The sequence below is a fragment of the Embleya sp. NPDC059237 genome (assembly GCF_042754105.1).
Lineage (GTDB): Bacteria > Actinomycetota > Actinomycetes > Streptomycetales > Streptomycetaceae > Embleya.
Map to the genome: position 1 here is coordinate 232400 of NZ_JBHZAE010000001.1, position 115343 is coordinate 347742.

Annotated in this window: 86 protein-coding genes, 1 pseudogene and 1 riboswitch (1 of these 88 cut by a window edge); of the genes and pseudogenes, 50 read left to right on the forward strand and 37 right to left on the reverse strand. The window is 70.8% G+C overall.

The genetic code is table 11. The features are described 5' to 3' along the window. Positions 1 to 135: 135 nt before the first annotated feature. From ACFXKZ_RS01050 to mce, 4 genes are all read right to left on the reverse strand, one after another. Entirely contained in the window at positions 136 to 1077 is a 942-nt protein-coding gene (locus ACFXKZ_RS01050) for a cellulose-binding protein (protein WP_020555437.1), read from the reverse strand. A 109-nt stretch (positions 1078 to 1186) separates the two neighbouring features. Next, complete coding sequence (locus ACFXKZ_RS01055) at positions 1187 to 5944, reverse strand: hypothetical protein (RefSeq protein ID WP_379995032.1); 4758 nt, start codon at positions 5942 to 5944, stop codon at positions 1187 to 1189. A 138-nt stretch (positions 5945 to 6082) separates the two neighbouring features. After that, on the reverse strand, positions 6083 to 7420 hold the full coding sequence (ccrA, locus tag ACFXKZ_RS01060; RefSeq protein WP_379995034.1) for a crotonyl-CoA carboxylase/reductase: 1338 nt from the start codon (positions 7418 to 7420) through the stop codon (positions 6083 to 6085). A gap of 337 nt (positions 7421 to 7757) precedes the next feature. After that, the gene (gene mce, locus ACFXKZ_RS01065) at positions 7758 to 8195 is read right to left on the reverse strand and encodes a methylmalonyl-CoA epimerase (protein ID WP_379997255.1); all 438 of its coding nucleotides are present in this window, start codon (positions 8193 to 8195) and stop codon (positions 7758 to 7760) included. Between the two features lie 259 nt (positions 8196 to 8454). On the opposite strand from mce, the gene ACFXKZ_RS01070 reads away from it, so the two are divergent. Both ACFXKZ_RS01070 and meaB read left to right on the forward strand, forming a co-directional pair. Beyond that, positions 8455 to 9642: an acetyl-CoA C-acetyltransferase gene (locus tag ACFXKZ_RS01070; protein WP_078979219.1), complete on the forward strand. Its 1188-nt coding sequence runs from the start codon at positions 8455 to 8457 to the stop codon at positions 9640 to 9642. 196 nt (positions 9643 to 9838) lie between these two features. After that, positions 9839 to 10789 (forward strand): methylmalonyl Co-A mutase-associated GTPase MeaB, encoded by a 951-nt coding sequence (meaB, locus tag ACFXKZ_RS01075; RefSeq protein WP_379995037.1) that lies wholly within the window; start codon positions 9839 to 9841, stop codon positions 10787 to 10789. Positions 10790 to 11306: 517 nt separating this feature from the next. On the opposite strand, the gene ACFXKZ_RS01080 is transcribed toward meaB, so the two are convergent. After that, positions 11307 to 11816 (reverse strand): MarR family winged helix-turn-helix transcriptional regulator, encoded by a 510-nt coding sequence (locus ACFXKZ_RS01080; RefSeq protein WP_379995039.1) that lies wholly within the window; start codon positions 11814 to 11816, stop codon positions 11307 to 11309. Between the two features lie 116 nt (positions 11817 to 11932). On the opposite strand from ACFXKZ_RS01080, the gene ACFXKZ_RS01085 reads away from it, so the two are divergent. The 4 genes from ACFXKZ_RS01085 (at position 11933) to ACFXKZ_RS01100 (ending at position 15140) form a co-directional block, all read left to right on the forward strand. Next, a complete protein-coding gene (locus ACFXKZ_RS01085) occupies positions 11933 to 12508 on the forward strand; it encodes a MarR family winged helix-turn-helix transcriptional regulator (RefSeq protein ID WP_379995041.1) in 576 nt (191 codons plus the stop codon). Positions 12509 to 12575: 67 nt separating this feature from the next. Further along, positions 12576 to 12902 carry a DUF3817 domain-containing protein gene (locus tag ACFXKZ_RS01090; protein ID WP_379995043.1) on the forward strand — a complete coding sequence of 109 codons (327 nt, stop codon included), beginning with the start codon at positions 12576 to 12578 and terminating at the stop codon, positions 12900 to 12902. Between the two features lie 48 nt (positions 12903 to 12950). After that, on the forward strand, positions 12951 to 13268 hold the full coding sequence (locus ACFXKZ_RS01095) for a DUF3817 domain-containing protein (protein WP_379995045.1): 318 nt from the start codon (positions 12951 to 12953) through the stop codon (positions 13266 to 13268). Between the two features lie 147 nt (positions 13269 to 13415). Further along, a complete protein-coding gene (locus tag ACFXKZ_RS01100) occupies positions 13416 to 15140 on the forward strand; it encodes a methylmalonyl-CoA mutase (RefSeq protein WP_379995047.1) in 1725 nt (574 codons plus the stop codon). Between the two features lie 294 nt (positions 15141 to 15434). Here ACFXKZ_RS01100 and ACFXKZ_RS01105 read toward each other — a convergent pair whose 3' ends face one another. Continuing rightward, positions 15435 to 16076 carry a TetR/AcrR family transcriptional regulator gene (locus tag ACFXKZ_RS01105; protein WP_379995049.1) on the reverse strand — a complete coding sequence of 214 codons (642 nt, stop codon included), beginning with the start codon at positions 16074 to 16076 and terminating at the stop codon, positions 15435 to 15437. 305 nt (positions 16077 to 16381) lie between these two features. Here ACFXKZ_RS01105 and ACFXKZ_RS01110 point away from each other — a divergent pair, with 305 nt between their 5' ends. From ACFXKZ_RS01110 to ACFXKZ_RS01120, 3 genes are all read left to right on the forward strand, one after another. After that, positions 16382 to 17341, forward strand: coding sequence for a tetratricopeptide repeat protein (locus ACFXKZ_RS01110; protein WP_126637273.1), 960 nt, complete (start codon positions 16382 to 16384; stop codon positions 17339 to 17341). Positions 17342 to 17889: 548 nt separating this feature from the next. Beyond that, positions 17890 to 18513: a DUF6230 family protein gene (locus tag ACFXKZ_RS01115; RefSeq protein ID WP_078975388.1), complete on the forward strand. Its 624-nt coding sequence runs from the start codon at positions 17890 to 17892 to the stop codon at positions 18511 to 18513. 76 nt (positions 18514 to 18589) lie between these two features. Continuing rightward, entirely contained in the window at positions 18590 to 20332 is a 1743-nt protein-coding gene (locus ACFXKZ_RS01120) for a DUF6114 domain-containing protein (RefSeq protein WP_379995053.1), read from the forward strand. A gap of 105 nt (positions 20333 to 20437) precedes the next feature. On the opposite strand, the gene ACFXKZ_RS01125 is transcribed toward ACFXKZ_RS01120, so the two are convergent. The 10 genes from ACFXKZ_RS01125 to ACFXKZ_RS01170 form a co-directional block, all read right to left on the reverse strand. Next, on the reverse strand, positions 20438 to 21181 hold the full coding sequence (locus ACFXKZ_RS01125; RefSeq protein WP_379995055.1) for an SUKH-3 domain-containing protein: 744 nt from the start codon (positions 21179 to 21181) through the stop codon (positions 20438 to 20440). Beyond that, positions 21178 to 21600: a YwqJ-related putative deaminase gene (locus ACFXKZ_RS01130; protein ID WP_379995057.1), complete on the reverse strand. Its 423-nt coding sequence runs from the start codon at positions 21598 to 21600 to the stop codon at positions 21178 to 21180. Before ACFXKZ_RS01130 ends, ACFXKZ_RS01125 begins: the two co-directional genes overlap by 4 nt. 31 nt (positions 21601 to 21631) lie before the next feature. After that, positions 21632 to 22642 carry an SMI1/KNR4 family protein gene (locus ACFXKZ_RS01135; RefSeq protein ID WP_379995059.1) on the reverse strand — a complete coding sequence of 337 codons (1011 nt, stop codon included), beginning with the start codon at positions 22640 to 22642 and terminating at the stop codon, positions 21632 to 21634. Beyond that, on the reverse strand, positions 22639 to 23145 hold the full coding sequence (locus ACFXKZ_RS01140; protein WP_160161398.1) for an SMI1/KNR4 family protein: 507 nt from the start codon (positions 23143 to 23145) through the stop codon (positions 22639 to 22641). The genes ACFXKZ_RS01135 and ACFXKZ_RS01140 overlap by 4 nt, the downstream gene beginning before the upstream one ends. Then, complete coding sequence (locus ACFXKZ_RS01145) at positions 23142 to 30170, reverse strand: toxin glutamine deamidase domain-containing protein (RefSeq protein ID WP_379995062.1); 7029 nt, start codon at positions 30168 to 30170, stop codon at positions 23142 to 23144. The genes ACFXKZ_RS01140 and ACFXKZ_RS01145 overlap by 4 nt, the downstream gene beginning before the upstream one ends. After that, complete coding sequence (locus tag ACFXKZ_RS01150; RefSeq protein WP_379995063.1) at positions 30170 to 30496, reverse strand: WXG100 family type VII secretion target; 327 nt, start codon at positions 30494 to 30496, stop codon at positions 30170 to 30172. The genes ACFXKZ_RS01145 and ACFXKZ_RS01150 overlap by 1 nt, the downstream gene beginning before the upstream one ends. Before the next feature lie 234 nt (positions 30497 to 30730). Then, positions 30731 to 33007: a 1,4-alpha-glucan branching protein GlgB gene (gene glgB, locus ACFXKZ_RS01155; protein ID WP_379995064.1), complete on the reverse strand. Its 2277-nt coding sequence runs from the start codon at positions 33005 to 33007 to the stop codon at positions 30731 to 30733. A 48-nt stretch (positions 33008 to 33055) separates the two neighbouring features. Continuing rightward, positions 33056 to 34507, reverse strand: coding sequence for a maltokinase (locus ACFXKZ_RS01160; RefSeq protein ID WP_379995066.1), 1452 nt, complete (start codon positions 34505 to 34507; stop codon positions 33056 to 33058). After that, entirely contained in the window at positions 34504 to 36198 is a 1695-nt protein-coding gene (gene treS / locus ACFXKZ_RS01165; protein ID WP_078975378.1) for a maltose alpha-D-glucosyltransferase, read from the reverse strand. The genes ACFXKZ_RS01160 and treS overlap by 4 nt, the downstream gene beginning before the upstream one ends. Next, on the reverse strand, positions 36195 to 38447 hold the full coding sequence (locus tag ACFXKZ_RS01170; protein WP_379995068.1) for an alpha-1,4-glucan--maltose-1-phosphate maltosyltransferase: 2253 nt from the start codon (positions 38445 to 38447) through the stop codon (positions 36195 to 36197). The genes treS and ACFXKZ_RS01170 overlap by 4 nt, the downstream gene beginning before the upstream one ends. Positions 38448 to 38866: 419 nt before the next feature. Here ACFXKZ_RS01170 and glgP point away from each other — a divergent pair, with 419 nt between their 5' ends. After that, the gene (glgP, locus tag ACFXKZ_RS01175) at positions 38867 to 41479 is read left to right on the forward strand and encodes an alpha-glucan family phosphorylase (RefSeq protein ID WP_379995070.1); all 2613 of its coding nucleotides are present in this window, start codon (positions 38867 to 38869) and stop codon (positions 41477 to 41479) included. A 188-nt stretch (positions 41480 to 41667) separates the two neighbouring features. After that, positions 41668 to 42966 carry an Ig-like domain-containing protein gene (locus ACFXKZ_RS01180; protein WP_379995072.1) on the forward strand — a complete coding sequence of 433 codons (1299 nt, stop codon included), beginning with the start codon at positions 41668 to 41670 and terminating at the stop codon, positions 42964 to 42966. A 112-nt stretch (positions 42967 to 43078) separates the two neighbouring features. On the opposite strand, the gene ACFXKZ_RS01185 is transcribed toward ACFXKZ_RS01180, so the two are convergent. Then, positions 43079 to 45370, reverse strand: a complete 2292-nt coding sequence (locus ACFXKZ_RS01185) for an MMPL family transporter (protein ID WP_379995074.1) — start codon at positions 45368 to 45370, stop codon at positions 43079 to 43081. Between the two features lie 349 nt (positions 45371 to 45719). Between ACFXKZ_RS01185 and ACFXKZ_RS01190 the strand changes: the two genes are divergently transcribed. The 8 genes from ACFXKZ_RS01190 (at position 45720) to ACFXKZ_RS01225 (ending at position 52390) form a co-directional block, all read left to right on the forward strand. Further along, the gene (locus ACFXKZ_RS01190) at positions 45720 to 47045 is read left to right on the forward strand and encodes a sensor histidine kinase (RefSeq protein ID WP_379995077.1); all 1326 of its coding nucleotides are present in this window, start codon (positions 45720 to 45722) and stop codon (positions 47043 to 47045) included. Next, positions 47042 to 47722 carry a response regulator transcription factor gene (locus tag ACFXKZ_RS01195; protein WP_078975373.1) on the forward strand — a complete coding sequence of 227 codons (681 nt, stop codon included), beginning with the start codon at positions 47042 to 47044 and terminating at the stop codon, positions 47720 to 47722. Before ACFXKZ_RS01190 ends, ACFXKZ_RS01195 begins: the two co-directional genes overlap by 4 nt. A 46-nt stretch (positions 47723 to 47768) precedes the next feature. Then, the gene (locus tag ACFXKZ_RS01200; RefSeq protein WP_379995079.1) at positions 47769 to 48905 is read left to right on the forward strand and encodes a Fic family protein; all 1137 of its coding nucleotides are present in this window, start codon (positions 47769 to 47771) and stop codon (positions 48903 to 48905) included. A gap of 127 nt (positions 48906 to 49032) precedes the next feature. Further along, on the forward strand, positions 49033 to 49434 hold the full coding sequence (locus ACFXKZ_RS01205; RefSeq protein ID WP_379995081.1) for a hypothetical protein: 402 nt from the start codon (positions 49033 to 49035) through the stop codon (positions 49432 to 49434). Between the two features lie 88 nt (positions 49435 to 49522). After that, complete coding sequence (locus ACFXKZ_RS01210) at positions 49523 to 50134, forward strand: hypothetical protein (RefSeq protein ID WP_379995083.1); 612 nt, start codon at positions 49523 to 49525, stop codon at positions 50132 to 50134. 80 nt (positions 50135 to 50214) lie between these two features. Continuing rightward, the gene (locus ACFXKZ_RS01215; RefSeq protein ID WP_379995084.1) at positions 50215 to 50613 is read left to right on the forward strand and encodes a Uma2 family endonuclease; all 399 of its coding nucleotides are present in this window, start codon (positions 50215 to 50217) and stop codon (positions 50611 to 50613) included. A gap of 341 nt (positions 50614 to 50954) precedes the next feature. Beyond that, entirely contained in the window at positions 50955 to 51356 is a 402-nt protein-coding gene (locus ACFXKZ_RS01220; RefSeq protein WP_379995086.1) for a type II toxin-antitoxin system death-on-curing family toxin, read from the forward strand. Between the two features lie 53 nt (positions 51357 to 51409). Further along, positions 51410 to 52390 carry a hypothetical protein gene (locus tag ACFXKZ_RS01225; protein ID WP_379995088.1) on the forward strand — a complete coding sequence of 327 codons (981 nt, stop codon included), beginning with the start codon at positions 51410 to 51412 and terminating at the stop codon, positions 52388 to 52390. Positions 52391 to 52405: 15 nt separating this feature from the next. Here ACFXKZ_RS01225 and ACFXKZ_RS01230 read toward each other — a convergent pair whose 3' ends face one another. The 3 genes from ACFXKZ_RS01230 to ACFXKZ_RS01240 form a co-directional block, all read right to left on the reverse strand. Further along, entirely contained in the window at positions 52406 to 53185 is a 780-nt protein-coding gene (locus tag ACFXKZ_RS01230; RefSeq protein ID WP_379995090.1) for a tyrosine-protein phosphatase, read from the reverse strand. 125 nt (positions 53186 to 53310) lie between these two features. Continuing rightward, positions 53311 to 55518 carry a glycogen debranching protein GlgX gene (glgX, locus tag ACFXKZ_RS01235; protein ID WP_379997257.1) on the reverse strand — a complete coding sequence of 736 codons (2208 nt, stop codon included), beginning with the start codon at positions 55516 to 55518 and terminating at the stop codon, positions 53311 to 53313. 210 nt (positions 55519 to 55728) lie between these two features. Beyond that, positions 55729 to 56058, reverse strand: a complete 330-nt coding sequence (locus tag ACFXKZ_RS01240) for a hypothetical protein (RefSeq protein WP_379995092.1) — start codon at positions 56056 to 56058, stop codon at positions 55729 to 55731. Positions 56059 to 56504: 446 nt separating this feature from the next. On the opposite strand from ACFXKZ_RS01240, the gene ACFXKZ_RS01245 reads away from it, so the two are divergent. The 3 genes from ACFXKZ_RS01245 (at position 56505) to ACFXKZ_RS01255 (ending at position 59321) form a co-directional block, all read left to right on the forward strand. After that, positions 56505 to 56957 (forward strand): NAD(P)H-binding protein, encoded by a 453-nt coding sequence (locus ACFXKZ_RS01245; protein ID WP_379995094.1) that lies wholly within the window; start codon positions 56505 to 56507, stop codon positions 56955 to 56957. Positions 56958 to 57164: 207 nt separating this feature from the next. Continuing rightward, positions 57165 to 58436: an Ig-like domain-containing protein gene (locus tag ACFXKZ_RS01250; RefSeq protein ID WP_379995097.1), complete on the forward strand. Its 1272-nt coding sequence runs from the start codon at positions 57165 to 57167 to the stop codon at positions 58434 to 58436. Between the two features lie 111 nt (positions 58437 to 58547). Then, positions 58548 to 59321 (forward strand): enoyl-CoA hydratase/isomerase family protein, encoded by a 774-nt coding sequence (locus ACFXKZ_RS01255; RefSeq protein ID WP_379995099.1) that lies wholly within the window; start codon positions 58548 to 58550, stop codon positions 59319 to 59321. A gap of 103 nt (positions 59322 to 59424) precedes the next feature. On the opposite strand, the gene glyA is transcribed toward ACFXKZ_RS01255, so the two are convergent. The 3 genes from glyA to gcvT all read right to left on the reverse strand — a co-directional run bounded on the left by glyA (position 59425) and on the right by gcvT (position 62285). Continuing rightward, the gene (gene glyA, locus ACFXKZ_RS01260; RefSeq protein WP_379995101.1) at positions 59425 to 60729 is read right to left on the reverse strand and encodes a serine hydroxymethyltransferase; all 1305 of its coding nucleotides are present in this window, start codon (positions 60727 to 60729) and stop codon (positions 59425 to 59427) included. Beyond that, entirely contained in the window at positions 60726 to 61100 is a 375-nt protein-coding gene (gene gcvH, locus ACFXKZ_RS01265) for a glycine cleavage system protein GcvH (protein ID WP_379995103.1), read from the reverse strand. Before gcvH ends, glyA begins: the two co-directional genes overlap by 4 nt. 84 nt (positions 61101 to 61184) lie before the next feature. Beyond that, on the reverse strand, positions 61185 to 62285 hold the full coding sequence (gene gcvT, locus ACFXKZ_RS01270) for a glycine cleavage system aminomethyltransferase GcvT (RefSeq protein WP_379995105.1): 1101 nt from the start codon (positions 62283 to 62285) through the stop codon (positions 61185 to 61187). 372 nt (positions 62286 to 62657) lie between these two features. Beyond that, positions 62658 to 62751, reverse strand: a riboswitch (glycine riboswitch). A gap of 142 nt (positions 62752 to 62893) precedes the next feature. Here gcvT and ACFXKZ_RS01275 point away from each other — a divergent pair. From ACFXKZ_RS01275 to ACFXKZ_RS01335, 13 genes are all read left to right on the forward strand, one after another. Continuing rightward, on the forward strand, positions 62894 to 63625 hold the full coding sequence (locus ACFXKZ_RS01275) for an AAA family ATPase (protein ID WP_379995107.1): 732 nt from the start codon (positions 62894 to 62896) through the stop codon (positions 63623 to 63625). A 30-nt stretch (positions 63626 to 63655) separates the two neighbouring features. Beyond that, entirely contained in the window at positions 63656 to 64372 is a 717-nt protein-coding gene (locus tag ACFXKZ_RS01280) for an enhanced serine sensitivity protein SseB (RefSeq protein WP_379995109.1), read from the forward strand. Positions 64373 to 64430: 58 nt separating this feature from the next. Then, positions 64431 to 65159 (forward strand): enhanced serine sensitivity protein SseB C-terminal domain-containing protein, encoded by a 729-nt coding sequence (locus ACFXKZ_RS01285; protein ID WP_379995111.1) that lies wholly within the window; start codon positions 64431 to 64433, stop codon positions 65157 to 65159. Positions 65160 to 65544: 385 nt separating this feature from the next. After that, positions 65545 to 66540, forward strand: a complete 996-nt coding sequence (locus tag ACFXKZ_RS01290; protein ID WP_379995113.1) for an ABC transporter permease — start codon at positions 65545 to 65547, stop codon at positions 66538 to 66540. Positions 66541 to 66577: 37 nt separating this feature from the next. Then, entirely contained in the window at positions 66578 to 68344 is a 1767-nt protein-coding gene (locus ACFXKZ_RS01295; RefSeq protein WP_379995115.1) for an ABC transporter substrate-binding protein, read from the forward strand. 102 nt (positions 68345 to 68446) lie between these two features. Continuing rightward, positions 68447 to 69454, forward strand: coding sequence for an ABC transporter permease (locus ACFXKZ_RS01300; protein WP_379995117.1), 1008 nt, complete (start codon positions 68447 to 68449; stop codon positions 69452 to 69454). Then, positions 69454 to 70554 (forward strand): ABC transporter ATP-binding protein, encoded by a 1101-nt coding sequence (locus tag ACFXKZ_RS01305; protein ID WP_379995119.1) that lies wholly within the window; start codon positions 69454 to 69456, stop codon positions 70552 to 70554. Before ACFXKZ_RS01300 ends, ACFXKZ_RS01305 begins: the two co-directional genes overlap by 1 nt. Positions 70555 to 70658: 104 nt before the next feature. Continuing rightward, a complete protein-coding gene (locus ACFXKZ_RS01310) occupies positions 70659 to 71972 on the forward strand; it encodes an ABC transporter ATP-binding protein (RefSeq protein WP_379995122.1) in 1314 nt (437 codons plus the stop codon). 36 nt (positions 71973 to 72008) lie between these two features. Further along, complete coding sequence (locus ACFXKZ_RS01315; RefSeq protein WP_379995124.1) at positions 72009 to 72683, forward strand: trimeric intracellular cation channel family protein; 675 nt, start codon at positions 72009 to 72011, stop codon at positions 72681 to 72683. 75 nt (positions 72684 to 72758) lie between these two features. Then, positions 72759 to 73001 carry a hypothetical protein gene (locus tag ACFXKZ_RS01320; RefSeq protein ID WP_379995126.1) on the forward strand — a complete coding sequence of 81 codons (243 nt, stop codon included), beginning with the start codon at positions 72759 to 72761 and terminating at the stop codon, positions 72999 to 73001. 13 nt (positions 73002 to 73014) lie between these two features. Then, positions 73015 to 74202 carry a cysteine desulfurase family protein gene (locus ACFXKZ_RS01325; RefSeq protein ID WP_379995128.1) on the forward strand — a complete coding sequence of 396 codons (1188 nt, stop codon included), beginning with the start codon at positions 73015 to 73017 and terminating at the stop codon, positions 74200 to 74202. Between the two features lie 65 nt (positions 74203 to 74267). Then, complete coding sequence (gene mnmA, locus ACFXKZ_RS01330; protein WP_379995130.1) at positions 74268 to 75380, forward strand: tRNA 2-thiouridine(34) synthase MnmA; 1113 nt, start codon at positions 74268 to 74270, stop codon at positions 75378 to 75380. Positions 75381 to 76075: 695 nt separating this feature from the next. Continuing rightward, positions 76076 to 76498, forward strand: a complete 423-nt coding sequence (locus ACFXKZ_RS01335; RefSeq protein WP_379995132.1) for a VOC family protein — start codon at positions 76076 to 76078, stop codon at positions 76496 to 76498. A gap of 13 nt (positions 76499 to 76511) precedes the next feature. On the opposite strand, the gene ACFXKZ_RS01340 is transcribed toward ACFXKZ_RS01335, so the two are convergent. The 5 genes from ACFXKZ_RS01340 to ACFXKZ_RS01360 form a co-directional block, all read right to left on the reverse strand. After that, complete coding sequence (locus ACFXKZ_RS01340) at positions 76512 to 78620, reverse strand: putative bifunctional diguanylate cyclase/phosphodiesterase (RefSeq protein WP_379995134.1); 2109 nt, start codon at positions 78618 to 78620, stop codon at positions 76512 to 76514. 133 nt (positions 78621 to 78753) lie between these two features. Then, the gene (gene ligA / locus ACFXKZ_RS01345) at positions 78754 to 80967 is read right to left on the reverse strand and encodes an NAD-dependent DNA ligase LigA (protein ID WP_379995136.1); all 2214 of its coding nucleotides are present in this window, start codon (positions 80965 to 80967) and stop codon (positions 78754 to 78756) included. A 54-nt stretch (positions 80968 to 81021) separates the two neighbouring features. Next, positions 81022 to 82032, reverse strand: a complete 1011-nt coding sequence (locus ACFXKZ_RS01350; RefSeq protein ID WP_379997259.1) for a methionine synthase — start codon at positions 82030 to 82032, stop codon at positions 81022 to 81024. 67 nt (positions 82033 to 82099) lie between these two features. Continuing rightward, positions 82100 to 83617 carry an MDR family MFS transporter gene (locus tag ACFXKZ_RS01355; protein WP_379995138.1) on the reverse strand — a complete coding sequence of 506 codons (1518 nt, stop codon included), beginning with the start codon at positions 83615 to 83617 and terminating at the stop codon, positions 82100 to 82102. Between the two features lie 57 nt (positions 83618 to 83674). Continuing rightward, positions 83675 to 84268 (reverse strand): NADPH-dependent FMN reductase, encoded by a 594-nt coding sequence (locus ACFXKZ_RS01360; protein ID WP_379995139.1) that lies wholly within the window; start codon positions 84266 to 84268, stop codon positions 83675 to 83677. Positions 84269 to 84438: 170 nt separating this feature from the next. On the opposite strand from ACFXKZ_RS01360, the gene ACFXKZ_RS01365 reads away from it, so the two are divergent. Genes ACFXKZ_RS01365 through ACFXKZ_RS01375 form a run of 3 tightly spaced genes read left to right on the forward strand, consistent with a single transcriptional unit; the run spans position 84439 to position 85830 of the window. Next, positions 84439 to 85218 (forward strand): TetR/AcrR family transcriptional regulator, encoded by a 780-nt coding sequence (locus ACFXKZ_RS01365; RefSeq protein WP_379995141.1) that lies wholly within the window; start codon positions 84439 to 84441, stop codon positions 85216 to 85218. 47 nt (positions 85219 to 85265) lie between these two features. After that, positions 85266 to 85547, forward strand: coding sequence for a type II toxin-antitoxin system Phd/YefM family antitoxin (locus ACFXKZ_RS01370; protein WP_379995143.1), 282 nt, complete (start codon positions 85266 to 85268; stop codon positions 85545 to 85547). Positions 85548 to 85551: 4 nt separating this feature from the next. Next, entirely contained in the window at positions 85552 to 85830 is a 279-nt protein-coding gene (locus ACFXKZ_RS01375) for a type II toxin-antitoxin system RelE/ParE family toxin (RefSeq protein WP_379995145.1), read from the forward strand. A gap of 54 nt (positions 85831 to 85884) precedes the next feature. On the opposite strand, the gene ACFXKZ_RS01380 is transcribed toward ACFXKZ_RS01375, so the two are convergent. The 4 genes from ACFXKZ_RS01380 to ACFXKZ_RS01395 all read right to left on the reverse strand — a co-directional run bounded on the left by ACFXKZ_RS01380 (position 85885) and on the right by ACFXKZ_RS01395 (position 89484). Continuing rightward, a complete protein-coding gene (locus ACFXKZ_RS01380; protein WP_379995147.1) occupies positions 85885 to 86274 on the reverse strand; it encodes a VOC family protein in 390 nt (129 codons plus the stop codon). A gap of 1933 nt (positions 86275 to 88207) precedes the next feature. After that, positions 88208 to 88396: a DUF397 domain-containing protein gene (locus tag ACFXKZ_RS01385; RefSeq protein WP_379995149.1), complete on the reverse strand. Its 189-nt coding sequence runs from the start codon at positions 88394 to 88396 to the stop codon at positions 88208 to 88210. 73 nt (positions 88397 to 88469) lie between these two features. Continuing rightward, positions 88470 to 88664, reverse strand: a complete 195-nt coding sequence (locus tag ACFXKZ_RS01390; protein WP_379995151.1) for a DUF397 domain-containing protein — start codon at positions 88662 to 88664, stop codon at positions 88470 to 88472. Between the two features lie 4 nt (positions 88665 to 88668). After that, entirely contained in the window at positions 88669 to 89484 is an 816-nt protein-coding gene (locus ACFXKZ_RS01395; RefSeq protein WP_379995153.1) for a Scr1 family TA system antitoxin-like transcriptional regulator, read from the reverse strand. Positions 89485 to 90109: 625 nt separating this feature from the next. Between ACFXKZ_RS01395 and ACFXKZ_RS01400 the strand changes: the two genes are divergently transcribed. Continuing rightward, positions 90110 to 90910 (forward strand): phosphotransferase family protein, encoded by an 801-nt coding sequence (locus tag ACFXKZ_RS01400; protein ID WP_379995155.1) that lies wholly within the window; start codon positions 90110 to 90112, stop codon positions 90908 to 90910. A gap of 49 nt (positions 90911 to 90959) precedes the next feature. Here the strand turns inward: ACFXKZ_RS01400 and ACFXKZ_RS01405 are convergent, their stop codons facing one another. Both ACFXKZ_RS01405 and ACFXKZ_RS01410 read right to left on the reverse strand, forming a co-directional pair. Beyond that, positions 90960 to 91835 carry a serine hydrolase gene (locus ACFXKZ_RS01405; RefSeq protein ID WP_379997261.1) on the reverse strand — a complete coding sequence of 292 codons (876 nt, stop codon included), beginning with the start codon at positions 91833 to 91835 and terminating at the stop codon, positions 90960 to 90962. Between the two features lie 74 nt (positions 91836 to 91909). Then, the gene (locus tag ACFXKZ_RS01410; RefSeq protein ID WP_379995157.1) at positions 91910 to 92857 is read right to left on the reverse strand and encodes a LysR family transcriptional regulator; all 948 of its coding nucleotides are present in this window, start codon (positions 92855 to 92857) and stop codon (positions 91910 to 91912) included. A gap of 112 nt (positions 92858 to 92969) precedes the next feature. Here ACFXKZ_RS01410 and ACFXKZ_RS01415 point away from each other — a divergent pair, with 112 nt between their 5' ends. After that, positions 92970 to 94652, forward strand: coding sequence for a penicillin-binding transpeptidase domain-containing protein (locus ACFXKZ_RS01415; RefSeq protein WP_379995159.1), 1683 nt, complete (start codon positions 92970 to 92972; stop codon positions 94650 to 94652). Between the two features lie 276 nt (positions 94653 to 94928). Here the strand turns inward: ACFXKZ_RS01415 and ACFXKZ_RS01420 are convergent, their stop codons facing one another. Beyond that, positions 94929 to 95849, reverse strand: a complete 921-nt coding sequence (locus ACFXKZ_RS01420; protein ID WP_379995161.1) for an alpha/beta fold hydrolase — start codon at positions 95847 to 95849, stop codon at positions 94929 to 94931. 482 nt (positions 95850 to 96331) lie between these two features. Here ACFXKZ_RS01420 and gatC point away from each other — a divergent pair, with 482 nt between their 5' ends. From gatC to ACFXKZ_RS01450, 6 genes are all read left to right on the forward strand, one after another. Beyond that, positions 96332 to 96628, forward strand: a complete 297-nt coding sequence (gene gatC / locus ACFXKZ_RS01425) for an Asp-tRNA(Asn)/Glu-tRNA(Gln) amidotransferase subunit GatC (RefSeq protein ID WP_078975313.1) — start codon at positions 96332 to 96334, stop codon at positions 96626 to 96628. Positions 96629 to 96633: 5 nt separating this feature from the next. Beyond that, complete coding sequence (gene gatA, locus ACFXKZ_RS01430; protein WP_379995164.1) at positions 96634 to 98127, forward strand: Asp-tRNA(Asn)/Glu-tRNA(Gln) amidotransferase subunit GatA; 1494 nt, start codon at positions 96634 to 96636, stop codon at positions 98125 to 98127. 39 nt (positions 98128 to 98166) lie between these two features. After that, positions 98167 to 98403, forward strand: coding sequence for a hypothetical protein (locus ACFXKZ_RS01435; protein WP_078975311.1), 237 nt, complete (start codon positions 98167 to 98169; stop codon positions 98401 to 98403). Positions 98404 to 98417: 14 nt separating this feature from the next. Further along, the gene (gene gatB, locus ACFXKZ_RS01440) at positions 98418 to 99902 is read left to right on the forward strand and encodes an Asp-tRNA(Asn)/Glu-tRNA(Gln) amidotransferase subunit GatB (protein ID WP_174861556.1); all 1485 of its coding nucleotides are present in this window, start codon (positions 98418 to 98420) and stop codon (positions 99900 to 99902) included. A gap of 354 nt (positions 99903 to 100256) precedes the next feature. Further along, positions 100257 to 100481, forward strand: a complete 225-nt coding sequence (locus ACFXKZ_RS01445; RefSeq protein ID WP_379995166.1) for a hypothetical protein — start codon at positions 100257 to 100259, stop codon at positions 100479 to 100481. Positions 100482 to 100640: 159 nt separating this feature from the next. Further along, positions 100641 to 103547: a helix-turn-helix transcriptional regulator gene (locus tag ACFXKZ_RS01450; protein ID WP_379995168.1), complete on the forward strand. Its 2907-nt coding sequence runs from the start codon at positions 100641 to 100643 to the stop codon at positions 103545 to 103547. Between the two features lie 1917 nt (positions 103548 to 105464). On the opposite strand, the gene ACFXKZ_RS01455 is transcribed toward ACFXKZ_RS01450, so the two are convergent. Further along, positions 105465 to 107318: a hypothetical protein gene (locus ACFXKZ_RS01455; protein ID WP_379995170.1), complete on the reverse strand. Its 1854-nt coding sequence runs from the start codon at positions 107316 to 107318 to the stop codon at positions 105465 to 105467. Between the two features lie 73 nt (positions 107319 to 107391). Beyond that, positions 107392 to 108546, reverse strand: a complete 1155-nt coding sequence (locus ACFXKZ_RS01460; RefSeq protein ID WP_379995172.1) for a PQQ-dependent sugar dehydrogenase — start codon at positions 108544 to 108546, stop codon at positions 107392 to 107394. A gap of 95 nt (positions 108547 to 108641) precedes the next feature. On the opposite strand from ACFXKZ_RS01460, the gene ACFXKZ_RS01465 reads away from it, so the two are divergent. From ACFXKZ_RS01465 to ACFXKZ_RS01480, 4 genes and pseudogenes are all read left to right on the forward strand, one after another. Further along, a complete protein-coding gene (locus ACFXKZ_RS01465; RefSeq protein ID WP_379995174.1) occupies positions 108642 to 109619 on the forward strand; it encodes a 2-hydroxyacid dehydrogenase in 978 nt (325 codons plus the stop codon). Between the two features lie 89 nt (positions 109620 to 109708). Beyond that, entirely contained in the window at positions 109709 to 111277 is a 1569-nt protein-coding gene (locus ACFXKZ_RS01470) for a DUF2079 domain-containing protein (protein ID WP_379995176.1), read from the forward strand. 568 nt (positions 111278 to 111845) lie between these two features. Next, positions 111846 to 114599, forward strand: a complete 2754-nt coding sequence (locus ACFXKZ_RS01475; protein WP_379995178.1) for a putative bifunctional diguanylate cyclase/phosphodiesterase — start codon at positions 111846 to 111848, stop codon at positions 114597 to 114599. A gap of 288 nt (positions 114600 to 114887) precedes the next feature. Further along, positions 114888 to 115343, forward strand: a pseudogene (locus ACFXKZ_RS01480) (acetolactate synthase large subunit); its annotated part runs 1317 nt beyond the window's last position; the annotation flags it as partial.

The following is a 115343-nucleotide window of genomic DNA, read 5'->3' on the forward strand; positions in this document are numbered from 1 at the left end:
GGCGCGCGGCGTGGGGGGGGCGCCCCCCCCCCCCACCCGCCGGGGGGGCGGCGGCGGGGCCCCAGCCCCCCCCCCCCCCCCCCCGGCCGCCGAAGCCGGCCGAAATACCGGTTGCCGATGCCCCGCCGAGGCGCGTCAGCGGCTCTGCTGAGCCGGCACACCCGGCATCTTGTCGTCGTCGTCATCGATGCTGACACCCGCGGCGGCGACGGCCGCGCCGGTGAGCGTGGCCAGCATCTCGCGCACGTTGGTCAGCTGCGCGTTGATGCTGTCGCGGCGGTGGGTCAGCGCGGCCAGCTCGCGCTCGGACTCCGAGCGGATCCGGTCGGCCTTGGCCCGCGCGTCGGCCACGATGTCGTCGGCCTGGCGCTGCGCGGTCTCGATCGTCTGACGCGAGCGGCGCTCGGCGTCGGTACGCAGCTTCTCGGCCTCCAGGCGCAGCTGTTCGGCCCGGTGCTCGACCTCGGACAGCCGCTTCTCGGCCTTGGCCTGACGGGCCGCCAGGTCGCGCTCGGACTGCTCGCGGCGCTTGGCCAGGTTCGTCTCGAAGTCGGCGGCGGCCTGGGCGGCCTTGGCCCGAGTCTCCTCGAAGAGGGCCTCGGCCTCCTCGCGCTTGGCCGACGCGTCCTTGGCCGCCTCGCCACGCAGCTGCGCGGCGTCGCTCTTGGCCTTGTCGAGGATCCGCGAACCCTCGTCCTCGGCCTTGGCCTTGCGCTCCTTGCCGTACTGTTCGGCGTCGGAACGGACCTGCTGCGCGGCGGCCTCGGCCAACTCGCGGTGCTGATCGGCGGCGCGGCGGGCCTCCTCGCGCAGGTCCTTGGCCTCTTCCTCGGCGAGGCGGAGGATCTTCTCCACCCGTGCGCCGAGGCCCGCGTAGGACGGTTCGGCGTCGGCGAGTTGGGCCTGCGCGTTCTGGCTTTCGAGGTGCAGTTCCTCGATCCGCTTCTCCAGCGCCGAGATCCTCGCGAGCGCGCTGTCACGGTCCGACACGAGCTTCGTGATGCGGTCGTCGACCTGCGAACGCTCGTACCCACGACGGACGATGTCGAAGCCGTGCGGAGAGTTAGTGTCGCTCATGGGGTTCCTGTCGTATGACGGGTGCGGTGAATGAGGTGACGGGTGGAATCCTGGCACGAATCGGGCGGAGCATCGACCTGACCGGGAGATAAGAACCGGCCGGCATCGCTCAATCGGATGACGACGAACCGGAGCCCTTCGCCGCGGGGCCCTTGCCCGACGAGGAGTTGCCCTTGCCGGCCCCGAGGCCCGCGGGCGCGGCGAGCGCGTCCAATACGCCCTGCACGCGCGACATCTCGGCGGTGATGTCCTTGCGTCTGCGGTTCAACTCGTCGAGTTTGCGCTGTCCGTCGGCGCGGTGACGGTCGGCTTCCTTGCGCGCCTCGGTGCGCAGTCGCTCCGCCTCCTTCCGCGCCTCGTCGAGAACCTTCTCGGCGTCCGCGGCGGTCTTGCGACGGACCGCCTGCGCCTCCCGCTGGGCGGCGGCCACCTGTTCGGCCACCTTCGCCCGCAGGTCGTCCGCGCCCTTCTGGGCGTCGGCGAGCCGCTGTTCCGCTTCCGAGAGCAGCGCCTCGGCCTTCTTCACCGCGGCAATACGTACCCTATCCGCCTCGGAACCGGCCTTGTCGCGAATCCGCTCGGCTTCCTCGGCCGCGGCCACCTTCATCTTCTCGGCGTCCACGCGGGCCTCGCTCACCTGTTCCTCCGCGGCGGCCACCAGGTCGTCGACCCGCTTGCCCGCCTGCTTCAGACCCTCCGCGGCCTGCCGGCGGGCACGTTCGACGACCTGCTCGGCCTCGCGGTCGGAACGCTCGCGCGTGGCGGTGGTGTCGCGCCGGGTCTCGCCGATCATCGCGTCGGAGTCCTGGCGCGCCTTCTCTATCACCGCGGTCGCCTCGGCGCGCAGGCGTTCGTCCTCCGCCTCGGCCTCGGCGATCAGCAGGTTCGCCGCCTCGGTCGCCTCGGCGACGCGCTTCTCGGCCTTGCGCTCGGCGGTGCCGACGATTTCGGTGGCCCGGCCCTTGGCCCGAACCAGCAGCTCCTCGGCGTCGTTCGTGGCCCGCTCCAGCTCGGCGCGGGCCTGCTCGCGCAGTTGCGCCGCGGCCTCCTCGGCCTCGCGCAGCTCCTTGTTCGCCGCCTCGCGGCCGGCCGTACGGGTCTTCTCCGCCTCGCGGTCGGAGTCGGACTTCATCCGGTCGGCGTGCTTGCGCGCGGCGGTGACCGTGGCGTCGGCCTCCGCGCGGGCCCGGACCAGCGTGGTCTCCGCGTCGTCGCGGGCCTTGGCCAGGTCGCGTTCGGCGAGCGCGGTGAGCCGGTCCGACTCCTCCCGGGCGGCGTCCTCGATGCCCACCACCGCGGCGCGTACCGCCTCGGCCTCGGCCTGCGCCTCGGCGACCGCGCGGGCCGCGTCCTCCTTGGCCAATCGGGCCTGGGTGGTGGCGCTCTCCAGCAGGTCGGTGCCCCGCGCCTCGGCTTTCTCCAGCAACTCGCGGGCCCGCGCCTTGGTGCGATCGCGCAATTCGGCCGCCTCGTCGCGCGCCTCCTCCAGCGCCTGGGCGCCCTGGGTACGCAGCCGGAGCGCCTCGGCCTCGGCCTCCTCGCGCAACCGCGTGGCCTCGGTGTCGGCCTGCTCCAGCCGGCTCAGCGCGGCCGTCTCGGCCTCGTCGCGCATCCGCTCCGCGTCCGCGGTCGCCGCCTCCAGCGCGGCGGCGGCCTCCTCGCGCAGCGTGGTCGCCTCGGCGTTCGCCGAGGCCAGCGTCGCGGTCGCCTCGGTGTGCAGGCGCTGCGCCTCGCTGCGCGCCGCCTCCAGCGCCTCGGCGGCCTCCCGGCGCAGCGTCCCGGCCGCCTGCTCGGCGTCGGCGCGCACCTGTTCGGCATCGCGCTCTGCACGCTCCAACAGCGCGCGGGCGGCGGTCTGCGCCTCGGACCGGGCCCGGTCCGCGTCGGTCTCGCCCTGGGTGCGCATCGTGTCCGCGTCGGCCTTGGCCGCGGCCAGCGCGGCGGTGGCCTCCTGGCGCAGCGCGCGCGCCTCGCCGTCGGCCTGCTCCAGGATGCCGAGCGCGGTCTCCTCGCCCTCGGCCCGCATCCGCGCGGCGTCCTTCTCGGCCTTGTCCAGCGCGGCGCGCACGGTCGCGGCGGTCTCGGTGCGCAGCGTGTGCGCGGCGGCCTCCGCCTCGGTGCGCATGCGCTCGGCCTCGGCGTCGGCCTGCTCAAGCACCGAACGCGCGGTCTCGGTGGTCTCCTCGCGCAGCGTGCGGGCGGCCGTCTCGGCCTCCGTGCGCATGCGCTCGGCCTCCTCGTCGGCCTGCTCCAGGACCGAACGCGCGGTCTCGGTGGTCTTCTCGCGCAGCGCCTGAGCGGCGGCCTCCGCCTCGGTGCGCATCCGGGTCGCGTCGGTGTCGGCCGCGGCCAGCCGGGCACGGGCCTGCTCGGTGCTCTCCTCGCGCAGGGCCGCCGCCGCGCTCTCCGAACTCTCGCGCAGCGCCCGCGCGGTCTGCTCGGTCTCCTCGCGCAACGCGCGGGTCTCGGCTTCCGTCCGCTCGCGCAGCGCATGGGTCTCGGCCTCGGTCCGCTCGCGCAGCGCGCGGGTCTCGGCCTCCGCCTCCTCGCGCATCGAGGACGCGTCGCGGCGCGCGGCCGAACGCATCTGGTCGGCCTCCTCGCGCGAGTCGGCGAGGGTCTTCTCCGCCTCGGTACGCGCGTCGGTGAGCGCCTTGTCGGCCTCGCGGCGCGAGTCGGTGCGGACCTTCTCGGCCTCTTCCCGGGCCTTGCCGATCAGTTCGTCGGCCTTGACCGCGGCCGACTGGGTACGGGCGCCCGCCTCGGCGCGAGCGCGCTCCATCGTGGCCTCGGCGTCGGCCCGGGCCCGATCCAGCGCGGCCTCGGCCTCGGCGGCCGACTGCTCGGCCCGGGCCCGCAGTTCCTCGGTCCGGGCGTGCAACTCGGCGGCCTGCCGCTCCGCTTCGGCGCGCATCGCCTCGGCCCGGGCCTGGGCCTGATCGCGCAGCTCGGCCGCGGCCAGCTCGGCGGAGCGGATCAGCTCCTCGGCGGCGCGGTTCGCGTCGGCGCCCGCCTTCTGCGCCTCCGCCCGGGCCTTGGCCACCAGTTCCTCGGCCTCGGCGTGCGAACGACCGGCGTTCTCGGCGGCCTCGGTACGCACCCGCTCGGCCTCGGCGCGAGCCGCCTCGACCCGCTCCGCCGCCTGCGCCGCGGACTCCTCGCGCAGCTGCTCGGCGGCGGCCGCGGCCTCGCTGCGCAGGGTCTGCGCCTCGATCCGGGCGCGCTCCAACTCCTCGGCGGCCTCCGCCTGTTGGAGCTTGGTCATCTCGCGCAGGCGGTGTGTGTCCGCGATCGCCTTCTCGCGCAGCTTGCCGGAGTCGGCGCGGGCCGCCTCGAGCAGTTCCTCCGCACCCTCGGCCGCCTGGGCACGCACCTGCTCGGCGTATTCGCGCGCCTCGTGCGCCAACCGGTCACTGGACACGCGGGTGCGCGTCTCGACCGCCTCGGCGTCGGTTTGGGCCCGGGCGCGCAACTCGTCGGCCTCGGTGCGGGCCTCGCTCTGTACCCGCTCGGCCTCGGATCGGGACTTGGCCATCAGGTCGTCGGCGGCCCGCGCGGCGGTCTCCAGGCGCTCGGCCGCGCCGGCCTCGGCGTTGGTGAGCAACTGCTGTGCCTCGGCCCGCAGTCGGTCCACCTCCTGCCGGCGGCGCTCGATCTCCGCGCGCGCCCCGGCCTCCAACTCGTCGACCCGGGCCAGGGTTTCCTCGCGGGCGGTGTCCAACTCGGCGCGGGTGTCGGTACGCAGTGCCTCGGCCTCGGCGCGGGCCTCGTCGCGCAGCCGGTCCGCCTCGGCGATCGCCTCGGCGCGCAGCCGCTCGGCGGCGCCGCGGGCCTCGGCGGTGAGCTTGTCCGCCTCGGCGCGGGCCTTGGCCAGATGCGCCTCGGCGTCGGTCGCGGCCTTGCCGAGCTTCTCGCCCGCCTCGGCCTCGGCGCCCTGGAGCAATCGTTGGGCCTCCGCCTGGCGGCGGTCCGCCTCGCCGGCCGCCTCGGCCCGCAGCCGTTCGATCTCGAACTGGGCGGATTCGAGCAGTTTCGCGGTGTTCTCGGACGCGCCCTGGGCGCGGGCGCCGGCCTCGCCGGTGACCCGCTCGGCCTCGGCCCGGGCCTCGCCGATGATTCGGGCGGCCTCCACCCGGGCGTCGCCGACCAGGCTCTCCGCGCGGGTGCGGGTCTCGGTGCGCAACTGCTCGGACTGGTCCACGGCCGCGCTCGCCCGGGCCTTGGCCTCGGCGACCACCCGATCCGCGTCGCTCTGCGCACGCGAGAGCAGCGACTCGACCTCGGCGCGCGTGCTCTCGTTGGTGCCCGCCGCCTGCTCGCGGGCGGCGGCGGCCACCCGCTCGGCCTCGGCGCGGGCGTTGTCCAGGAGTTGGCGGGCGCGCTCCTCGGCCTGGGCGCGCAACTGCTCGGCCCACGCGACGTTCTCGTTGACCCGGGTCTCGGTGGCCTGGCGTGCCTGGGCCAGTTCCTCGTCCAGGCGCCGGCGGCGCTCCATGACCTCGGCCTGCCACTCGGCTTCGAGCCGGGCGGAGCGGGCGGCGGCCTCCTGGAGCAGGCGCTGGGTGGTCGCGCGCGACTCCTGCAACTCGCGCTCGGCATCGGCGCGGACCTGGTCGGCCTGCAGTTGCGCATTGCGCAACATCTGCTCGGCCTGGCCGCCGATGCTGTCGAATCGGGGTGTGGCGAGCTGGCGGCGAAGGTCATGCAGCTTCGCGCGGAGAACCTCGACCTGATAGCCGAGGTCCTCCGCGTGGGCGACGGTGTCGTCGCGCTCCTTCTTCAGCCGCTTGATCTCGTCGTCGAGCTGTTCGAGGTGCTCGTCGACTTGGTAGCGGTCGTAGCCCCGCACTGTGGGGTCCCACTCCATCCCCTGGCCGCGTACGTTTCAGTACTGCAAATCGGCCGTTTCCGACCGGTTGGTGACGAAACGACCCCGACAACCATCCGGAACCGCCCGTACCGCATTGACTACCAGGGAGAATGGTCTCAGATCCAGGGACCGCCGTCAGACGTTACGAAAGCGGTTGATGGCGTCGATATGCCGCGCGCGCATCTCGACGTCCCGAACCCCCAGGCCCTCCTCCGGTGCGAGACACAGTACGCCCACCTTGCCCTGGTGCAGGTTCCGGTGGACGTCCCGGGCCGCCTGACCCGTCTCTTCCAGAGCGTAGGTGCGCGACAACGTCGGGTGAATCCTACCCTTCGCCACGAGCCGGTTGGCCTCCCATGCCTCCCGATAGTTGGCGAAGTGCGAGCCGACGATCCGCTTCAGGCTCATCCACAGATAGCGGTTGTCGTATTCGTGCATGTAGCCCGACGTCGAGGCGCAGGTCACGATGGTGCCGCCCTTGCGGGTGACGTAGACCGAGGCGCCGAACGTCTCGCGGCCCGGGTGCTCGAAGACGATGTCCACGTCCTCGCCGCCGGTGAGTTCGCGGATGCGCTTGCCGAACCGGTTCCACTCGCGGGTGTCCTGGGTGTGCTCGTCCTTCCAGAAGCGGAAGTCCTCGGCCCGCCGGTCGATCACCAACTCGGCGCCCATGTCCCGGCACAGCTGCGCCTTGTCCTCGGAGGACACTACGCAGATCGGCGTCGCGCCGCCGGCCAGGGCGAACTGCGTCGCGTACGAGCCCAGGCCGCCGGAGGCGCCCCAGATGAGCACGTTGTCGCCCTGCTTCATGCCCGCGCCGTTGCGTGAGACGAGCTGGCGGTACGCCGTCGAGTTGACCAGGCCCGGCGAGGCGGCCTCTTCCCACGACAGGTGCGCCGGCTTCGGCATCAGCTGGTTGCTCTTGACCAGGGCGATCTGGGCGAGGCCGCCGAAGTTGGTCTCGAAGCCCCAGATCCGCTGCTCGGGGTCGAGCATGGTGTCGGCGTGCCCATCGGGGCTCTCCAACTCGACGGACAGGCAGTGCGCGACCACCTCGTCGCCGGGCTTCCAGGCGTTGACGCCCGCGCCGGTGCGCAGGACCACGCCCGCGAGGTCGGAGCCGACCACGTGGTACGGCAGGTCGTGCCGCTTGGACAGGTCGGATGCGCGGCCGTACTTCTCCAGGAAACGGAACGTGGAGACCGGCTCGAAGAGCGAGGTCCACACGGTGTTGTAGTTGATCGCACTGGCCATCACGGCGACGAGGGCTTCGCCGGGGCCGAGTTCGGGCAGCGGCACGTCGTCGACGTGCAGCGACTGGCGCGGATCCTTGTCCCGCGATTCCACGCCCTCGAACATCGTCTCCTCGTCCTTGTGGACGGTGACGGCGCGGTACGAGTCGGGAAGCGGGAGCGCTGCGTACGCCTCCTTGGGGGTGTCCCCCGCGAGGATGGCGTCGAGGATCTCCTTCATCGTCGGCCTCCATGGGTCGGCGGTTGAAGCATGAGAAACATGAGGGATTGCCGAGCTTCGCTGAACTTACTCGCTGGTAACGCTAGGCGTTCGGCATAAAAGCGACAAGGGGCGAAGTCACAGGAACTGCGCCGCCGCTTTGACGATCTGTCTGTTGACGAGCCGCCGGCTCCGCGGGATGGCGCGGCCGGTCGGGCGCTGCCGCGGGATGCCGCAGGTCGGCGCGCTGTCGTGCGCTGTCACGTATGGTCGCGCGCGGTCGCGCGCTGTGTGCGAGTGGCCGCGTGATGTCGCGGGCCGGATGCCGGGCCCGGTGGTCGACGCCGGGCCCGGTGGCTCAGTGCTCCGTGTCGGGCGCGGCCGAGGTCACCAGTTCGGTGAGCACGCCGTGACAGTCCTTGGGGTGCAGGAACGTGATGCGCGAACCCATCGAACCACGCCGGGGCTCGTCGTACAGCACCCGGACGCCCTTGGCTCCGATCGCCGCCGCGTCCCCGTCCACGTCGGCGGTGCCGAACGCGATGTGGTGCACACCCTCGCCGTTCTTGGCCAGCCACTTGCCGACCGCGGAGTCCTCGCGGATCGGCTCCAGGAGCTGGAGGTAGGACGCGCCACCGTCCGAGGTCTCGTTGATCTTGAGCATCGCCTCGCGGACGCCCTGCTCCTCGTTGATCTCGGTGTGGAACACCTCGAATCCGTAGGTCGTTGTGTAGAAGTCCACCGTCTCGTCGAGGTTGTGACAGGCGATGCCGATGTGATCGATACGCGTGAGCACCATGGCCTCCCGAGGCCGTCGAGAAATGCGGGTTACCTGCGAGTAGATACCCGACCCTTCGTCACGAGACTATGGGCGAGAGCACACCCGATTCGTGCCGGGCGTGAGGGTGGGTTCCGTCACATCGGGGCCCCCTGCACCGGTCGGCGCCCTTCCGGGTAGGTTCCGGAACAACTTCACGTCCGTCGCGGGGATGCCGCACGTCGCCCGGCCCGCCCGGCGATGGCACCCCGACCATAAAGTTGTGGAGGCCACCCTCATGGCCGGTTCTGTCATCGTCGCCGGGGCCCGTACCCCCATGGGTCGACTGCTCGGCTCCCTCAAGGGCTTCTCCGGCACCGACCTCGGCGCCATCGCGATCAAGTCCGCGCTCGAGCGTGCGGGCGTCACCGGGGACCAGGTCCAGTACGTGATCATGGGCCAGGTGCTCCAGGCGGGCGCCGGGCAGATGCCGGCCCGACAGGCGTCGGTCAAGGCCGGCATCCCGATGAACGTGCCCTCCCTCACCGTCAACAAGGTCTGTCTCTCCGGCCTGGACGCGATCGCGCTGGCCGACCAGCTGATCCGCGCGGGCGAGTTCGACATCGTGGTCGCGGGCGGCATGGAGTCGATGACCAACGCCCCGCACCTGCTGCCCAAGTCGCGCGAGGGCTTCAAGTACGGCGCGGTGGAGATGCTCGACGCGATGGCCTACGACGGCCTCACCGACGCGTTCGACAACATCCCGATGGGCGAGTCGACCGAGCACCACAACACGAAGCTGGACATCTCGCGCGAGGAGCAGGACGCGGTGGGCGCGCTGTCCCACCAGCGCGCCGCTGCCGCCGCGAAGAACGGGATCTTCGACGCCGAGATCGTGCCGGTGGAGATTCCGCAGCGCCGGGGCGAGCCGGTCGTGTTCGCCGCCGACGAGGGCATCCGCCCGGACACCACCGCCGAGTCGCTGGGCAAGCTGCGTCCGGCGTTCAGCAAGGACGGCACGATCACCGCGGGTACGTCCTCGCAGATCTCCGACGGCGCCGCCGCGGTCGTGGTGATGAGCAAGGCCAAGGCCGAGGAGCTGGGCCTGGAGTGGCTGGCCGAGATCGGCGCGCACGGCAACGTGGCGGGCCCGGACAACTCGCTCCAGTCGCAGCCCTCGAACGCGATCAAGCACGCGCTGGGCAAGCAGGGCCTGACCGTCGACGACCTGGATCTGATCGAGATCAACGAGGCGTTCGCGGCGGTGGCCGTGCAGTCGATGCGCGACCTCGGGGTGAGCACGGACAAGGTCAACGTCAACGGCGGCGCGATCGCGCTCGGCCACCCGATCGGCATGTCCGGTGCCCGCGTGGTGCTGCACCTGGCGCTGGAGCTCAAGCGCCGCGGCGGCGGCACGGGTGCGGCGGCGCTGTGCGGTGGCGGTGGCCAGGGCGACGCGCTGATCCTCACCGTCCCGGGCGCCTGAGCCGGTTCGGTTCGGACCGGTCCACAGGCGTGAACCGGTCCGGATCGTACGGCTGAGCGACCGTACGGTTTCGTGTGATCGATCCACCTGAAACGATCTCGCAGTCGCGGGGCGCGCACTGCGGTGTGACGGCTCGCCGACTGCGGGGTCGTTTCGGCATATCCGAGCAGGGAAGCGGTGGCGCATGAGGTCGGGGATGGATGTCGCGACGTTGGTGGCCCAGGCCCGGGAGGGCAAGCCGCGGGCGGTGGCCCGGTTGATCTCGATGGTCGAGGACGCCTCGCCGCGGCTGCGTGAGGTGATGGCCGCGCTCGCGCCGCTGACCGGCAACGCCTACGTGATCGGGCTGACCGGCTCGCCCGGGGTGGGCAAGTCGACCTCCACGACCGCGCTGGTGAGCGCGTACCGCCGGCTGGGTCGGCGGGTCGGCGTGCTCGCGGTGGACCCGTCCTCGCCGTTCTCGGGCGGCGCGCTGCTCGGGGACCGGGTGCGGATGCAGGACCATGCGACCGACCCGGGCGTATACATCCGCTCGATGGCCTCGCGTGGGCACCTCGGCGGGCTGGCCTGGTCCACGCCGCAGGCGCTGCGCGTGCTGGACGCGGCGGGGTGCGACGTGGTGATCGTGGAGACGGTGGGGGTCGGCCAGTCGGAGGTGGAGATCGCCTCGATGGCGGACAGCACCGTGGTGCTGTTGGCGCCGGGCATGGGCGACGGGATCCAGGCGGCCAAGGCCGGGATCCTGGAGATCGGCGACCTGTACGTGGTGAACAAGGCGGACCGGGACGGTGCGGCGACGACCGCGCGTGAACTCGGCCACATGCTCTCGCTCGGCGAGGCGCGGGGGCCGGGGGACTGGCGTCCGCCGATCGTCAAGACCGTGGCCTCGCGCGGGGAGGGTGTGGACGAGGTGGTCGAGGCGCTGGAGAAGCACCGGGCCTGGATGGAGGCGGGCGGCGAACTGCGGCTGCGGCGTCGGCGGCGGGTGGCGGACGAGGTGGAGGCGATCGCGGTCACCGCACTGCGGGCTCGGATCGGCGACCTGCGGGGTGGGCGGCGGTTGGAGGAACTGGCCGACCACGTGCTGTCCGGGTCCATGGACCCGTATTCGGCCGCGGACGAACTGATCACGGGGCTGGGAGCCTAGCGGCTTCGCTGTTCGCGTGGTGGGCCCGGTTCGACTTGCCGTCCTCAAACGCCGGACGGGCTGGGGTTGCTTCGGTCCGGCGCGCGGGCTGCGGTTTCGCTGTTCGCGTCGTGGGCCCGGGTCGGCTCACCGTCCTCAAACGCCGGACAGGCTGGGTGGGGCTCGGTTTGGTGCGCGGCTGCGGTTTCGCTGTTCGCGTGGTGGGCCCGGTCCGGCTCGCCGTCCTCGAACGCCGGACGGGCTGGGGTGGTCGGGCGGGCTCGTGGGCTGCGGTGCGGTTGACCGCAGCTCAGGGGAGCCGAGCAAATTCAGCCCGTCCGGCGTTTGAGGACGGCCGGCCCCAGTTGGGTCGACACAGGCGTCAGCCTGTCCCGCGTTTGAGGACGGCCGGCACGAGTGCGTCGACGCAGGCGTCAGCCTGTCCCGCGTTTGAGGACGGTCGGCACGAGTGCGTCGACACAGGCGTCAGCCTGTCCCGCGTTTGAGGACGGTCGGCACGAGTGCGTCGACACAGGCGTCAGCCTGTCTCGCATTCTTCTGTGGAGGGGCAGACCGCGGCGCGGGCGGCGGGGCGCAGGTGTGCGGCCACCGCGCCGAACGCTTCGCCGACCACCTGTTTTTGGGCGGGCGTCATGACGTCCATCAGGTGCTCGCGGACGCTCTCGACGTGCGTGGGCGCGGCGGCCCGGAGCGCGTCCCAGCCCTCCTCGGTGAGCACCGCGTAGGCCCCGCGACGGTCCGTCGGGCAGTTGCGGCGCGCGACCAGCCCCGCGTTCTCCATCCGGGTCATCTGGTGCGAGAGCCGGCTCTTGGACTGCTGAGTCGCCTCGGCCAGATCGCTCAGCCGCACCTCCTGCCGCGGGTGCTCCGAGATCTGCACCAGGATCTGGTAGTCGTGCAGGGACAGGCCGTGCGTGCGCTGGAGTTCGCGTTCCAGCCGCGCCGGCAGCATGTTGATCACGGCGATGATCTGGCGCCAGACGTGCTGGTCTTCATCGCTCAGCCATCTGGGCTCGGCATCGGTCATGAACCAAGAATACCGGAGTTAGTTGAAACTTGAATGACCCTTTGGTTTGCCGCGCGTCGTGCACACGCTGTGAGACGGCTACGTGACCGATCGGTAACCTCCACTACGCTCGGCGCGTGCCGAAGCCACTGAACCTTCCCTTCGATCCGATCACGCGTGCCGACGAGCACTGGCGAGAGCACTGGGGCGAGTGCCCGCCGATGGTCGCCATCACCTCGATCATGCGTGCCCAGCAGATTCTGCTCGCGGGCGCCGACGCGGTGCTCAAGCCGTACGGCCTGACTTTCGCCCGCTATGAGGCCCTGGTCCTGCTCACCTTCAGTCGGACCGGCTCGCTGCCGCTGTCCCGGATCGGCGAGCGCCTGATGGTGCACCCGACGAGTGTGACCAACACGATCGACCGCCTGGAGCAGGCCGAGTTGGTCGCGCGTCGGCCGAACCCGCGCGACGGTCGGGGCGTACTCGCGGTGATCACGGACAAGGGCCGCGACGTCACCGAGCGGGCCACCCGGGACCTGACCGCGCGCGAGTTCGGGCTCGGCGCGTACACCGCCGAGCAGTGCGCCCAGCTGTTCGACCTGCTGCGGGTGTTGCGGGTGGACGCCGGCGACTTCGTGGTCGAGGCGGAGGCGAAGGACAAGGGCGCGGCGGGGGAGGGGGCGGATTCGGGGACCCCGGTGCCGGCGACGTAAGCTGCATGCGCCATTGTGAAAAGCGGTCGACGACCACGTCGAGCCCGCCGTTACCGAAGGTGCTGCCGTGAAGCCTGCCGTATTGACCCGCTACCGAGTGATGGCCTGGATCACCGGGTGCATGCTCCTGGTCCTGTGCCTGTGCATGGTCCTGAAGTACGGGTTCGACACCGGCGAGAAGGCGACGCTCTACGTCAGCCAGGCACACGGTCTGTTCTACATGATCTACCTCGTCGTAACCTTCGACCTCAGCAGCAAGATGAAGTGGAAGTTCGAGCGCATGCTGCTGATGATGCTCGCCGGCACCGTTCCGCTCGCGTCGTTCTACGCCGAGCGCAAGGCCGTCGAGGCGGTCCACGAGCGCGGCCTCGCCGCCGCCCCCGCCGGCGCCTGAGCCGCTCGCAGTCAGCCCGTTCCGTACCCGCTTCCCCCGAGGATCCCCATGCTTTCCACCGCCTCCGGCCGCTTCAAGGTGATCTCGATCGCCGAGGGTTGTTCGTTCCTGATCCTGCTCGTCTTCGGCTCGCTGCTGAGCCGGATCTCGGACATCAACCTCGTCATGCCGCTGGGCCTGCTGCACGCGGTCCTGTTCATCCTGTACCTGCTGGCCATGATGGACGCGCGCACCAAGCTGTCGTGGGACAACAAGACCACGCTGCTCGCGTTCGTCGCCGCGATCCCGCCGTTCGGCCCGTTCGTCTTCGACTACAAGATGAAGCACAAGCTGGTCGAGCCGACCGCGGCGCCGGCCACCGCCTGACCGGTCGCCGCCGCGCTCGCGGCACCGCCCACGAAGCCCCCGACACCTCGTCGGGGGCTTCGGCGTTATCGGGGGCGTGGGCATGTTTTCGGGGGTGCTTGGACATTTACTAGGACGTCCTAGTAATTTTTCCGGTGCCGCGCGGGAATGGGTCCTACGACGACGGCATCGGACGGGAGCCACGTGAACACCGAGGACATCGAAGAGGGTCGGCGGCGCTGGCAGGACCGCTACGACAAGGTCCGCAACGACGGCATGCGCCGCACCACGCTTTCCGAACTCGAGGTCGAGCCGGTCTACGGCCCGCCCGCGGACCAGCCCTACGCCGGCTTCGAGCGGATCGGCTGGCCGGGCGAATTTCCGTACACCCGCGGCCTGTACGCGACCGGCTACCGAGGCCGGGCGTGGACCATCCGGCAGTTCGCCGGCTTCGGCAACGCGGAACAGACCAACGAGCGCTACCGGATGATCCTGGCGGCCGGCGGCGGCGGGCTCTCCGTCGCCTTCGACATGCCGACCCTGATGGGCCGGGACAGCGACGACGAGCGCTCGCTCGGCGAGGTCGGGCACTGCGGCGTCGCGGTGGACTCGGCGGCCGACATGGACGTGCTCTTCCGTGACATCCCGCTGGGCGACGTGACCACGTCGATGACCATTTCCGGGCCGGCGGTGCCCGCGTTTTGCATGTACCTGGTCGCGGCCGAGCGGCAGGGCGTGGACATCGGCACGCTCAACGGCACGCTGCAGACCGACATCTACAAGGAATACATCGCGCAGAAGGAGTGGCTGTTCGCGCCCGAGCCGCACCTGCGGTTGATCGGCGACCTGATGGAGTACTGCGCCGAGAAGATCCCGGCGTACAAGCCGCTGTCGGTGTCCGGGTACCACATCCGCGAGGCGGGGGCGACGGCCGCGCAGGAGCTGGCGTACACGCTGGCCAACGGGTTCGGCTACGTGGAACTCGGGCTGTCGCGCGGGATGGACGTGGACGTCTTCGGTCCCGGGTTGTCGTTCTTCTTCGACGCGCATGTGGACTTCTTCGAGGAGATCGCCAAGTTCCGCGCGGCGCGCCGGATCTGGGCGCGGTGGATGCGCGACGTGTACGGCGCGAAGACCGCGAAGGCGCAGTGGCTGCGCTTCCACACCCAGACGGCGGGCGTGTCGCTGACCGCGCAGCAGCCGTACAACAACGTGGTGCGCACCGCGGTCGAGGCGCTCGCGGCGGTGCTCGGCGGAACGAACTCGCTGCACACGAACGCGCTGGACGAGACGCTGGCGCTGCCGAGCGCGCAGGCCGCGGAGATCGCGCTGCGCACCCAGCAGGTGCTGATGGAGGAGACCGGCGTCGCGGCGGTGGCCGACCCGCTGGGTGGGTCGTGGTACGTGGAGGCGTTGACGGATCGGCTGGAGGCCGAGGCGGAGGCGACGTTCGCGAAGATCCGCGAGTTGGGCGAGAGTTCGCCGCACCCGATCGGGCCGATGACGTCGGGCATCCTGCGCGGCATCGAGGACGGGTGGTTCACCGGGGAGATCGCCGAGTCGGCGTTCCGCTACCAGCGGGCGGTGGAGAAGGGCGACAAGCGGGTCGTCGGGGTCAACTGCCACGAGGGGTCGGTGACGGGGGACCTGGAGATCATGCGGGTCAGCCACGAGGTCGAGCGGGACCAGGTGGCGATGCTCGGGAAGCGGCGGGGCGCGCGGGATCAGGCTGCGGTGGACTCGGCGCTGGGTGCGATGCGGGATGTTGCGCGGGGGTCGGGGAACCTGGTGCCGCCGATGTTGGCGGCGGCTCGGGTGGAGGCGACGCTCGGGGAGATCTGTGACGTTCTCCGGGAGGAGTGGGGCACGTACACGGAGCCCGCGCGGTTCTGAGCCCGAGCCGGGTGGCCTCAAGCGCCGGCCGGGCTGGGTTTGGCCTCAAACGCCGGCCGGGCTGGGTTTCGTTGGTTGGCCGGGTGGGCTCCTGGGGGAGTCGACCCGGGCTTCGGCCGAGGTGGCCTCAAGCGCCGGCCGGGCTGGGTTTGGTTGGGTTGGCCGGGTGGGCTCCTGGGGGAGTCGACCCGGCCTTCGGCCGAGGTGGCCTCAAGCGCCGGCCGGGCTGGAATTGCTTGGGTGGGTTCCTGGGGGAGTTGACCCGGTCTTGGGTTGGGTTCGGGGGCGGTGGGCTTACGTGGTGGCTGGGAGTAGGCCGGTTACTACGAATGTGGTGAAGCGTTGGACCCAGTTGTCGGAGGCGGGTTCGGCGCTTACCAGGATGTGTTGGACCACCGTGCCGGCGATTACGTCGAAGATCAGGTCTACGTCTATGTCGCCCGGGGCGGTGATTTCGCCTCTGGCTTCGGCTCGGGCCCTGCCTTCTGTGACCAGGCGTTTTTGGGGGTCGACGATCTCTTCGCGGATGCGGCGCCGTAGGGCCGGGTCGCTGGTGGAGTCGGCTACCAGGCCCATCAGGGCCGTGCGCATCTCGGGGCGGCCGAGGAGTGCGGCGAAGCGGCGGACCACGTCCTCGATGTCCGCGCGTAGATCGGGGCCTCGATCCGGCAGGTGCAGCGTGTCCAGCATCTCCGCGACGGCGGCGATGGCCAAGTCGTGCTTGGAGTGCCAGCGGCGGTACAGCGTGGTCTTGGCCACGCCCGCGCGCGTGGCGACGTCGCCCATGGCCAGCCCCGCCCAGCCGCCCTCGGCGAGGAGTGCGCGCGCCGCGGCCAGGATCGCGTCGTCCGCGGTGGTGCTGCGGGGGCGCCCGATGCGCTGTGGGGGCGCGCCGAACACCCGTCGTTCCGCCGGTTCCGCCGATTCGTCGTGCACGGGCGGTCATGTTACCGGCTGGTACGGTTCCCGGCCGTGATCCGTTCCGGTGGCGCAACTCACATCCGCCATTCGGGATCCTACGGTCGCATTCCGCCCGGCGCTCCCCTTACGCTACGAGCCGTAGCGAATCGCGGTGCCTGGATGGGGATTCGAGCACACGATCGCGACTGACGACCTGTCAAGGGTCGTCGTCCGTCCCGGGGCCCGCATCCTGCGGGGACCGGGACGCGACGGGAACTCGTGCGTGTGCCGGTGGGTCGCCCCGTGCATCGTTCGCCTTGCTCTCGGGGGAAGATGTCTACATGCAGCCACGGAACATGTCCATGCGCGGAGTAGTCGATCTCGGGGCGGTCAAGGCCGCCGCCGACAATGCCGCCAAGCGTGCGGCCGCCCCGGCCGGGAAGCCCGCCGCCGCGGCCGGTGGCCAACGGGTCGTCATCGACGTCACCGAGGCCACCTTCGAGACCGATGTGCTCGCGCTCTCCCAGCAGGCACCCGTCGTGATCGACTTCTGGGCCGAGTGGTGCCAGCCGTGCAAGCAGCTGAGCCCGCTCCTGGAGCGGTTGGCCGAGGAGTACGCCGGCCGCTTCGTGCTCGCCAAGATCGACGTCGACGCCAACCCGCGCCTGGCCCAGGAGTTCGGGATCCAGGGCATCCCCGCCGTGATGGCGGTGCTCGGCGGCCAGCTCGCCCCGCTGTTCCAGGGCGTGGTGCCCGAGCAGCAGGCGCGCCAGGTGCTCGATCAGCTCGTCCAGCTCGGCGAGGAGCGCTTCGGGCTGACCGGCGTGGTGGTCGACGGCGCACCGGCCGAGGCTCCCGACGACGCCGAGTCCGAGGAGGAGCCCCCCGGCGACCCGCTGCTCGCGCCCGCCGACGAGGCGCTGGAGGCCGGCGATCTGGACGGCGCGGCCCAGGCGTTCCGCAACGTGCTCTCCGACCACCCCGCGCACGCCGAGGCCAAGCTCGGCCTGATCAACACCGAACTCCTGCTGCGCACCCAGGGTGTGGACGCGGACAAGGCCCGGGCGGACGCCGCCGAGCACCCGGACGACGTCGCCGTACAGACCCTCGCCGCCGACGTGGACATCCTGGACGGCCGCGCCGACGAGGCGTTCGCCCGACTCGTGGAGACCGTGCGGCGGACCTCGGGCGACGAGCGGAACAAGGCGCGGTTGCACCTGCTGGAGCTGTTCGAGATCGTCGGCGCCGACGACCCCCGAGTGCCGAAGGCGCGCATGGCCCTTGCGGGCGTGCTTTTCTGAGTCTGCGTCAGCGCCGCGGTCCGGCTCCGAGCGCCGCGGTCCGGCTCCGTCGGACACCGGTCCGAGCGGCGTTTCGAGCGCCGTTCCGGCCGCCGGCCGCACTCGCTCGCTTTGTCGATGAAGCCCCGGTCGTTCTCGATTCCGAGAGCGGCCGGGGCGTTGTCTTTACCCATCTTTGACTATGGGTCATTTCCCTCGCCCTGCGTGTCTTTTGGTGACCTCCCGGTGATCCGTTAACGGACTTATCCCGCGAAATCGGATCGGCGGACATGCGTCTCGATACCGCGCTGTGATCCGGTGGCGAGCGGCGTTCGACGGTCCGCGTTACCCACCGGTAACGAACCTCTTGTGTGCCGACCCGGTCGTGAAAGATGATCGGGCCGCTCGATCCGTGTCCCATTCGCCCCGGCAGCCGGTCGGTGGCGCGGACGCGGACCTCCCCATCCAGGCCGCGCCGGTCCTTCCCGGGACAGGCAGGCCCTCCCTCCATGCCCCGCCACGTGCGGCCCTGGTCCGCATGAGGAGGGGACTCTGTCCCGAGGAGGACCATGGACAAGAAGGTTCAGGCGGGTAGCGGCAAGACCCGCTGGAAGCGATTCGGCATCGTGCTCCTGCCGGTCGCGGCGATGACCGTGGGCATGTTCGCGGGCGTCGCGAACGGTGTGGTCCCGGTGAACATCACCGTGGGCGGCGGCAACTTCAAGGTCCGCGCCGACAAGATGGAGGCGACGGACTTCTCCCAGTTCGGGGACTTCCTCAAGCGGAACAAGGGCGCCGACGTGCCGGTCGCGACCGCCGCGATCGGACACGCCGACATCACCAACCTCTGTCAGTCGGTCAAGGGGCCGTTCGGCATCGTGCTTCGGATCGAGGCCGGCGGCAAGGGCACCAAGGCCGAGGCCGACAACATGACCCTCTCGATGGACGGCCTCGACGGCGACGCGGTGTTCGAGAACATCGACATCGGCGTCGACGCGTCGACCATGGCCAAGGGCTCGGGGGGCAAGGGTCCGGCCACCATCGGCAACGGCCACCCCACGATGTTCGGCCAGCAGGCCAACAAGGCGACGTTCACCGACGTCAAGCAGTCGGCCTGGCTCGTGCAGGCGGGCCGGTTCTACCTCAAGGACCTCCACCTGGAGGTCGGCGGCGGTAGCAAGGAGTGCTTCTGACGTTCCGTCGGCTGTGGGCGCCTCGTCGTCCACAGCCGGTCAGTCGTATCGAGGCGGCATTCCAGGGAGTTGAACAGTGACCGCAGAACAGCGGCATCCCCATGCGGTCGTGCGCTGCCGGCGCGCGTTTCGGGAGTGGCGATCGGCCCGGCCGTTCTGGGCCGGACTCTTCACCATCCTGGCTGCCGGACCCATCCTGTGGGCCCCGTACGCATCCGTCAGCGCGGGTGACGTCACGGTCAGGCTGACGCAGTTCGGCGGCGTCTCGGCGCTGTTCATCGGCGCCATCCTGATCATGTGTGGAATCGCGCTCTGGTTGACCCCGGCGGCGCGGGTCTACCTCGGGATCTTCGTGATCCTCGTATCGCTCGTGTCCTTCATCGTGGCGACCTTCGGCGGCTTCGGCGTGGGCATGTTGCTCGGCCTCGTCGGTGGCATGCTCGCGACCTCCTGGACGTACAACGAGCCGTCGGACGACGAGGACGACGAGCGCCCCGGTGACGACGACGCCGGCGACGGACACGACGGCAGCGCCGACTTCGACGACACGCTCGTCGAGGACGGCTTCCTGGCCGACGCGTTGAGCGGGAAGGCCCCCGATGCCTCGGGGGAAGCGTCGACCGGGTCGGAGACCGACCGGCCCGGTGACAAGGAGGCGGGAACGGCCGCACCCAGGGTCACGCTCGCGGTGATCGTGGCCGCGATGGCAGGCGTGGTCGGACTGGTCGGGATCGCGAGCGCGTCGCCCAGCGACCCACTGCCCGAGAACCCGTACGCGGACGGCCCGTGCGCCTCCGCGAGTCCCACCACATCGGCGGGTTCGGCGTCGGCCGCGCCGAGCACGTCGAGCGCGGCGCCGAGCAGTACGGCCGCCACGTCCGCGGGTTCGACCCCCGCCGGCAAGGCGCCGCAGACGCGGTCCGCGGCGGGGCAACCCACTGCGGCGCAGAGCCCGGCGGCCGACCCGAGGGCCGGCACGTCCAAGGCGCCGGAAAGCAGGGAACCGGCTTTCAAGCTGCCCGAGTTGAAGCTGCCGGAGTTGAAACTGCCCGAGTTGACGCTGCCCGGCCTGCCCGGGCTCGGCCTGCCCGGGATCAAGCCGTCCGCGCCGGCGTCGTCCGCGCCGGCGTCGACGGCACCCACCGCACCCGCCGCACCCGCCGCGCCGTTGGCGGCCTCGGGCGGCTCGACCTCGGCCTCGGCCACGCCGCCGGCGGCCAAGTCGACGCCCTCCGCTTCGGCGTCGGGCAAACCTTCGACCAAGCCCACGACGACGTCGGCCAAGCCGTCGGCCACGTCGTCGTCGGCCGCGCCGAAGGACGGCAAGTCGCCCTTCCCGTGCCCGGTCCAGGGTCCCGTGAACGCCAAGAGCGGCAACGGGATCCCGCCGGTCGCGGTGGACCCCCTCGTCCTCAAGTCCAGCCTGCTGGCCATGGCCGGGCTGAACTACGAGGGCGTGGTCAAGGTCAAAACGCTCACCGGGGTCGAGGAGAACGCGCTCAAGTTCACCGTGTCCAAGGGCATCGACATCTGGAACATGTCCATGACGGTGAAGGAGGAGGGCGGCAAGGACGTCGTCATCTCGTCCGACGAGGGCAGCAAGTCCTGGATGGACGCGGACATCCCGACGACGATGTACGTGAAGTACCTCAAGGGCAACATCTTCGGGATCATCCCGATCACCTTCACGCCCGAGAGCCCGCCGCCGATCAACGTGCCGATCGTCTTCTTCACGAACGTGGAGAGTTCGATGTACGCCCAACTGGGCGGCAAGTTGCACATCCCCGGCTACGGCCTCAACAAGGTCAACGTGAAGTAGTCGGGTCGAGTCGATACGAGCGGTCGACGCACCGAACCACCGATGCGCCCCGGAACCCACGCGGTTCCGGGGCGCATCGGCGTGCGGGCCGGTTGATGCCGGGTGCTACGCGTCCACGTGGCGTTCGCGGAACAGGGCCAGGATGTTCTCGGTGGGCAGGCTCGGCCACAGGGTCACCCGGCCGTTGCGGCGGTCGATGATCCACTGGCCGGCGCCGACGTTGGCCATCGGGTCGGGGTCGGCGAAGATCGGCTGGACCAGCCAGCCGTACTCGAACTCGCTCATCACGAAGTCGACCGGCGCGTGCGGACCGCCGCCGACCACGTGCCGTCGAGCCTTGTCCCGGGCCTCGCGCTCGTCGATCGGCTTCGGGGGCAGCGGCTCCCGGGCGAGCGTCAGGTTCAGGCGGGTGGGCCCCCGGCCCTCGATCAGCGCGATCAGCGCGCCGTCGAACGTGTCGGCCACATGCCACAGGTCGCCCCACCACAGGTACACCGCGCCGCGCGGATCCATCGCCAACCGGCCGCGTCCCAGGTCGTATTCGCCGACCGGGGTGAGCGGCCGGCCCAGCGCCGCGCCGTACGCCGCGAGCACGTCGCCCGCGTACAGCCCGACCAGCGGGTCGATCCGGAACGGCATCCGGGACATGTCCGTGCCGGGCCCGTACTGATGCACCGTCATCCCGCCGAACTCCCACAGCGCCTTGATCGCGCTCGGCGGGACATCGATCCCGGCCGTGCCCAACGCCCGGTACCAGCGCAGCAGTTCCTCTTCCGGGATGTGGATGCCGGGCTGCCAACCGGTGGCCGTCAGAGCCTGGGCCACGGCCTCGGGAAAACGATCGCTCATGACGCGGGCACCTCCAGGATCGTCACGCCCAGATCGGCCAGCGCGGGCGCGCAGGACGAACACGGCGGGATCGGCCGCTCGTGCGCGGGGTCGTTCGGCTCGCGCAGCAGGATCGCGGCCAGCGCCGCGCCGCGCAGCAGGTGCCGCATCCGGTCGAGCACCGCCTCGTGGTCGGGGTCGTGCACACCCTCGGCGGCCAACGACGCCTCCGCCTCGACCGCGACCTCGGACAACAACGCCGCGTCCGGGCAACGCCCGTGGAACACCGAGCGCATCGCGGGCTCGGTACGGTCCAGGAGCGCGGTCACGGCCGGGTGCAGGTCCACGAGCGTGGTGTGCGCGCTCACCGCCGTCATCGGCTCCCGGCCGGGGCGCTGCAACGCCGCACCGACGCCGGGCGGCAGCTGATTGTCGAACATCGGTCTCGTCCGTTCCCTTCGTGATGCCGCGTCAGGGACGCAGGTCGGCGGGCAGGCCCGCGCCCGCGTGGTCGACGACGATCGGCCGGTAGTGGCCGCCGGCGGCCCCGGTGCGGGCGATCTCGTCGAGTTCGCCGGGCACTTGGACCAACGCGTCGGCCAGCAGCGTGCCGACGTCGTCGGCGAGCCGGGACAGCAGCGCGACGGTCGCCTCCGGGGTGTCGCCCTGTCGGGCGTAGCGGTCGTCGTTGTCCCAGTACCAGACCGAACCGGCGTCCTGCCCCTGGGTCTTGAGCACCAGCGCGCCGCCCTGGACCCACGCGACGGCCAGGAAGTCGGCGGTCAGCCGGTCGGTGAACCGGGCCGCCACGTCCAGCAGGTCGTACGGGTCGTATGCGCCGTAGAGGTTGAAGAACTGCTGGTCGAACACGAACCCGTGGCGCGGGTGCACCGCCGGGCGGGCCGGCGGGCCGGCGCCGTTGTCGATCAGCAACGCCCGGTAGGCGTCCGGGAGTCGGTACTTGAGGTACTTGCCCTCCAGGTGGGTCAGGTCGACGTCGGTCAGCGGTCGGCCGACGTGCAGCGTGACCGGCACCCGGGCCTGCTCGACCGGGCTCCACAGGCCGGTGCGGTCCCGGTCGACCGACGTCATCGTGGCCACCCCGCCGTGGTGGCGCATCGCGTTCTTGACGTCCACCGGGATCAGGTACAGCCGGCGCGCGTGCGGCGCGTGATGCCAGGTCCAGCCGCGCGGGGTCGCCGTCTCCACGAGGTCCCGGTAGAGCGGATCGCCGGTTCCGGCCGCCGCGAGGTTGGCCGCGAGGACGTCGGTGACCCTGGCCTCGTCGACACCGAGCCCCGGCGGGATCGGCGCGGCCTCGATCACCACCCGCGCGTACGGCAGGAAATCCGGGAATCCGTACAGGTCGACGAAGACCCCGTCGGGGTAGACCCGACTGCGCGAGGTGCGGCCGAAATCGACGATCGAGCCCGCGAATTCGGCGGCCGGCGAGTCGCCGGCCGCGGCACCGATATCGGTCATGGCGCGGTCCGTTCCGGATCTGCCGAATCCAGGAACGGGGAGGTCGGGTCGATCTCCCACAGCTCCAGGAATTGGGCGAAGGTATCGGCCACCCGACGGAGCAGGTGGGTCGAGATGTATTCGGGGGTGTATTCCTCGTCGGTGTCGAGGGTCGATTCGCTCCAATACCAGAGCGAGCCACATTCGGGTTCGGTCACCTTGATCGCCACGATTCCGGTGGTGAGGCGGGTGACCGGTAGATAATCCCGAGTGAGCACATCGCGGCAATAGCCGTGGGCGTAGAGCAGTTCGGTCTGCGGATCGCCGCCGGTGCGGTGGCCGTAGAGGTCGTCCTCCGGGTCCAGGCCACGCGGCATGAGCTGGGCGGCGACCGGGAAGTCGGCACCGTTGGTGGCGGCGAGCCAGGCCCGGTATTCGGCCGGCAGGGCGAACCCGAGTTTTTCCTCGAGTTCGCGCAGGGCTTCTTCCGAGAGGGTTCCTCGCGGCGTCAATTCGACGGTCAAGGCTGGACTCCAGGGTTGCCGGACGCGGGATCGGGGGCCATGGCGCTGGCGATACCACCGTGATGTTTCACCGCGTAGTGTACTGCGAACGGTATGAGCATCATGGTGCGTGTGCCCTCGACGTGGTGCCAGACGTATCCGGGAGCGCTGCGGCCCGGGCGGACGCCGGCCCACATCGGATCGTTTCTGAATTCCGCGTTGGCCTGGCGAATATCGAGCTTGCGCTGGTCGTCGTTCGCTTCCTGACGAGCTTCCTTGAATTTCTTGGTGCCGTCCGGGCCGGGCGGGAAATCGCTGCGCTCGGGCGGGGCGACGACGGTGTGCGGAAGATTGATGGTGCGCACCGCGTAGGTGGTGAAGTCCGGATAACCCTGCAGGTTGATGTAGACGCCGTCGGGGAAGTGGTTGTCCAGCGTCGGGCTCGCGAAGTGCACGATCCGGCCCGCGTATCCCGAGTTGATCGGGTAGCGGGGAGCACCGGTCATGTCCCGGCCGCGCAGCGCCAGGTCGTTCATGCGCTGCGCCAGGTCCGGGCCGGTCAGCAGTCGTCCGTCGGCGCCGCGCAGGAGGCGGTCGAACTCGTCCCTGGCCTGGCGCTCGGCGCTGGTCAGCTCGTCCGGGTTCGGGTGGTTGACCAGCGCGTCGATGCCGGAGGCGTCGAACATCCGGCGGATCGTGGCCCGATTGAGGTTGTTGCGGGGCGGTGCGCCGGTGTCCGGGTGCGGGTTGTTCGAGCGGGCGCTCTGCGGCATCTCGAACTCGGCGTCGCCGCGGTGGGTGTCCCAGGTCAGATTCGCGCGGTCGGCCATGAAGGACGGGTCGCGCGTGACGTCGAGGTCGTAGGGCGACTGGCCGCCTCGGACGTCGTCCGGCTTCGGCGGGTTCGGGTTCGGCGTCGGCGAAGTGGTGGGTGATGTGGGGGAGTTGGCGTTGATCGCGGCGTTGGGGTCGAAGTTCTCCGCGGCCGGGCGGGTCGCCATGAAGTCGCCGACCTCACGCTCGATGTCGTCGCGCCGACCGTCGTGCGTGGTGGGTCGATCGCCGGTCGGACTCGCCGTGGTCGCGGGCTCGCCGAGCGGGCGCGGATTGGCCTGCATCGGCGGCGCGAGGGGCGGCGTGGTGTCGATCGGACCGGGCGGATTGGCCTGCGTGTGCCGCGGCGGCGGGGGAGTGGCCGGGGTCGGAGCGGGGGTGGGGTTGGGATTGGGTCCGGATTGACCGGGGTTGGGGACGTGGCTGCCGGGGTCGACGGGGCCGGTCTGGATGGGTTGTTGGTTGTGCGGTGCAGGGTGGACCGGGCCGGTCTGGAAGGGCTGTTGGTTGTGCGGCGGTGCGGGGTGCACCGGGCCGGTCTGGAACGGCTGCGGGTGGTGCGGCGCGGGGTGAACCGGTTGCTGGTTGTGCGGGGGTGCGGGGTGCACGGGGCCCGTTTGGAAGGGCTGCTGGGTGTGCGGGGGCGTCGGCTGGACCGGGCCGGGTTGGATCGGTTGTTGGTTGTGCGGCGGGGCAGGTTGTACCGGTGGTTGTTGGGTGTACGGGTTGGGCTGCAACGGTTGTTGGGTGTGCGGGCCGGGCTGGTTGTACGGGCCCGGTTGTTGTTGCTGGGTGTACGGGTTGGGCTGGACCACCGGCTCGTGAGTGAACGGGGCCGGTGGTAGCGGCTGTTGCTGGTGGGCGTACGGGCCCGGTTGCATCGTCTGGAAGTGCGGGGCGGGTGGCACCGGCGGCGGCTGCATGTACGGGTTGGGCTGTACCGGCGGTGGTTGGTGCTGGGTGTAGGGGTTCACCGGTGGTTGCTGCTGGTTGTGCGGCTGCGGCGGCGGGGGTGGGGCGACCGGTTGGGTGACGGGCGGGGCCGTCATGGGGACCGGTCGGGCGTTCGGGTCGAGCGTGATCGCGGAGACGGTGATCGCGTTCGGGTGCGGCAGGTTCATGATCTGATTCGTCTGCGGGTCGATCCAGAGGATGTCGCCACCCACGTTGATCGCGGCCCAGGCGTGCGAACTGCGCACCACCCGGACCGAACCGTCCGGCTGGACCTCGTTGCGCGGGGGCCATTCGGTGACGATGTACGAGATCGAGCCGGGTCCGGAAGTCCGCAGGGCGGCATCGATCCGGGCGAAGGCGGCACCCGGGTTCGACGAGCCGTCCGGGTTGAGGTCGAGCCGGTTCCAGGGCGCGCCGGTCTCCTGCTCTGCGCGCTGCATGCCGTTCGTCTCGCCGCCGTTCTCACCCGGCACGCGGGCCGCGGACACCTCCGGTCGACCGAACCAGGTGTTGCCGAAGGCCAGTACGCCGTCAAGGCAGTTGATGCCTCGGCCGGGCACCTGGTGGCCGCCGTCGTTCTGCAACCGGAACCAGCGGCCCTGGCGCGGGTCGGGGTGCACCACGGGTGTGCCGTCGGGGTGGCGAGGTACCGCGTTGTTCAACGCGCTTACATCGCTCCAGGTGGGCGGGAGCAGGCCGCCGGGCTGGTTGAACGGACGCCCGGCGGACAGCGGCGGGCGGCCCGCCATCGGACCGCCGGACGTGGGCGGCGGCGTGTGGTGCGGCATCGGTTGCGCGTAGGGATTGTTTGCCACCGGGGTGTTGCCGTACGGCGTCCCGTTGTAGGGGGACGGCGTGTTGGGGTTCGGGTGGAACGGGCCGCCGCCCTGGAACGGGGGAGCCGCCGGGCCGGGGTGGTTCGGGCCGGGGTCGATGTCCGGGCCCCGGCCGAGGAGGACGCGCATGCGGTCGCCGAGGCTCTGGAGGGTGTTGCGGAACGGGCCGGTGTGATCGGGCCGTACGGGGGCGCCGGGCGGCGTCGTGGTGAGCGGGCCACCCGGCTGCGGGGTCGCGTCGATGGTGGTGTCGCCGTTGCCGTCCCGGACCGGGGCGGGCGTCGCGTCCGGGGTCGGGTGAGATGCCGGGTCGGGGTCGCCCACGGGGTCCGGGGTCGGCGTGGCGTCCCGATCCGGGGAGGGATCGGTGTTCGCCTCCGGGGTGGGCGTGCCGTCCCCGTCCGGGGCGGCCTCGGTGTCCCGATCCGGCGTCGGGTCGGGGGACGGGTCCGGTGTGGTGTCCTGACGGGGGTCGGAGTCCGGGGTGACCTCGGGGGTCGGGTCGGGCTTCGTGTCGGGACGGGTGTCGGGCGCGGTGTCGGGCTCCGCGTCCGAGTGGGTGCCCGGGGTGACGTCCGAGGCGGTGTCGGTTTCCGGCGTCGGTCGCGCATCCGGGGCGCCGTCGGGGGTGTTGTCCGGCTGCGCGTCCGGGGTCGAGTCCGCGGTCGGATTCGGTTCCGTGTGGGGCGACTTCGGTGTCGTGTCCGCACTCGACTCCGGCGTGGTGTCCGGGGTGTCGGTGTGGTGGTCGGGTGTGGTCGAATCGGCGTCCGGGCGGGCCGGGTTCGGCTGTCCGGTGGCGTCCGGGGTCGGGCCGGCCGGGCGCGTGGTCGGCGGCACCGACATGTCGATCGGCCGCGCGTTCGCGTCCACGGGCAGCGCCCATACGCGGATCTGGTCCGGATACGGCTCGGGCATGACCTCGCCCGACTGCGGGTCGACCCACAGGACGTCGCCGTCCACGTTGACCGCGGCCCACGCGTGCGAGACCCGGCCGGTGTCGATCGTGCCGTCCGGTTGGATCCGCGGTTCGGTCGGTCTGGAGGTGACGATGTACGTCAGCGCGCCCGGCCCCGCGTCGCGCAGCCGCGCCTCGATCTCGCCGTACGCGCCGGAGATGTCGGTACTGCCGTCCGGGCGTTGGCCCAGGGGCGTCCAGTTCCCGCCGATCTCGCGCTGGGCCCGCTCCGGTGCCCTGGTCTCGCCGCCGTTCTCACCGGGGATCCGCGGCGCGGCCACCTCGGGGCGGCCGAACCAGGTGTTGCCGAAGGCCAGCACGCCGTCCATGCAGTTGTTGGCCCGACCGGGCACGTCGATGCCCCCGTCGTTCTGCAGCGGGAGCCAGCCGTCGACGCGAGGATCCGGGTGCACCACGGGGGTGCCGTCGGAGGCGCGCGGGACGGCGTCGACGAGCGCCGACTGGTCGCGCGCGCTCGGCGGCATCAGGCCGCCGGTCTCGTACAGCGGGCGGCCGTCGTTCAGCGGAGGGCGGTCGGCCAGCGGCCCGGCCGGATTCTGCGGCGAGTCCGGCTGTGGGGAGGCCGGGCGGGAATTGCCGTACGGCGTCGAGTCGTAGGTGGTGCCGGAGTCGGAACTCGGCCGGAACGGACCGGAGTTCGGGCCGGCATCGGTGGTCGGGCCGGTGTCCGGGGCGACGTTCGGGGAGGCGTCGGGGCCTCGACCGAAGAGATTGCGGACGCGGTTGCCGAATCCGTCGAGGGCGTCGCCGAGCCGGCCGGCCGGGGCCGGGCTGATCGAAGCGCCGCGCTGCGGGCCGACGGGCGGCAGGTGCAGCACGGTGACGCCACCGTCCGAGCCGTCCCGCGTCGGCGAGGCATCCCGGCCCGGGCGCGGCGAGGCATCGCCGCTGTGCGAGTCGGCCGAGGGATCGGCGCTGAGATCGGTGCCCCGCTGCGGATCCGGCGTGGCATCCGGCCGAGCGTCCGGCGCGGCCTCGCCGTCCGGATCGGGCGAGCCGTCCCGGATCGGTTCGCCGGCCGGGTCGGGCCGGGTATCCGGAGTCGCGTCGGACCTCGTGTCGGGCCGACCATCCGGCGTGACATCGCCGTCCGGATCGGGCCGGGCGTCGGGCGTGGTGTCCCCGGTCGGGTCCGGCTGGGCGTCCGGTGTCGTGTCGGACGTCGGGTCCGGTCGAGAGTCCGGCGTGGTGTCGCCGGTCGGATCCGGCCGGGTGTCCGGCGTCGAGTCCTGCCGGGTCTCCGTGGTCGGGTCCGGCCGGGCATCCGAGTCCGGGCGTGCGTCCGTGGTCGGGTCCGGGCCGGGCTCGGTGTGGGTGTCCGGCCGGGTGTCCGGCTTCTGGTCCGTGGTTCGGTCCGGCGTGGGGTCGGTGGCCGAGTCCGGGCGGTGCTCGGTGTGCGGCGTGGTGTCGGGGGATGTGTTCGGGTGGGCGGGGGTGCCCGAGCCCACCGTGCGTTGACCCGGAATGCGGTTCGTGGTGTCCGGCGAGCCGCTGCTCGGCACGTTGTGGTTCGGTGAAGTGCTCTGTCCGGCACCGGAGTTGGTGGTCACACCGGCAGGCCGGGTCGCCGCCGGACCGGACGCCGTGTTGTTCGCGGTCGTACTCCCGTTGCCCACACCGGAGTTGCCCGTCGTGGCCGACCCCGCGCCGGGGTGCGCGTTTCCGGCCCCGGCGGCAGCCGTACCCGTGGCCGCGGCCGTAGTCGTCGCCGACACGTTGGTCGTGGTCGAACCCGGCCCGGATGGCGACGGCCCGCCACTCGACGTCGAGCCTGCCGAGGACGGCCCGGCCGCGACCGGAGCCCCCGTCGCCGCATTGGCGGTCTGTACCCCGCCACCGCCGTGCGGCGAACCGCTCGCGGCCGGCGAACCACCCACTGCGGGCGCGCCGCTCGCGGCGGGCGAGCCACCGGCGGGCGCACCGGCAGGCGCGGGCACGCCACCTGGCTGACCGCCGCCCGGCGGCGGAGCCTGCACGTAGGTCGTGGTGTTCTGCGCCGGCCCGCCGCTGTGGGCCGGCGGGCCCTGCGCCGGTGCGGAAGGCACCGTCGAGGTATCCGCCGTGGGAGGCGGGGCCGTCGACGCACTCTGGGTCGCGACCGGAGCGTGTGCGGGCCGGTGGTCACCGCTGGAGTTCCCACCGGAGTTCCCGGAGTTCCCCGAATTCCCACCGGGGTTTCCGGAGTTACCTCCCGAGTTCCCGGAGTCGCCACCCGAGTGGCCCCCGGAATTCCCGCCCGAGTTCCCAGAGTTGTTGTGCGGCGAACCCTGATTCCCACCGGATCCACCGTTGGACCCGTTGGACCCGTTGGACCCGTTGGACCCGTTGGACCCGTTGGACCCGTTCGATCCGTTCGATCCGTTCGGCCCATTGGAGTTGTGCGACCCCCCGGAGCCGTTCGACCCGTTCGACCCACCGGACCCGTTCGACCCGTCCGAACTCCCCCCGTTCCCCCCGCCGTTTCCCGACCCCCCACGATCCGGGTTCAGTGTCGAATCGATTCTGTTGCCGCCGACGTTCCCGCCCGCGCCCAGGTTCGGCGTGCCGATGTTCGGGACATTGAACGCGTTCGAGACCCGATCGCCCGCCTTCGACGCCGCGTGATCGGTCGCCCCGCCCAGCCCCCCGCTCGCGAAGGTCTCCCAGTTCACCGGGCCGCCGGTGGCCACCGTGCCCGCGACCTCGGCGCTCACGTTGGAGGCGAGCGACGTGGTGACGCCCTTGATGCCGGACTCGGCGCCCTCGCCGAAGACCTTCTTGCCGAGCCCGTTCACGCCGATCGCGGCCAACCCGCCCGCCGCGCCGCCGCCCGCGGCCAGCGCGGTCTGCTTGATCGAGTAGCCGTCCTGAGAGCCCCAAGTCATGTGGATGAACTGGGAGATGATGTCGTCGCGCACCTCGGACAGTGCCTCGAGGGCGACGTTCTTGAGCAGTCGGCGCACCATCGACGCCTCGATGCGGCCCAGCATCCGCCGCAGCACCTGCATGAACGAGAACCGCAGCGCGGCGGTCGAGGCCGCCGCGGTACCGGCGGTGATGCCGAGGGTGATCGGCGCGGCCGCGATCTGGGCCAGGATCGCCGCGCCCTGGATGGTGGCCATCGTGACGAACTCGATCTTGGTGGCATAGATCGTGTCACTCGTGTCGTCCGCGGCGCCGCCGAGTGCCTTGGACGCCGCCTCCAGGGCCGGGAAGAACGCCTTCTCGCCCTTGCTCAGCTTGTCCCACATCCGAAGGAAGGCTTCCATGCCCTTGCCCTCGTTGGCGGCGTTGAGCTTGTTCACCGCCGCGGTGAGGTCCCCCGCGACCTTGCCGAGTTCGGTCGCGGCGTGCTCCCACGCCTTGCCCAGGGCCTCACACTTGTCCTCGTCGCCCTCCGGCCAGTCGACGCCGACGAGCAGTTCGAGGACCTTCTCGACTATCTCCCCCGCTTCGACCGCCATCAGGCTTTGCCACCGAAGCTCTCACGGTTGTGGTCCTCGGTCTTCTGGTAGTTGCCGGCGGACGTGTCGAGACCCTTGCCGATTTCCCCGAGACCCTTGGCGAGCGCTTCGAGCGCTTCCAGCACCTTGTCCCGGGCGGGCTTGTACGACTTGGCGAAGCCGTCGCCGAGGTCGTCGTCCCCCCAGCACTCGCCCAGGCCCTCGATGGACGTCTTGAGCGTCGTTCGGATCTCGGCCACGCGGCGTCCCGCGTCGGTGAAAGCCTTACCCGCCGTCTTGAAGTCCGAGGGGAGGGCCTTGTACCCCGTACCCGCGTCCGCCGTCATGTGAGAACACCCCCGTGTTCCATGTCTCTCTGGCTGTCGCATCGACCCCGGCAGGTTCCGGAGGGACGTCTTCCGGGGGCATGAAGGCAAGACACTAATTCACGATTCGCCGGAGTGTCACGTTTCCGGGGAGCCGACCGCGAGCCTTCCGGAAGCCGACCGCGAACAGACCGCGAACAGACCGGAAGCCGACGTCGCCCCTGCAACGTCGGCTTCCGGAAGCCACATCAACCCCTATTCGGGCACAAACCACACAGCGGCCAGCGGCGGCAGCGTCATCGACGCGGAGGCAGGTCGCCCGTGCCACGCCACGTCCTCGGCCCGTACCTCTCCCTGGTTGCCGACATTGGCGCCGCCGTAGCCGGCCGCGTCGGTGTTCAACACCTCACGCCACCGGCCCGCGTGCGGCAGACCGACCCGGAAGTCCTCCCGGACCACCGGGGAGAAGTTGCACACGCACACCAGCTGTTCGCCGGCCGCGCCGTGCCGGACGAACGACAGCACGTTGGACGCCGCGTCGCCGCCGTCGATCCAGGAGAAGCCCTCCGGGCGGGTGTCCTGGGTCCACAACGCCGGCCGGCTCCGATAGACCGAGTTCAGGTCGCGGACCAACTCCCGGATGCCCTGATGCTCGGCGTGGTCCAGCAGCCACCAGTCCAGGCCGCGCGCCTCGGACCACTCCGCGCCGTGGCCGAATTCCGAGCCCATGAACAACAACTGCTTGCCCGGGTGGGCCCACATGAAGGCCAGGTAGGCGCGCACGTTGGCCATCTGCTGCCAGCGGTCGCCCGGCATCTTGTCCACCATCGAGCGTTTGCCGTGCACCACCTCGTCGTGGCTGATCGGCAGGATGTAGTTCTCGCTCCACGCGTACATCAGCGAGAAGGTGATCTCGTTGTGGTGGTGCTGCCGGTGGATCGGCTCCTTCTGGATGTATTCCAGCGAGTCGTGCATCCAGCCCATGTTCCACTTGAACCCGAAGCCGAGTCCGCCGCTCTCGGTGGAGCGGGTCACCCCGTCCCACGCGGTGGACTCCTCGGCGATGGTGAGCACGCCGGGTACCCGCCGGTACAGCGTCGCGTTCATCTCCTGGAGGAAGGCCACCGCGTCCAGGTTCTCCCGGCCGCCGTGCTGGTTGGGCGCCCACTCGCCGTGCTCGCGCGAGTAGTCCAGATAGAGCATCGAGGCGACCGCGTCCACCCGCAGCCCGTCGATGTGGAACTCCTCGCACCAGTAGACCGCGTTGGCTACGAGGAAGTTGCGCACCTCGTGCCGGCCGTAGTCGAAGACCAGGGTGCCCCAGTCGGGGTGCTCGCCCCGGCGCGGATCCGGGTGCTCGTACAGCGCGGTCCCGTCGAACCGGGCCAGCGCCCACGCGTCCTTGGGGAAGTGCGCCGGCACCCAGTCCACCAGGACGCCGATCCCGGCCCGGTGCAGCGCGTCCACGAGGTGCCGGAACTCGTCGGGATTGCCGAACCGCGAGGTGGGCGCGTAGTACGAGGACACCTGATAGCCCCACGATGGGCCGTACGGGTGTTCCGCCACCGGCAGCAGCTCCACATGGGTGAAGCCCATCTCGGTCACGTAGGCGGGCAACTGCTCGGCCAGTTGGAGGTAGCTCAGGCCCGGTCGCCACGAGCCCAGGTGGATCTCGTACACGCTCATCGGCGCGATGTGGTGGACCGTCTCGGCCCGCTTCTCCAACCACTCCTTGTCCGACCACGTGTAGGTCGGGGTGTGCACGACCGACGCGGTGGACGGCGGCAGCTCGGTGGCGAAGGCCAGTGGGTCGGCCTTTTGCCGGGAGACCCCGTCCCGGCCCAGGATCTCGTACTTGTACTTGGTGCCGTCGCCGACGTCGGGCACGAACAGCTCCCAGACCCCGGAGGAGCCCAGCGAGCGCATCGGGTGCGCGATGCCGTCCCAGTAGTTGAAGTCGCCGACCACCCGCACCCCGCGCGCGTTCGGCGCCCAGACCGCGAACGAGGTGCCGGTGACCGGGCCGTTGGCGGTCTCGTAGGAGCGCACGTGCGCGCCGAGCACGTCCCACAACCGCTCGTGCCGGCCCTCGGCGATCAGGTGTATGTCCAACTCGCCCAGGGTGGGCAGGAAGCGGTACGGGTCGTCGGTGTGCAGCTCGGTGCCGTCGTAGCGGATCTCGAGCCGGTAGTCGGGCACCTCGGTGCCGGGCAGCAGGCCGGTGAACAGCCCCTCCGCCTCGTGGGTGAGCGGCACCCGGTGCTCTCCGGTGACCACGATCACCTCACGGGCCCACGGCCGCAGCACCCGCACCACCACGCCGTCCACGCCGGGCACGTGCGGATGCGGGCCGAGCAGCCCGTGCGGATCGTGATGGCCGCCGTCCACCAGACGGCGCAACTCGTCGGCGGCCAACGGTGGCACCCCGGGCCGGCCGGTCGGCCGGGGGCGGGCACGCCCCGCCGAACGCTTGGCAGGACGGCCGGCGACCCCGCCGTCCTCGGTTGACGCGCTGTCCTGACGGGCCGTCACGGATGGGACCTCCTGAGACGTTGGTACGGAACGGGAATCGACGATGCGTCAGTGCGGCAACGGCGCACGTTCGGCCAAGCGCCGGATCGCCGACATCGGCACCGGCAACCACGAGGGGCGGTTGCCCGACTCGTACATGACCTCGTAGACGGCCTTGTCGGTCTCGAAGGCCCGCAACAGCACGGGTTCGGAGTGCGGGTCGAACGAGCCCGCGTCGGCGTACCCCGCACAGAAGGCTTCCCGATTGCGGGTGGCCCATTCCTCCGCACGGCGTACCAGGTGTGGCGCGGGCGTCCCGCGCCCCCAGAATCCGCCGCCGCCGGCGAGCAGGTGTCGGGCCGCGTAGTCGAACGAGCGCAACATCGCGGCGATGTCGCGCAGCGGCGAGTGCAACGAGCGCCGTTCGCGCAGCGGCCGGGCCGGCTCCCCCTCGAAGTCGAGCAACACCCACCGGGTGGCGGTGCGCATCACCTGGCCGAGGTGGAAGTCGCCGTGGATGCGCTGGAGCGGCACGGGGTGACCGTCGCGGCCCAGCGCGCGCAGATCCCGGTACGCCTCGCGCAACCGATCGGTGAACGGGGCCAGCTCCGGCACCGCCTCCGCCGCCGCGTGCAACCGGCGCTCCATGTCGTCGGCGATCGCGGTCAGCTCCGGCTCGCCCGCCACCGCGGTGGGCAACGAGCGGGCCAGGTCGGCGTGTACCTCGGCGGTCGCCGCGCCCAGCCGGAACGACTCGCCGGCGAAGTCGCCGCCGGTCTCGTGCGCGTGCGGCCCCGCGCCGCGCACCTCTTGGCCCGCGTACAGGTCGCGCACCGAGGTCTTGGCCAGCTCCCAGCCGTCGGTTCCGGTACGCAGGTACTCCTGGAGCATGCCCAGCGTGGTCGGCTCGCCGTCCGCGTCCGGGAAGGGCATGTCGAACCAGGCGATCGGCGCGGGGATCCGGCGCGAGCCCGCGCCGGCGAGGGCCAGCGAGACCTCCAGGTCCGGATTGACCCCGGGCACCACCCGGCGGAACAACTTCAGGATCACGTCGTCGCCGAAGATGATCGACGTGTTGGACTGCTCGGCGCCGATCACCAGGCCGACGTGTTCGGGATCGGGCGCCTGGGCGCCGGGGCGATGGAAGGCCAGCGGGCCGACGGTGTCCGCCGCGACGAACCGTTCCGGCAACCACCGGGTCAGCTCCGCGTCGTGCACACCGTCGTAGAGGCTGCTGCCGTTGGGCAATCGGCCGATCAGGGCGTGGGTGAGCCGGTCCGGCAGACCGGCGCGCACGCCGAGGAGGAGTTGGTAGTGCTCGGGTGCGCCACCGTGGTCGACCCGCAGCAACATGTGGTGCAGCGCGGGATCGCCGGAGACCACTTCGAGACTGTGGACCACGCCGACCCCACGAAGAGGCCGGCCCTTGCCGGCGAACCATCTCTGCTGCGGCAGCCAGTCGCGCAGCAGAGCGATCACGGCGGAGGCAGTCGGATCGTGGGGTCGGGTGGAATCCGTCACAGCGTCATTTCTCCACGGGTGAGGCGGAACCAATAGAAACCGTGCCCCGCGAGGGTGAGCAGATACGGCAGCTCGCCGATCGCGGGAAACGTCACCCCCCCGAGCAGCTCGACCGGTTCATACGTCTCGAACTGCCGCAGATCCAGCTCGGTCGGCTGGGCGAAGCGCGAGAAGTTGTGAACACACAGCACGATGTCGTCCTCGAATTCGCGAAGGAACGCCAGCACGCTGGGATTGGACGAGGTCAGCTCGTTGTACACACCGAGCCCGAAGGCCGGGTTCTGCTTGCGCACCTCGATCATCCGGCGGGTCCAGTGCAGCAGCGAGGAGGCGTTGGACATCTGCGCCTCGACGTTGGTGACCTGGTAGCCGTAGACCGGGTCCATGATGTTCGGCAGGTACAGCCGACCCGGGTCGCACGTGGAGAAGCCCGCGTTGCGATCCGGCGTCCACTGCATCGGCGTGCGCACTCCGTCGCGGTCGCCGAGCCAGATGTTGTCCCCCATGCCGATCTCGTCGCCGTAGTACAGGACGGGCGAGCCCGGCAGTGACAGCAGCAGTGCCGTGAACAGTTCGATCTGATTGCGGTCGTTGTCGAGCAGCGGCGCGAGCCGGCGGCGGATGCCCACGTTGGCCCGCATGCGCGGGTCCTTCGCGTACTCCTTGTACATGTAGTCGCGTTCCTCGTCCGTGACCATTTCGAGGGTCAACTCGTCGTGGTTGCGGAGGAAGATGCCCCACTGGCAGTTGTCCGGGATGGACGGCGTGCCGGCCAGGATCTCCGAGACCGGGTAGCGTGACTCGCGGCGCACCGCCATGAAGATGCGCGGCATCACCGGGAAGTGGAACGCCATGTGGCACTCGTCGCCGTCGCCGAAGTAGTCCACCACGTCCTCGGGCCACTGGTTGGCCTCGGCCAGGAGCACGGTGTCCGGGTACTTGTCGTCGATCTCCTTGCGCACCCGCTTGAGGAATTCGTGGGTGGCGGGCAGGTTCTCGCAGTTGGTGCCCTCCTGCGCGAACAGGTAGGGCACCGCGTCGAGGCGGAAGCCGTCGATGCCCAGGTCCAGCCAGAAGCGCAGGCCGGCCAGCATCTCCTCCTGCACACGCGGGTTCTCGTAGTTGAGATCCGGCTGGTGGCCGAAGAAGCGGTGGAAGAAGTACTGCTTGCGCACCGGGTCGTAGGTCCAGTTGGACGACTCGGTGTCGACGAAGATGATCCGCGCGTCGCCGTAGGCCTTGTCGTCGTCGGCCCACATGTAGTAATCGCCGTACGGCCCGTCCGGGTTGTTCCGCGACTCCTGGAACCACATGTGCTGATCACTCGTGTGGTTCATCACGAAGTCGATCACCACCCGCATGCCGCGCTTGTGCGCCGAGTCGACGAACTCGACGAAGTCGGCGAGGTCGCCGAACTCGGGCAGCACGGCGGTGTAGTCGGCCACGTCGTAGCCGCCGTCGCGCAGCGGCGAGGCGAAGAACGGCGGCAGCCACAGGCAGTCGACGCCCAGCCACTGGAGGTAGTCCAGCTTCTGGGTCAGTCCCTTGAGGTCGCCGACCCCGTCCCCGTTGCTGTCCTGGAAGGATCGGACCAGGACCTCGTAGAAGACGGCTCGCTTGAACCACAGGGGATCGCGATCCCGCGACGGGGTGTCGTCGAAGGTGTCGCGGACGGGTTCGTTGACGATCACGGGCTGTTCCTCCGGACCGAGAAGAGATGCGCGGGCTCGTGCGCGGGATCGAGACGCACGTAGTTGTGCCGACCCCAGCGGTAACCGGCTCCGGTGAACTCGTCGTGCACCGCGAAGGTGTCCTGCCAGTCCAGGCCGAGGGCGGGCAGGTCCAGGTGGACCCACGCCTCGTGGGTGTGGTGCGGATCGAGGTTCACCACGACCAGGACCAGGTCGTCGACGTCACCCACCCGGGTGCGCTTGGAGAAGGCCATGACCGCATCGTCGTCCACGTGATGGAAGGTCAGGTTTCGTAGACGTTGCAGGCTCGGGTGCCGGCGGCGCACACGGTTGAGCGTGGTGATGTACGGCGCCAGCGAGCGCCCCTCGCGTTCGGCGCGGGCCCAGTCGCGCGGACGCAGTTGATACTTCTCCGAGTCGTGGTACTCCTCGCTGCCCGCCTTGACGGCGACTTGCTCGTACAGCTCGAAACCCGCGTAGACGCCCCACGTGGGGGAGAGCGTGGCGGCGAGCAGGGCGCGAACCTTGAACGCGGCCGGACCGCCGTACTGCAGATAGGCGTGCAGGATGTCGGGCGTGTTCACGAAGAAATTGGGCCGCATGTAGGCGGACGCCTCACCGGTGGTCAACTCGGTGAGGTATTCCTGAAGTTCGTCCTTGCCGTTGCGCCAGGTGAAGTACGTGTACGACTGCTGGAAGCCGACCTTGGCCAGGGTGCGCATCATCGCCGGGCGGGTGAACGCCTCGGCCAGGAACAGCACGTCGGGATCGGTCGCGTTGATCGTGGCGATCACCTGCTCCCAGAACATCACCGGCTTGGTGTGCGGGTTGTCCACCCGGAAGATCCGTACGCCGTGCGCCATCCAGTGCCGCAACACCCGCAGCGTCTCCTCGACCAGACCGTCGAAGTCGGTGTCGAAGTCGATCGGGTAGATGTCCTGGTACTTCTTCGGCGGGTTCTCCGCGAAGGCGATGGTGCCGTCGGCGCGATGCCGGAACCACTCGGGATGCTTCTCCACCCACGGGTGGTCGGGGGAGACCTGGAGCGCGAAATCGAGGGCGACCTCCATCCGCAACTCGCGGGCCCGGGCCACGAACGCGTCGAAGTCCTCGATCGTGCCCAGGTCCGGGTGGATCGCGTCGTGCCCGCCCTCGGGCGAGCCGATCGCCCACGGCGAGCCGGGATCGTGCTCGCCGGCCACGAGGGTGTTGTTGGGACCCTTGCGGAAGGCGGTGCCGATCGGGTGGATCGGCGGCAGGTACACCACGTCGAAGCCCATCGCCGCGACCTGCGTCAGCCGTTCCATCGCGGTGCGGAAGGTGCCGCTGCGCGGGGGCCGGCCGCCGGTGGGATCCACCACAGCGCCCTCGGAACGGGGGAAGAACTCGTACCAGGAGCCATACAGCGCGCGTTCGCGCTCGACCCGCAGCGGATAGCGGGCCGAGGAGGTGACCAACTCGCGCAGCGGATGCCGGGCCAGCACCTCGTCCAGGTCGGCCGAGCGCGCCGCGGCCAGCCGCTCGGCGGGCGAGCGCGTCTCGTCCCGCAGCGCGTCCACCGCGGCCAGCACGACCGCTTGCCGACCGTCCTTCTTCGGCACCCCGGCGGCGGCCCGCTCCAGGAGTTGCGCGCCCTCCTCCAGGACGAGCCCGACCTCCAGGCCCGCCGGGATCTTGATCCCGGCGGCGTGCCGCCAGGTCGCGATCGGGTCGCCCCACGCCTCGACGGCGTAGGACCACATCCCCTCGGCGGTCGGGGTGACCGTCGCGTGCATCCGGTCGGTTCCGGGCGCGCCCGGGACCATCGGGGTGAGCGCGCCGGCCCGGCCGCGCGGGTCGCGCAACACGACGCCCGCGGCCACCGCGTCGTGGCCTTCGCGGAAAACCGTGGCGCCGACGTGGAAGGTCTCGCCCGGGATCGCGCGCACCGGGCGGGTGCCGCCGTCGACCACGGGTTCGACGTCGATGATCGGGATCCGCCCGATCCGCGGCGCGGCCGGCTTGGCCGTCTTGGTCGACCCGCCGCCGCGCCCGGCGCCCGCGGCGCCCGCGGTCCGTCCGGATTTCCCGGCGCGCGCCGGTGACTTCGCGGCGGTCGACGTCGCGGTGGTGTCGGCCGGCGCGGCTGCGGCCCGTGTGGCCCGCGACCCTCCGGCGGTCGTCTTCCGTGCCGCGGCCTCGTCGGCCGCGACCTGCCCCGCCCGGGGTGCGCGAGCGCCCCCGGGGTCCTTCCCAGCCGAACTGGTCATGCCGAACTCCTGTACCCACGGACGGGCGTCCCGTGCGCGTCGCGCGCGATGCACCCGTACGGAAACCCACTCGATACCCCGATTGCCGGACCCGGGAGTGGCGACGAACCGACCCGGCGGCGACCGGTGGGATCGCTCGGGTCCACCTCTCACCGCTGCGCGGCGGCCATTGCTCGTGACGCGACCACCAGGCGGGGACCGGGTGGGGCCCGGCCCGCGACCGTGGACGGCGGATGTCTGGTGTGTCCGCGGTACGGCGGGACGGAAGGACCCGGCTGTTCAACGATCGTCAAGTCGATCGGGGCACGGTCCATATGGTGTAAAAACGCCCCCAGACCCATCCGCAAGATCTTGCCGGCTTTGCAAGCGCACTGCATCCACTGTCGCAAGTTCTGCCGCCTTCCGGCTAGGGTCGCAGCGTGAGAGCAATCCGCAGATTCACCGTGCGTACGGTTCTGCCCGCTCCGCTGGAGCCACTGGGTGAACTGGCAATGAACCTCCGCTGGTCCTGGCACGCGGAGACCCGCGCCCTGTTCGAGTCGATCGACCCGGACACCTGGGCGGCGGTCGGCCGGGATCCGGTCCGCCTCCTCGGCACCGTGCCGAACGACAAGCTCGGCGCGCTCGCCGACGACCGCCGCTTCCTTGCCCGCCTGCGGGTCGCAGCCGAAGACCTGCACGAATACCTGACCGGACCTCGCTGGTATCAAACCCTCTCGGACACCGGTGGGAGCCTTGCCGCACCACCGGCGGCCATCGCGTACTTCTCGCCGGAGTACGGCATCACGGCGGCACTTCCGCAGTACAGCGGGGGTTTGGGCATCCTCGCGGGCGACCATCTCAAGGCCGCCAGCGACCTGGGCGTGCCCATCGTCGGGGTCGGATTGATGTACCGCCACGGCTACTTCCGACAGTCGTTGTCCCGAGACGGTTGGCAGCAGGAGCGTTACCCCCTCCTCGACCCCAACGAGTTGCCGCTGACCCTCCTTCGGGGTGGCGACGGTGCACCCGCACGGGTGGTCATCGGACTCCCGACGGGTGAGTTGCACGCGCGGATCTGGAAGGCCCAGGTCGGTCGGGTGCCACTGCTCCTGCTCGACTCCGACATCGAGGAGAACGCGCCCGCCGAACGCGAGGTGACCGACCGGCTGTACGGCGGCACGAGCGAACACCGCTTGCATCAGGAGATGCTGCTCGGCATCGGCGGGGTGCGGGCTTTGCGGGCTTTTTGCGAGATCACCGGCCATCCGGCGCCCGAGGTCTTCCACACCAACGAGGGCCACGCCGGATTCCTGGGCATCGAGCGCATCCGCGAGTTCACCGGGACCGACGGGCTGGACTTCGACGCGGCCCTCGAAGCCGCCCGGGCGGGCACGGTGTTCACCACGCACACGCCCGTGCCGGCCGGCATCGACCGGTTCGGTCGCGATCAGATCCAGCGGCATTTCGGCGGCGACCTCGCGTGTCCGGGGGTTCCGGTGGATCGGGTCCTCGCACTCGGCGCGGAGACCTACCCGGACGGTGATCCGGGCGTGTTCAACATGGCCGTGATGGGCTTGCGGCTCGCCCAACGGGCCAACGGCGTGAGCAAGTTGCACGGACGGGTCAGTCGGGGCATGTTCGACGGCCTGTGGCCGGGCTTCGACACCACCGAGGTACCGATTACCTCGATCACCAACGGCGTACACGCGCCCACGTGGGTGGACGGCGACGTCACCGACCTGATCGCACGCGAGGCGGGCGTCGAACTCGCCGAGGATCCGGCGGCGTGGGCGGCGATCGATGGGCTGTCGGCGGGCTCGTTGTGGGAGTTGCGGCGCGCGCTGCGGGCGAAGCTGGTCGCCGAGGCGCGACTGCGGCTGCGCGCGTCGTGGCGGCAACGCGGCGCCGGCGAGGCGGAATTGGGCTGGATCGAGGGGGTGCTCGATCCCGACGTGCTGACCATCGGGTTCGCTCGCCGGGTGCCCTCCTACAAGCGGCTCACCCTGATGCTGCGCGATCAGGACCGGCTGCGTTCGATGTTGCTGCATCCGGAGCGTCCGGTGCAGATCGTGATCGCCGGCAAGGCGCACCCCGCCGACGAGGGCGGCAAGCGGCTGATCCAGGACCTGGTGCGGTTCGCCGACGGCGAGGACGTCCGGCATCGGATCGTGTTCCTGCCGGACTACGACATCGCGATGGCGCAGCACCTGTACCCCGGGTGCGACGTCTGGCTGAACAACCCGTTGCGCCCGCTGGAGGCGTGCGGCACCTCCGGGATGAAGGCCGCGCTGAACGGCTGCCTGAACCTGTCCATCCTGGACGGGTGGTGGGACGAGTGGTACGACGGCTCGAACGGGTGGGCGATTCCGACCGCCGACGGGATCACCGACGTGGATCGTCGGGACGATCTGGAGGCGGCGGCGCTCTACGACCTGATCGAGAACTCGGTCGCGGCCAGGTTCTACGACCGGGGCCCCGAGGGCCTGCCCACCCGGTGGCTGGAAATGGTCCGACACACCCTGGCCACGCTCGGCCCGAAGGTGCCGGCGGACCGGATGGTCAAGGACTACGTCGACGTGCTGTACGCGCCGGCCGCGCTGTCGGGTCGGGCGATCACCGGCTCGGCCGCCCGGGAGTTGGCCGAGTGGAAGGCGCACGTGCGGCGGTCCTGGCCGGGCGTGCGGGTCGATCACGTGGAGTCGGGCGGGATAGGGGACGCCCCCGAGGTCGGCAACACGCTGAACCTGCGGGTCTTCGTCTCGCTGGGCGAACTCGCCCCCGCCGACGTGGAGGTCCAGGTCGTGCACGGCCGGGTCGACGATGCGGACCGGATCGTGGATGGCACGATCGCACCGCTGAAGGCCGGTCGCCGGGACGAGCACGGCCGCTGGTTCTACGAGGGTTCGCTCGCGCTGGACCGGACCGGGCCGTTCGGCTACACGGTGCGCCTCATGCCCACGCACCCGCTGTTGGCCGGCCCCGCCGAACTCGGCCTGATCGCGATCCCGCCGGAGAGCGAGGGCTTCGCGGAGGGCATCGCGCTGCGCTGACGCGGTGATCGCGGGCTCGGGCCCCGGCGTCCTTCGGGACGGCGGGGCCCGAGGCGTTTTTCGGCCGGCGCCGGCCCGCGCCCGCGGTTCCGTCCCGGGGTGGTGATTGAACTCATACCGCGTGACCGCCACGACCGGGGCGGGCAATGGAGTCATCCCTTTGGTAGCGCAGCCACTTAGGGAGATCCATGTCGACGACGGCAGCAGGGGCCACATCCGGTTCGAGCGCACACAGACCTCGTTCGCGACGACGGATCCGCCGGGCCCTGCCGGCGCTCGCGGTGTGCGTCGCGCTCCTGGGCGTGGGAGCGTGCAGCGGGAGTGACGGGAAGAAGGGCGGGAAGGACGCGAAGGACGACAAGGTCGCGCCCATCGCGCAGACCAAGGCCCCGGACGGCGCTCCCAAGGTGTCCCAGGCGGTGGTCACGATCCTGCCGAAGGACGGCGCGACCGAGGTGGCCACCGACGGCGCGCTGAAGGTGAGCGCGAGCGCCGGAAAGCTGACCCAGGTCACCGTGACCGGCTCCGAGGGCGGCAAACCGGTCGAGGGCACCATCTCGCCGGACGGGGCGAGTTGGCAGCCCGCGGCGGCCCTGCAGACCGGCACCAAGTACGCGGTGTCCGCGACCGCGACGGACGCCGCCGGGCTGGTGTCGGCACTGCAGTCCTCCTTCACCACGCTCACCCCGGCGAACACCAACTACGGCGTGTTCAACATCGACGCGAACGAGACGTACGGCGTCGGCATGATCGTCTCGCTGGAGTTCACCAAGAAGGTCACGGACAAGGCGGTGGTGAACCAGTCGGTCAAGGTCACCTCGGAGCCCGCCGTCGAGGTCAAGGGCCACTGGTTCGGCAACCAGCGGTTGGACTTTCGCCCGGAGAAGTACTGGAAGCCCGGCACGAAGGTGACCCTGCACCTGGACCTGGACGGGAAGCAGACCTCCCCGGGCGTGTACGGCAAGCAGAAGAAGGACGTCACCTTCACCGTCGGCCGCGCGCAGACCAGCGTCGCCGACCACACCGCGCACACGTTGACGATCACGCGCGACGGCGCGCTGCTCAAGAAGCTGCCGGCCAGCCTGGGGGACGCGGAGAACCCCTCGTGGAACGGCAAGATGACGATCATGTCCAAGGAGCCCACGGTGCACATGGACTCCCAGACGGTCGGCCTGGCCAAGGGCGTGTACGACATCAAGGACGTCCCGCACGGCATGCGGCTGAGCAACACCGGCACCTACGTGCACGGCAACTACTGGCGTACGGACCCGCTGCCGTTCGGCAAGGAGAACACCAGCCACGGCTGCGTGAGCCTGCAGGACGTCAAGGGCGGCGGCGACCCGAGCATGAACGCCGCGTGGTTCTACAAGGAATCGCTGATCGGGGACGTGGTCGAGGTGGTCAACTCGCCCCGGAAGACGGTCGACCCCGACAACGGCTGGAGCGGCTGGGCGATGGACTGGGCGGGCTGGACGGCGGCGAACTGATCGGTTCGATCGCCCGAACTCGTGCAGCGCGCAACCCCGAAGGGGGCGGTGCCGGTGTCCCGGCGCCGCCCCCTTCGGGGTTGCTGGTCGTGGTGTGTCCCGATCGGCTCGGTCAGCCGTGCGGCTGGTCCGGGCGGTAGTGCTGCCCGTACGGCTGCCCGGGGTAGGGCTGTTGCGCCTGGTAGGGCTGCTGCCCCGGGTAGGGCTGCTGTCCGGCGTACGGGGCGGGCCCGTAGCCACCGGCCATCTGCGGCTCGGTCACGAGCGTGCGGTCCGTGTCCGGGTGGCCGTACGCCGTCGGCGCGTGCGCCCCGCCTCCGTGCCCTTTGTTGCTCCGCCGCGGCCACCACAGGCCCCGGCCCAGGATCGCGGCGATCGAGGGCACCAGCACGATCGAGAGCAGCATCGAGGAGAGCAGGATGCCGACCGCGGTGGCGAAGCCGATCTCGGCGGTCGCGGGGCTGGCCGCCAGGCTGGCGAAGGAGCCGGCCAGGACCAGACCGGCCGTGGCGATCGCCGGCGCGGTGTGCCGGACCGCCTCGGCCACCGCCTTGCGGGCCGGGACCGGCTTTTCCATCTCCTCGCGGAGCCGGTCGCTCATCAGGATGTTGTAGTCGGTGCCCAGCGCGACCACGAACAGGAACAACACCAGCGGCAGGGTGAAGGACACCCCGGGGCGGTCGAGCATGTGCTGGAAGACCAGCGTCCCGGCGCCGAGCGTGGCCACGAAGCCCAACCCGACCGCAAGCATCAGCACCAGCGGCGCCAGTACCGAGCGCAGCAGCAGGAACAGGATCAGCGCGATCAGGATCGCGGCGACCGGGAAGACCAGCTTGAGGTCCTTGTTCACCGCGGTGGCAACGTCGGCGAAGATGGCCGCCGTTCCGGTGATGTGTGCCTCGCTGCCCTCGGGCGTGTTCTTGGCGATGGTGCCGCGGACCGGTCCGGTGATCAGGTCACGGGCCTTTTGGGTGTCGGCCTTGGCGGCCAGGAACACGTCGATCCGGGCGGCCGACTTGTCCGGGTTGAGCACGGGCTTGGCGACCTGGCCGACACCCTCGACCTTGCCCAGCGCGCCGGTCAGCCCGGTGAGCGAACGTTCGTCGAGCTTGCCGCCCGCCTTGGTCTGCACGTAGACGGTGTGCGGGTCGGACACGCCCGCGGGCAGCGAGCGGGAGATCTCGTCGGCGGTCCTGGTGGCGTTGGTGGTGGGCTGACCGTGCTGGTCGTAGCTCATCTTCACGCCGACCGCGCCGGCGCCGAGCGCACCGAGCAGGACCAGGCTGCCGATCAGGTAGCGCACCGGACGCGCGCTGATGTTCTCGCCCAGTCGGGCGGCGAAGCCCGCCGGACGCTCCTTCTTCCAGGCCCGCGCCGGCCAGAACATCGCCCGGCCGGTGACCGCGAGCAGCGCGGGCAGCAGGGTGAGGCTGCCGAGCAGGGCGACCAGCACCGAGACCGCGATGGCCGGGCCGAGCACCTTGAACTGTCCGAAGCTGGCGATGCCCAAGGTGGCGAACGCCGCCACGATGGTCAGCGCCGCGCAGGTGATGGCGTTGCCCACCCGGCCCGCGGTGTTGGCGGCGGCCTCGCGCTTGTCCATGTCCGGGTTGGCCCGCAACTCCTCGCGGAAGCGGAACATCAGGAACAGGAAGTAGTCGACGACGATGCCGAGCAGGACGACGGTGATCAGGGACGGTACGGACGGGTCGACCTTGATGTCCAGGAGCTTCGCGCTGCCGGCGACCGCGCCGGTGGCGACGCCGCCGATCAACGCCACCGCGAGCAGCGGCAGGACCGCGGCCAGGATGCTGCGGAAGACCACCACGTTCAGCAGGATGATGAGACCCATCGTCAACGCGCCGACGAGTGCCTCGGTGTCCTTTTCCTCGTCCGTGCTGTCGACCGTGCTTGCGATACCGCCGGTGAATCCGACCCGGAATCCGGCGGCCTGGTAATCGGTTTTCGCGAGATCCCGAGCGTCCCGATACACGTCCTGGAGACCGGTGTCGGTCGAATTGCCGCTCAGCGACAGGGTGAGCAGTTGGAACGTCCCGTCGGGCGCGACCACGCCGACCGTGTAGCGCGGCGTCTGGGAGAAGTCCTTGGCGAACTGCTCCGGCTCCGCCTTGATGCGCTTCGCGGACAGGCCGGCAGCCGTGTCGGCGATCTTCTTCTGGTCCTGCGGGCCGAGCTTGGCGCCGTCGGCGCGAGCCACGAGCACGGTCACCGCGTTCGGGTCGGGCTTTTCGTCGAACTTCTTCTCGGCGATCTGGATCGCCGCCGCGGAATCGTATTTCTTCGGCAGGAAGTCGCCGGTCGACGAATCGGTGACACTGTTCATCAACGGCTGGCCGACGGCGGTCAGGGCTATGCCGACGATCGCCCAGACGATAATCGTCATCCATCGATGACGTGTGGCGAACGCGGTTGTTCTACGGATCATTTTCCTTCTCCGCCGTCGGATCGAAACACGGGAGTTCGATGCGGAACTCCGGAATGCCTCAAGCTGATCATGCGAAACCCCCCTCGGACATCGACCGGGGGAAGGGGAGTGGACCGGGACCACGGTCCGGGCGGATCGCCGAACCAGGACTCCGGTCCGGGGCGCGGATCATCTGCGATGAGGTTCAGAAAACCGGGCACGGGCGATGGAATGGGACGACCGGGCGGACGGGCGGGGCGGGCGGGGCGGAGGACGCCGGCCGCGGCGCGGGCGAACGAACGGCACCAACCATGAAGGAGGCCCACGCATGGGCTTCGAGCACCGCTCAGCGGCGGGGCCGGCGACGATCACCACGATCGGGGCGCCGGCCGCGGAGCCGGCGGCCGGTCCGGGGATCGGGTCGGCGGTCGAGTCGGCCGGCGCGGGTTCGGATCCCCGTCCGGGGCCGGGGTGGTACCCGGGGCTGGTCGGGCTGGTCCGGCGGCGGATCCGGGCCTGCCGGCGCACCCGTGCGGACCTGCTGATCGCGCTCGGCTGCGGGGCGGCCGACCTCGCCTCGTACCTCGGCGCCGGTCATACGGCCGCGCCGCACGCCTCCGTGATCGGCGCGCTGCTGATCATGGCGGGCGCCGGTGCGCTGTTCTTCCGCCGGCGCCGGCCGATGCCCGTGCTCGGCGTACTGGTCGCGCTCTACGTGGCGTTGTCCGCGATCGTCACGATGCACGCGCACAACTTCTCCGTGTCGGTCGCGGTCGCGCTGTACACGGTGGCCCGATACCGCGGCGCACGTGCCATCGGTGCGGCCGGTCTCGCCGCGCTCGCGGGTCAGGCGGCGCACACCACGCAGGAGAACTCGGCCACCCCGCTGATGGTGCTCGGCGACACGCTGTTCGTCGCCCTGGTGATCGCGGTGGGCGTCTGGGTGCGCCGGTGGCGCGAGCAGGTGGCGCTGAACCGGCGGCTGCTCGCGGAGCGGGCGGTGACCGAGGAGCGCCGGCGGATCGCGCGCGAGCTGCACGACATCGTCGCGCACCACATCACCACGATGTACCTGATGTCCGGCGGCGCGCGCGCCACCCTCGCCCGCGATCCCGAGATCGCCCGGGAGGCGCTGGTCACGCTGGAGTCGTCCGGCCGCACCGCGCTGCGCGAGATGCGCCAACTGCTCGGCGTGCTGCGCAGCACCGACGCGGCCGAGGACGCGCCCTCCGAACCCCAACCGGGGATCCGCGAGATCGATCGGCTGCTCGCCGAGTCGCGCGCGGCCGGGCTGCCCGTCGAGTTCGAGGCGCTGGGCGAGCCGCGTCGGGTGCCGTTGGCGATCGGGCTCACGCTGTACCGGATCGTGCAGGAGGCGCTGACCAACGCGCGCCGGCACGCGGGTGACGCGCGGGTCTTCGTACGGCTCGAATACCGGTCCGACCTGGTCGCGGTGGAGGTCTGCGACGACGGTGACGCGGGCCGCGGGGGCACCGCGGTCGTGGGAGGCGGGTACGGTCTTCTCGGTATGCGCGAGCGTGTTGCCGTGCATGGTGGTGTGCTCGAGACGGGCAGGCGTCCCGAAGGCGGATTCCGGGTGGCCGCACTCGTGCCCCTGCCGCCGGCGGAGCCAGGAGAGGACTTGAATCGATGAGCGTGGACGCACCCCCGGTCACCGTGCTGCTCGCGGACGATCAGCCGCTTGTGCGTCGGGGCCTGGCGCTGATCCTGCGCTCCGATCCCGGCATCGAGGTGATCGGCGAGGTCGACGACGGCGCGCAGGCGGTCGAGGCCGCGCATCGGCTGCGTCCGAACGTGATCCTGATGGACATCCGCATGCCGGTGCTCGACGGCGTACAGGCCACCGCGCGGCTGACCGAGGAACTGCCCGAGTGCCGGGTGCTCGCGCTGAGCACGTTCGACATGGACGAGTACGTGGTGGGCGCGCTGCGCGCCGGGGCGATCGGCTTCCTGCCCAAGGACGTACTGCCCGAGGACCTGATCGCGGCGGTGCACACGGTCCACCTGGGCGAGGCCGCGGTCGCGCCGCGGCTGCTCACGCGCCTGATCGAGTCCTTCGTCAAGGCCCCCTCGGCCCCGCAGCCCTCGGCGACGGGCCTGCGCGACCTGACCCCTCGCGAGGTGGAGGTCCTGCGCCTGATCGCGGCGGGCCTGGACAACGCCGAGATCGCCCAGACGATGAGCATCGGCGTCCAGACCGTCAAGAACCATGCCACGGGCCTGTTCGCCAAACTCGGCGTCCGCGACCGCGCCCAGGCAGTCGTCTTCGCCTACGAATCGGGCCTGGTCCAGGCGGGCCGGGCGACGTAAGGGATTCACGTTTGCGAAATTGTCTAGATGATGGTGTCATCTAGACATGCTCTTTCGTGTTCCCCGCCTCGACGACCGTGATGCGCGCGCTCTCCAGGAGATCGAGGAGATGCGCACCCGTCTGCGGCACATGCTGCGCCCCGAACTCCGGTGGTCGGGGCAACTGCGGCGGAATCTCACGGCCCGGGCCATCGCCGGTTCCAACACGATCGAGGGATACGCGGCCTCGGTGGACGACGTCGAGGCGCTGTTGTCGGGGGAGGAGCCTTTGGAGGCTTCCGAAGAGACGCGTGTGGAGGTCGAGGCGTATCAGCGCGCGATGACCTACATCCTGGGCCTTTCCGACGCGGGGGAGGACTTTCGTTACGACATGGGGCTGCTGAACGGTCTGCACTTCATGATGCAGGGTCACCACGTGAACAAGCGCCCGGGTCGATGGCGCAAGGGCCCCGTTTACGTCACTTCCCCGGAGGACCCCGCGGTCGCCGCATACACGGCGCCCGAGCCTGGTCGGGTCCCGGCGCTGATGGGGGAACTGGTGGCCTGGCTCAACGAGGGCGACCTCGAATCACCGGTCCACGTCCGGGCCTCCATGGCCCACCTGAACCTCGTGAGCATCCATCCCTGGCCCGATGGCAACGGTCGGATGTCGCGCGCCGTGTCCACTCTGGTGTTCTCTCGTGAGGCGCTGATGCCCGCAGAGTTCTCCTCCATCGAGGAATGGCTGGGCTATGGGCAGAACACGTACGCGTACTACGGCGTTCTTCAGCAGGTGGGTGGCCCTATTTGGGACCCTTCCCGGGACGCCCACGCCTGGATTCGTTTCTGTCTGGGTGCCCACCACCGGCAGGCTCAGATGGCGGGCAGGCGGGTGGACCTGTACTCCCGGGTCTGGTGCGAGCTCACCGAACACGCCGAACGAGCCGGTCTCGACGAGCGCGTGGCGTTCGCCCTGATGCCTGCGGCGTTCGGGAACAAGGTTCGACGGCCGGTGTATCAACACGATGCCGACATCAGCGAGCAGTCCGCCGTCCGCGACCTTCGGGAACTGGTGGCCCAGGGGTGGCTGGAACCCCACGGCAAGGCCCGGGGCAGGCACTACACCGCCGCGCGCCGAATGACGCCGATTCTCGAGGACGTGACCAGGACCATGCCTGCGTTCAGCGACCCCTACCGCGACTGATCCGCCTGGGCCGAACAGGTGACGGAAGTGCATCAAGTCGTGAGTGTGGGGGGCGCGGGCGGGCGCGGCGGGTTGGGATGGGATGTGCGGGGGCCGGAGTCGATCCGACGGATGAAGGTGTCACCCCATGTACGACTCGGCCGAGCCCGGCGGCAACCCCTACGCTCCGCGTCTGGTGGCCGCCGGGCAGACGTTCGACGTGATCGAGGTGGATGCGCGGCTGGGGCGCGAGGTGGTGAAGCACCTGCGGGCGGCGGGAGTTCGGGTCGGACCGGTGATCCACGACCGGCGCTGCGCGAAGATGGGCTTCCTGGTTCCGGTCTCGGGTCCGGATCGCACGCGGCTGCGGGATCAGCGCGGGCCGAGTCGGCACGGTCTCGGGGCCTGGGTGACCTTTCCTCCGCCGCGTGGTGGATCCGGGCCGCTGGTCTGGTACATCGCGCCGAGCGAGAACGCCGTGCCCACTCCGCTGGGCCCGCTCGACGCCGCCATCGCCCGCGCGGCGGCGTCCTTGATCGAGCACGACTGAGGGCCGGGCGCCCCTGCGGAAAGCTCTCGTCAGCGGTGGGAGCGCGCCCATACGATGCGTGCCTCGGTTGCGGAGACAGGGGTGGCGAATGGTTCCCGTGGGTCGGCGGATCGACGAGTTACGCGGCGAGGTGGCGGGCCATCTCGGGGCTCGGCGGCGGATCCGGCAGTGGATCGCCATCGGGTTCGTACTCGGGCTGCTGATCGGTGCGGGGGTCGCGGCAGGGGCGGCGGCGCTCTACTGGCCGGAGAAGGACAAGCCGCTGAAGATGATGATGCGCGAGCGGGAGATCCCAGTGAAGGCGGCGCCGGTGCTCAGCGGGCAGACCACGTTCACCGCACAGGGGCTGACCTGCGGCATCGAGTGGATCACCGGCACCCACGCCGAACACTTCGCCAAGGGCCGGCTGTGCCGGGTCAAGATCTCCATCGCCAACAACTCGCTGGCCACCGTGCAGGTCGCCAACCTGGAACAGCGCCTGGTCCTCTCGGACGGCACCCAACTCGGCATGGACCTCGAATCGATGGAGATCAAGCGCCAGTTGCGCGAATTCACCCTCGGCGCCTCCGACACCCTGGTCGAAGACCTGTGGTTCGACCTCCCCAAGAACACCACCCCCACAGCCCTCCTCCTACGCACCAACGCCGAAGCCCCCCAGGGCCGCGCCGACCTCCCCCAAAAGGACTGGTCGAAGAGGTAACGGCCGCACGACGGCACTTCGGAGTGTGGGGTCTTCGTCCAAGTAGCATCGGGTATGTCCGATCGAGCGGAAGGAGAGCCATGAGCAGCCTTCCCGCGTTCGGCCGGGTGTGGACGCCCGAGGACGTTCTCGCGATCCACGCCGGTGGCCGGCGGGCCGAATTGCTGGACGGAGCCCTGTTGTTGTCCCCGGCCCCCTCCCGCCGGCACCAGATGGTCTGCCGACGACTGGCCGTGCTGCTCGAAGCCGCCGCCGAGGACGCCCGCGTCGACTGCGTCGTCTACGAGAACATCAACGTGCGCCAGGACGACGACTTCACCCGACCCGATGTCGTGGTGGTCGCGGGGGCCGCCGCCCGGGCCGGTGAGGAATCCGACGAGGACGACGTCTGGCTCGACCCGGAGCACGTGCTGCTCGCGGTCGAGATCGTCTCGCCCGGACAGGCGGGTCGCGACGGCGTCGACAAGCTCGAGAAGTAGGCGTCGTGGGGGATCGAGTACTACTGGGTCCTCGAACCGAACGACTCGGTCCTGGACGCCTTCGAACTCCGCGCCGGTGCCTACGCGTTGGTGACCCGCACCGAGGGGCCACACGCGGCGACGCCCCCCGCGCCGTTCACGGTGAACGTCCGCCCGGACGAACTGCGCAGGTTGCGCCGACCGCGTGGGCCCGGCGGGCGGGATAACCCTTGGGCCGGGGCGCGTGGGGGATCGTAGGGTGCGTGTATGGGCGATGAGGCTGAGGCCGCGAGGCGGGTGCGGGAGTTGGCTCGGGGGTTTGCGGAGCGGTATCCGGAGTTGTTGCGGCGGTTGAAGGAGGCGTGAGTTCGGTGTACTTGCTCACTGCCGCCGATGCGGTCGCCGTGGCCGAGGAGACGACCGGGAATCCCGGGATTCGGGATGTCGCGTTGATCGAGTCCGGTGTGGCTCGCCCGGGGTCCTCGGCGTTCGGGGTGGACGCCTATCCCGATCCCTGGTCGAAGGCGGCCGCGCTGTTGCATTCGATCGTGGCCAATCACCCGTTCCTGGACGGCAACAAGCGCACCGGGCTGGTCGCCGCCGTGGTCTTCCTCGAATACAACGGCATCGATGTACACCCCCTCGACGAGGACGCGCTGTTCGATCTGATCGTTGCCGTGGCGGACGGCTCGATGGGGGACATCGGGGAGATTGCGGCGGCGTTGCGGGCCGGGGTTGGTGGTGAAGGGTGCCGGACCCCCTAACATCGGGGCGAGTCGGCGCCTGACGGGGGCGCGTCGTCCAGGAAGGCCTGCGTGTGACGCACTCGGGGATCGAGCGCAAGCCGATGTTCGTGTTCGGTTGGATTCCGCTGCCGAAACGGGTGGCCGAGCGCTACTTCGTGCCCGACTATCGGCTGATCGGGCGCGATGTGACGCTGGAGCGGGTGCGGGCGATCCGCTCCTGGCTCGGGCTCGGCGTGCTGGTGTGGATCGCGATCACCTATGGGGGCACCGACGATGCCGCCCAGGGCTGGATGGCGAGCTTCATCGCCTCCATCTTCGTGGCGATCATCGCCTGCCCGATCGCGGTCGGCATCATCATCGCGCTCACCCGCTCCGACGTGCGGACCGAGACGCGCAAGAGCCTGATGTTGCCGCTGCGTTCGCTCGCTCTGTTCGTGGTCGTCTCGGTGGCCACGCTCGGCGGTCTGGGCTCGTTGGCGTACGGCTCCAAGCAGGTCAACGCCGGTGCCAGTGTGCAGGCGTTCTTCCTCACCGTGCTCGGCCTTGCCGTGTCCCTGTGGGTGTTGCGCTTTTGGTTCCTCGCCGTACGCGCCATCCCGCAACACCTGTTCCGCGCCGTGGACGGGCACCCGCTGCTGCCCGCCGTGATCGCGCCTTGGCTGTCGTGGTGTGGCGCGCTGATCGACCTCGGGGACGACGGCGGCAAGGGCGCGCTGCCGACCGCGGTACGGCTGATCGGGTCGCTGGGCGGCCCGATCACGATCACGCTGATGTCGATGTGGGAGATCCGCCGGGTGCGCAGCCGCTACGGCGTGACCTTCCGCGGCGGCCCGCACCCGACCCGTCGCCCCGAGCCGCCGATGCCGCCGATGTCGTTCCCGCACCAGACCGGCCCGTGGGCCGCGCCGCAGCCGGCCAACCCGTGGCAACCGGCCCCGCCGTATCCGCCGTACCCGTCGCCGCAGGCCAACCCGCATCAGCACCCGGCCTGGCAGCAGCAGCCCCAGTACCGCCAACCTCCGCCGCCGCCGTGGGGCCCGCCCCGAGGCTGACCCACCCGCCCCGGCTCAGTGCGTCAGCAGCCGCTCGCGCAACCGCGCGACCTCGGCGTCGGAGACCCCCAGGCCGTCCCGCACATAGCCCTCGACCGACCCGTACCGCTCCTCCGCCGCCGCGAACGCCGTGTCCAGATACTCCACGTGCACGTCGAACACCGGCGCCAGGTGCGCGGGGTCGAAGCCGCGCTCCGCGATGTGCTCCAGGATCGCCCGGTTCTTCTCCGCGAGGTGCGCCGCGCTGGCCAGATAGTCCTCGACCACCATCGCCCGGGGCACCCCGAGCAGCGTGAGCAGCACGGCGGACGTCCAGCCGGTCCGGTCCTTGCCGTGCGAGCAGTGGAACACCGTCGGCGCGGGCTCGTTCGACATGCGCGCGAACACCGAGCGGTACGCGGCCCGAGCACCCTCGCTCGTCACGAACCGCCGGTACACCTCGCACATCAGCTCGCGCCCGGCGGTGCCGCCGAGCAGTTCGCCCGCCCGATCCGGGTCGGCGAACACCTCGCCGAACAGCTCGTCGTTCTCCCGCCCCATCACGTCCGCGATGAGCAGCTCGGCGCCGGCCGGCACCCGGTCCGGCTCGCGGTCGCGCTCGGTCGCCGAGCGCAGGTCGATCACCAGGCCGATGCCGAGCCGCACCAGCGTCGCGGCGTCGGTCGCGTCCACCTCGCCGAGGCCGTCGGAGCGGTACACGAGGCCCGTGCGCACCTTGCGACCGGTCGCGGTGGCGTGCCCGCCCGCGTCACGGAAATTCGGGGCGGTGACCAGGATCGGCGTCGGGGACGTCATGGTGCGCGGTCCTTCGCTTCGAGGGGGATGTCGGGCCGGTCCGGCGGACGGCGGGACGCCACACGCGTGCGCAACTCCGTCGGTATCTCCACCCTACGCGAGCGTACGGCCTCCATCGCTCGCCCCTACGTAGGCGCCCACACCGCGTGCTCCACCCGCAGCAACATCGCCGACCGCCCCGCGAGCCGCAGCCCGCTACCGCCCGCGACCGGCTCGCTGTACCGGGCCATCGGATCCCCCTCAAGCGCGGTGTCGAGCACCACCTCGTACGAGTGCGCCCACGGCTCGTCCGGCAGGGTGAATCGCATCGGCTGCGACGACGCGTGCAGGATGAACAGGAAGCTGTCGTCCACGATCCGCTCACCGCGCGGGCCGCGCCGGTCGATGTCCAGGCCGGACAGGTACATCCCCAGCGTCGCGGTCGGCGCGAACCAGTCCCGGCGGGTCATCTCGCGCCCGGCGGGGGTGAACCAGGCCAGGTCGCGCAGCCCGTCCGGGGCGACCGGCTGCCCCGAGTAGAACGCCCGGCGGCACAGCACCGGATGCGCGCGACGCAGGTGGATCAGCCGCGCGGTCAGCTCGACCAGCGGGCGCCACTCCGGCGAGTCCAGGGCCGACCAGTCCAGCCAGGACAGCTCGTTGTCCTGGCAGTAGGCGTTGTTGTTGCCCGCCTGGGTGCGCCCCATCTCGTCGCCGGAGGTGATCATCGGCACGCCGGTGGACAGCAGCAGCGTGGTCATCAGGTTGCGGATCTGCCGCTTGCGCAGCGACACCACGTTCGGGTCCGCCGTCTCGCCCTCGTAGCCGTGGTTCCAGGACCGGTTGTTGTCGGTCCCGTCCCGGTTGTCCTCGCCGTTCGCCTCGTTGCGTTTGCGCTCGTAGGTGACCAGGTCGCGCATAGTGAAGCCGTCGTGCGCGGTGACGAAGTTGATCGAGGCATACGGGTTGCGCCCGTCGCGCTGATACAGGTCGGAGGAGCCGGACAGCCGGTACGCCAGCCCCCGCACGTCCGGCCGGGCGCCGCGCCAGAAGTCTCGCACCGCGTCCCGATACTGGTCGTTCCACTCGGTCCACAGCGGCGGAAACGCGCCGACCTGGTAGCCGCCCGCGCCCAGATCCCACGGTTCGGCGATCAACTTCACCCGGGACAACACCGGGTCCTGCGCGATCACGGTCAAAAACGAGGACAGCTTGTCCACGTCGTGCGTGGACCGGGCGAGCGCGGCGGCCAGATCGAACCGGAAGCCGTCCACGCCCATCTCGATCACCCAGTAGCGCAGCGAGTCGGTGATCAGCTGCAACACGTGCGGCTGGACCACGTTGAGCGTGTTCCCGCACCCGGTGTAGTCGGTGTAGTGCCGGCCGCTCCCGGCCAGGCGGTAGTAGCCCCCGTTGTCGATTCCGCGAAAGCACAACGTCGGCCCGCCCGGCCCGCCCTCGCCGGTGTGGTTGTAGACCACGTCCAGGATCACCTCGATCCCGGCCGCGTGCAGCGCGTGCACCATGTCCCGGAACTCGTGCACCTGGCCGCCGCGCCCGCCTGCCGAGGCGTACGCCGCGTGCGGCGCGAAGAACCCCACCGTGTTGTAGCCCCAGTGGTTGGTCCGCCCGCCGCGCAACAGGTGTTCCTCGGAGACGAACTGATGCACCGGCAACAACTCGACGGCAGTGACCCCGAGCCGGACCAGGTGGTCGATTGCGGCCGGGTGGGCCAGGCCCGCGTAGGTGCCGCGCAGCCGCTCGGGGATGCGCGGGTGGCGCGCGGTGAAGCCCTTGACGTGCAGTTCGTAGATCACGCTCTCGGCCCACGGGATCTTCGGCCGGCGGTCGTGCGACCAGTCGGCGTCGTCGGCCACCACCACCGATCTGGGCACGAACGCCGCCGAGTCGCGATCGTCGCGCACGGTGTCGGGTCCGCCGTACACATGCCCGAACACCGCGTCGTCCAGCCGGAATTCGCCGTCCACGGCGCGGGCGTAGGGATCCAGGAGCAGCTTGGCCGGATTCCACCGCGCGCCGCGCTCGGGCTCCCAGCGCCCGTGTACCCGATAGCCGTAGCGCTGTCCGGGCCGCACGCCGGGGACATAGCCGTGCCACACCCGAAAGGTCTGCTCGCGCAGCGGCAGCCGCGTCTCGCGCGACGTCCCGTCGGGGCCGTCCTCGAACAGGCACAGCTCGACCGCCTCGGCGTCACCCGCCCACAGCGCGAAGTTGGTGCCGGCGCCGTCGAAGCGCGCGCCGAGCGGCAGTCGACGGCCGGGCCACGGCGGCGGCAGTCGGCCGTTGCCCGACCGCACGTCACCGTGTACGGCGTCGAGCGGGTCGCCGAGCACGCCGCGTGCCTCGCCGAGCACGCCGCGTGCGTCGACCTCGGGGTCCGTCGATTCCCACTCGAGCGTCACGGCCGCCTCCCATCCCGGTCACCAGGATGTTCCCGCCGGGCCCCCTCGCATACACGTACACGCCGCGGCGGCGGCATCCCCCGAGGGATGCCGCCGCCGCGGGCGACGATCGGCCGGGTCGGTGCAGCCGATCGGGTCCACTCAGAACCAGGGGTGCCAGGCGTGCTGCACGTCGGCGTTGCCCTGGTTGATCACCACGACGCCCGAGTTGCCCTTGATCCCGGCGTTGTTGTTCTGGTTCGAGGCGCCCGCGCCGGTCGCGCTCTGCTGGGTGGCGTTGTAGTTGCCGTCGACACCGCCGAGGACGTTTCCGCTGCCGCTGTTGGTGGTGGAGGAGGTCGTGGTCGACGCGTTCGAGCCGTTGTCGCCGAGCGTGCCGTTGCCGCCGTCGGCGCACGCGGCGCCCGCACCGAGGAAGAGCAGACCGGCGGCGAGGGGGGCTACGGCCAGGGTGGCGAGCTTGCGGTTCATGGGGATCCTCCGTGTATCGCGGATCCGGGCGGGGCCCGGGTGTCATCAGGTAGGCGCCATCAGGTACGCCACGGGCCGTCGTGCGGGGCGAACGATCCGACCTCCACGGCGACTTCGTGTGACCAAGCTGTCGCAAACGGTGAGCACAATCCAGCGGTACGGTCCGGCTTCCCTCGGGAGAGTGACATGGAAGCCCCGAACCCCCAACGAGCGCCGATACGGAGGGTTGCGGGTGAGGGGTATTTTCCGCCGATTCGGCGCAATGTTTCGGCCACCCTGTCGATTTTGATTGATTTGTCGACGAACAGCGCGTGACCGACGGCGCATTCCCTACCGGCGGAGCGCGGAAGTGTGCCTCAACTCGATTCGTGGGCCCGCACTGCGAGGCGCGCGCCCCCGTCTTTACCCGAGCTTCACGAATGTCGGGTTTGAGTAAGGTTGCCGCCATGCCCGTAGTCGTCACCGGAGCCGACCAGCCACTCGGTCGCGCCGTCGCGCTCGAACTCGCCCTGTCCGCCGGCGAGGTACGGGCCACGGTCCGTGATCGCGGCGCGGCCGGTGTGCTGCGCGCGGCGGGCGTGCGGGTCGCGGTGAGCGACCTGTCCGACCCGCTGCGACTGGGCGCGGTGCTCGCCGGCGCGCACACCGTGCTGCACCTCGATCGTGGCCCCGACGGGCGGGGGACGCCCGCCGATACCTGGGAATGGTTTCTCGAGGCCGTCGAGGGTACGGATGTCCAGCGGATCGTCACGGTCTTGCCACAGCCTCCGACCGCTTCTTCGCCCGGGGAGTACGAATTGATCGTCCGTCCGTTTCCCGCCGAGGCCGTGGATCGGCCCGGATTCGCGGCTCCGACGCTGATTCGTGCCCTGGTGCAGGCCGATCGTCGGCCCGGATGACGGATCACGGCGCGATGCGATTCGGGTCGAGGCGGCCCGCGGTCGTCCGCGAGGATGGCAACGATCGCCCCGATCACCTCATTTGCCCGTGCGTGCCCCGGAATGCGGAACCGCGGCGGATGTTCGGCTCGTCGAATGAGACGTGGGATGTGGTTTTCGGCCTCGGCCGGGTCGCGACCCGGCTCCGGATGAAGGGACTGCCCGTACATGTCAGCAGGATCGAAGTCGCTCTCGACGCGGTCACGGGCCCGATGGCGCGTGGTGCCCGCACTGCTGCTCGGCGCGCTCCTGCTCGTGTCGGGCTGCAGCTCGGACGACGGCGGCGACGGCGGCAAGAAGCCCGGCGGCCCGAACAGCACCACGACCAAGGGTGATTCGAAGAAGGGCGCGGATCCCGCGTCGATCACGCTCACCCCGGCCGACGGCGCCAACGCGATCGACCCGCAGGCGCCGATCACGATCGTGGTGGGCGGCGGAAAGCTCGGCGAGGTCAAGGTGGTCAACGCGCAGAACGAGCCGGTCGACGGCACGCTCGACGCCGACGGCAAGACCTGGAAGCCCAAGGTCGCCTTCACCCTCGGCGGCAAGTACACGGTGAGCGCGACCGCGACCAACGCCGACAACGCGCCGACCACGGCCCGGGCGACGTTCAACACGCTCTCCGGCGACAAGAAGGTCACCGCGCGCTTCAGCCCCGAGGACGGGGCCACCGTCGGCGTCGGCTTCCCGGTGTCGCTGACCTTCGACTACCCGGTCAAGAACCGGGCCGCGGTGGAGAAGGCGCTGTCGGTCGACGTCGAGCCGAAGGTGGAGGGCGCCTGGCACTGGTTCGACAACACCCGGGTGGACTACCGGCCCAGGGACTACTGGGCGCCCGGCACGAATGTGAAGGTCAACCTGAACCTGCGCGGTGTCGACGTGGGCAACGGCGCGATCGCCAATCAGTTCAAGAGCTACAGCTTCAAGGTCGCCACCACCAAGCGGATCGCCATGGTGGACGTGAAGGCGCACACCATGAAGGTCTACGAGAACGAACAGTTGATCAAGACCATCCCGATCACGGCCGGCAAGTCGCCGAAGTACAGCACGTGGAACGGGAAGATGGCGATCACCGAGAAGTTCGAGAAGACCCGGATGAACTCGCAGACGGTGGGCCTGGGCAGCGAGTACGACATCGACGACGTGCCGTTCGCGATGCGGGTCACCACCTCGGGCACCTTCGTGCACGGCAACTACTGGGCCGACCCGAGTGTCTTCGGCAGCGAGAACACCAGCCACGGGTGTGTGTCGATGACCAAGGAGAACGCCAAGTGGCTGTACGACCGGGTGATCCCCGGTGACATGGTCGAGATCTCCGGCTCCGACGAGCGCACGGTCGACGCCGACAACGGCTTCGCCGACTGGAACCTGAGCTGGGACAAGTGGACCGCGACCGGCGCGCCCGGCGCCACGCAGGGCACGACGACACCCACGCACTGAGGCGCCCGGCGGACGGGGCCGCGGCGGATGTCGTGGCCCCGCTCACCGCCCGCCAAGGTGGCGACGCCTATGGTCGGATCGGCACATCAGGGCTGACCAGAGGAGAGCGTCATGGGCGAATTCGTGAACCTGGAAGTGGCCGACGGCGTCGGCACGATCCGGCTGAGCCGGCCGCCGATGAACGCGCTGAACCGGCAGCTCCAGGAGGAGCTGCGGGCGGTGGCGCAGGAGGCGGGCGAGCGGGCCGACGTGCGCGCCGTGGTGATCTACGGCGGGGAGAAGGTGTTCGCGGCGGGCGCGGACATCAAGGAGATGGCCGAGATGACCTACACGGACATGGCCGACCGGGGCGCCGCGCTGCAATCCGCGTTCACCGCCGTCGCCGAGATCCCCAAGCCGGTGGTCGCCGCGATCACCGGCTTCGCGCTCGGCGGCGGTTGCGAGTTGGCCCTGTGTGCCGACGTCCGGGTCTGCGCCGACAACGCCAAGCTCGGCCAGCCCGAGATCACGCTGGGCATCATCCCGGGCGCCGGCGGCACCCAGCGCCTGCCCCGCCTGATCGGCCCGTCCAAGGCCAAGGACCTGATCTACACGGGCCGCTTCGTCGCCGCCGAGGAGGCCCTGTCCATCGGCCTGGTCGACCGGGTCGTGCCGGCCGCGGACGTCTACGCGGAGGCCGTCGAGTGGGCCCGGCAATTCGCCCATGGCCCGGCCTACGCCCTGCGCGCCGCGAAGGAGTCCATCGACCGCGGCCTGGAAACCGACCTGAACACGGGCCTGGAGATCGAACGCCTCCAGTTCACCGCCCTGTTCGCCACCGAGGACCGCGCCACCGGCATGCGCGCCTTCGTGGCCAAGGAAAAGCCCGAGTTCTCCGGCCGCTGACCGCGGCGGCCCCGGCGGGACCGCGACGAAACGGGGCGCCGACTCGGCGGGTGTCGAGTCGGCGCCCCGGTTTTCGTCGTGTCGACGAACCCGATCCGCAGGATCAGAGGTTCGGGTAAAGCGGGTGCTTTTCGGCCAGGGTGGTGACCCGGGCGGTGAGCGCGGCCTTGCGGGTGTCGTCGAAGTCGGGCAGCAGGGCCTCGGCGATGATGTCGGCGACCTCCTCGAAGTCCGCCTTGCCGAAGCCGCGGGTGGCCAGGGCCGGGGTGCCGATCCGCAGGCCGGAGGTGACCATCGGCGGGCGCGGGTCGAACGGGACCGCGTTGCGGTTGACCGTGATGCCGATCGAGTGCAGGCGGTCCTCGCCCTGCTGCCCGTCCAGCTCCGAGTCGCGCAGGTCGACCAGGACCAGGTGCACGTCGGTGCCGCCGGTGAGCACGGTGATGCCCACGTCGGTGACGTCCTTGCGGGTCAGCCGCTCGGCGAGGATGGCCGAGCCCTCCAGGGTGCGCTTTTGGCGGTCCTTGAAGTCGTCGGAGGCGGCGACCTTGAACGCCACCGCCTTGCCTGCGATCACGTGCTCCAGGGGGCCGCCCTGCTGGCCCGGGAAGACCGCCGAGTTGATCTTCTTGGCGTATTCCGCCTTGGACAGGATCACGCCGCCGCGCGGGCCGCCCAGGGTCTTGTGCGTCGTGGTGGTGACCACGTCGGCGTACGGCACGGGGCTGGGGTGCAGGCCCGCGGCGACCAGACCGGCGAAGTGCGCCATGTCGACCATCAGGAACGCGCCGACCTCGTCGGCGATCCGGCGGAACTCGGGGAAGTCGAGCTGCCGGGGGTAGGCCGACCAGCCGGCGATGATCAGCTTCGGCCGGTGCTCCTTGGCGAGCCGCTCGACCTCCTCCATGTCGACGCGGTGGGTCTTCTCGTCGACGTGGTAGGCGACCACGTTGTAGAGCTTGCCGGAGAAGTTGATCCGCATGCCGTGGGTGAGGTGGCCGCCGTGGGCCAGGTCCAGGCCGAGGATCGTGTCGCCGGGGGAGAGCAGCGCGAACATCGCGGCGGCGTTGGCCGACGCGCCCGAGTGCGGCTGCACGTTGGCGGCCTCGGCGCCGAACAGCTCCTTGACCCGGTCGATGGCGAGCTGCTCGACCACGTCGACGTGCTCGCAGCCGCCGTAGTAGCGCCGGCCGGGGTAGCCCTCGGCGTACTTGTTGGTGAGAACGGAGCCCTGCGCCTCCAGCACCGCCACGGGGGCGAAGTTCTCGGAGGCGATCATCTCCAGGGTGTTCTGCTGGCGGTGCAGCTCGTCGGCGACGGCGGCGGCGACCTGCGGGTCCACCTCGCCCAGGGGACGGTCCAGGATCGTCACGGTTGTCAGCTCCTCGATCGGGTCGATCTCGATCATTCGCCGCAGAACGCGGCGTATTCGTCGGCCGACAGCAGGCCCTCGGCCTCGCCGTCGATGCGCACCTTGAACAGCCAGCCCGCCCCGAAGGGGTCGGAGTTCACCAGGGCCGGGTCCTCGACGACGGCGTCGTTTATCTCGACGACCTCGCCGGAGACCGGCGCGTACATGTCGCTGACCGACTTCGTGGACTCCAGCTCGCCGCACGGCTCACCGGCGACGACCACCCGGCCGACCTCGGGAAGCTCGACGAACACCACGTCGCCGAGCGCCTCGGCCGCGTGCTGGGTGATGCCCACGACGGCGGGGGAGGCCGCCTCGTCGAGCCACTCGTGTTCCTTGCTGTAGCGCAGGTGCTGGGGTGCGTGCACGGGTCCATTCTCCATTCGAATGAGGTAAGTCCGTCCCTCAGGATGATTTGGGACGTTTTCCGGTGATATAGGAAGGGGTTCGGCTCAGCCGCGCTTGTAGAACGGCAGCGCCACCACCTCGACCGGCTCGGCCTTGCCGCGGATGTCCACCGCCAGCCGGGTGCCCGGTTCGGCCCGCTCCGTCGCCACGTAGGCCATCGCGATCGGCATGCCGAGCGTCGGCGACGGCGCGCCGGAGGTGACCTCGCCGACCCGCTCGCCGCTGTCCGCGTCCACCACCGGGTAGCCCGCGCGCGGAACCCGCTTGCCCGGCGAGGTCAGTCCGACCAGCGTGCGGCGCACATCCGCCTCCGCCGCGGCCAGCGCCTCGCGGCCGACGAAGTCCTCGGGCTTGTCCAGCCGGACCACCCGGCCCAGGTTGGCCTCGTACGGCGTGGTGTCCCGGGTCAGCTCGTGGCCGTACAGCGGCATGCCCGCCTCCAGGCGCAGCGTGTCCCGGCAGGACAGGCCGGCCGGCACCAGGCCGTGCGGCTTGCCCGCGGCCAGCAGCGCGTCCCACAGCGCGACCGCGTCGCCGGGCGCGGCGAACAGCTCGAAGCCGTCCTCACCGGTGTAGCCGGTGCGGGCGAGCAGCACGGGTACGCCCGCGACCTCGGTGCGCAGGATCGCGTAGTACTTGAGCGCGGGCAGGTCGGCGTCGGTCAGCGAACCGACGATCGTGGTCGACGCGGGCCCCTGCACGGCGAGCAGCGTGTACTCCTCGGACGCGTCGCGCACCGTGGCGTCGAAGTCGCTCGCGCGGTGCTTCAGGCTGCCCGCCACCACGTCGGCGTTGGAGGCGTTGGCCACCACCACGAAGTGCTCCTCGCCGAGCCGGTACACGATCAGGTCGTCGACGATGCCGCCCTCCTCGGTGCAGATCATCGTGTACCGGGCGCGGTCGATCCCGATCTTCGAGACGAAACCGACCAGGGCGTGGTCGAGCGCGCGGGCGGCCTCCGGGCCGGTGACCTCGATCTCGCCCATGTGGGTGAGGTCGAACAGGCCGGCCGTGGTGCGCACCGCGGTGTGCTCGTCCCGCTCGCTCCCGTACCGCAGCGGCATCCGCCACCCGGCGAAGTCGGTCATCGTGGCCCCGAGCGCGTCGTGCACGGCGTCGAGCGGGGTCCGGCGGTCGGTGGTCATGCGAAGACTCCTTCGAGGGGACGCCGGCGGAAGCCCCCGGCGGGCGCGAACCGGTCCGGGGCATGCCGGACGGCGCGGACCCGGGCGCGGGCCCGAGGTGCGACGAGAGGTGACGGGTGCTGCGGCCCGTACCGGAACGGGGACGGGCCCCGGGTCAAGAACCGGAACGAGTACGAGAACGAATTCGAGGACAAAGGGGGCTCCCTGCCATGGCGTTCAGCCCTTTTCGGCCAAAGTCGGTCGAAAAGTGGGGTGCCCTCCCCTTCTGTCATCGGAACCTGAGAGCTTCATCCCGTCCGCCGCTGCCGCGCCGGACCGGGATTTGCACCGTGGGTGAGCCGCACCGACGGTGCGCCTGCTTTCCAGAAGTGCCTGACCCATGCGGTATCGGTGCCTGAGAGATTCCGGGGAGGAGTTGCTCCTTCGGCGCCCCGCTCGATGGCGAGGACTCTTCCGCGTGGGGTCGACGGCCGTTATGAGGTTGTGCCCGGCATGCTAGCGCGTGTCGTCAATCCCCCGCCGGGGCCGGGGAGCGCCGGCGCCCGCTCGCGCCCTCGGTGCGACACCATGCGCAGGGCACGTGGGTTCGGGACATCAGGGGAGGATTCGTGGAGACGGATTCGGCGGGGGCGCATACCGGCGCCGCGGCGGGCGGCATGTTGATCCCCCGGTCCGTGCACGACCTGCGGGAGGAGCGGAACCGGGCGGGGGAGCGGGACGGGGTCCGGCGGGTGGACATGCTCTCCTATCCGGCCTCGTGCGTGCTCGTGGTGACCGGCCTGCCGGGCGCGGGCAAGAGCACGCTCCTGGCCCGGGTGGTCGCCGCCGGGCCCGCGGTCGCGGTCCTGGACGCCGACCTGGTCCGGGCCCGCTGGGCGGTGCGGGTGGGGCGGCTGCCGTACCGGGTCTACCGGCCGCTGGTGCGGCTGTCGCACTACGGCGAGGTGGCCCGGGCGCTGCGTGGCCCCGGCGCGGTGGTGGTGCACGACAGCGGCCGCAATCCGATCCTGCGCCGGGTACTGGTGCGCGCGGCCCGGCGGCGCGGCATCCCGGCCCACGCGCTGCTCCTGGACGTCACGGCCCATCAGGCGCTTTCCGGCCAACGTGCGCGCGGGCGCGGGGTGTCCACCGCGGTGTTCGCCCGACACCACCGGGAATGGCGCGCGCTGCTCGCCCGGCTCGCCCCGTGGCTGGACGCCGGACCCGCCCTTGCCTCCGCCCCGGGCGGCTTCACCTCGTGCGTACTGCTCGACCGCGCGGCCGCGCGGCAACTGCGCCGGATCGTTTTCGCAGACCCCCTACCCGGACAGTCCCGACGGCGGGATGCGGACAAGTCGTAAACTGCGCCGGACACCAAGAGGAGCACCACCATGCCGTTCCCGGCCAATCCCGTGGAGAGCGCGCTCGTCGCGGCGATGCGCGACCCGTCCCGGGCCGAGGCCCTGTTCGAGGCGCTCGCCGAGGCGGACGTGTGGGTGCCGCTGCCCGAGGGGGGCAGCGCCGCCGACACCGAACTGACCCTGCCCACCGCCGAGATCGACGGTCTGCCGTATGTGCCGGTGTTCTCCTCGGAGGAGCAGTTCCGCCGGCTCGCGGGGCCGATGGCGGGCACCGTGGCGCCGATGCGCGAGTTCGCCCGAGGGCTGCCGCCGCACATCGGCATCGTGGTCAACCCGGGCGGCGAGGCGGGCATCCCGATCCCGCCGCCGGGTGTGCTGGAGCTGGCCCGGCTGCCCGGCGCGGCCCACCGCGGCGCACGGGTGCGGCTGTACGAGCCCGACCAGGAGCCGATGGACTTCCTGATCGCCGCCGCCGCCGAGTTCATCCACGTCCCCGTGGTGCTCAGCGCCCGGCGCGGCCTGGGCGAGGTCGAGTCCGATCCGCCGGTCCTGTTCGTCGGCGTCGAACTGGACCGGTGGCAGGAGGAGGACCGGCTGGCCGCGATCGGCGCCCTGGAGCGCGCGCTCGGCCGCGCCGCGTGCCCGTGGCCGGTCAACGTGGTGCTTCTGGACGTGGCGCAGGATCCTGTGGGGGACTGGATGCTGGAGCGGACCCAGCCGTTCTATCTGCGGGCCGACCAGCGCTGAGCCCGTCCGGCCGCGGCCGGCATCGGTGTCGAAAAACATGGGGTTCGGGGAGGACGTCGTGAACCAGGTCGAGCAGGCGTTGAGCCAGGTGGCCCCCGGGCGCTACGACGCCTACGAGCGGCTGCTGCAAGCGCTCGTCGGCGCGCCCGTGTGGATGTTGTTGTGGCAGGGGCAACCCGGCAGTCCGGACGCGCAGTACGGGAACATGGACGTGGCCGGCTGGCGCTACGCCCCGGCGTTCACGTCCGAGGAACAGCTGCGTCTCAGTGGCTGGGACCGCTCGTTCGAGATCTGTCCGGTCCCCGAGATCGCGTCCTCGCTGTACACCGACCGCTGGGGTCTGTGGCTGAATCCGCACGCCCAGGGCGGCGGCGTCGGCGTGCCCTACCTCGACCTGCGCCGCATCGTCGGCGGCTTGGACCGACTGATGGCCGGCCCCCTGGAGGTCGGCGAACCCACCTTGTGGGACCCGGCGTTCTACTCCCTGCTCGGCGGTCAGCTGTTCCAGACCCAGGTGGTGCGCGCCGCCCACCGGGCCTGGGTACGCCCCACCGTCGGCCCCGAACGCCTCGTAATCGGGCTGCGCCTGACGGACAATCAGCCCGCCACGATGCAGCGCATGCGGGACGCGATGGCCCGCGCGTCGGCCGCCGCGCCGCCCGGTCTGACGCTCTCCTCGGTCGCGCTCGACGACCCCTTCGACCCGATCGCCGCGTGGATGCGCGAGCACACCCGGCCGTTCATCGGCATCGACATGCTCGACGAGGCCGCTCGCCACGGCCGGTGATCGACATGTCCGACGAAGGCGCCCGTCCCGCACGGTGATTCACATGGCCGCCGCGGGCACACGACACGCGCAGTGAGCGAAGATCGGCGGAACGTGGCGAGCCGGGGCAACAGGCAGTGATGCCCCCAAAAAACTGACGTCACGTCATCAACCGCTGCCTTGTTGTGATTTCGTGACCGATCTACGCGGATCAACCAGTGAATCGTGTCTGCGTAATCACGGTTCAGTAAAGGTATTCCTCCACCCCTGTTCGTGACCCGCGTCACGGAGGAGTCTCACCCGGACGACAGATCCCGAAGATCATCGGGATCGCAATGCCGGGTATGGCGACGGGACGCGGCGATCCCGAGCCGCCGTCGCATCCGTGAGCGGGGAGGGTCGATCCATGACGGCACCGATCGAGACCACCGGTGTGGCCCGAGAGGCGCACCCCGAGGCGATCGCCGAGGCAGCCGGCGCACGCATCGAGGGTCGGTCGCTCGGTCAGATCGCGTGGGCCCGATTCCGCCGCGACAGGGTCGCGATGGCCGGTGGCGTGGTGATCATCCTCATGGTGCTCATCGCGATCTTCGCGCCGCTCATCACCGACGTGATCGGCGGTGGACCCACCGAGTACCACGACGACCTGCTCGACCCGGTGCTGAACATCCCCACCGGCAGCTTCGGCGGCGCGAGTTGGGATCACCCGCTGGGTCTGGAGCCGGTCAACGGCCGGGACATCTTCTCCCGCATCTGCTACGGCGCCCGCGTCTCCATGCTGGTCGCCTTCCTCGCCACCCTGCTCTCCGTGGTGCTCGGAGTCGTCCTGGGCACCGTGGCGGGCTACTTCGGCGGCTGGATCGACGGGCTGATCAGCCGCGCCATGGACGTCTTCCTGGCCTTCCCGCTGCTGCTGTTCGCGATCGCCATCGGCAGCAGCCTCCAGGGCGAGGCCTTCGGCCTCCACGGCGACACGCTCCGCATCACCGTGCTGATCTTCGTGATCGGGTTCTTCAGCTGGCCGTACATCGCTCGCATCGTCCGCGGCCAGACGCTCTCGCTGCGCGAACGCGAGTTCGTCGAGGCGGCGCGCAGTCTCGGGGCCACCGACCGGCACATCATCTTCAAGGAGTTGCTGCCGAACCTGGTGGGTCCGATCCTGGTCTACTCCACGCTGCTGATCCCGACGAACATCCTGTTCGAGGCCGCCCTTTCCTACCTGGGGGTCGGCGTACAGGAACCCACCGCCTCGTGGGGTGGCATGCTCTCGGCGGCCACCCCCCGGTACCAGGACGCGCCGATGTTCATGGTCGTCCCCGGAGTCACCATCTTCATCACCGTGCTCGCGTTCAACCTGCTCGGCGACGGCCTTCGAGACGCCCTCGACCCGCGCAGCCGCTGAATATCCCGCAAGTCCCCACGAGGAGGCACGACCAGCGATGAAACACCCGGTAACTCGCAGGCGCAGGACCCAAGCGCTGATCGGCATGGTGGCTGTCACCGCGATGGCCGCCACCGCGTGTGGCGGTGGTGGCGGCGGCTCGAAGAAGTACAGCCCGAGCAACAAGGCGATCACCGAAGTGGTCAACCAGTCCACCAAGAAGGGTGGCACGCTCAAGCTGGTCAGCTCGGACAAGTTCGACTCGCTGGACCCGGGCGACATGTACTACGCCTCGGCGTGGAACTTCTCCCGCCTGATGGCGCGTCCGCTGCTCACCTTCAAGCCCGCCCCGGGCAACGCGAGCTACGAGTTCGCGCCGGACCTGGCCACCGACGTGGGCAAGACCGACGACGGCGGCAAGACCTGGACGTACCACCTGCGCAAGGGCGTCAAGTACGAGGACGGCACCGAGGTCAAGGCGTCGGACGTCAAGTACGCCGTCGAGCGGACCTTCGACAAGGAGGTCCTGCCCAACGGGCCGGGCTACTTCGCCCAGTATCTGGACCCCGACGGCACCTACAAGGGCCCGTACAAGGACTCCGCGCCGGACAAGCTGGGCCTGAGCGCGATCGAGACGCCGGACGACTCCACCATCATCTTCAAGATGAAGGAGCCGTTCGCGGACTTCAACTACCTCGCCGCGCTCCCGCAGACCGCGCCGGTCCCGCCCGCCAAGGACACCGGCAAGGAGTACGTCAAGCACCCCATCGCCTCCGGCGCGTACATGGTCGACGGCCAGTACGAGCCCGGCAAGGCGGTCAACCTGGTCCGCAACCCGAACTGGGACCAGGCGACCGACCCGCTGCGCAAGGCGCTGCCGGACCGGATCGAACTGCTGGAGAAGCAGGACGCGAACGACGTCGACAACCGACTCTTCGCCGGCACGGCGCAGTTGGACGTGGTCGGCACCGGCGTCCAGGCCGCCGCGCAGAACAAGATCCTCACGGACAAGAAGCTCGCGGACAACGCGGACGACGCCATCTCCGGCGCGCTGGCCTACCTGGCGATCAGCTCCAAGACCCCGCCGTTCGACAACGTGCACTGCCGGCGCGCCGTGCAGTACGCGGTCAACAAGTCGCAGCTGCAGCGTGCTCAGGGTGGCGAGGTCGGCTCCGACATCGCGACCAACCTGATGCCGCCGACGCTGGCCGGTTCCAAGGTCACCGACATGTACCCCAACGGTGCCAAGCACACCGGTGACGTGGCCAAGGCCAAGGACGAGCTCAAGCAGTGCGGCAAGGCGGACGGCTTCAGCACCGTGCTGACCGCGCGCGCCAACCGGCCCAAGGAGGTCGCGGGCGCCACGTCGGTGCAGAACGCGCTCGCCAAGATCGGCGTCAAGGTCGAGATCCGGCAGTACCCCTCGGGTGACTACTTCTCGCAGTTCGCCGGTGTCCCGAAGTGGGTCGCGGAGAACAAGGTCGGCATCATGTTCATGCAGTGGGGTCCCGACTTCCCCACCCAGTTCGGCTTCTTCCAGCAGATCGTGGACGGTCGGGCGATCAAGCCCGCCGGTGGCACGAACCTGTCCGAGCTGAACGACCCGGCGGTCAACGGTCTGATCGACCAGGCCACCCGGACCATCGACCCGGCGCAGAGCGCGGCCATCTGGCAGCAGCTGGACCAGAAGGTGATGGAGTCGGCGGTGATCGTCCCGTTCGGCTGGACCAAGTCGCTGCTGTACCGCCCGTCGAACGTGACCAACCTGGTCGTCACGCCCGCGTACTCCGGGATGTACGACTACCTCAACATCGGTATCCAGTAAGCCTGCGACGAGGTCAGTAGCCCGAAGGAGAGGTGAAGGCCCGTCAGTTCCGGTGCGGGGAGCGGTGATCCCGCTCCCCGCACCGGACCGGGTCGCCGGCTCATGATTTTCTATCTGCTCAGGCGGCTGGCGGGAGCGGTGGTGCTCCTGTTGATCGTCACCATGGCGGTCTTCGCCATCTTCTTCCTGATTCCGCGTCTGGGAGGCGCCACAAGCGACCAACTCGCCGCGCGCTACGTCGGCAAGTCGCCCACCCCGGCCGCGATCGAACAGGTCAAGCACAGCCTCGGCCTGGACAAGTCGGTACCCGTCCAGTACGGAAGGTTCGTCAAGGGCATCGTCGCCGGCAAGGACTACGACACCGGTGTACGCAAGGTGCACTGCGCGCCGCCGTGCCTGGGCTTCTCCTTCCGCAACAACCTGGAAGTGTGGCCACGACTACAGGACCGCATCCCGGTCACCCTCTCGCTGGCCGCGGGAGCCGCGGTGATCTGGCTGATCGCCGGCGTGTCGATCGGGGTGGTCTCGGCGCTCAAACGCGGCAGCCTGTGGGACCGGTTCTCGATGGGCTTCGCGCTGGCGGGCGTCTCGCTGCCGCCGTTCTTCACCGGCCTGGTGGCCCTGGCGCTGTTCAGTTATCAATGGCCGATCTTCAAGGGCGTGCACTATGTGCCGTTCCTGGACAATCCGGCGAGTTGGGCCTGGAACCTGGTGTTGCCCTGGTTGACCCTGGCGTTCCTGTACGCGGCGTTGTACGCCCGACTCACCCGGGCGGGCATGCTCGAGACGATGAGCGAGGACTACATCCGCACCGCGCGGGCCAAGGGCCTGCGCGAACGCGACGTCATCGTCAAACACGGGCTGCGCGCCGCGCTGACCCCGATCCTGACCATCTTCGGCATGGACGTCGGACTGCTGCTCGGCGGTGCGATCCTGACCGAACAGGTCTATTCCCTCAACGGCGTCGGCAAGTTCGCCGTCGAGGCGATCGGACAGCAGGACCTGCCCGAAGTGCTCGGCGTGACGATGATCGCCGCCATCTTCGTGATCCTGGCCAACCTCGTCGTGGACCTGCTCTACGCGGTCGTCGATCCCCGGGTGAGGACCTGATGCCCCGACTGCTACCGCGCCGCAAGCGGGACACCGCGGCCGAACTGCCCAAGCTCGCCCCGGCCGGGCCCCCGCCCGAGCCGGAGAACTTCCTCGAAGTACGCGAACTCACCGTGCACTTCCCCACCGACGACGGCCTGGTGCGCAGCGTCGACGGGGTGAACTTCGCGCTCCAGCGCGGCCGAACGCTCGGCATCGTCGGCGAGTCCGGCTCCGGGAAGAGCGTGACCTCGCTGGCCGTGATGGGCCTGCACGGCGGTACCAGCGCCCGGATCGGCGGTGAAATCTGGCTGGACGGCAAGGAGTTGGTGCGCTCCACCGCCGAAGAGGTCCGGTTGATGCGTGGCCGCCGGATGGCGATGATCTTCCAGGACCCGATGTCCTCGATGCACCCGTTCTACACGGTGGGCCACCAGATCATCGAGGCCTACCAGGTGCACAACGAGGTGAGCGTCAAGCAGGCCCGCGCGCATGCGATCGACCTGCTCGGACGGGTCGGCATCCCGCGCCCGGACCGGCGGGTGGACGATTACCCGCACCAGTTCTCCGGCGGCATGCGCCAGCGCGCGATGATCGCGATGGCGCTCAGCTGCGACCCCGAACTGTTGATCGCGGACGAGCCGACCACCGCCCTGGACGTCACCGTCCAGGCCCAGATCCTGGACCTGATCCGGGACCTGCAGGCGGAGTTCAACTCCGCCGTCGTGATGATCACGCACGACCTGGGCGTGGTCGCCGAACTCGCCGACGACGTCCTGGTGATGTACGCCGGTCGAGCGGTCGAGCACGGCCCCGCGCGCACCCTGTTCGAACAACCCCGACACCCGTACACCTGGGGCCTGTTGGGTTCGTTGACCCGGCTCGACCGAGCGCGCCAGGAACGGCTGATGCCGATCAAGGGCAGCCCGCCGAGCCTGATCTCGCTGCCCTCGGGCTGTGCGTTCCGTACCCGCTGCCCGTACGCGGACCGCAACGACGGGCGGGAGAAGACCGAGGTCCCGCGACTGGTCGAGATCGAACCGGGCCACCGCACCGCGTGCCACCTCGATCCGGGGGAGCGCGAGCGGATCTGGACCGAGGACATCAGGCCGCGGCTGTGAGCGGGACGGCGAACGGGAAAGCGGATGGGCACGTGACTGGTCACCAGGATGGAAACGGGAACGGGAACGCGGAAGTGACCGAGGGCGCCCGAGCGGGAGACGACGTGAACGCTGCGCAGGCCGGCGAGCCGGAGGCCGCGTCCCGACGCGAGCCGGGAGACGTGCTGGTGCGCGTGCGCGGGCTGCGCAAACACTTTCCGATCCGCGCCGGGATGACCCGGCGCCGGGCCGGCACGGTCAAGGCGGTGGACGGGCTCGACTTCGACATCCGCGAGGGCGAGACGCTGGGCCTGGTCGGCGAATCGGGCTGTGGCAAGTCCACCACCGGACGCATGGTGATGCGCCTGCTGGAGCCCAGCGAGGGCACCATCGAGTTCGGCGGGCGTGACCTCACCAAGCTCTCCCGAGGGCAACTGCGGCCGCTGCGGCGCGACTTCCAGATGATCTTCCAGGATCCGCAGTCCTCGCTGAACCCGAGGCACACCGTCGGCACCATCGTCGGGCTGCCGTTCCGCTTGCAGAAGGTCACCCCCGAGGGCGGGATCAAGAAGGCCGTCCAGGAGTTGTTGGAACTGGTCGGGCTCAGCCCCGAGCACTACAACCGCTACCCGCACGAGTTCTCCGGCGGCCAGCGGCAGCGCATCGGCATAGCCCGCGCGCTGGCGCTGCGGCCCAAGCTGGTGGTCGCCGACGAGCCGGTCTCCGCGCTCGACGTGTCGATCCAGGCGCAGGTGGTCAACCTGCTCGACGACCTGCAGAGCGAGTTCGGGCTGACCTACCTGATCATCGCGCACGACCTGTCGGTGGTGCGGCACACCAGCGACCGGGTGGCGGTGATGTACCTCGGCAAGATCGTCGAGATCGCCGACCGCGAGGATCTGTACACGTCGCCGAAGCACCCGTACACGGTGGCGCTGATGTCGGCGGTGCCGGTACCGGACCCGGCCCGGCGCGAGAGCCGTGACCGGATCCTGCTCAAGGGCGACGTACCGAGCCCGATGGACCCGCCGCCGGCGTGCCGCTTCCACACCCGGTGCTGGAAGGCGCAGGACATCTGCAAGACCCAGGAGCCGCCGCTGGCCGAGTTGACCACGCGGCACCAGGTGGCCTGCCACTTCCCGGAGAACACGCCGGCGGAGAACGGCGCGGGCGAGGCGGTGCTGCTGGTGAAGCCGGCGCCATCCGAGGCGGCCCCCGCGGTCGCCGCCGGGGAGGACGCCGAGGCCGCCGCGAAGAGCCCCGCCGAGACGGCCGTCGAGACACCGGCCGAGACCTCTGCGGACGATGCCGCGAAGGCCCCTGCCGAGCCTGCGGCGGACACCCCCGTGGAGAACTCCGCCGAGACTCCCGCCGAGACCTCCCCGAAGGCCCCCGGCGAGGCGACCGGGAAGGACACTCCGCCCACACCCGCCCCATGAGTATCGGGCCGGGCCCGGCGGTGTAGAACATCCGTTATGTCGCCCGAGGTGCCGCCCGAGATCTTCCACCATCAGCTTCAGCAGGTCCTCGACCTGCTCGGCATCTTCGTCTTCGCGGCGGCCGGCGCGCTGATGGCCGTACGGAAGAACTTCGACGTCATCGGTATCACCCTGCTCGCCGAGGTCACCGCCCTCGGCGGCGGGGTGATACGGGACGTGATCATCGGCGCGGTCCCGCCCGCGGCCTTCACCGACCTCGGCTACTTCACCACCCCGCTGCTCGCCGCCGTACTGGTCTTCTTCCTGCATCCCCAAGTCGAGCGGATCATGTCGGCGATCGACGTGCTGGACGCCGCCGGCCTCGGGCTGTTCTGCGTGACCGGCACCGCGAAGGCGTACGCGTACGGCCTCAATCCGATACCGGCCGCCGCCCTCGGGGTCACCACCGCCGTCGGCGGCGGCGCGCTGCGCGACGTACTGGCCCGGGAAGTACCCACGCTGCTGCGCTGGGACAAGGAGATCTACACCTTCCCCGCGCTGCTCGGCGCGGGCATCACCGCCGCGCTGATCGAGTTCGACCTGTTCGGCCCGGTCACCGCGACCGCGGCGGTCACCTTCGCCTTCCTGCTTCGGGTGCTCGCGCTTCGGCGCGGGTGGCGGGCGCCACGCGCGTGGCGCCGCAACTCCGGCACCAGCGCCGAGGAGCAGTGACCCGGGACACACCCGCCGACCGGGTGGCGCGGGCTGCGCCGCCGGGCCCAACCCGGCCACCCGTAGGAGTGGACCGTGCCCAACACGCCCCGGTACGCGTTGCACCAGGATGTGTGGGAGATCCAGCAGCCGTTGACCTACGACCACCGGTCGACCGAACCCGATCCGAAGGGCAGGGGCCCGCTTCGGCGACTCGTGGCGTACGCGACCGCGTCGATGCTTTCCACGCGCCTGTGGCTCGACCGATTCCTGCCCGGAGGGCCGCGATACGGACGGGTGTACGGCCGCCCCCGCCGGCGCCCGCGGGTACCCGACTAAGCTTCGCAGTGCGATGGCCTACTTCGATCACGCGGCGACCACCCCGATGCGCCTTTCGGCAATCCGGGCGATGACCGTACAGCTTGCCCAACTCGGGAACCCGTCCTCGTTGCACGCGTCCGGGCGACGCGCGCGCCGCACGGTGGAGGAGTCCCGCGAGTCGCTGGCCCATGCGCTGGGCGCGCGGCCGAGCGAGATCGTCTTCACGGCGGGCGGAACCGAGGCCGACAACCTCGCGATCAAGGGGATCTACTGGTCGCGGGTCGCGGACGACCCGGCCCGGCGGCGGATACTGGTCAGCCCGGTCGAGCACCACGCCGTGCTCGACCCCGTGCTGTGGCTGGAGTCGGCCGAGGGCGCGGTGGTCGAGTGGCTGGACGTGGACGCCGACGGGCGAGTGCAACCCGACACGCTGCGTGCGGCGATCGAGCACGATCCGGCGTCGGTGGCTCTGGTGTCGGTGATGTGGGCCAACAACGAGGTCGGCACGGTCGAGCCGATCGCCGAGCTGGTCGAGATCGCGCACGAGTTCGGCATCCCCTTCCACTCCGACGCGGTCCAGGCGGTCGGTCAGATCCCGGTCGACTTCTCCGCGACCGGCCTGGACGCGATGACGGTGACCGGGCACAAGCTCGGCGGCCCGGGCAACTGCGGCGCGCTCGTGCTCGGGCGCGGCATCACCCCGATTCCGGTGCTGCATGGCGGCGGCCAGGAGCGCGACGTGCGCTCGGGCACGCTGGACACCGCCTCGATCGCGGCACTCGCCGTCGCGGCCGAGGAGTCGGTGCGCGAACAGGCCGAATACGCACGGCGGGTGGGCGCGCTGCGGGACGAACTGGTGCGCCGGATCCTGGCCGCGGTGCCCGACGCGCAGCTCAACGGGGATCGGCGGCTCGACCCGGCCCACCGGCTGCCGGGCAACGCGCACTTCTCCTTCCCCGGATGCGAGGGCGACTCGCTGCTGCTGCTCCTGGACGCGCGCGGGATCGAGTGCTCGACCGGCTCGGCCTGCTCGGCGGGCGTCGCGCAGCCCAGCCACGTGCTGCTGGCGATGGGCGCCGACAGTGCCCGGGCGCGCGGCTCGCTGCGGTTCAGCCTGGGGCACACCACGACGGAGGCGGAGGTCGCCGAACTGGGCGAGGCGATCCTGCCGGTGGTGACCCGGGCCCGGTCGGCGGGGTCGGTGTCGGCGCGCCGGTAGCGGCGCCGGGGTGTGGGGTAATCCGCTCGGGGCTCGCCGGGGTGACCACGTACTCTTGAGGCGCTATGTCTGATCACATGCTTCCTCCCGCCAACGGCCGCCGCCTCCGGGTGCTCGCCGCCATGTCCGGCGGGGTCGACTCCGCCGTTGCCGCCGCGCGAGCGGTCGAGGCCGGACACGACGTGGTCGGTGTCCACCTCGCGCTCTCGGCGAAACCCGCGACGCTGCGCGAGGGTGCCCGGGGCTGCTGCACGATCGAGGACTCCCGGGACGCGCGGCGGGCCGCCGACGTGATCGGCATCCCCTTCTACGTGTGGGACATGGCCGAGCGTTTCCGCGAGGACGTCATGGACGACTTCGTGGCCGAGTACAAGGCCGGGCGCACCCCGAACCCGTGTCTGCGCTGCAACGAGAAGATCAAGTTCGCCGCGCTGTTGGACAAGGCGCTCGGGCTGGGCTTCGACGCGGTGTGCACCGGGCACTACGCGCGGATCGTGGAGCACCCCGACGGCTCGCGCGAGCTGCACCGCTCGGTCGACATGGGCAAGGACCAGTCGTACGTGCTCGGCGTGCTCGACTCCGACCAGCTCGCGCACGCGATGTTCCCGCTCGGCGGCGACACCAAGGGCGACGTGCGCCTGGAGGCGGAGCGGCGCGACTTGGCGGTGGCGAAGAAGCCGGACAGCCACGACATCTGCTTCATCGCCGACGGGGACACCCAGGGCTTCCTCGCGAAGCATCTGGGCACCGAGCGCGGCGACATCGTGGACGCGAGCGGCACCAAGCTCGGCGAGCACGACGGTGCCTACGCGTACACGATCGGCCAGCGCAAGGGCCTGCGCATCGGGCACCCGGCGGCCGATGGCAAGCCGCGCTATGTGCTGGACATCTCGCCGGTGAACAACACGGTCACGGTCGGCCCGGTCGAGGCGCTGGACGTGGACCGGCTGGTCGGCATCCGGCCGCGGTGGTGCGGTCCGGCCCCGGCGGGCGAGGTGGACTGCACCGCCCAGGTCCGGGCGCACGGCGAGGAGACGGCGGCGGTCGCCGAGGTGGTCGACGGGGAGGTCCGAGTGCGGTTGGCGGAGCCGATCCGCGGCATCGCCCGGGGGCAGGCCGTGGTGCTGTACGCCGGGACGCGCGTGATCGGCTCGGCGACGATCGACGCCACGGCGTAGCCGCAGCCTCGGCGGGACGGCAGGAATCCCCGGGCCGGGGGATGAGGCCCGGGGATCGTGCCGGCGCCCGCTCGGTGTTGCCGCCACCCCAGCGGTGAAGGCCGAGCCGTCCGGTACCGGTGAACCCCCTCCGGGCACGGCACTGGGCACCGGGCGCGGACGTAATGCATCACGGGGTACATCCGCGCCGGAGCAACCACGATGCCGGCGTGCGCCGAGGTCGCACGACCGGCGAAAGTTGCTGATGTGCGCCCGAAAGTTGTCGGTCCTCGCCGGAAGCCGGCGGATACGGACAACCGGAACCGGATTCGCGGACGCCGCGTCGCAGTCCGCGATCGACGACGACCACGAACTGCGCCCGACGGCACACGACACGGGTTATCGGCGGGCCACGTACCGGGACGAGTTGCCGACCGTCGGTGGGATGCCCGCGTGGCTGCTCACGGTGGGCGCTGCCGTGGTCGCCGCGGTCGGCGCGGGGGTGTGGTGGTGGCGCCGCCGGCGACGTGCGGGTACGCGGCCGGGATCACCGCCGGCCATGCCACCGGTACCGCCCCTGCCGCCCACGCCGCCGCAGCCGCCGCACGCCCCGCGTCGACCCGTGGGCGTGGGCCCGTACCCATTGTCGAACTCCCGGACGGAAGTGGACAATGACGGGCCCTGTAGCACCGCCGCAGCACCTCGGGAGACACCGCGTGGGTTCCACCGTCCGACACATCACCATCGACTGCGCGGCGCCGCACGAGCCGTACGACCTGGCCCTGTTCTGGAGCAGGGTGCTCGAACTCCCGCTCGGCCCCGACGACTTCCCCGGAGACCCGGAGGCGGCCGTGATCGCCGGCGACGGCCGACCGATGTTGTTGTTCGTGCGGGTGCCGGACGCCAAGACCGGCAAGAACCGGGTCCACCTCGACCTGGAGCCGGACACCACCCGCGAGGAGGAACTGGAGCGCGTACTCGCCTTGGGCGCGACGGTCGTCGCCGACATGCGCAAGCCCAACGGCCGGGGGTGGGTCGTCTGTGCCGACCCGGCCGGGAACGAATTCTGCGTCGAGGCGAGCCCATCCGACCGCGCCGCCGTCGAACTCCGCGAGCGTGAGACGGCGGAGACCGACTGAGGGCGGGGCGTCGTCAGCTCACGTCCGCGCGGCGGTGGTGGTGGATCTCCGTCGGGGCGGCCGGCGTCGCGTGGGCGCCCGCGCCGTGCCGGAGCAGCCAGGCGGTGGCCTCGTCGCGGGGCAGCGCCTTGGACATCAGCCAGCCCTGGGCGGCGTCGCAGCCCAGTTCGCGCAGGCGCTGGTAGGTCGCCTCGTCCTCGACGCCCTCGGCGACCACGCGCAGTCCCAACGAATGGGCCAGCTGCACGATCGAGCAGACGATCGCCGCGTCCTCCTCGTTCATCGTCAGCCGGGCCACGAACGAGCGGTCGATCTTGATCTCGCTGACCGGGATGTGCCGGAGGTGTACGAGCGAGGAGTAGCCGGTCCCGAAGTCGTCGAGCGACAACCGCACACCCAACCGGCGCAGCGCGTCCAGCGACTCGGCCGCGCGCTGCGGCTCCTCCAGCAGCACCCGCTCGGTGATCTCCAGCTGTAACGCCCCTGCCGCGACGTCGTGTTCGCGTAACCCGGCGGCCACCGAGTCGGCGAACGAGGGCACGTGGATGTCGCGCGCGGAGATGTTCACCGCGACCGTGACGTCGATGCCCTCCACATGCCAGCGCGCGACCTGATCCAGCGCGACGTCCACCACGTAGCGGGTGAGCCGGGGCATCAGGCCGGTCTGCTCGGCGAGCAGCACGAACTCCTCGGGGGAGACCTGCCCCCTGGTCGGATGCCGCCACCGCACCAGCGCCTCGCAGCCGTCCACCCGACCGTCCGCGAGCCGAATCTTCGGCTGATAATGCAGCTCGACCTCGTGGTTGTCCAAGGCCCGCCGCAGGTCGCCGAGCAACAGCAGCTTGTCCCGCGTGTTCACGTCGCGCGTGTCGTCGTAGAGTTCCACCCCGCTGCGCGAGCGTTTGGCCAAGTACATGGCCACATCGGCGAATTGCAACAATCCGAGCACGTCGGAGGCGTGGTCGGGGAAGATCGCCACGCCGACGCTGGCCTCCACGTCCAGGGTCAACTCGTCCAGATCGAACGGCTCACCGAGCCGGTCGACGATGCGATGGGCCAGCCCGAGGACCACCTCCTGCGCGGTGAGCCGGTCGGTACCCATGTCCAACCCCGGCAACAAAAGCGCGAATTCGTCACCGCCGAGCCGGGCCACGGTGTCCCCGGGGCGGACCAGGGTGGCCAGTCGCGCCCCGACCTGCTGGAGCAGCCGATCGCCCGCGACGTGCCCCAGCGTGTCGTTGACCTCGTGGAACCGGTGCAGGTCGAGCAACAACAGGGCGACTCGGCCACCACGACCGCCGACCCGCCCCAGCGCCTCCTCGCCGCGCTCCAGGAGCAGGCGCCGATTCGGCAGCCCGGTGAGCGCGTCGTGCCGCGACTCCTGCTCGCGGTCGAAGCGGACCATCGTGCTGCGGTAGAGGGTGTGCAACGGGACCACGAACAGCGGGAGCAGCCACGGCTGTTCGGCGCAGATGACGGCGATCAGCGGAGACAGTCCGATCAGCGCGCCGTGCGAGACGGCACGGGCCCGGATCTCCGCGCGGGCCAGGGTGAGTACGCTGACCCCGCGCCAATTCGCCCTGGTCAACCAGCCCGACGTCTGCGAGACGGCCGCCATCGCCAGGCCGGCCAGCGCGACCACGGGGAAGTCGGTCACGTGCAGCGCCCGGGCGGAGTCCGGCTCCGGATCCATCCCGAACACCGCGAGCACCGCGTCGGCGGCCAGGAAGCCCAACACGTAATGGCCCACGGTGTAGCCGATCCGCCACCACGAATCACCCCGGAGCAGCCCGGACACCAGGACCGGAACGGCCTGCCACAGCGCGGCGACCTGCCACCCGTGCACCAGCAGCAGACCGAAGGTGATGGCGATCGACGGCATCGCGCCGGGGATGTACAACCCCCGGCGCGTCACCGCCGTGTAGACCCCGTCGATCGACACCAGGGCGAGCATGATCCACACGCCCGGGGTCGCCGGGACCGGACTGCGACCGTCGATCAGCTGCGTCGTGGGCGGGACGACCAGCGCGAGCACACCGGCCAGCGCGACGATCCCGGTATGGATGAAGAACGCGCGCGGTCGTGCCAGTCGCGACAGGTCCGTCCTGCCGATCCGACCCATGCGCCTGCTCCCTGCGGCCTCGTCGGGCGGCATCCCGGGCGCCGGGACGGGTACGCCTGTGGGGCACCGAGCCCCCCGGGTGGGGCAAGCTCGTGCCCAGGGTAGGTCGTCCCGGCACGACTGGGGAGGGTTATCAGCCGGCGCGCTCGGCCACCCACGCGCGGGCCGCATCGGCGCCGTCGGCGAGCAGAACCGCGAAGCCCTCGTCGTCCAGGATCGGCAGACCCAGTTGCACGGCCTTGTCGTATTTGGAACCCGGATTGTCGCCCACGACGACGAAGTCGGTCTTCTTCGAGACCGATCCCGTCACCTTGGCGCCGCGCTGCTCCAGGGCCTCCTTGGAGCTGTCCCGGGTGTAGCCGGCGAGCGTCCCGGTGACGACCGTCACAATCCCGTCAAGCGGGCCGGGGGGCTTCTCCTCGTCGGCACCCTCTTCGGCAAGCCGGACACCGGCGGCGCGCCACTTGTCCACGATCTCCCGGTGCCAGTCCTCGGCGAACCATTCGACCACGGCACCGGCGATGATCGGGCCGACGCCGTCGACCGCCGCGATCTCCTCCTCGGACGCGGCGCCGAGCCGGTCGAGGTCGTGGAAGCCGCCGGTGATCGCGCGGGCGGTGGTGTCGCTGACGTGGCGGATGCACAGCGCGGTGAGGACACGCCACAGCGGTTGGGTCTTGGCCTTCTCCAGCTGTTCGATCAGCTTGAGCGTGTTGGCCTTCGGCTCGGAGGGCTTCTTGACGTTGCCCTCCTTGTCATGGGTGGCCTTCGACCAGAAGTAGGGGACGAGTTCCTTCTCGTCCTCGGCCGCGCCCTTGCGGTTGACCTTGCGCCACATCTGGACGTCGCGCAGCTGCTCGGCGGTCAGGTCGAACAGGTCGGCCTCGGTGGCCAACACCGACGGCCCCGCGGCGGGCCGGGTCAGCGCCGCCGCCGTCTCGTAGCCGAGCGCCTCGATGTCGAATGCCTTGCGGCCGGCGAGGTAGAAGATTCGCTCACGCAACTGGGCCGGACACGACCGCGCGTTCGGGCAGCGCAGATCGATGTCGCCCTCCTTCATCGCGCGCAGCTCGGTCCCGCACTCGGGGCATGTGGCGGGCATCACGAACTCGCGCTCGCTGCCGTCGCGCAGATCGGCCACCGGGCCCAGGATCTCCGGGATCACGTCACCGGCCTTGCGCAGCACGATCGTGTCGCCGATCAGTACGCCCTTGGCCTTGACCACCTGCTGGTTGTGCAGTGTCGCCCGGGCCACCACGGAGCCCGCCACGGTGACCGGCTCCATCACCGCGTACGGCGTCACCCGACCGGTGCGCCCGACGCCCACCTCGATGTCGAGCAGCTTGGTGTTGACCTCCTGCGGCGGGTACTTGAACGCGATCGCCCAGCGCGGCGCTTTCGACGTGGCACCCAGCCGACCCTGGATCGGGATCTCGTCGACCTTGATCACGATGCCGTCGATTTCGTGCTCGACCGAGTTGCGGTGATCGCCGAAGTAGCGGACGAACTCCTTCACTTCCTCGATCGTGTCGACCACCTTGTTGTGCCGCGCGGTCGGCAGCCCCCACGCGTGCAGGCGCTCGTACGCGTGCGACTGGCAGTCGATCTCGAAGCCCCGCCGGGCACCGATGCCGTGCACGATCATGTGCAGCGGACGCGACGCGGTCACGCGCGGATCCTTCTGCCGCAACGATCCGGCGGCGGCGTTGCGGGGGTTGGCGAACGGCTTCTCGCCGGCCGCCACCAGGCGCTCGTTGAGTTCGTCGAACTTCTCGATCGGGAAGAAGACCTCGCCCCGGATCTCCACCAGCTCGGGTACGTCGTGCCCGCCGTCGTCACGCAGCCGGGACGGGATCTCGGCGATGGTGCGGATGTTCGGCGTGACGTCCTCGCCGGTGCGCCCGTCTCCGCGCGTCAATGCCCGAACCAGGTGACCGTTCTCGTACAGGAGATTGATCGCGAGCCCGTCGATCTTCAGCTCGCACAGATAATGGAACGTCCCCGTGCCCAGTTCGCGGACCAGGCGGTCGTCCCACTCGTCCAGCTCTTCCTCGTTCATCGCGTTGTCGAGGCTGAGCAGGCGCTCCAGGTGGTCGACCGAGGCGAAGTCGGTCGAGTAGGTCCCGCCCACCTTCTGGGTCGGCGAGTCCGGCGTGCGCAGCGCCGGATACTCCTCCTCGATCGCCTCCAGCTCCCGCATCAGCGCGTCGAACTCGCCGTCGCTGACGACCGGCGCGTCCTTCACGTAGTAGCGGAAGCGGTGCTCCTCCAGCTCACGGGCGAGAGTAGCGGCGCGTTCGCGCACCTCGGCCGGGATCTCGTCCACTCCGGTCGTCGCACCAGCCACGTCGTCGCCCTCCAGCGCCACCAGTTCGAATGAGGTTCGCGAAGTCGCGTTGCGCTATCTCCGCATGGCGCTCTCGGGGTCGTCCCGAAGCACCCGGCCGGCAGCCACGCTGTGTGACAGGGCCGCTCGGGCGTAGGCCGGAGAGGCACCGGCGAGGCCACACGTGGGGGTCACCACGACGGCTTCGACCAGGGACTCCGGCGGGAAACCGAGCCTGTTCCACAACGTTCCGACAGACCTGACGGTACCGGGCGGGTCGGACAGCGGGCGCGCTCCCACACCGGGCGTGGCCTCGGCGGACGCCGGCTCGGCGGGCAGGCTCGGCACCACGCCGGCGAACAGCCGCAGGCCCGCCTCGATCGCCTCGCCGATCGACTCGTCCTGGGCCTCGCCCAGGAGCGACATGTCCAGCGATACGCCCACCACGCCGGCTTGGCGCAGCAGGGTGATCGGGATGCCCGGCGCGCAGGAGTGCACGATGGTCGGCGTCCCGGCCGCCGCGATCACGTCCCGCAGCGTGTCCCGGACCACCGCCTTGTCCACCGCCCGCAACCGGCCGAACCCGCTCGCGGTCGGCACCTCGCCGGCGATCACCCCGGGCAGCGCCGGCTCGTCCAGTTGGAGCAGCAGGCTCGCCCCGGGGACCCGGCGGGCCACCTCCGCCAGGTGCAGCCGAATGCCCTCGCCGAGCGAGACGGCCAGGTCGCGGCAGGCGCCCGGGTCGGCCAACGCCTTGTCGCCGTGCCCGAGTTCGATCGTGGCGGCCAGCGTCCACGGGCCCGCGACCTGGACCTTGAGCGGGCCGGTGTAGCCCTGGGTGAACTCCTCCAGCGCGTCCAGGTCCTGGCCCAGGAACGAGCGGGTCCGGCGGTGGTCGCGCCCCGGGCGATCCACGAAACGCCATCCGGAGGGCTGTACGTCCGTGTACAGGTCGACCAGCAGCCCGGCCGAGCGCCCGGTCAGATCCGCGCCCGGTCCGCGCGCCGGCAGCTCCGGCAGGTGCGGCAGATCGGGCAGCAGTTCGAGCGTCATCTCGACCGTCTCGCGGATGTTGCTCCCGGGCATCGAACCGATCCCGGTGGCGCCGGGTGACCAGGGAAAAGTGCGTTCTGGGGTGTCCACGCCCGGAAGCTTAGTTCGAGGCGACGCGGGCCCCGGCGGACGGCGCGACCGGCGCGGCCGACCCGGGCGCCGCCGGTTCGTCGGGCGCGCCGCGCAGCGGGACCTCGCGGACCAGCCAGGACACCGCGAACGCGAGCGCGGACAGGATCGCGAGCCCGATCGCGACGCCGTGCAGGCCGCCGGTGACCGCGGCGTGGAAGGTGTCCCGGGCGGCGGCGGGCAGCTCGCGCGGGGCCGCGGGGTTGTCGGGGGTGTTCCCGTCCAGATGGCGGGCGTACACCGAGCCGAGCAGCGCGACGCCGAGCGAGCCGCCGATGGTCCGGGTCAGCGTGGCGGTACCGCTCGCCGCGCCCAGGTCGCGGCGGTCGGCGCTGTTCATGGTGATCAGCGTGGTGCTCTGCATGACGAAGCCGATGCCGATCCCGACCACGGCGGTGAGCGCGGAGGCGACGGCGGTGGGGGTGTCCCCGCGCAGCCCGAGCAGGGCGAGCGCGCCGACGACCATCACCGCGCCGCCGAGGATCGGGTACACCCGGTAGCGCCCGTTGCGGCCGATCAGGCGCCCGGTGGCGATCTGTACGCCGAGCATGCCGAACATCAGCGGCAGGAGCAGCAGGCCGCCGGCGGTCGGCGAGGTCTCCCGGACGAACTGCATGTATTGCGGGAGGTAGTTCATCGCGGCCATCATCACCGCACCGACCAGGAAGCTCAGCACTTGCGCGAGGGTGAAGTTGCGGTCGGCGAACAGCCGGGGCGGGATGATCGGCTCCGCCGCGCGCCGCTCGACCGGGACGAAGCAGGCGAGGGCGACGACGGTGAGGGCGGCGAGGCCGAGGATCCGCGGCGAGGTCCAGGCGTGGGAGGTGCCGGCCCAGCCCGCGAGCAGGGTGAGCGCGACGATCCCGGTGGTGAGCAGGGCGGCGCCGGCGATGTCGACGCGGGCCCTGATCCGCACGTGCTCGATGCGGATGCCGAGGCCGACGACGGCGAGCGCCAGGACGCCGACCGGGACGTTGACGTAGAACGCCCAGCGCCAGTCCAGGTGATCGGTCAGGAAGCCGCCGAGCAGCGGCCCGCCGACCATGGCGATGGGCATGATCGCGCCGAAGAGCGACTGCACGCGGCCACTCTGGCGCGGCGGCACGAGCACGCCGATCAGGGCGAACGCGCCGACCATCAGCCCGCCGGCGCCCAGGCCCTGGACCGCCCGGAAGACGATCAGCTCGTTCATGTCCCGGGCCAGGCCGGACGCCATCGAGCCGACCAGGAAGACGCCGATGGCGGCCGTGAACGCGCCCTTGCGGCCGTACAGGTCACCGAGCTTGCCCCAGATGGGCGTGGTCGCGGCGGCGGCGAGCAGGTAGGCGGTGACCACCCAGGAGAGCCGATCCAGGCCGCCGAGGTCGCCGACGATGGTGGGCAGGGCGGTGCCGACGATGGTGCCGTCGAGCATGCCCAGGAACATGCCGAGGATCGGGCCGAGGACGGCGAGGGGGATCTTGTCGGGCGGCGCGGTGTCGGACTGCATGGGTACCCCCGGGGCGTGGTGCGGGTGCGGCGTGGATCGGCCGGTGTGACGGTTGAGTCAGGCCGCGTACGGGTGGGCCGCTTTCGCGTCGCGCAGGGCGTGGGCCCACCATGCGAGGCGGTCGAGCATGGTGTCGGCGGCGGCGTTCGCGGCCGGGTCGATCGCGCCGCCGTCGGCGTCGAACTTGTCCCAGTGCCCGTGGAAGCTGACCGTGTCCCGGACGGTGACCGCGTGCAACTCGGCCAGCACGACCCGCAGTTGCTCGACCGCACGCAGGCCACCGGAGAGACCGCCATAGGACACGAAGCCGACCGGCTTGGCCTGCCACTCCGGGCCGTGCCAGTCGATGGCGTTCTTCAACGCGGCCGGAAAGCTGTGGTTGTACTCCGGCGTGACGATCACGAACGCGTCGGCGGCGGCAAGCCGAGGGGACACCTCGGCGAGCAAGGCGACGGTGTCGGCCGCGGGCGGCTGCCCGAAGGCCGGGAACACGGTGGGCAGCGGCGTCTCGACGAGGTCGACGAGGTCGACGTCGAAGCGGAGGTCGTCGCGGGCGGCGGCCCGATCGCGGATCCACTCGGCGACGACGGGGGCGAAGCGACCTTCGCGGGTGCTGCCGACCAGGACGGCGAGGCGGAGGGGGGTGGGCATGGGGGGCTCCCGGGTATTCGATCACTTGGCTGTGTACGTCGTATCGGTCAAGATACAACGTACACAGCACGGTGTACGTCGTCTACTCCTGATACGTTGTACACATCGATGTACGCGTACCCGTACCCGTGCACACCAGAGCGCTTCACGTCCCGGGAGGAGCCGTCGCCATGGCCGGCCGGAAGAAGCAGTCGTCCCCTGCCCGGGCGGGGGCGGGCGCCTCCGACGTCGCAGCGCCGCGCATCTCGTTGTGGGAGCGATTGGCCACCCCGACCCCGGCCGCCCGTACCTTGCTGACGCCGGAGCGCATCGCGGAGGTCGCGGTCGGGATCGCCGACGCGGAGGGCATCGAGGCGGTGACGATGCGGCGGCTGGCGACCGAGTTGGGCGTCGCGCCGATGGCGGCCTATCGGTATGTGTCGGGCAAGGACGACCTGTTGGAGCTGATGCTCGACCGCGCGTACGGCGAACTGGTCGCGCCCGAGGCGGGTGCGGGGTGGCGCGAGACGCTGCGGAGCCTGGCCGTGGCCACCCGCGAACTGGTCCTGCGCCACCCGTGGTTGGTGCAGCTGCCCTCGGCCCGGGCGGCGGTCGCGCCGACCCCGAACCGGGTGGCGGTGGCCGAGTGGGGCCTGCGGGCGCTGTCCGAGGCCGGCCTGTCCGCCGACGAGACGATGGCCGCCGTCGACGCGGTGGGCTCATACGTCCAGGGCCGCACGGCCGCCGAGGTCGCGACGCGGTGCCTGATGGCGGCCCAGGGTGCCCCGGGCGACGCCGACGCTTTGCGCACGTCCATGGCCCCGGAGATGACCTGGCTCATCCGCACCGGCCGCTACCCGGCGTTCCACGACTACATCAGCACGGCGCAGCACAAGGACGACCCGCAGTGGCAATTCGAAACCGGCCTCGACTGCATCCTGGACGGCCTCGCCACCCGCCTGCACATCTGACCCGGCATGCGATCGAGGCGAAGATGTACATCTGATACATTTGTGACATGAGTGAGCCTGTGATTGCATCCATGGCCGAGGTTCGTAACCATCTCGCGGATGTTCTCGACCGCGCTCGACGCGACGAGACTCCGACGATCATTACGCGGCGTGGCAAGCAAGAAGCTGTCGTGCTCGACATCGACGAGTTCCGACGCTTGCGTCTGTTGGCCGAGCGGGCCGAAGACTCCTGGCTCAACAAGCTGGCGGACGAGGCTGAAGCCGAAGGAACCGATGGGTCCGTCTCACTCGAAGAGATGGCTGCCCTGCTCCAAAACCACCACGCCTGACCTGATGGGTTACCTCACGCGCTTTACCCCGTCCGCCCAGCGGGACTTGCACAAGGTTCCCCGCATCGATGCAGTCCGGATCCTCCATCGCTTGACGGAACTACAGCGGGCGATGGACAGAGGAGACACTGCAACTTTCGATATCAAGGCCCTCCAGGGGCACAGCGCCCGATGGCGTCTCCGAGTCGGTGACTATCGGATCGTTTACACGGTCGAACAGGGTCACCTGATCGTGTGGGTACTGGCCGCTGGTAACCGCCGTGACATCTATCGCAGTCTTTAGGGCGCGGGCGACGCAACGCGCTCCAATGGCGAGGCCGTTGCCCAAGTGGCGTGCCTACGCGGGCCAACCGCCGTACGGCACGGTGATCAGCTCCATGTAGTGGCCCGCCGGATCGATGAAGTACACCCCTTGGCCGCCATCGTTGCGGTTGATCGTGTCGGGGTGTTGCTGATGCGGATCGGCGTAGTGCTCGATCCCGCGCTCCTTGATCTTCGCGTACGCGGCGTCGAACTCCGGTTCGGAGACGAGGAAGGCGTAGTGCTGAGGGGTGATCTTGTCCGGCGGAATGGTGGCGAAGTCCAGCGTGACGCCGTTGCCGAGCGCGACCGCGACGAACGGTCCCCACTCGCCGGAGATTTCAAGTCCCAACAGATCCGCGAAGAACTCGGCGGACTCCCGGTTGTCCCGGGCGTGGACGATGGTGTGATTCAACTCGACAGACAAGGAATGCCTCCGAAGGCAACTCCCGGCACCTCCATGCCTCACCCAGCCGGCGACCGACACGCGATGCTCCCCCCAGCCTAGCCGTTGGCCTCGTTGCATGAGCGGGCCGGGGGTGGCAGGACTTTGGAGGCTCGGGTGATCCGGGGGCCTTGCCGGGTGGGTGGGACGTTTCCGGCGCGCGTCGCGCTTGTGGTTGCGGGTGGCTCGTGCGGGGCGGGTCTGGGTCGGTGGTGGGCCGCTGCCGGCGTGCGGGGCTCCGGGACTTGGGCTTGCGGCGGTGCGGGTGTGTTGGTCGGCTTAAAAGCGGCCAGCGGTGGTGGGCGGGGTGGGTGCTCGGGTTGGGTTCGCCGGGCGTGCGTTCCCGGGTGGGTCGGGTGTTTCCGGCGTGCGTTGCGCTTGTGGTTGCGGGTGGCTCGTGCGGGGCGGGTCTGGGTCGGTGGTGGGCCGTCGCCGGCGTGCGGGGCTCCGAGACTTGGGGCTTGCGGCGAGGCGCGCGTGTTGGTCGGCGAAAAAGCGACCAGCAGCGGCGGGCGGGGTGGGTGCTCGGGTTGGGTTCGCCGGGGGTGCGTTCCCGGGTGGGCCGGGTGTTTCCGGCGCGCGTTGCGCTTGGGGTTGCGGGTGGCTCGTGCGGGGCGGGTCTGGGTCGGTGGTGGGCCGCTGCCGGCGTGCGGGGCTCCGGGACTTGGGGCTTGCGGCGGTGCGCGCGTGTTGGTCGGCGAAAAAGCGACCAGCAGCGGCGGACAGGGAGGGTGCTCGGGTCGAGTCCGCCGAGGAGCCTTCCGGGGTGGGTTGGTGCGTTTCGGGGGCGTTGAGGGAGAGGTTGGCGTCCGGAACCGGATCTCGGCGGGTGATTGTGGACTTCGAGTTGCTGTGACCTGCGGTTTTGCGGGGTCGGGGCGGAAAGTCGGGTGGCGAGTGCCGGTTTCGTGCGCTCCGACCCCCTCAACGCGAGCGTGGAGACCGAATGTGCCTGGTCGGAGCCGGCGCGCTGCGGCGTTACGGGGGTCGTCGAGAGGACCGGAAGTGCCCAGTGAGGGTCGAAACCGGATCCCGAGGCACCTCAATCGCTCCCCTCTTCGCGCTGACCTGCGGTTTTCCCTCACGCCGAGGCCACGGCACCCCACGCCGTCCGGTTTCGTGAACCTCGTCACCCACACGCCGACCGCACGCCGGAAACGCCCGGCCCACTCGGGACGGCTCCTCGGCGGACTCGACCCGAGCACCCTCCTGCCCGCCGCTGCCGGCCGGTTTTCCCCGAGTAACGGGGCTGTCTCGTCGGGAGCCCTTCGTCTCGGAGCCCCGCACGCCGGCGGCGGCCCACCACCGACTCAGACCCGCCCCGCACGAGCCACCCGCAACCCCAAGCGCGACGCGCGCCGGAAACGCCCGGCCCACCCGGGAACGCACGCCCGGCGAACCCAACCCGAGCACCCACCCCGCCCGCCGCTGCTGGTCGCTTTTTCGCCGACCAACACGCGCGCCTCGCCGCAAGCCCCAGGTCTCGGAGCTCCGCACGCCGGCGGCGGCCCACCACCGATTCTGACCGGTCCCGCACCGGCCACCCGCAACCACCAGCGCAACCCCCGCCGGAAGCAGCCGACCCACTCGGGAGCGCACGCCCGGCGAACCCGACCCGAGCACCCACCCCGCCCGCCGCTGCTGGTCGCTTTTCCGCTGACCAACACACCCGCCTCGCCGCAAGCCCCAAGTCTCGGAGCCCCGCACGCCGGCGGCGGCCCACCCACCGACTCAGACCGACCCCGCACCGGCCACCCGGAACCAACAGCGCAACGCGCGCCGGAAGCGCCCGGCCCGCTCGGGAAGGCTCCCGGCGGGCTCGACTCGACCGCCCGCCTGCTGATGGCGCCCGTCGGAAACGCAACGGTCATGTCTCGTCGAGAAATTCGGGCCATCGAAGCGTCTGGGAGGTGGGTCAGGGTCTCTGAAGGGCTGCCAACAGGGCCGACCAAGAAGCCTGGGTGATGGTGAGGTGGCCGAGGTCGGGGGTCTTGCTGTCGCGGACCGGGACGGCGGTGTGGGTGGTTGCGACCTCGATGCAGTTGCCGCCGTTGTTGCTGCTGTGGCTGCTCTTGCGCCAACCGGAGGGCGTGGTCTGTGGCATGTGATCACGAGTCCATGTGTCGGCGGACCGGGCTCCGCCGTCCGGGAGTGGGCGGCGGAGGCCGGGCGGCTGGTCAGGTCGTGTGGAGGGTGGTCAGCATGGCCGACCAGGAGGTGGTGGTGATGGTGAGGTGCCCGAGGTCCGGGGCCTTGCTGTCGCGAACCGGGATGGTGTCGAGGGTGGTTGCGACCTCGACGCAGTTGCCGCCGTTGTCGCTGCTGTAGCTGCTCTTGCGCCAGTGCCGGGGCGTGGCTGCCTTCGTGATCATGGGCTCACAGTTCCTTCAGCGTGGAGGCGATCAGATCGATTGACCGCGTGGGCGAAAGGGCCTCGGCAGTCAGCAGATCGTAGGCTCGCTGAGCGGCCCTCACTTCCGCCGGTGCCGCGAGAATCTGCCCCTGCAAGAATCCGTCCACGTAGACCACGTCTGGTCCTTCGTCCAGCGTAAGCGCTGCGAACGGCCCGCCCACCCCCGCATGACCGCCGGCTTCGTAGGGAATCACCTGGATCACGAAGCGAGGCAGTTGTGCAAGTTCGATGATGCGCTCGAACTGCTCACGCATGATCTCGGAACTCCCCCAGCAGCGGCGCAGGGCGTTCTCGTCCAGCACGGCACGAAACTCTGGGGGATCAGGGCGCTCGAAGATGCGTTGCCGCTGCATCCGAGCCGTGACCTGTTCCTCCAGTGCGGTCGCATCGGGCCGCCTGGCTGCCAGAACCGCGCGGGCGTAGCGCTCCGTCTGAAGCAATCCGGGTACTACCTGCACCTCGAACGACCTGATGATCGTCGCCGCCTCTTCGAGTTCGACGAACGGCCTGAACCACGTCGGGTACGCGTACCTGATCACCAGTGGCCACAATCGCTGGAAGCGGTCGCCTGTTGCGAAGAGTTCGTCGGCGAGCTTGGACAAGTCTTCGGTGGGGAGGCGCTTCGCGGCCTCGATCTTGTTGAGCAGCGACGGGGCCATCCAGGCACGCTTGGCCATCTCGCGTTGGGTCATCTTGATTTTCTCGCGCTCGCGCCTCAGTTCGGTCGCGTAGAACTTCAGAACGGACGCCGAGGGGTCCAGTTCGGTGGCGGCGGACACAGTGCCCCCAGAAACACGTTGAAAGCGAACGAAGTCAACCCCGGCCCCAGCCGATCATAGGTACTTCTCGTCACGCTTGGCATACAAACGACTGCATTGAGTTTGTATGTCAACGGAAGGCGGCCCGGCATGACCCACCCCCTGCGAAAGCCCCTCGCCCCATCGCATCTCATCGACACGGACGCCGAATCCGTCCCCGAGCCGCCGGGCAGCGGCATCACGATCGCTGTGTACACGGTCGGGCCGGAGGGGGTGCGCGTGGTTGTGCCGCGCGAGCGGCACAAGCGTTCGGCGCGGGATCCGTGGCCCACCCCGGATCCGCCGTGTCGGTGCTCGCCGGATTGCCCGATGCGGTGAACCTCCCGGCGTAGGCGGGTCCTTCGCGCGGTCGCCCACGGATCGGCGTCTGGGCTCAAGTCTTGGGAGTGGGGCGCCGATTACGCGGGCGGAGGGTGTGGGGCGTGATGGCGACGGCTGTGCGGTCACCGGTGGGACCCGGCGGTGATCACGAGCGGTGATGGCCATCCCGCGGGGCGATCCCCCGCGGGCCCCGCCCCGCCGGGGTCGAGGGCCCCGCGACCCTCGTGATCCCCACGATCCCGTGAACGAATCGAGAGGCATGTGCATGACTACGCGTTACGTATGGGATGACCTGCCCGGCGCCGTTCGGCGGCGCGTCGAGTCGGTCGTGGGGACGGTGGTCGGGGCCGAGAGTCCGGACACGTGCTACACGTCGCCGTTCGTGGCGACGCTGGGCACCGCGGAAGGCGGCCGTGCGTTCGCCAAGGGTGCGCCGATCGGGGACACCGACGTGGCCGAGGGGTTGCGGCGGGAGGCGGTGGTGTCGCCGATCGTGGGGCGGTTCGCGGCGACGCTGCTCGGGGAGATCGCCGTCGACGGGTGGTGCGTGCTCGTGTTCGAGTATGTCGACGGGACGCATCTCGACCTCTCGCCCGGCTCCGGCGAACTGGGTGTGCTGGCCGAGACGTTGGAGGACGTACAGACCATCGACCCGCCGCCCGGTGTCGAACTGCCGCCCCTCGCCGAACGATGGGAGAAGTACCTCACCGGCGACGAGCGTTCCCTGCTGGCCGGCGACACGCTCGTGCATACGGACCTGGACCCGGAGAACCTGATGATCAGGTACGCCGGTTACGGCCGCCGGCTGTACCTGCTCGACTGGGGCCGCGCGGCGATCGGGCCGGCGTGGGCCGAGTATGCCGGGCTCTACGACCGGCTGCTCCTTCGTGGCCACACTCCCGAGTCGGCCCGGGCCTGGCTGAATCGCTTCCCCGTGTGGCGGCGCGCCGATCGCGCCGCGCTGTGCGCCTTCGTCGCGGCCCGGCAGCGACAGGAGATCGACCTCATGGGGGACAAGGCCGCCGCCCCCGGCGTCGCGCGCTGGGCGACGCTGCTCGACGAGTGACCGGCGAAGCCGCCCTCACCGGCGGGACCTCTCCCGCTCACCGCACCCTTCACCGCACCCTCAGCGCATCCACCGCCAACCTCCCCACCGTCCCGATCACCGCGTCCGCGGCCGGCAACGAGGCCGCCGTGTCCGCCGAGCGGGTGCAGACCGTGATCGCGTAGCGGCCACCGTCCGGGTATTCGACGACGCCGGCCTCGTGTCGCATCGTCGGCAGCGTCCCGGTCTTCCCGGAGACCCGGACGTCGTCGAACGGGAAACCGGACGCCAGCCGGTGCGACCATGCCTGGAGGCCGAGCACCCGGCGCAGCCCCGCCCCGAATTCGCCCCCGCACGCCTCGTCCCGCCAGATCGCGGCGAGCAGCCGGGTCAGGTCGCGCGGCGTGCCCCGGTTCGAGCGGTTCGGATCGAGGGCCCGCAGCCGGGCAACCACGGCCGGGTCGACCAGCGCCGCCGGGCCGTTCGGGCCGGCGTCCTCCCGCATGCCCGCGTACAGCTCGCGCAGCGGTTCGATCGCCACCGTCCGGGTCAGGCCCAGTTCGACCATGGTCGCGTTCACCGTGTCCAGGCCCAGCTCGTCCCACAGCGCGTCGGCCGCCGCGTTGTCGCTCACCGCCACCGTCAGCGAGGCCAGGTCGCGCAGCGACATCGTGACCGGATCCAGCATCGCGGCCACGCCGGTACCGCCCGGCGAACGCCCGGCGCCCGCAGGCAGTTCGATCCGCCGGGTCAGCTCCACCCGGCCCGCCGCCGCCTCCCGGAACAGCGTGGTGACCAGGCACAGTTTGTGCAGACTCGCCGTGCTGTACAGCGTGTCCGCACCCACTTCGACCTCGCGACCCCTGTCGATGTCGACCGCGTGCAGCGCACCGGTGACGCCGGCGTCGGCGAAGGCGGCGGTGATGCGCCCCCGGACGGTGCGCAGGACGCGCGGCGACGAGGCGCCGGGGCTCGGGCGGCCTGCGCCGGGGCCGCCGTCGGGTGCGGTGCGGGGATCGGTCACAGCGGGAACTCCGAGGCGGGGCGTGGGAAGAGCGGCCGGCCGGGACGTTCGGCGAGCACCCCGGCGTGGCGCCGCAGCGCGTCCTGCGCGGTCTCGGTGAACGCCCGCACGGCCGGCCCGTCGGCGCCGCGCGGCCAGGCCGTCGAGGTACGCCACGCGAGCGGCGTCCCAGCCAACGGCCGCCACACCGTGCCCGGTTCGGGCGCCGTCGCGGGCATCAGCGCCACCGCCGCGCCGGACAACACCAGCGCCCGCGCGAAGTCGCCGGCCGGGACGTCGTGCACCGCCGCCGGCGTACAGCCGTGCCGGGCGCATGCGGTCAGCGTCTCGTCGTACAGCGCCGGGGCGAACTCCCGCGGGAACAGCACCAGCTCACACCCCGTCAGGTCGGCGAGCCCGATCTCGGTCGAATCCGCGAGCGGGTTCCCGGCGGCCAGGAGCACCCCGAGCGGCTGGTACGACATCGGCCCCAGCTCCAGGTCGGCCACCGCGCATGGGTGGCGCAGTACGCCCACGTCGAGGGTGCCGGCCGCCAACTCGCGCAGTTGCCCGGCGGTGGTCAGCTCGCGCAGCTCCAACGTGCCGCCCGGCGAGCGGTCCCGAAACCCGGTCAGGATCGCCGCGACGGCCGCGCCGCCCAGGTCCGGCGGCACGGCCGCCCGGATCGCGCCCGTGGCCCCGCTGCGCAACCCGGCCACGGCCGCGCCGAGCCGATCGGCGGCGGCCAACAACGCGCCCGCCTCGGCCAGGACGACCCGGCCCGCCGGGGTCAGCACGACCCCCCGGCTGTTGCGATCGAACAGGCGCACGCCCAGTTCGCGTTCGAGCCGCTGGATGCGCTGCGACAGGGACGGCTGGGCCACCCGCAGTCGCTCCGCGGCGCGGCCGACGTGTCCTTCCTCGGCAACGGTCCGGAAGTACCGGAGATGCCGAAGGAGGTCCATGACCAGCAATGATAGCCATTGGGCTATCGGCCCCGGTGCGATCACACTCTTGGACCTCCCGGTCGAATCCCTGTTCTCCTGTCGAGGCACGCGCAGATCGGGGAGGACGCAGATGACGCACGGAGTGAACGCGATACCCGGGTCGCCGGGATCGCCAGGGTCACCCGGACCGGAGCCCCGAGCCAGGCGCCGCCCCAGGCGGCCCCGCCGCGCCTGGGCCCTCGTGGTCGCGGGCGCGCTGGTCCTCGGTGGCACCGGCTGGGCCGCCGTCGATCGCCGGCTCGGGGGCGGGGACGACGACCGGCTCGGCCCGGCCGGGGCGCGGGGCACGGCGAGCGGCGAGGCGGACCGGGCCGCGCGTACCTTCCTCGACCACTGGGCCGCCGGCCGCTGGGCGGAGGCGGCGCGGCTGACCGACGATCCGCCGACCGCCGAGACCACGCTGCGCAGCTTCACCGTCGGCCTGGAGATCACCGAGCCCACGTTCACTCCCGGCCCGGCCCGGGCGGCGGCCGGCGCGGTCACGGTGCCGTTCGGCGCGGCGATGCCGGTGGCCGGACTCGGCGCCTGGAACTACGACTCGACGCTTACGTTGGCCAAGGGCGACGGGGGCTGGATCGTGAAGTGGCAGCCGGCCCTGGTCCACCCCAAGCTCGGCGCCGAGGCCAAGTTCCGGCTGGCCAAGGGCGCTGCGGGCGCGCCGGCGGCGAAGGTGCTGGACCGCAACGGCGGTGTCCTGTCCCCGGCCGACCACCCGTCGCTGACCCCGATTTTCGCCGCCGGCGGCGGGGCCGGGTCCGGCGGCGGATCGGTACAGCTGATCAGCCGGGCCACCGGCGAAGTCGTGTCGACCGAGGCCGAGTTCGGCGCGACCAGGCCGGCCCCGGGCGGCGGCCCGGTGGCCACCACGATCGACCCGAGGCTCCAGCGCGCGGCGGACGCGGCGGTGGCGAAGCACGCCAACGGGCGGCTGGTCGGCCTGGTCGCGGTGAGCATCGACAAGGGCGAGGTACTGGCGCTCGCGAACGCGCCGACCACGGGCATGAATCGGGCCTTCATGGGTCGGTACGCACCCGGCTCGACGATGAAGGTGATCACCACCGCGGCGCTGCTGAGCAAGGGCGCGGTGAAGCCGAGCGATGTGGTGGACTGCCCGAAGTACCTGACCGTGGGCAAGCAGTTCCACAACGTGGAGACGTCGGAGATCCGTGGGGCCACGTTCCGCGAGGACTTCAAGCACTCGTGCAACACGGCGTTCGTCTCGCTGCGCGGCAAACTCGGCAACGACGAGCTGAGCCGATTCGCGAACGACCACTTCGGGATCGGCCAGGAGTGGAAGACGGGGATCGCCTCGTTCGACGGCAAGGTGCCGCTGCCGGTGGACGAGACCGACAAGTCGGCGGCGATGTTCGGCCAGGGCACGGTACAGGCGAACCCGCTGGTCATGGCGTCGGCGACGGCGACGGCGGTGTCCGGCAAGTTCCGCCAGCCGGTGGTGATCAAGGGCCAACGGCCCACCGCGAAGGGCCGCGACCTGCCCGCGTCGGTGGTCGCGGACCTGCGCGGCCTGATGCGCGCCACGGTCACCGACGGCTCCGCCAAGATCCTGGCCGACCTCCCCGGCGACGTCGGCGCCAAGACCGGCACCGCCGAGGTGACCGAGACCGGCCCCAACAACGGCTGGCTGGTCGCCTACCGAGGCAACGTAGCCATCGCCTGCCTGGTCGAAGGCGGCATCACCGGCAGCGGCTCCGCCGGCCCGATAGTCCACGACATCCTGTCGACAACGACCTGACCACGCACAACACCAACCGAACCGCCCGCCAAGCGCCAACCTCGAACGCAGACGTCGCACGCCGACCTCAAACACCAACGCCAACCTCAAACGCCGACCGAGCGACATCCAGCCCGGCCGGCGTTTGAGGCCAAGTAGCCCGTCCGGCGCTTGAGGACAAGCGGGCCGCAGGCCGGCCGCCACGCGCGAACAGCCGTACCGCAGCCCGGCCGCGCCTCAAACCAGCCGGCCGCAGCCCACCCGCACCGCGAACAACCAAGCCCCGCCCAAGGAGACCTAAACCCCGAAGGCCAACCCCACAGACCGTCCTATCTCCCGCCGCTGCAGGTAGAAACACGCCTTGTGCGGCTCCGCCCCATGCTCCCCGGTGTACCCACCCCGAAGCACCGGCCCGCCCTCCATGGGCACCGGGAACATCCGGGCCAACGTGGGATCGGCCGCCACGAGATCGTCCCGGTCGGCGAGGTTCACCCAGTTCTCCACGAACGCCGGCGGCTGCGCCGGCTGCGGCCGCACCCACGAGTCGACCACCGTGTCCGGGCCGAGCGGCGACCCGAGGGTGATCAGCAGCGGCAGCGGTCTGCGCAAGCGGTGCGCGAGTTCGTACGCGACCACCGCCCCGAGCGAATGCCCGATCACCACCTTGGTGTCGAAGCCGATCTCGGCACCGACCCGGTCCAGCACCCGATTCCGGGTCTGATCGTCCGTCAGATAGCGGGTGAGCTGGGTGAGCGCCTTGTTCACGAATCCGCCGGCCGAGCCCGGGCCGTCGGCCGCGAACCAGCGCAGCCCCGCGAGTCCACACGTGGGGGAGAGCACGACGGTGCGTCCCGTCTCCCCGGGCCCGCCCTCCAGGCGGGCGATCTCCCGTGCCGCGCGCTGCCGTTCCGGCGGTACCGAGCCGCGAACCGCGGCACGATCCAGCCATTCGCGGCCTATCCGCGCGGTCACCTCGTGCTGGATGTCCTCGTCGATCATTTCGCTCTGCGACGGGTGCCGGCGGAGCAGATCACCATAGAACGCCATCCGCGCGTCGATCCCGCGACGGGTGTGGCGGTACTTCCACAGACGGTCCGCGACCTCGGGAAAACCTGCGGCCTTCACTCCCCGGGCCAGTCGTGGGACCCACTCCTCCTCGAGCGTGTGGGCCGACCTGTATTCCTGCGCGATCCCGTGTACCAGCACGATGGCGGCCATCGTGTCCCCTCCCAAGCCCCGAGTCCTTGACGAGCGCGCTCTCGGACGCCGGGCCCAAGAGTTGTGCGAAGGGCCGATCGACGCGGGGGGACGCAGACCGGAGAGTGGCTTCGCAAGGTTCTCTTACCCAGTCGGTAACGGAAGTTGGCATTTGAGTGAAGTTACTTCCGGGTTGTTCGACGAGATGTGCCATCCGGCCGGAAATATTCGCGCCTGCCCGGGGCCGCCACACCCCTGCCACACCCCCGCCACGCCCCCCGCGGCGCCCTCGGCGCGCGTTCGCGCACCCGCCCAGCCCCGCCGAGCCGGCCGTACTCCGCGTGAACCACCCCGCCGTCGGGCGGTGGACCACCCCGCCGTCGGGCGGTGGACCACCCCGCCGCCGGATCGCGCCGCCGGCCCGTCCGGCCGTCACGGAATCCGTTTCCGCTTCGCCATAGACTTGGCCCCCACACCCGACGAAACCGAAGGAACCCGCCTGCATGCCTGGCATCACGCGCGAGGAGGTCGCCCACCTCGCCCGGCTGTCGCGCCTGGAGCTCGGGGCCGAGGAGCTCGACCACCTCGCGGCCCAGCTCGACGACATCATCGGCGCGGTAGCCCGCGTCGCCGAGGTCGCAGCCGACGACATCCCGCCGACCTCGCATCCGCTGCCGCTGACCAACGTCATGCGGCCGGACGTCGTCCGCCCCGGGCTCACCCCCGAGGAGGCGCTGTCCGGTGCGCCGGCCGCCGAAGAGCAGCGTTTCCGGGTGCCCCGGATCCTGGGAGAGGAGTGACGGCCATGACCGAGACCATCCGCTGGACCGCGGCCGAGACCGCCTCCGCCATCGCCGACGGCAAGGTCACCGCCGTCGAGGTCGCCCAGGCGCACCTGGACCGCATCGAGGCCGTCGACGCCAAGGTGCACGCCTACCTGCACGTGGACGCCGACGGTGCGCTCGCCGCGGCCAAGGCCGTCGACGACGCCCGCGCGCGCGGCGACCGCCTCGGCCCGCTGGCCGGCGTACCGCTCGCGCTCAAGGACGTGTTCACCACCAAGGGCGTGCCGACCACCTGCGGGTCGAGGATGCTGGAGGGCTGGCGGCCGCCGTACGACGCGACCGTGACCCGCCGGCTCAAGGACGCGGGCGTGGTCGTCCTCGGCAAGACCAACATGGACGAGTTCGCCATGGGGTCCTCGACCGAGAACTCCGCCTACGGCCCGACCGGCAACCCGTGGGACACCACGAAGGTGCCCGGCGGCTCCGGTGGCGGTTCGGCCGCCGCCATCGCCTCCTTCCAGGCGCCGCTGGCGATCGGCACCGACACCGGCGGCTCGATCCGCCAGCCCGCCGCGCTCACCGGCACGGTCGGCGTCAAGCCGACCTACGGCGGGGTCTCCCGCTACGGCCTCGTCGCCTTCTCCTCCTCGCTCGACCAGGGCGGCCCGTGCGCGCGCACCGTGCTCGACGCGGCGCTGCTGCACGAGGCGATCGCCGGGCACGACCCGCTCGACTCGACCTCGATCGACGCCCCGGTGCCGAACGTGGTCGAGGCCGCCCGCTCCGGGAGCGTGCGCGGGATGCGCGTCGGCGTGGTCAAGGAGTTCGCCGGCGAGGGCTACCAGACGGGCGTGCTGGCGCGCTTCGCCGAGGCCGTCGAACTGCTGCGCGAGCTGGGCGCGGAGATCGTCGAGATCTCCTGCCCCAACTTCACCTACGCGATGCCGGCCTACTACCTGATCGCGCCCTCGGAGGCGTCCTCCAACCTGGCCCGCTTCGACGCCATGCGGTACGGCCTGCGGGTCGGCGACGACGGCGAGCACTCCGCCGAGGAGGTCATGTCGCTGACCCGCGAGGCGGGCTTCGGCGCCGAGGTCAAGCGCCGGATCATGCTCGGCACGTACGCGCTGTCCTCCGGCTACTACGACGCGTACTACGGCCAGGCGCAGAAGGTCCGCACGCTGATCACGCGCGACTTCGAGGCCGCGTTCGCACAGGTCGATGTTCTGGTCTCGCCGACCACGCCGACCACCGCCTTCCCGATCGGGGAGCGCGCGGACGACCCGATGGCGATGTACCTCGCGGACCTGTGCACCATCCCGTCCAACCTCGCGGGCAACGCCGCGATGTCGCTGCCGTGCGGGCTCGCGGACGAGGACGGCCTGCCGGTGGGTCTGCAGATCATCGCGCCGGCGATGGCCGACGATCGGCTGTACAAGGTGGGCGCCGCCGTCGAGGCCGGCTACCTCTCCCGCTGGGGTACCCCGCTGCTCGACCGCGCGCCCGCGCTCTGATCCTTCCCGACTTTCCCGGCGACTTTTCGAGGAGTCGATATGGCCAAGAAGAAGAAAGCCCCCAAGAGCAACATCGGCAAGGTCTTCAGCGTCGGCATGCAACTCGTCGGCGCCTTCGGCGTGATCAAGCAGATCAAGGAGGCGCGCGGCAAGAACGACAAGCTCGAACTGGCCGACGCGGTGATCAGCGCCGCCGCGGTCGTCACCGGTTTCGCCCTGCTGATCCGGGCGATGCGCGAGACCGACGACGAGCTGACGGAGGCCGACGCCCTGTGAGTACCACCAGCCTGATGTCCTACGAGGACGCGCTGGAGACCTACGACCCGGTGATGGGCCTGGAGGTCCACGTCGAACTGGGCACCGCGACCAAGATGTTCTGCGGCTGCTCGACCGAGTTCGGCGCCGCGCCCAACAGCCAGGTCTGTCCGACGTGTCTGGGCATGCCCGGCGCGCTGCCCGTGGTCAACGCGACCGCTGTCGAGTCGGCGATCCGGATCGGCCTCGCGCTCAACTGCTCGATCGCCGAGTGGTGCCGCTTCGCCCGGAAGAACTACTTCTATCCGGACATGCCGAAGAACTTCCAGACCTCGCAGTACGACGAGCCGATCGCGTTCGACGGCTACCTCGACGTCGAGGTCGAGGGCAAGACGTGGCGGGTCGAGATCGAGCGCGCGCACATGGAGGAGGACACCGGCAAGTCGCTGCACATGGGCGGCGCGACCGGCCGCATCCACGGCGCCGACTACTCGCTGCTCGACTACAACCGGTGCGGCATCCCGCTGATCGAGATCGTCACCAAGCCGATCGAGGGCGCGGGCGAGTTGGCCCCGCTGGTCGCCAAGGCGTACGTGGCCGAACTGCGCGAGCTGATCCGCGCGCTCGGGGTGTCCGAGGCCCGGATGGAACTCGGCCAGATGCGCTGCGACGCGAACCTGTCGCTCCGGCCCAAGGGGCGGGAGAAGTTCGGCACCCGCAGCGAGACCAAGAACGTCAACTCGCTGCGCTCGGTCGAGCGGGCCATCCGGTTCGAGATCCAGCGGCACGCCACGGTGCTCTCCGACGGCGGCACCATCGTCCAGGAGACCCGGCACTTCCACGAGGACGACGGCAGCACCACCGCCGGTCGGATCAAGGAGGAGGCGGAGGACTACCGCTACTTCCCCGAGCCCGACCTGGTGCCCGTCGCGCCCTCGCGCGAGTGGGTCGAGGAGCTGCGCGGCACGCTGCCGGAACTGCCGTCGCTGCGCCGGGCCCGGCTCCAGGCCGAGTGGGGCGTCAACGACTTCGAGATGCAGTCGATGGTCAACGCGGGCGTGCTCGACGTGATCCTGGCGACGATCGACGCCGGGGCCGACGCGGACGCGGCGCGCAAGTGGTGGCTGGGCGAGCTGTCCCGGCGGGCCAACGAGCGCGGCGTCGAGGTGGCCACGCTGCCGATCACCCCGACCCAGGTCGCCCGCGTGGCGGCGCTGGTCAAGGGCGGCGAGCTGAACGACAAGCTGGCCCGCCAGGTGATCGACGGCGTACTGGCCGGCGAGGGCGAGCCGGACGCGGTGGTCGAGGCGCGCGGGCTCAAGGTCGTCTCGGACGACTCCGCGCTCGGCGCGGCCGTGGACGAGGCGATCGCGGCCAACGCGGGCATCGCCGACAAGATCCGCGGCGGCAAGGTGCAGGCGGTGGGCGCGCTGGTCGGCGCGGTGATGAAGACCACGCGCGGGCAGGCCGACGCGGCGCGCGTACGGGAGCTGATCCTGGAGCGCCTGGGCGTGTCCTGACCGGGCCGCCTTCTTGGATGGTGCCGAGAGCCCCCGACCGCCGCGCGCGGTCGGGGGCTCTCGGCGTTTTTCGAGTCCGGACAGGAGCCGGTGTTCGGCGCCCGTTGGCCTCCGTTCAGCCGCTCTTCACCGTCCGTGGTCGGAAAGTACCTCGGTGTGCCTGAAGTTCCACCGGGGTTCTCCCTAGGTCTGTTCGACCCCCTTATCGGGTTCTTCCGAGGCGCCTTAGATCGGTAGCGGGCGAGCCGAGTGATCCCGGATGCGGCATCCGACCGATGTCCGCAGCCCCCCTGGGACGCGAAGCTCGTACCACGAGCCGGACGGACCGGCTCGGTGACCCGGAGGTCGAACACCATGTTGGAATACGAACTCTTCCGCACCCGCCAACTCGAACTGCGCGCCACTGCCGAGCGGGACCGCGTGGTCCGCGAGGCGCTGCGCACGAGCCGGTTGGCGGCCAAGGCGGCGCGGGCGGCCCGGCGCGAGGAGCGGCGAAGCGGTCACGGTGCCGGCGGTCTCAGTTCCGATCGCGGCGTATCGGGGTGGCGGATATCCCATCTGCGCCTGTTCGCGCGGTAGAAGCGCGTAAGACGCGAGGCAGGCACGTGACGCCGGCCACGCTCGGCGGAACCCTGCGGCTGACCTGCGCAAACGGGTTTCGCCGGGCGTGAAATACCCCGCTGCGAGGGGGAGGGACGTGACATGCTCGGCATCGTGGCGAGTATTTCGGTTTCTCCCGTGTTCGTAGGCCGGTCCCTGGAAATGGCGCGGTTCGGCACGGCCCTGCGCGAAGCCGACGAGGGCACGCCGGGTGTGGTGCTCGTCGGCGGCGAGGCCGGCGTGGGCAAGACTCGGCTGCTCCAGGAGTTCCTGCAGCGAGCCGAGGAGCAGGGCGCGGTCACCACCGTCGGCGGCTGTCTGGAACTGGGTGCGGAGAGCCTGCCGTTCGCGCCGATCTCGGCCGCGCTGCGCACCCTCTCGCGCCGGATGGGCCCCGAGCTGGCCGAGGCCGCCGCCGGCCGTGAGCGCGATCTCGCCTGGCTGCTGCCCGATCTGGCGCCGGGCACCATCACGCGCGACGGCGAGTTCGACCGGGTCCGCCTGTTCGAGCTGATGCTCGGCCTGCTGGAGCGGCTCGGCACCGACCGCACCCTGGTGATCGCGATCGAGGACCTGCACTGGGCCGACTCGTCCACGCGCGAACTGCTCGGCTTCCTGTTCCGCCTGCTGCGCACCGGCCGCATCCTGATCATCGGTACGTATCGCGCCGACGCGGTCGGCCGCCGCCACCCGCTGCGCTCGTTCCTGGCCGAGCTGGACCGGGTGCACAACGTCTCCCGGATCGACCTGTCCCGGCTCACCCGGGCCCAGGTCGGCGACCAGCTGCGCGGCATCCTGCGTGAGGAGCCGCCGCGCCGGTTGATCCGGCAGATCTTCCAGAAATCGGAGGGCAACGCCTTCTTCGTCGAAGAGCTGGCGTGCAGCATCCGCGACGGCCAGCTCACCGGCATCTCCGACACGTTGCGCGACCTGCTGCTGATCCGGATCGAGGAGTTGTCCGAGGACGCGCAGAAGGTGATTCGGCTCGCCGCGATCGGCGGGGTCACGGTCGGCCACCGACTGCTCACCGAGGTCTCCTGGCTCGACCCCGACCGGCTGGAGGAGGCGCTGCGCACGGCGGTGTCCGCGCACGTCCTGGTGCCGACGGGCGACGAGTTCCAGTTCCGGCACGCGCTGGTGCGCACCGCCGTCCGGGAGGACCTGATGCCGGGCGAGCGGGTCCGGCTCTACGCGACCTTCGCGGAGGCCCTGGAGCGCTGCCCCGACCTGGTCGGCGCGGACGAGCTGCGCGGACGGATCGCGACCTACTGGTTCCACGCCGGCAAGGCGGTCAAGGCGCTGCCGGCGGTGCTCGCGGCGGCCGAGGCGGCCCGTGAGCGCTATGCCTTCGACGAGCGCACCCGGCTCCTCGAGCGGGCCCTGCTGCTGTGGGAGCAGGTGCCCGAACCGGAGCGGTTGAGCGGTCGCCGGCTGCTCGACGTCTACATCGAGGCGGTCACCGCGGCCCGGCTGGGCAGCGAGCGCGAGTTGGCCATCCACTTCTGCAAGCGCGCCATCGAACTGGTGGACCCGGTCGCCGAACCCGAGTTGGCCGCGTTCCTGTGGCGGGAGAAGGCCCGCGGTCTGCGCACGATGTGCCGCTCGTCGGGCCGGCCGGAGCTGAACCGGGCCAAGGAGATCCTGGACGGGCTGCCACCGTCGAAGGAACAGGCCCGCGTGCTGGCGCACATCGCCCGGGACCGGATGCTCGACGGCGAGGGCGGGGAGGTGATCGCCGACGCGATGATCGCGCTGGAGCACGCGCAGCTCGTGGGCAGCCCCGACATCGAGGCCGAGGCACGCAAGACGCTCGCCTGCGGCCTGGTGCAGATCGGCCGGGTCGAGGAGGGCATGGCGCAGCTGGCCCTCGCCGAGGAGACCGCGATCCGCAGCAGCGAGCCGGACAGTCGCGTACACATCCTGAGCAACAAGGCATCGCTCCTGGAGGGCCTGGGCCGGCACCGGGAGAGCACGGTGGCCGCGCGACTCGCGATGGAGCTGGCCGCCGAACGCGGACTCACCCGCACGTCGGGCTCGTTCGCACTGGGCAACCTGGCCGAGTCGCTGCTGTCGGTCGGCGACTGGGCCGATCTGGCGACGCTGGTGGAGAAGACCCTCGATCTCGATCCGGGCCCGCAGACCACCCGCCATCTCGAACTGCAACTCGTCGGCCTGTGCCTGGCCCGGGGCGACGTGCGGGGCGCCAAGGCGCACCTGCGGCGGTCCCGGCTGGCCGCCGGTTCGCGCTACGTCGAGGCGCAATACGCGATCCCGCTGGCCCGCGCGGAGATCCGGGTGGCCGAGGCGCAGGGCAGGCTGGACGAGGCCCGCGAGGCGCTGGTCGCGGCACTGGCCGCCGGCTGCCCACCCGGCCACCAGCGCTACATGTGGCCCCTGCTCGCCGACGCCGCCGCGAACGAGGCCGACGCCCGCACCTCGACCGTGCGCCCACGCGAATCGGAGCTGAAGACCCGCCAGGACATCGCCGACCGGATCGCGGCGATGGCCGCATCGCTCGCGATCGACTGCCCGCTCGACGCGGCCTACGCCGCGCTGGTCAGGGCCGAGTCGGCCCGGGCGGCCGGCACCGACGACGCCGAACTGTGGGGCCTGGCCGCCGCCGCCTGGGAGCTGACCGAACAGCCCTACCGCACCGCCTGGGTCCGCTTCCGCCACGCCGAAACCCTGCTCGCCACCGGCAACCGCGACGCCGCCGCCCGCCGCCTGGCCGAAGCCGCCGAAACGGCCGCCCGGCTCGGCGCCAGGACCCTGCGCGAACACATAGACCTGCTCAGCCGCCGAGCCAGGGTCGGCCCGCCCACCCAGGGCGAGTCCGACACGACGCTGCCGACCCTGACCCCACGCGAGATCGACGTCCTGCGGCTGGTCGCCGACGGCCGCAGCAATCGCCAGATCGCGGAGGAGCTGTACATCAGCGCCAAGACCGCCAGCGTCCACGTCTCGAACATCCTGGCCAAACTCCAGGTCACCGGCCGAGGCGAGGCAGCGGCGGTGGCGCACCGACTGCACCTGGTCGACGGCTAGCGGCATCACGGGAGGGCGCCGCCCGCGCCGCGATGGCCGCCCAGCCACAGACGGGCCGAGCCGTTCGCGCCGCCGGCGGAGTGCGGGGCTTCGAGACTGGGGGCTTCGGGCGGGGCGGGTGTGTTGGTCGGCGGAAAAGGCGGCCTGCAGCGGCGGACAGGGAGGGCGCTCGGGTTGGGTTCGCCGGGCGCGCGTTCTTGAGTGGGTCGGGTGTTTTCGGCGGGGGTTGAGCTTTTGGTCGCGGGTCTGGCTGGTGCGGGGTTGGCCTGAGTCGGTGGTGGGCCGCCGCCGGCGTGCGGGGCTCCGAGACTGGGGGCTTCGGGCGGGGCGGGTGTGTTGGTCGGCGGAAAAGGCGGCCTGCAGCGGCGGACAGGGAGGGCGCCCGGGTTGGGTTCGCCGGGCGTGCGTTCCCGAATGGGTTGCGTCCTGGGAAGTGGTGTATGGGCTCCCACCTGATCCGGGCGTTTGGGCCGGCGTCGGAGTGCGGAGCTCCGAGACCCGAAGCTCTCGACGAGACAAACGCCTTGCTCACCGAAAGCCGGCCGGCAGCGGCGGGCAGGAGGGCGCTCGGGTCGAGTCCGCCGAGGAGCCCTCCCGAGTGGGCCGGGCGTTCCCGACGCGCGTCGCGCTCTTGGCTGCGTGGGCTGGTCCGGGGCCGGTCAGAGTCGGTGGTGGGCCGCCGGCGGCGTGCGGGGCTCCGAGGCCCGAAACTCCCGACGAGACGGGTGCGTTGGTCGGCGAAAACCGGCCGGCAGTGAGGGAACGGGTGGGCGCTGGGGTCGAGTCCGCCGAGGAGCCTTGCCGAGTGGGTCGGGTGTTTTCGGTGTGCGGTCGGCGTGTGGGTGACGAGGGTTCACAAAACCGGACGGCGTGGGGTGCCGTGGCCTCAGCGTGAGAGAAAACCGCAGGTCAGCGCCGAGATGGGGCGCTGGAGGCGCCTCGGGATCCGGTTTTGACCCTCACTGGGCACTTTCGGTCCCCCCGACGACCTCGGCGAGGTCGCAGCGCCCGCAGCCAACCCCAACCAGGCACATTTCGTCTCCACACTCGCGCCGAAGAGCCCAGAGCGCACGAAACCGGCACTCGACCCCCAACTCTCCGCCTCGACCCCACAAAACTGCAGGTCACAGAAGCCCGAAGCCCACAAGCACCCACCGAGATCCGGTTCCGAACCCCAACCCCTCCCCCAACACCACCAAAACGCACCAACCCGCCCCGAAAGGCCCCTCGACAGACTCGACCCGAGCACCCACCCGCTCCCTCGCTGCCGGCCGGTTTTCCGTGAGTAACACACTTGCCTCGCCGGAAGCCCGAAGTCTCGGAGCCCCGCACGCCGCCGGCGGTCCATTACCGACTCTGACAATCCCGGCACCGGCCACCTGCGACCACAAGCGCAACGCGCGCCGAAATCACCCGGCCCACTCGGGAACGCCCGCCCGGCGAACCCGACCCGAGCACCCTCCCCGCCCGCCGCTGCCGGCCGCTTTTTCGCCGACCGACACGCCCGTCTCGTCGGGACCTCGAAGTCTCGCAGCCCCGCACGCCGGCGGCGGCCCACCACCGACTCTGACAATCTCGGCACCGGCCACCTGCGACCACAAGCGCAACGCGCGCCGAAATCACCCGGCCCACTCGGGAACGCATGCCCGGCGAACCCGACCCGAGCACCCTCCCCGCCCGCCGCTGCCGGCCGCTTTTTCGCCGACCGACACGCCCGTCTCGTCGGGACCTCGAAGTCTCGGAGCCCCGCACGCCGGCGGCGGCCCATTACCGACTCTGACAATTTCGGCACCGGCCACCCGCAACCCGCACCCCAAAGCGCAATCCCCGCCGAAAGCACTCGACCCGCTCGGCAAGGCTGCGCACGGGCTGAGGCCCGTCCCCTTCCTACGACGGGGCTTCGGTGTGCGCTGTGGCCTAACCCGCTGCCGCTGCGCAGACGTCGGCGAGTTCGGTCAGGGTGCCCTCGAAGTCGGGGGTCAGGGTCGCCAACACGACCCATGCCTCCGGGTTGGGGCCGATTCGTTTCGCGAGTCGCGCGAGGGCCGGGCGGGGGTTTGCCTTGGACCAGTGGTTGGTGTCCACGGAGACCAGGGCTTGGAGGGCGAAGCGGACCGGGCGGGCGTGTTGGACGATCTCCTCGCAGTCGACGTCGCCGTCCGAGGCGGCTGTGACGAGCCAGGAGTGCCACTGTTCGAGGGGGCTGTCCCGCAGTCGCTCGCCCGGTGGGCGGCGGTATTCCGGGACGGGCGGTTCGGTGCGTGGGCCTCGGTCCCACTTGGCGCGCAACTCCCGCAGGGTCGTGGGGTCTTCGGCAGCCAGGGCCGCCTCGGCCGTGGTCCGGATCCGGTCCGGGAACAGGTCGCGGTGGCGGGCGAGGACATCGCGCGTGACCAGGGGGTCGGCGCGCTCCCACAGGTTCAGCACCACGTCGATCCAGTCGATGCGCCGCAGCTTGCGGGCCTCGCAGTGCGGCAGCGCGAAGTCCACCACGGCCGGATCGCCGGACCGGGCCATCGCCTCGTACTCGGCGCTGTAGGCCGGAGTCTCCATGAGCCGCATGCGCAGCTCCGGGTGCATCGGGGCGACGGGCCGCCCGGGTCGCCGGCCGGTGTAGATCTCCCGGCGCAGCTCGGCGGTGACCCCCGAGTCGTTGTTCACCAGCAGCAGGTCGAGGCCGTCGTCGCCGAGGTCGCGAAGGCGGCTCGCGTATTGCCGTCCCACATGCTGGTGTTCGGCCAACGCGGCCAACAGCGCGGGGTGGCCGCACCGCAGCGTCGCCTCGGCGACGTGGGCCGGCGGCGGGACGTTGCCCGGGAGCAGCGCGACGGCCGTCGCATCGTCCAAGTGTGGTATGACGGCGGTGAGTTCGTCCTCGTTCAGGCGACGAAGCAGGAAGCCCACCGAGGGGCGTACGGCGGCCGGTACCCGGATCGCGGCCTCTCCGGTATGTGCCGTCGACTCGGCGAACAGCTCGGGCAGCGTGCCCGTGAACCGTCCGAGTGCCCGGGCCAGATGTGCCCACGCGGCCGAACTCGTGCCCAGGGTCGCCACGATCGCGGGCCGCAGCAGCTCGTGCACGGCCATCTCACCGGTGAAATAGGCGTGTTCGCGCGAGACCACCGCGAGCACCTGGGCCGCGACCCGGGCCGGCCGCATCCGGAGCAGGATCTCGCGCGGCGCCAACACCCCGGCCCGCAACGCCGATCCGGCCTGGTCCAGGGCCTCGGTACGGGTCACCGGCGCGTCGGGCCAGTGCAACAGGCGCACGCTGCCGGCCTGGCGCGCGGTGTGCGCGAGAACGGGATGGGCGCGCACCAACGCGACGGCCCGCTCGGCGGATGTGCCGGGTCGCCGCAGCTCCGCCCGCGCCCGATCGAGCACCTCCGCCGAACCGTCGCCCACGGAGCCCTCGCCACCCGCACCGGCCGACGCCCCACCCCCAGGCGCCCCACCCCCCGGCGACTCCACGTTCGGCGACTCCACGTCCGACGACTCGACGTCCGGCGGAAAGGCCCCCGTCACCACCGCGTCGCCCCCCGCCTCGATCAGCCGGCACAGCTGACTCGCCGTCAAGCGTGGGTTGGCGGCGGCCCGTACCAGCTCCGCGCCGCTGCCGATCCGGGCGATCTCGGCCACCAGAGCGTCCGACAGACACACCTCGTTCGGCATCATCGCGTCGATCCCGCGCAGTCCCGCCAAGCGCGGGAAGACTCCCGCCGCGTCGGCTTCGGACAGCTCACGCAGCACCAACACCAGGCCCCGGTCCATGTATGTCCTCCCTCGGGCGCACACGCTAACGCCCGCCTCGGACGCCGACCCGAGGCGCCCCACCGGCCGATCCTCAGTTCAGCACCAGCCGCAGGATCCGGTCGTCGCCCTTCCGGGGCGTGCCCCGGCCGTCCGTCATATTGGTGACCAACCACAACTCGCCGCCCACGGCGACCACCGTGCGCAACCGGCCGTACTTGCCCTGGAAATACGCCTTCGGCTCGCCCACGGTGGAGCCCAGGATCGGGGCCTGCCACAACCGTTCGCCCTTGAGGCCGGCCAGGTAGACCACGTCGCCCAGGATCGCGATGCCGCTCGGCGAGGCGTCGTCGGTGGCCCACTGGGCAACCGGGTTCATGTATTCGGGCCGATCGCCCGCGCCCTCCACCTCCGGCCAGCCGTAGTTGGCGCCGGAACGGATCAGGTTGAGCTCGTCCCAGGTGTCCTGGCCGAACTCGCTCGCCCACAGTCGCCCGGTGGAGTCCCAGGCGAGGCCCTGCACGTTGCGGTGCCCCAGGCTCCACACCGGCGAGTTCGGGAACGGGTTGCCGGGCGCCGGCTTGCCCTCGGGAGTCAACCGCAGGATCTTGCCGCCGAGCGACGACCTGTCCTGCGCCGCCTCCTTGTGCCCGGCCTCGCCCGTGCCCGCGTACAACATGCCGTCCGGGCCGAACGCGATCCGGCCGCCGTTGTGGTTCGAGCCGGCCGGGATCCCGTCGAGCAACACCTCGGGCTGCCCCAGCGGTTGCCCCGGCACGTAGGTCATCCGGACGATCCGGTTGTCCCGATCGGTGGTGAGGTACGCGTAGAGGAGGTGATCGGTCGCGAACTTCGGCGACACCGCGATCCCGAGCAGACCACCCTCCCCACGATGCACCGAGCCCGGCACGGTCCCGACCGACACCGGCGGCACCGTGCCCGGCCCGAACCGGGTGATCGTCCCGGTGTCGCGCGAAGAAACCAGCGCGTCCCGATCCGGCAGCACCGCCACACCCCACGGCGTGTTCAGGTCCCGGGCCAACTCCCCGGCGACGACCGGCTCGGGCGGCTTGGCCGCGGTCGGCCCGGCCGGCACGTTCGGCGCCCCGGTCCCGGGCGTGGCCGAACGCACAGGCGTGGCCTGGTGATCGGCCGACTCGCCGCCGCCCCCACACGAGCTGAGCCCGGTCGCCAGCGCGACGACGAGCACGAGGGAGGACCAGCCGGCCCTCGGACGCCTACTGCGCACCGGAAACACCACCCACCATCTCGGGACCCCTCGACCCTAATGCGCCCCCCGCCCCCCGGCGGATGCATCGCCGCCCGACATCTACAGTTCCTGCCATGGTCAGCGACGGCAGGATCTGGGTCCCCTACAGCCTCGAACAACTCGCCCCCATCCCCGCCGCGCTGAGCGGCGAAGGCGGCGAAGGCAGTGACGGCGGCGCGGGCGGCACGGGCCCCCGCATCGACGTCTACGACGGCGCCGACGGCCCGATCCCCGACACCGCCGCCCAGGTCGAGCTGTACGTACTGCCCTACACGTTCGCCCCGCACACGCTGGAACGGATCGCGGACATGCCCCGCCTCCGGATGATCCAGACGCTCACCGCCGGCTACGAGCACGTGCTGCCGTACCTGCCGCCCGGCGTACTGCTGTGCAACGGCCGAGGCATCCACGAGACCAGCACCGCCGAACTCGCCCTCGCCCTGACCCTCGCCGCGCTGCGCGACATCCCGGGCTTCGTCCGCGGCCAGGACGCGGGGGAGTGGCGCGCCGGGTTCTACCCCGCGCTGGCCGACAAGCGGGTGCTGATCCTCGGGTACGGCGCGATCGGCGAGGCCGTCGACCGCCGGCTCCAGGGTTTCGAGGTGGACGTGGTCCGGGTCGCGCGCACCCCGCGCGACGGCGTACACGGACCGGTCCGGGCAATGAGCGAACTGCCCGACCTGCTGCCGCACACCGACGTGATCATCCTCACCGTCCCGCTCACCGAGGACACCCGCGGCCTGGTCGACGCCGACTTCCTGGTCCGACTGCCCGACGGCGCGCTGGTGGTCAACGTCGCGCGCGGCCCCGTCGTGGACACCGAGGCGCTGCTCGCCGAGGTGCGGAGCGGGCGGCTCCGGGCCGCCTTGGACGTCACGGACCCCGAGCCGCTGCCCGCCGACCACCCGCTGCGCTTCGCCCCCGGCGTATTGATCAGCCCGCACGTCGGCGGCAGCTCGTCCGCCTTCCTGCCACGCGCCCTGCGACTGATCCGCGGGCAGCTCGAACGCTGGTCCGAAGGGGTGACTCCGGTCAACATCGTGCGTCGTTGAGCAACCAAAACCGTCCGGTCGCGCTCTGCTGGGGCGTGGGGCCGGCACCGATACGGTGTGCCCCGCGCACGCGACCGGGACGGAGAGACATGGACGACAGGGGGATGGCGCACGGCGCTGTTCACGAGCGGTTCGGGGCCTCGGGACCGGCCGCGCCGGGCGATGCGCCAACCGCCCCGGCGGTCGCGGAGGGGGCGATCATCGCCCCCCGATCGAGTGAACACGACCTCCGCCTTCGCACCGTGGTCGAGCGCGCCCGGGACCGGATCGGCCCCGGCGGCCTCCCGTATCTGCTCGCCGCGCTCTTCTTCGCGATCTACACGACCCACTCGCTGCTGCGCCACCGCCGGATGGAGACGCACGCGTACGACCTGGGTCTGTTCGAACAGGTGGTCCGGTCCTACGCGCACTTCGAGGCGCCGGTGTCGGACATCCGCGCGCCCGGGTTCAACGTGCTCGGCGAACACTTCCACCCGATCCTGGCCCTGCTCGGCCCGATCTACCGGATCTTCCCCGGCCCCGGCACGCTGCTGGTGGCCCAGGCGTTCCTGGTCGCGATCTCGGTGGTCCCGATCACCCGGATCGCCGCGCGCGCGTTCGGCGGCCTCGGCGCCGCCGGCGTGGGCATCGCGTACGGGCTGTCCTGGGGCATCCAGTCGGCGATCTCCTTCGACTTCCACGAGATCGCGTTCGCGGTGCCGCTGCTCGCTTTCGGCCTCGACCGGTTCCTGCTCGGCCGGCACATCCAGGCGCTGGCCTGGTGGTTGCCGCTGGTCCTGGTCAAGGAGGACCTGGGGCTGACCCTGGCCGCCGCGGCCGTACCGCTGCTGGTGCTGCGCCGGTGGAAGTTGGCCCTCGTACACGTGCTGATCGGCGTCACCGCGTTCGCGCTGGCGATCTTCGTCCTGCTGCCGGCGATCAATCCCAACGACACCTACGCGTTCTGGGGCAATCTCGACTCGTCCCAGCGCTCCGGCGCGGCCGACCCGTCCACCTCGTTGAGCCAGGTACCGCTCACCGATCTGGTGATCGAACTGCCCAAGTCGATGGTGTTCCCCAGCGTCAAGTGGATGACGCTGTTCATGCTGCTGCTGCCCACGGGGTTCATCGCGCTGCGTTCGCCGCTGGTGGCGATGCTCGCGCCCACCATCCTGTGGCGGTTCACCTCCAGCAACACGTTCTACTGGGGCACCTACTTCCACTACAGCGCGGTACTGATGCCCATCGTGTTCGCCGCGTTCGTGGACGGCGTGGTGAAACTGCGCGCGTCGCATGTGGACTGGCTGCGTCGCTACGCGGTCAAGGCGGCGATCGTGCCGTTGGCGGTGTCGATGGCGTTCGCGCGCGACTTCCCGCTGATGGACCTGCTGCACAAGCGCACCTGGATGGTCCAGGACCGGGTGCACTCCGCGCACAAGGTGCTCGACCGGGTCCCGGACGACGCGACGGTGTCGGCGACGATGAGCTTCTCGCCGCAGTTGACCGCACGTGCGCGGGTGACCGACTTCCCGACGATCCTGCCCGGTCCGGGCTATGCGGCGATCGAGGTGTGGGGCGACAACAAGGACTGGGCCCGGTACTGGATCGCCTACCTGATCGGGCAGGGGTTCACCGAAGTGGCCAGGGAGCCGGGCGCGGTGCTACTCAAGCGGAACTGAGGCCCGGGCCGGCCGACGAGCCTGCGCGAGCCCCCGTCCCGCTCCGCCCGTGAGCCCTCCGCGCCCGTCCGCGCCGGTTCCGCGCTCCGCCGTCCGAGTACTCCCGCCGCGCCGCCGGTCGCCGGTTCGGGCATCGATCGGTGGTCCCGATCGAGCACCGCCATGCCCTCCGGAGGGCTCCGAATGCCCTCTCGGGGCTCGCGACGGCCCCCGGGCGCTCCCTGAAACTCCCAGGTTTGCCCTGATCAGAGCCCCTCTTTCCGCCCAGTGTCGGGACTTTGTCACAAATGCACGGGAAGGGACTCCCATGCTGGGCATCATTAGTTACTCTGTGTTGAGAAAGACAAGCTCACAGTGACGGGTTGGTGTATCGTCCGAGTCGTGGGGCGTTGAGAGACGCGCACGGTCGGGTGTCGCACCCCCGTCGCGCCGGCGCCGACCGCCCCGCCTCACGGCTGGGTGTGAGGGCCGGTGGTGTGCCGTGAAGCGCCGTGGCGGCGACTTCGGGCAGAGGGGAGTGCGGAATGCCGGGGGACCACTGCCGGAGTGGCCGAGCCACGACGACCCGGTGCGGCTGCTGATCTTGGCCGACACCCCTGCGCAGCGGCAGTTGAAGTACCTGATCGTGCCGCTGTGCCTCGTGTATGCGATCGGTGCGCTCCAGGGCTGGGGCAATCCGACACTGTCGCTTGCGATGGGCGACTTCGGCCTGGCCGCCGCCGCGGCCGTGGCGGCGGTCTCGTGTGCGCTCAAGGCCGTGCACGAGGCCGGCCGGGCCCGGTTGTCCTGGGCGCTGTTCGCGTTCTCCGCCACGATGGTCTCGCTCGGCAACGGTATCTGGGGCTGGTACGAGGTCGTGCTCGGCGTCCCGGTGCCCACGCCGGGGCCGACCGACGTGATCTTCCTGCTGTTCGCGCCGCCCACCATCGTCGGCCTGCTGCTCGTCGCGCAACGCCCGCGCGGGATCGCCGCGTGGACCTGCATGGCCCTGGACGGCTGGCTGATCGCGGGCTCGCTGTTCACCCTCGGGTGGAGCCTGGCGCTGGCCCGCAGTACCAGCGGGGACCGCTCGGACATCATCAAGATCGTGCTCACGCTCGCCTATCCGGTGCTCGACATCCTGATGATCAGCATGGTCCTCGGATTGCGTTTTCGGGCGGGTTCCGGAGATCGCGCGGCGCTGAATCTGGCCCTGGTCGGCCTCGCGGTCACGGTGATGAGCGACGCGCTGTGGACCACCCCCGGGCTGAACAGCGGATATCGCTCCGGCGGCCTGCTCGACGCGGGCTGGTTCGCGGGCAGCCTGCTGCTCGCCATCGCGCCGTGGACGGGCCAGAAGGTCGAGGCGCACGAGCGGCCCCGGCACCGGACCATCTCGATGTTGTCCGCGCTCACCCCGTACATCGCCGCCGCGGTGTGTACCGCCGGTGTGCTCGGCGGCGCGGTGGCCGGCCACGCGCCCGACAAGGTGGTGCTCGGGGTCGGCGCGACCGTGCTGGTCACGCTGGTGCTGCGGCAGGGCATCACGCTGGTCGACAACGTCTTCATGGCCCAGGAGTTGTCCGCCAAGGAGAGCCACTTCCGCTCCCTGGTCCAGGGCTCCAGCGATGTGATCATGATCGCGGCGAGCGACGGCGTGCTCCAGTACGTCAGCCACGCGGTGCGCCGGGTGTACGGGTTCGAGCCCGAGGAACTGGTCGGCACCCGGCTCGAACTGCTCATCCACCCGGAGGAGAGCGCCCGGGTGCAGCGCGAGTTGCGGGCGTTTTTGGACGGCACGCTGCCGGCCGGCGAGGCGGACCCGGCGATGGTGCGGGTGGAGTGCCGGATCCGCTCGGCGGGCGGCACCTGGCTGCACACCGAGTCGGCGGTCAACCGCTACGGCGACGGGCTGATCTTCAACAGCCGCGACGTCACCGACCGGATCAAGTTGCAGACCCAGCTCGAACACGACGCCTTCCACGACCGGCTCACCGATCTGCCCAACCGGGCCCTGTTCGAGGATCGGATCCAGCACGCGCTGGCCCAGCGGCGCGGGGTCACCCCCACCATCGCGGTGTTGTTCGTGGACCTGGACGGGTTCAAGGCGGTCAACGACAACTACGGGCACACCGCGGGGGACGAACTGCTCGTCCAGGCCGCGCGCCGGCTGGAACACGCGGTCCGGATCGGCGACACCGTGGCCCGGTTCGGCGGCGACGAGTTCGCCGCGCTCCTGGTCGGCGACCCGAGTCCGCGCGCGATCCGCGAGATCGCCGAGCGGTTGTTGTCCACGCTGTCCGCGCCGTACCGGATCGCCGACGGCGAGGTCCGGGTCGCGGCCAGCATCGGGATCGCCTTCTCCGCGCCCGGGATCGCCCCGGCCGACCTGATGCGGCACGCCGATGCCGCGATGTACCGGGCCAAGGACGGCGGCAAGGGCCGCGTCGAGGTCTACACCCCGGACATGGACGCCGACGTCGAACGCCGGGCGGCCCGGGCCGCGGGCCGCCGACGGGTGGACCGCGACGGGCGGCTGGCCGTGTCCTACCAGCCGGTGGTGGACCTGGACACCGGGCGCGTCCGCGACGTCGAGGCGGCGCTGTGTCGGGTCGAGGACGGCGCGGTGCCGGCCCGGGCCGACCACGTGCGGCTGACCGCGGGGGTCGACGGGCGGTTGTCACCGGTGGGCCGCCGCCTCCTCGAGGAGAGCGCGCTCGCCGCCGCGACCTGGCGCGCGGGCGGCCACGACATCGGTGTCACGGTCGGGCTCGCAGCCCGCCAGTTGACCGGTCCGGGCTTCCTGGAGGTGCTGGAGGAGACGCTGCACGCAGCCGATCTGCCGGCCACCGCGCTCACCCTGGAGATCATCGACAACGTCCTGCCCGACGGCGACGAGTTGTTGCTCGGCCGGATCGCGGTGTTGCGGCGACTGGGCGTGCGGTTGTCGCTGGACGACTTCGGCACCGGTCACTCGTCGCTGACCTACCTGCGTCGACTGCCGGTGGACGCGCTCAAGATCGACCGCTCGTTCGTCGCCGAGGTCGGCACGTGTCCGCATCTGACCGTGCTCACCTCGACGATCGTGCGGCTCGGCCTGGAATCCGGGCTGACCCTGGTGGCGGCGGGCATCGACAGCCACGCCCAGGTCGACATACTCCGCGAAATGGGCTGCCAACAGGGCCAGGGCACGTGGTTCCACCCGGCGGTCCCGGGCGACGCCATCTTCGAAGTCCTGGGCCAAACCCCGTTGGGCAACAGCGCCGTCCGAGGCCCCAGACCCGACCCCCTCCCGGAAGCCCGAACATCCCTCCCCCTACAAGTTCCCCGCCCCCAACCCTGACCCACCCACCACCACCCCGCGTCCCGCCGCCCATGCCCCTCGCTCGCCTGCGGGCTTGATCGAATCTGGACAACGCGTCTCGGATAATGAGACGTGCGAGGGCTCGGCTTGACACGTATACCGGCGCAGAGGGAGAGTCGCGGGCATGCAGACCCGAATCCTCGTACTTGAGAAGCGCGTGAACTGACCACCGAGTCGGTTCGCGCGCCCCCCTCGCTTGCCTAACGGCACGGGGGGTTTTTTGTTGCAGTCCGACGGGTCCGGGCCTCGCGCCCCACTCGATATGCCGACTTCAGATCGAGAAGAGACGACAGCATGACCGATCAGGTGACAGGAGCCCAAGCGCTGATCCGCTCCCTGGAAGCCGCAGGGGTGGACACGGTCTTCGGCATTCCCGGGGGCGCGATTCTTCCCGCCTACGATCCGATGATGGACTCGACGAAGGTGCGCCACGTCCTGGTCCGGCACGAGCAGGGTGCCGGCCACGCCGCCGAGGGATACGCCCAGGCCACCGGCAAGGTCGGGGTGTGCATGGCCACTTCGGGCCCCGGCGCGACCAACCTGGTGACCCCGATCGCCGACGCGCACATGGACTCGGTCCCGATCGTCGCCATCACCGGCCAGGTGGCCAGCGCCGCGATCGGTACGGACGCCTTCCAGGAGGCGGACATCTGCGGCATCACGATGCCGATCACCAAGCACAACTTCCTGGTCACCGACCCGGCCGAGATCGCGCCCACGATC

Excerpts from the sequence above, each read along its gene's own strand:
- ACFXKZ_RS01245 (WP_379995094.1), top strand. The coding sequence starts at position 56,505 with ATGCCCGTAGTCGTCACCGGAGCCGACCAGCCACTCGGTCGCGCCGTC.
- ACFXKZ_RS01210 (WP_379995083.1), top strand. The coding sequence starts at position 49,523 with ATGGTTCCCGTGGGTCGGCGGATCGACGAGTTACGCGGCGAGGTGGCG.
- ACFXKZ_RS01315 (WP_379995124.1), top strand. The coding sequence starts at position 72,009 with ATGTCGCCCGAGGTGCCGCCCGAGATCTTCCACCATCAGCTTCAGCAG.
- ACFXKZ_RS01350 (WP_379997259.1), bottom strand. The coding sequence starts at position 82,032 with ATGCCCGGGAGCAACATCCGCGAGACGGTCGAGATGACGCTCGAACTG.
- ACFXKZ_RS01135 (WP_379995059.1), bottom strand. The coding sequence starts at position 22,642 with ATGACCGATATCGGTGCCGCGGCCGGCGACTCGCCGGCCGCCGAATTC.
- ACFXKZ_RS01280 (WP_379995109.1), top strand. The coding sequence starts at position 63,656 with ATGCCGTTCCCGGCCAATCCCGTGGAGAGCGCGCTCGTCGCGGCGATG.
- ACFXKZ_RS01050 (WP_020555437.1), bottom strand. The coding sequence starts at position 1,077 with ATGAGCGACACTAACTCTCCGCACGGCTTCGACATCGTCCGTCGTGGG.
- ACFXKZ_RS01400 (WP_379995155.1), top strand. The coding sequence starts at position 90,110 with ATGACTACGCGTTACGTATGGGATGACCTGCCCGGCGCCGTTCGGCGG.
- ACFXKZ_RS01080 (WP_379995039.1), bottom strand. The coding sequence starts at position 11,816 with ATGACCGATGCCGAGCCCAGATGGCTGAGCGATGAAGACCAGCACGTC.
- ACFXKZ_RS01185 (WP_379995074.1), bottom strand. The coding sequence starts at position 45,370 with ATGACGATTATCGTCTGGGCGATCGTCGGCATAGCCCTGACCGCCGTC.
- ACFXKZ_RS01125 (WP_379995055.1), bottom strand. The coding sequence starts at position 21,181 with ATGAGCGATCGTTTTCCCGAGGCCGTGGCCCAGGCTCTGACGGCCACC.
- ACFXKZ_RS01205 (WP_379995081.1), top strand. The coding sequence starts at position 49,033 with ATGTACGACTCGGCCGAGCCCGGCGGCAACCCCTACGCTCCGCGTCTG.
- mnmA (WP_379995130.1), top strand. The coding sequence starts at position 74,268 with ATGTCTGATCACATGCTTCCTCCCGCCAACGGCCGCCGCCTCCGGGTG.
- ACFXKZ_RS01070 (WP_078979219.1), top strand. The coding sequence starts at position 8,455 with ATGGCCGGTTCTGTCATCGTCGCCGGGGCCCGTACCCCCATGGGTCGA.
- ACFXKZ_RS01360 (WP_379995139.1), bottom strand. The coding sequence starts at position 84,268 with ATGCCCACCCCCCTCCGCCTCGCCGTCCTGGTCGGCAGCACCCGCGAA.
- ACFXKZ_RS01470 (WP_379995176.1), top strand. The coding sequence starts at position 109,709 with ATGGACGACAGGGGGATGGCGCACGGCGCTGTTCACGAGCGGTTCGGG.
- ACFXKZ_RS01415 (WP_379995159.1), top strand. The coding sequence starts at position 92,970 with ATGACGCACGGAGTGAACGCGATACCCGGGTCGCCGGGATCGCCAGGG.
- meaB (WP_379995037.1), top strand. The coding sequence starts at position 9,839 with ATGGATGTCGCGACGTTGGTGGCCCAGGCCCGGGAGGGCAAGCCGCGG.
- ACFXKZ_RS01305 (WP_379995119.1), top strand. The coding sequence starts at position 69,454 with ATGCCCCGACTGCTACCGCGCCGCAAGCGGGACACCGCGGCCGAACTG.
- ACFXKZ_RS01455 (WP_379995170.1), bottom strand. The coding sequence starts at position 107,318 with ATGGACCGGGGCCTGGTGTTGGTGCTGCGTGAGCTGTCCGAAGCCGAC.
- ACFXKZ_RS01130 (WP_379995057.1), bottom strand. The coding sequence starts at position 21,600 with ATGTTCGACAATCAGCTGCCGCCCGGCGTCGGTGCGGCGTTGCAGCGC.
- ACFXKZ_RS01195 (WP_078975373.1), top strand. The coding sequence starts at position 47,042 with ATGAGCGTGGACGCACCCCCGGTCACCGTGCTGCTCGCGGACGATCAG.
- ACFXKZ_RS01420 (WP_379995161.1), bottom strand. The coding sequence starts at position 95,849 with ATGGCCGCCATCGTGCTGGTACACGGGATCGCGCAGGAATACAGGTCG.
- gatB (WP_174861556.1), top strand. The coding sequence starts at position 98,418 with ATGTCCTACGAGGACGCGCTGGAGACCTACGACCCGGTGATGGGCCTG.
- ACFXKZ_RS01465 (WP_379995174.1), top strand. The coding sequence starts at position 108,642 with ATGGTCAGCGACGGCAGGATCTGGGTCCCCTACAGCCTCGAACAACTC.
- ACFXKZ_RS01055 (WP_379995032.1), bottom strand. The coding sequence starts at position 5,944 with ATGGAGTGGGACCCCACAGTGCGGGGCTACGACCGCTACCAAGTCGAC.
- ACFXKZ_RS01385 (WP_379995149.1), bottom strand. The coding sequence starts at position 88,396 with ATGCCACAGACCACGCCCTCCGGTTGGCGCAAGAGCAGCCACAGCAGC.
- ACFXKZ_RS01240 (WP_379995092.1), bottom strand. The coding sequence starts at position 56,058 with ATGAACCGCAAGCTCGCCACCCTGGCCGTAGCCCCCCTCGCCGCCGGT.
- gatC (WP_078975313.1), top strand. The coding sequence starts at position 96,332 with ATGCCTGGCATCACGCGCGAGGAGGTCGCCCACCTCGCCCGGCTGTCG.
- ACFXKZ_RS01100 (WP_379995047.1), top strand. The coding sequence starts at position 13,416 with ATGGGTCCTACGACGACGGCATCGGACGGGAGCCACGTGAACACCGAG.
- ACFXKZ_RS01355 (WP_379995138.1), bottom strand. The coding sequence starts at position 83,617 with ATGCAGTCCGACACCGCGCCGCCCGACAAGATCCCCCTCGCCGTCCTC.
- ACFXKZ_RS01150 (WP_379995063.1), bottom strand. The coding sequence starts at position 30,496 with ATGACGGCGGACGCGGGTACGGGGTACAAGGCCCTCCCCTCGGACTTC.
- gatA (WP_379995164.1), top strand. The coding sequence starts at position 96,634 with ATGACCGAGACCATCCGCTGGACCGCGGCCGAGACCGCCTCCGCCATC.
- ACFXKZ_RS01370 (WP_379995143.1), top strand. The coding sequence starts at position 85,266 with ATGAGTGAGCCTGTGATTGCATCCATGGCCGAGGTTCGTAACCATCTC.
- ACFXKZ_RS01390 (WP_379995151.1), bottom strand. The coding sequence starts at position 88,664 with ATGATCACGAAGGCAGCCACGCCCCGGCACTGGCGCAAGAGCAGCTAC.
- ACFXKZ_RS01365 (WP_379995141.1), top strand. The coding sequence starts at position 84,439 with ATGGCCGGCCGGAAGAAGCAGTCGTCCCCTGCCCGGGCGGGGGCGGGC.
- ACFXKZ_RS01410 (WP_379995157.1), bottom strand. The coding sequence starts at position 92,857 with ATGGACCTCCTTCGGCATCTCCGGTACTTCCGGACCGTTGCCGAGGAA.
- glyA (WP_379995101.1), bottom strand. The coding sequence starts at position 60,729 with ATGATCGAGATCGACCCGATCGAGGAGCTGACAACCGTGACGATCCTG.
- ACFXKZ_RS01300 (WP_379995117.1), top strand. The coding sequence starts at position 68,447 with ATGATTTTCTATCTGCTCAGGCGGCTGGCGGGAGCGGTGGTGCTCCTG.
- ACFXKZ_RS01290 (WP_379995113.1), top strand. The coding sequence starts at position 65,545 with ATGACGGCACCGATCGAGACCACCGGTGTGGCCCGAGAGGCGCACCCC.
- ACFXKZ_RS01170 (WP_379995068.1), bottom strand. The coding sequence starts at position 38,447 with ATGACCAGTTCGGCTGGGAAGGACCCCGGGGGCGCTCGCGCACCCCGG.
- gcvT (WP_379995105.1), bottom strand. The coding sequence starts at position 62,285 with ATGACCACCGACCGCCGGACCCCGCTCGACGCCGTGCACGACGCGCTC.
- ACFXKZ_RS01145 (WP_379995062.1), bottom strand. The coding sequence starts at position 30,170 with ATGGCGGTCGAAGCGGGGGAGATAGTCGAGAAGGTCCTCGAACTGCTC.
- ACFXKZ_RS01200 (WP_379995079.1), top strand. The coding sequence starts at position 47,769 with ATGCTCTTTCGTGTTCCCCGCCTCGACGACCGTGATGCGCGCGCTCTC.
- ACFXKZ_RS01340 (WP_379995134.1), bottom strand. The coding sequence starts at position 78,620 with ATGGGTCGGATCGGCAGGACGGACCTGTCGCGACTGGCACGACCGCGC.
- ACFXKZ_RS01375 (WP_379995145.1), top strand. The coding sequence starts at position 85,552 with ATGGGTTACCTCACGCGCTTTACCCCGTCCGCCCAGCGGGACTTGCAC.
- ACFXKZ_RS01435 (WP_078975311.1), top strand. The coding sequence starts at position 98,167 with ATGGCCAAGAAGAAGAAAGCCCCCAAGAGCAACATCGGCAAGGTCTTC.
- ACFXKZ_RS01115 (WP_078975388.1), top strand. The coding sequence starts at position 17,890 with ATGGACAAGAAGGTTCAGGCGGGTAGCGGCAAGACCCGCTGGAAGCGA.
- ACFXKZ_RS01180 (WP_379995072.1), top strand. The coding sequence starts at position 41,668 with ATGTCGACGACGGCAGCAGGGGCCACATCCGGTTCGAGCGCACACAGA.
- ACFXKZ_RS01095 (WP_379995045.1), top strand. The coding sequence starts at position 12,951 with ATGCTTTCCACCGCCTCCGGCCGCTTCAAGGTGATCTCGATCGCCGAG.
- ACFXKZ_RS01215 (WP_379995084.1), top strand. The coding sequence starts at position 50,215 with ATGAGCAGCCTTCCCGCGTTCGGCCGGGTGTGGACGCCCGAGGACGTT.
- ACFXKZ_RS01295 (WP_379995115.1), top strand. The coding sequence starts at position 66,578 with ATGAAACACCCGGTAACTCGCAGGCGCAGGACCCAAGCGCTGATCGGC.
- ACFXKZ_RS01250 (WP_379995097.1), top strand. The coding sequence starts at position 57,165 with ATGTCAGCAGGATCGAAGTCGCTCTCGACGCGGTCACGGGCCCGATGG.
- ccrA (WP_379995034.1), bottom strand. The coding sequence starts at position 7,420 with ATGAAGGAGATCCTCGACGCCATCCTCGCGGGGGACACCCCCAAGGAG.
- ACFXKZ_RS01445 (WP_379995166.1), top strand. The coding sequence starts at position 100,257 with ATGTTGGAATACGAACTCTTCCGCACCCGCCAACTCGAACTGCGCGCC.
- ACFXKZ_RS01110 (WP_126637273.1), top strand. The coding sequence starts at position 16,382 with ATGCAGCCACGGAACATGTCCATGCGCGGAGTAGTCGATCTCGGGGCG.
- ACFXKZ_RS01190 (WP_379995077.1), top strand. The coding sequence starts at position 45,720 with ATGGGCTTCGAGCACCGCTCAGCGGCGGGGCCGGCGACGATCACCACG.
- ACFXKZ_RS01325 (WP_379995128.1), top strand. The coding sequence starts at position 73,015 with ATGGCCTACTTCGATCACGCGGCGACCACCCCGATGCGCCTTTCGGCA.
- ACFXKZ_RS01255 (WP_379995099.1), top strand. The coding sequence starts at position 58,548 with ATGGGCGAATTCGTGAACCTGGAAGTGGCCGACGGCGTCGGCACGATC.
- ACFXKZ_RS01230 (WP_379995090.1), bottom strand. The coding sequence starts at position 53,185 with ATGACGTCCCCGACGCCGATCCTGGTCACCGCCCCGAATTTCCGTGAC.